The organism is Leptolyngbya sp. Heron Island J (assembly GCF_000482245.1).
In the GTDB taxonomy this organism is placed as follows: Bacteria; Cyanobacteriota; Cyanobacteriia; order Phormidesmidales; family Phormidesmidaceae; genus Leptothoe.
On sequence record NZ_AWNH01000112.1, the window covers coordinates 115,344 to 230,686 of the forward strand.

Annotated in this window: 98 protein-coding genes and 1 pseudogene (1 of these 99 only partly in view); 46 read left to right on the forward strand and 53 right to left on the reverse strand. The window is 48.0% G+C overall.

Translation table 11 applies throughout. The features are described from left to right. On the reverse strand, window positions 1-135 hold the 5' end (the start) of the coding sequence (gyrA, locus tag N836_RS69290) for a DNA gyrase subunit A (RefSeq protein ID WP_023076461.1). It extends 2,367 nt beyond the left edge of the window; only the first 135 of its 2,502 coding nucleotides appear in the window; the start codon lies at window positions 133-135; its stop codon lies beyond the left edge, outside the window. Between the two features lie 240 nt (window positions 136-375). Here gyrA and N836_RS69295 point away from each other — a divergent pair, with 240 nt between their 5' ends. Beyond that, window positions 376-771, forward strand: a complete 396-nt coding sequence (locus tag N836_RS69295) for a response regulator (protein ID WP_023076462.1) — start codon at window positions 376-378, stop codon at window positions 769-771. Window positions 772-900: 129 nt separating this feature from the next. On the opposite strand, the gene N836_RS69300 is transcribed toward N836_RS69295, so the two are convergent. The 5 genes from N836_RS69300 to malQ all read right to left on the reverse strand — a co-directional run bounded on the left by N836_RS69300 (window position 901) and on the right by malQ (window position 11,664). Then, the gene (locus N836_RS69300; RefSeq protein WP_023076463.1) at window positions 901-1,770 is read right to left on the reverse strand and encodes a tetratricopeptide repeat protein; all 870 of its coding nucleotides are present in this window, start codon (window positions 1,768-1,770) and stop codon (window positions 901-903) included. Between the two features lie 216 nt (window positions 1,771-1,986). Next, window positions 1,987-7,368: a translocation/assembly module TamB domain-containing protein gene (locus N836_RS69305; RefSeq protein ID WP_023076464.1), complete on the reverse strand. Its 5,382-nt coding sequence runs from the start codon at window positions 7,366-7,368 to the stop codon at window positions 1,987-1,989. Between the two features lie 66 nt (window positions 7,369-7,434). Further along, complete coding sequence (gene ggt, locus N836_RS69310) at window positions 7,435-9,024, reverse strand: gamma-glutamyltransferase (protein WP_023076465.1); 1,590 nt, start codon at window positions 9,022-9,024, stop codon at window positions 7,435-7,437. Between the two features lie 12 nt (window positions 9,025-9,036). Next, complete coding sequence (locus N836_RS69315; RefSeq protein WP_023076466.1) at window positions 9,037-9,801, reverse strand: response regulator transcription factor; 765 nt, start codon at window positions 9,799-9,801, stop codon at window positions 9,037-9,039. A gap of 318 nt (window positions 9,802-10,119) precedes the next feature. Beyond that, complete coding sequence (malQ, locus tag N836_RS69320) at window positions 10,120-11,664, reverse strand: 4-alpha-glucanotransferase (RefSeq protein WP_268744350.1); 1,545 nt, start codon at window positions 11,662-11,664, stop codon at window positions 10,120-10,122. Window positions 11,665-11,743: 79 nt separating this feature from the next. Here malQ and N836_RS69325 point away from each other — a divergent pair, with 79 nt between their 5' ends. From N836_RS69325 to N836_RS69335, 3 genes are all read left to right on the forward strand, one after another. Beyond that, window positions 11,744-12,172 carry an NUDIX domain-containing protein gene (locus N836_RS69325; protein WP_023076468.1) on the forward strand — a complete coding sequence of 143 codons (429 nt, stop codon included), beginning with the start codon at window positions 11,744-11,746 and terminating at the stop codon, window positions 12,170-12,172. Window positions 12,173-12,364: 192 nt separating this feature from the next. Further along, on the forward strand, window positions 12,365-13,570 hold the full coding sequence (locus N836_RS69330) for a sigma-70 family RNA polymerase sigma factor (protein WP_031294462.1): 1,206 nt from the start codon (window positions 12,365-12,367) through the stop codon (window positions 13,568-13,570). Then, on the forward strand, window positions 13,567-14,703 hold the full coding sequence (locus tag N836_RS69335; protein WP_023076470.1) for a DUF1822 family protein: 1,137 nt from the start codon (window positions 13,567-13,569) through the stop codon (window positions 14,701-14,703). Before N836_RS69330 ends, N836_RS69335 begins: the two co-directional genes overlap by 4 nt. A 168-nt stretch (window positions 14,704-14,871) precedes the next feature. On the opposite strand, the gene metX is transcribed toward N836_RS69335, so the two are convergent. Both metX and N836_RS69345 read right to left on the reverse strand, forming a co-directional pair. After that, the gene (gene metX, locus N836_RS69340; RefSeq protein ID WP_023076472.1) at window positions 14,872-15,993 is read right to left on the reverse strand and encodes a homoserine O-acetyltransferase MetX; all 1,122 of its coding nucleotides are present in this window, start codon (window positions 15,991-15,993) and stop codon (window positions 14,872-14,874) included. 367 nt (window positions 15,994-16,360) lie between these two features. Then, complete coding sequence (locus N836_RS69345; protein ID WP_023076473.1) at window positions 16,361-17,653, reverse strand: O-acetylhomoserine aminocarboxypropyltransferase/cysteine synthase family protein; 1,293 nt, start codon at window positions 17,651-17,653, stop codon at window positions 16,361-16,363. Window positions 17,654-17,868: 215 nt separating this feature from the next. On the opposite strand from N836_RS69345, the gene N836_RS73985 reads away from it, so the two are divergent. The 3 genes and pseudogenes from N836_RS73985 to N836_RS69360 all read left to right on the forward strand — a co-directional run. Continuing rightward, window positions 17,869-20,103, forward strand: coding sequence for an MASE1 domain-containing protein (locus N836_RS73985; protein WP_023076474.1), 2,235 nt, complete (start codon window positions 17,869-17,871; stop codon window positions 20,101-20,103). A gap of 179 nt (window positions 20,104-20,282) precedes the next feature. Further along, on the forward strand, window positions 20,283-20,522 hold the full coding sequence (locus tag N836_RS69355) for a hypothetical protein (RefSeq protein WP_023076475.1): 240 nt from the start codon (window positions 20,283-20,285) through the stop codon (window positions 20,520-20,522). A gap of 775 nt (window positions 20,523-21,297) precedes the next feature. Next, a pseudogene (locus tag N836_RS69360) lies at window positions 21,298-22,245 on the forward strand (cellulase N-terminal Ig-like domain-containing protein); the annotation flags it as partial. On the opposite strand, the gene N836_RS69365 reads toward N836_RS69360, so the two are convergent. Next, entirely contained in the window at window positions 22,237-23,166 is a 930-nt protein-coding gene (locus tag N836_RS69365) for an isoaspartyl peptidase/L-asparaginase family protein (RefSeq protein ID WP_023076477.1), read from the reverse strand. The pseudogene N836_RS69360 and the gene N836_RS69365 overlap by 9 nt on opposite strands. A gap of 138 nt (window positions 23,167-23,304) precedes the next feature. Between N836_RS69365 and N836_RS69370 the strand changes: the two genes are divergently transcribed. Together N836_RS69370 and N836_RS69375 are read left to right on the forward strand one after the other, a co-directional pair. Beyond that, entirely contained in the window at window positions 23,305-23,601 is a 297-nt protein-coding gene (locus N836_RS69370; RefSeq protein WP_023076478.1) for a helix-turn-helix domain-containing protein, read from the forward strand. Between the two features lie 669 nt (window positions 23,602-24,270). Beyond that, window positions 24,271-25,365, forward strand: coding sequence for a peptide ligase PGM1-related protein (locus N836_RS69375; RefSeq protein ID WP_235071183.1), 1,095 nt, complete (start codon window positions 24,271-24,273; stop codon window positions 25,363-25,365). A gap of 88 nt (window positions 25,366-25,453) precedes the next feature. Here the strand turns inward: N836_RS69375 and N836_RS69380 are convergent, their stop codons facing one another. From N836_RS69380 to N836_RS69395, 4 genes are all read right to left on the reverse strand, one after another. Continuing rightward, window positions 25,454-26,095 (reverse strand): TVP38/TMEM64 family protein, encoded by a 642-nt coding sequence (locus N836_RS69380; RefSeq protein WP_023076480.1) that lies wholly within the window; start codon window positions 26,093-26,095, stop codon window positions 25,454-25,456. A 64-nt stretch (window positions 26,096-26,159) separates the two neighbouring features. Then, window positions 26,160-26,750 (reverse strand): Crp/Fnr family transcriptional regulator, encoded by a 591-nt coding sequence (locus N836_RS69385; RefSeq protein ID WP_023076481.1) that lies wholly within the window; start codon window positions 26,748-26,750, stop codon window positions 26,160-26,162. 192 nt (window positions 26,751-26,942) lie between these two features. Beyond that, complete coding sequence (locus N836_RS69390) at window positions 26,943-29,900, reverse strand: MFS transporter (protein WP_023076482.1); 2,958 nt, start codon at window positions 29,898-29,900, stop codon at window positions 26,943-26,945. Between the two features lie 156 nt (window positions 29,901-30,056). Further along, window positions 30,057-31,277, reverse strand: coding sequence for a hypothetical protein (locus N836_RS69395; protein ID WP_023076483.1), 1,221 nt, complete (start codon window positions 31,275-31,277; stop codon window positions 30,057-30,059). Window positions 31,278-31,567: 290 nt separating this feature from the next. Between N836_RS69395 and ilvN the strand changes: the two genes are divergently transcribed. Further along, on the forward strand, window positions 31,568-32,104 hold the full coding sequence (gene ilvN, locus N836_RS69400) for an acetolactate synthase small subunit (protein ID WP_023076484.1): 537 nt from the start codon (window positions 31,568-31,570) through the stop codon (window positions 32,102-32,104). Between the two features lie 18 nt (window positions 32,105-32,122). On the opposite strand, the gene N836_RS69405 is transcribed toward ilvN, so the two are convergent. After that, window positions 32,123-33,337, reverse strand: a complete 1,215-nt coding sequence (locus N836_RS69405) for a lipid-A-disaccharide synthase-related protein (protein ID WP_023076485.1) — start codon at window positions 33,335-33,337, stop codon at window positions 32,123-32,125. A 122-nt stretch (window positions 33,338-33,459) separates the two neighbouring features. Between N836_RS69405 and N836_RS69410 the strand changes: the two genes are divergently transcribed. The 5 genes from N836_RS69410 to N836_RS69425 all read left to right on the forward strand — a co-directional run bounded on the left by N836_RS69410 (window position 33,460) and on the right by N836_RS69425 (window position 39,430). Next, entirely contained in the window at window positions 33,460-33,669 is a 210-nt protein-coding gene (locus N836_RS69410) for a hypothetical protein (RefSeq protein WP_023076486.1), read from the forward strand. 394 nt (window positions 33,670-34,063) lie between these two features. Then, a complete protein-coding gene (locus N836_RS69415; RefSeq protein ID WP_023076487.1) occupies window positions 34,064-35,158 on the forward strand; it encodes an amino acid ABC transporter substrate-binding protein in 1,095 nt (364 codons plus the stop codon). 328 nt (window positions 35,159-35,486) lie between these two features. Continuing rightward, window positions 35,487-36,935, forward strand: coding sequence for an amino acid ABC transporter permease (locus N836_RS69420; protein WP_023076488.1), 1,449 nt, complete (start codon window positions 35,487-35,489; stop codon window positions 36,933-36,935). Window positions 36,936-36,940: 5 nt separating this feature from the next. After that, on the forward strand, window positions 36,941-38,539 hold the full coding sequence (locus N836_RS77775) for an ABC transporter permease subunit (RefSeq protein WP_023076489.1): 1,599 nt from the start codon (window positions 36,941-36,943) through the stop codon (window positions 38,537-38,539). A 90-nt stretch (window positions 38,540-38,629) separates the two neighbouring features. Further along, the gene (locus N836_RS69425) at window positions 38,630-39,430 is read left to right on the forward strand and encodes an amino acid ABC transporter ATP-binding protein (RefSeq protein WP_023076490.1); all 801 of its coding nucleotides are present in this window, start codon (window positions 38,630-38,632) and stop codon (window positions 39,428-39,430) included. A 167-nt stretch (window positions 39,431-39,597) separates the two neighbouring features. Here the strand turns inward: N836_RS69425 and N836_RS69430 are convergent, their stop codons facing one another. From N836_RS69430 to N836_RS73990, 4 genes are all read right to left on the reverse strand, one after another. Continuing rightward, the gene (locus N836_RS69430; RefSeq protein WP_023076491.1) at window positions 39,598-40,101 is read right to left on the reverse strand and encodes a hypothetical protein; all 504 of its coding nucleotides are present in this window, start codon (window positions 40,099-40,101) and stop codon (window positions 39,598-39,600) included. Between the two features lie 459 nt (window positions 40,102-40,560). Beyond that, window positions 40,561-41,631 (reverse strand): hypothetical protein, encoded by a 1,071-nt coding sequence (locus N836_RS69435; protein ID WP_023076492.1) that lies wholly within the window; start codon window positions 41,629-41,631, stop codon window positions 40,561-40,563. 27 nt (window positions 41,632-41,658) lie between these two features. Beyond that, window positions 41,659-44,277 carry a hypothetical protein gene (locus N836_RS69440; protein ID WP_023076493.1) on the reverse strand — a complete coding sequence of 873 codons (2,619 nt, stop codon included), beginning with the start codon at window positions 44,275-44,277 and terminating at the stop codon, window positions 41,659-41,661. A 518-nt stretch (window positions 44,278-44,795) separates the two neighbouring features. After that, window positions 44,796-45,011, reverse strand: coding sequence for a hypothetical protein (locus N836_RS73990; RefSeq protein WP_023076495.1), 216 nt, complete (start codon window positions 45,009-45,011; stop codon window positions 44,796-44,798). Between the two features lie 409 nt (window positions 45,012-45,420). Here N836_RS73990 and N836_RS69450 point away from each other — a divergent pair, with 409 nt between their 5' ends. After that, window positions 45,421-45,651 (forward strand): hypothetical protein, encoded by a 231-nt coding sequence (locus N836_RS69450; RefSeq protein WP_023076496.1) that lies wholly within the window; start codon window positions 45,421-45,423, stop codon window positions 45,649-45,651. Between the two features lie 247 nt (window positions 45,652-45,898). On the opposite strand, the gene N836_RS69455 is transcribed toward N836_RS69450, so the two are convergent. The 5 genes from N836_RS69455 to N836_RS69470 all read right to left on the reverse strand — a co-directional run bounded on the left by N836_RS69455 (window position 45,899) and on the right by N836_RS69470 (window position 53,280). Further along, window positions 45,899-48,136, reverse strand: coding sequence for a molybdopterin oxidoreductase family protein (locus N836_RS69455; protein WP_023076497.1), 2,238 nt, complete (start codon window positions 48,134-48,136; stop codon window positions 45,899-45,901). 389 nt (window positions 48,137-48,525) lie between these two features. After that, window positions 48,526-50,076: an MFS transporter gene (locus N836_RS69460; RefSeq protein ID WP_031294470.1), complete on the reverse strand. Its 1,551-nt coding sequence runs from the start codon at window positions 50,074-50,076 to the stop codon at window positions 48,526-48,528. A 661-nt stretch (window positions 50,077-50,737) separates the two neighbouring features. Then, entirely contained in the window at window positions 50,738-50,935 is a 198-nt protein-coding gene (locus tag N836_RS69465) for a hypothetical protein (protein ID WP_023076499.1), read from the reverse strand. Between the two features lie 90 nt (window positions 50,936-51,025). Further along, window positions 51,026-51,190, reverse strand: coding sequence for a hypothetical protein (locus N836_RS77290; RefSeq protein WP_023076500.1), 165 nt, complete (start codon window positions 51,188-51,190; stop codon window positions 51,026-51,028). A 224-nt stretch (window positions 51,191-51,414) separates the two neighbouring features. Beyond that, the gene (locus N836_RS69470; RefSeq protein ID WP_023076501.1) at window positions 51,415-53,280 is read right to left on the reverse strand and encodes a ferredoxin--nitrite reductase; all 1,866 of its coding nucleotides are present in this window, start codon (window positions 53,278-53,280) and stop codon (window positions 51,415-51,417) included. 572 nt (window positions 53,281-53,852) lie between these two features. Here N836_RS69470 and N836_RS73995 point away from each other — a divergent pair. The 3 genes from N836_RS73995 (at window position 53,853) to N836_RS69480 (ending at window position 57,599) form a co-directional block, all read left to right on the forward strand. Further along, window positions 53,853-55,148, forward strand: coding sequence for a HEAT repeat domain-containing protein (locus tag N836_RS73995; protein WP_023076502.1), 1,296 nt, complete (start codon window positions 53,853-53,855; stop codon window positions 55,146-55,148). A gap of 387 nt (window positions 55,149-55,535) precedes the next feature. After that, window positions 55,536-56,468, forward strand: a complete 933-nt coding sequence (locus N836_RS69475; RefSeq protein ID WP_023076503.1) for a LysR family transcriptional regulator — start codon at window positions 55,536-55,538, stop codon at window positions 56,466-56,468. A gap of 57 nt (window positions 56,469-56,525) precedes the next feature. Next, a complete protein-coding gene (locus N836_RS69480; protein WP_023076504.1) occupies window positions 56,526-57,599 on the forward strand; it encodes an anthranilate phosphoribosyltransferase family protein in 1,074 nt (357 codons plus the stop codon). A 37-nt stretch (window positions 57,600-57,636) separates the two neighbouring features. On the opposite strand, the gene N836_RS69485 is transcribed toward N836_RS69480, so the two are convergent. From N836_RS69485 to N836_RS69500, 4 genes are all read right to left on the reverse strand, one after another. Then, a complete protein-coding gene (locus N836_RS69485; RefSeq protein WP_031294472.1) occupies window positions 57,637-58,371 on the reverse strand; it encodes a glycoside hydrolase family 24 protein in 735 nt (244 codons plus the stop codon). 455 nt (window positions 58,372-58,826) lie between these two features. Next, window positions 58,827-59,369, reverse strand: a complete 543-nt coding sequence (locus N836_RS69490; protein WP_023076506.1) for a hypothetical protein — start codon at window positions 59,367-59,369, stop codon at window positions 58,827-58,829. Window positions 59,370-59,712: 343 nt separating this feature from the next. After that, window positions 59,713-60,690, reverse strand: coding sequence for a CAF17-like 4Fe-4S cluster assembly/insertion protein YgfZ (ygfZ, locus tag N836_RS69495; RefSeq protein WP_023076507.1), 978 nt, complete (start codon window positions 60,688-60,690; stop codon window positions 59,713-59,715). A gap of 87 nt (window positions 60,691-60,777) precedes the next feature. Beyond that, window positions 60,778-61,764, reverse strand: coding sequence for an ABC transporter ATP-binding protein (locus N836_RS69500; protein ID WP_023076508.1), 987 nt, complete (start codon window positions 61,762-61,764; stop codon window positions 60,778-60,780). A 171-nt stretch (window positions 61,765-61,935) separates the two neighbouring features. Here N836_RS69500 and N836_RS69505 point away from each other — a divergent pair, with 171 nt between their 5' ends. Further along, window positions 61,936-62,097, forward strand: a complete 162-nt coding sequence (locus tag N836_RS69505; RefSeq protein ID WP_023076509.1) for a hypothetical protein — start codon at window positions 61,936-61,938, stop codon at window positions 62,095-62,097. 130 nt (window positions 62,098-62,227) lie between these two features. Here N836_RS69505 and N836_RS69510 read toward each other — a convergent pair whose 3' ends face one another. Further along, a complete protein-coding gene (locus N836_RS69510; RefSeq protein ID WP_023076510.1) occupies window positions 62,228-63,181 on the reverse strand; it encodes a sulfotransferase in 954 nt (317 codons plus the stop codon). 174 nt (window positions 63,182-63,355) lie between these two features. Then, window positions 63,356-64,792 carry a YcjF family protein gene (locus N836_RS69515; RefSeq protein WP_023076511.1) on the reverse strand — a complete coding sequence of 479 codons (1,437 nt, stop codon included), beginning with the start codon at window positions 64,790-64,792 and terminating at the stop codon, window positions 63,356-63,358. A gap of 176 nt (window positions 64,793-64,968) precedes the next feature. Between N836_RS69515 and N836_RS69520 the strand changes: the two genes are divergently transcribed. Both N836_RS69520 and N836_RS69525 read left to right on the forward strand, forming a co-directional pair. Next, window positions 64,969-65,481: a DUF937 domain-containing protein gene (locus N836_RS69520; protein ID WP_023076512.1), complete on the forward strand. Its 513-nt coding sequence runs from the start codon at window positions 64,969-64,971 to the stop codon at window positions 65,479-65,481. A 110-nt stretch (window positions 65,482-65,591) separates the two neighbouring features. Then, window positions 65,592-66,044 carry a phosphate-starvation-inducible PsiE family protein gene (locus N836_RS69525; protein ID WP_023076513.1) on the forward strand — a complete coding sequence of 151 codons (453 nt, stop codon included), beginning with the start codon at window positions 65,592-65,594 and terminating at the stop codon, window positions 66,042-66,044. An 18-nt stretch (window positions 66,045-66,062) separates the two neighbouring features. Here N836_RS69525 and N836_RS69530 read toward each other — a convergent pair whose 3' ends face one another. Further along, window positions 66,063-67,247: an iron-containing alcohol dehydrogenase gene (locus tag N836_RS69530; RefSeq protein WP_023076514.1), complete on the reverse strand. Its 1,185-nt coding sequence runs from the start codon at window positions 67,245-67,247 to the stop codon at window positions 66,063-66,065. Between the two features lie 19 nt (window positions 67,248-67,266). Then, complete coding sequence (locus N836_RS69535) at window positions 67,267-67,557, reverse strand: antibiotic biosynthesis monooxygenase (RefSeq protein ID WP_023076515.1); 291 nt, start codon at window positions 67,555-67,557, stop codon at window positions 67,267-67,269. A 193-nt stretch (window positions 67,558-67,750) separates the two neighbouring features. Between N836_RS69535 and N836_RS69540 the strand changes: the two genes are divergently transcribed. Then, the gene (locus tag N836_RS69540; RefSeq protein ID WP_023076516.1) at window positions 67,751-68,098 is read left to right on the forward strand and encodes a hypothetical protein; all 348 of its coding nucleotides are present in this window, start codon (window positions 67,751-67,753) and stop codon (window positions 68,096-68,098) included. A 57-nt stretch (window positions 68,099-68,155) separates the two neighbouring features. Here the strand turns inward: N836_RS69540 and secA are convergent, their stop codons facing one another. Next, the gene (gene secA / locus N836_RS69545) at window positions 68,156-70,963 is read right to left on the reverse strand and encodes a preprotein translocase subunit SecA (RefSeq protein WP_023076517.1); all 2,808 of its coding nucleotides are present in this window, start codon (window positions 70,961-70,963) and stop codon (window positions 68,156-68,158) included. A gap of 404 nt (window positions 70,964-71,367) precedes the next feature. On the opposite strand from secA, the gene N836_RS69550 reads away from it, so the two are divergent. Continuing rightward, window positions 71,368-71,835: a GNAT family N-acetyltransferase gene (locus tag N836_RS69550; protein WP_023076518.1), complete on the forward strand. Its 468-nt coding sequence runs from the start codon at window positions 71,368-71,370 to the stop codon at window positions 71,833-71,835. A 9-nt stretch (window positions 71,836-71,844) separates the two neighbouring features. Here N836_RS69550 and N836_RS77785 read toward each other — a convergent pair whose 3' ends face one another. The 3 genes from N836_RS77785 to psbX all read right to left on the reverse strand — a co-directional run bounded on the left by N836_RS77785 (window position 71,845) and on the right by psbX (window position 73,511). After that, window positions 71,845-71,997, reverse strand: coding sequence for a hypothetical protein (locus tag N836_RS77785; protein ID WP_235071184.1), 153 nt, complete (start codon window positions 71,995-71,997; stop codon window positions 71,845-71,847). Between the two features lie 156 nt (window positions 71,998-72,153). Next, window positions 72,154-73,053, reverse strand: coding sequence for a Ycf66 family protein (locus tag N836_RS74000; RefSeq protein ID WP_161635054.1), 900 nt, complete (start codon window positions 73,051-73,053; stop codon window positions 72,154-72,156). A gap of 341 nt (window positions 73,054-73,394) precedes the next feature. Then, a complete protein-coding gene (gene psbX / locus N836_RS75025) occupies window positions 73,395-73,511 on the reverse strand; it encodes a photosystem II reaction center X protein (RefSeq protein WP_071789101.1) in 117 nt (38 codons plus the stop codon). Window positions 73,512-73,760: 249 nt separating this feature from the next. On the opposite strand from psbX, the gene N836_RS69560 reads away from it, so the two are divergent. Both N836_RS69560 and uvrC read left to right on the forward strand, forming a co-directional pair. Next, complete coding sequence (locus tag N836_RS69560) at window positions 73,761-74,042, forward strand: YggT family protein (protein WP_023076521.1); 282 nt, start codon at window positions 73,761-73,763, stop codon at window positions 74,040-74,042. 140 nt (window positions 74,043-74,182) lie between these two features. Beyond that, window positions 74,183-76,069, forward strand: a complete 1,887-nt coding sequence (gene uvrC, locus N836_RS69565; RefSeq protein ID WP_031294479.1) for an excinuclease ABC subunit UvrC — start codon at window positions 74,183-74,185, stop codon at window positions 76,067-76,069. 46 nt (window positions 76,070-76,115) lie between these two features. Here the strand turns inward: uvrC and N836_RS69570 are convergent, their stop codons facing one another. Both N836_RS69570 and arfB read right to left on the reverse strand, forming a co-directional pair. Further along, entirely contained in the window at window positions 76,116-76,985 is an 870-nt protein-coding gene (locus tag N836_RS69570; protein WP_023076523.1) for a phosphotransferase family protein, read from the reverse strand. 51 nt (window positions 76,986-77,036) lie between these two features. Then, window positions 77,037-77,456: an alternative ribosome rescue aminoacyl-tRNA hydrolase ArfB gene (gene arfB / locus N836_RS69575; protein WP_023076524.1), complete on the reverse strand. Its 420-nt coding sequence runs from the start codon at window positions 77,454-77,456 to the stop codon at window positions 77,037-77,039. Window positions 77,457-77,617: 161 nt separating this feature from the next. Between arfB and N836_RS69580 the strand changes: the two genes are divergently transcribed. The 4 genes from N836_RS69580 (at window position 77,618) to N836_RS69595 (ending at window position 81,799) form a co-directional block, all read left to right on the forward strand. Beyond that, on the forward strand, window positions 77,618-78,418 hold the full coding sequence (locus N836_RS69580) for an ABC transporter permease (RefSeq protein ID WP_031294482.1): 801 nt from the start codon (window positions 77,618-77,620) through the stop codon (window positions 78,416-78,418). A 450-nt stretch (window positions 78,419-78,868) separates the two neighbouring features. Then, window positions 78,869-79,588, forward strand: coding sequence for a sigma-70 family RNA polymerase sigma factor (locus N836_RS69585; protein ID WP_023076526.1), 720 nt, complete (start codon window positions 78,869-78,871; stop codon window positions 79,586-79,588). Between the two features lie 123 nt (window positions 79,589-79,711). After that, window positions 79,712-80,494 (forward strand): ABC transporter permease, encoded by a 783-nt coding sequence (locus N836_RS69590; RefSeq protein ID WP_031294488.1) that lies wholly within the window; start codon window positions 79,712-79,714, stop codon window positions 80,492-80,494. A gap of 39 nt (window positions 80,495-80,533) precedes the next feature. Then, the gene (locus N836_RS69595) at window positions 80,534-81,799 is read left to right on the forward strand and encodes an ABC transporter substrate-binding protein (protein WP_023076528.1); all 1,266 of its coding nucleotides are present in this window, start codon (window positions 80,534-80,536) and stop codon (window positions 81,797-81,799) included. Here N836_RS69595 and N836_RS69600 read toward each other — a convergent pair. From N836_RS69600 to pdhA, 6 genes are all read right to left on the reverse strand, one after another. Further along, window positions 81,730-82,317 (reverse strand): GNAT family N-acetyltransferase, encoded by a 588-nt coding sequence (locus tag N836_RS69600; protein ID WP_023076529.1) that lies wholly within the window; start codon window positions 82,315-82,317, stop codon window positions 81,730-81,732. The two genes, N836_RS69595 and N836_RS69600, sit on opposite strands and share 70 nt — an antisense overlap. A 190-nt stretch (window positions 82,318-82,507) precedes the next feature. Beyond that, window positions 82,508-82,918, reverse strand: a complete 411-nt coding sequence (locus tag N836_RS69605) for a hypothetical protein (RefSeq protein ID WP_023076530.1) — start codon at window positions 82,916-82,918, stop codon at window positions 82,508-82,510. Window positions 82,919-82,960: 42 nt separating this feature from the next. Continuing rightward, window positions 82,961-83,911, reverse strand: coding sequence for a protein translocase subunit SecF (gene secF / locus N836_RS69610; RefSeq protein ID WP_023076531.1), 951 nt, complete (start codon window positions 83,909-83,911; stop codon window positions 82,961-82,963). Then, window positions 83,908-85,347 (reverse strand): protein translocase subunit SecD, encoded by a 1,440-nt coding sequence (gene secD, locus N836_RS69615; RefSeq protein WP_023076532.1) that lies wholly within the window; start codon window positions 85,345-85,347, stop codon window positions 83,908-83,910. Before secD ends, secF begins: the two co-directional genes overlap by 4 nt. Before the next feature lie 169 nt (window positions 85,348-85,516). Next, a complete protein-coding gene (locus N836_RS69620) occupies window positions 85,517-86,500 on the reverse strand; it encodes an alpha-ketoacid dehydrogenase subunit beta (protein WP_023076533.1) in 984 nt (327 codons plus the stop codon). A 43-nt stretch (window positions 86,501-86,543) separates the two neighbouring features. Then, window positions 86,544-87,572, reverse strand: coding sequence for a pyruvate dehydrogenase (acetyl-transferring) E1 component subunit alpha (pdhA, locus tag N836_RS69625; protein WP_031294493.1), 1,029 nt, complete (start codon window positions 87,570-87,572; stop codon window positions 86,544-86,546). A gap of 596 nt (window positions 87,573-88,168) precedes the next feature. On the opposite strand from pdhA, the gene N836_RS69630 reads away from it, so the two are divergent. The 6 genes from N836_RS69630 to N836_RS69655 all read left to right on the forward strand — a co-directional run bounded on the left by N836_RS69630 (window position 88,169) and on the right by N836_RS69655 (window position 95,594). Beyond that, complete coding sequence (locus N836_RS69630) at window positions 88,169-90,229, forward strand: IMS domain-containing protein (RefSeq protein WP_023076535.1); 2,061 nt, start codon at window positions 88,169-88,171, stop codon at window positions 90,227-90,229. 34 nt (window positions 90,230-90,263) lie between these two features. After that, window positions 90,264-90,944, forward strand: coding sequence for a PD-(D/E)XK nuclease family protein (locus tag N836_RS69635; protein ID WP_023076536.1), 681 nt, complete (start codon window positions 90,264-90,266; stop codon window positions 90,942-90,944). A 122-nt stretch (window positions 90,945-91,066) separates the two neighbouring features. Then, entirely contained in the window at window positions 91,067-91,411 is a 345-nt protein-coding gene (locus N836_RS69640) for a phage holin family protein (RefSeq protein ID WP_023076537.1), read from the forward strand. Between the two features lie 297 nt (window positions 91,412-91,708). Further along, window positions 91,709-93,412 carry an ABC1 kinase family protein gene (locus N836_RS69645; protein WP_023076538.1) on the forward strand — a complete coding sequence of 568 codons (1,704 nt, stop codon included), beginning with the start codon at window positions 91,709-91,711 and terminating at the stop codon, window positions 93,410-93,412. A 28-nt stretch (window positions 93,413-93,440) separates the two neighbouring features. Continuing rightward, window positions 93,441-94,139: an HD domain-containing protein gene (locus N836_RS69650; protein WP_023076539.1), complete on the forward strand. Its 699-nt coding sequence runs from the start codon at window positions 93,441-93,443 to the stop codon at window positions 94,137-94,139. A gap of 117 nt (window positions 94,140-94,256) precedes the next feature. Beyond that, complete coding sequence (locus N836_RS69655) at window positions 94,257-95,594, forward strand: efflux RND transporter periplasmic adaptor subunit (RefSeq protein WP_023076540.1); 1,338 nt, start codon at window positions 94,257-94,259, stop codon at window positions 95,592-95,594. A gap of 521 nt (window positions 95,595-96,115) precedes the next feature. On the opposite strand, the gene N836_RS76805 is transcribed toward N836_RS69655, so the two are convergent. The 4 genes from N836_RS76805 to N836_RS69670 all read right to left on the reverse strand — a co-directional run bounded on the left by N836_RS76805 (window position 96,116) and on the right by N836_RS69670 (window position 100,939). After that, a complete protein-coding gene (locus tag N836_RS76805) occupies window positions 96,116-96,262 on the reverse strand; it encodes a hypothetical protein (RefSeq protein WP_023076541.1) in 147 nt (48 codons plus the stop codon). Window positions 96,263-96,948: 686 nt separating this feature from the next. Further along, window positions 96,949-98,919 (reverse strand): sensor histidine kinase, encoded by a 1,971-nt coding sequence (locus tag N836_RS69660; protein WP_023076542.1) that lies wholly within the window; start codon window positions 98,917-98,919, stop codon window positions 96,949-96,951. Continuing rightward, a complete protein-coding gene (locus N836_RS69665; protein WP_023076543.1) occupies window positions 98,919-99,608 on the reverse strand; it encodes a response regulator in 690 nt (229 codons plus the stop codon). Before N836_RS69665 ends, N836_RS69660 begins: the two co-directional genes overlap by 1 nt. A gap of 338 nt (window positions 99,609-99,946) precedes the next feature. Beyond that, complete coding sequence (locus N836_RS69670) at window positions 99,947-100,939, reverse strand: ligase-associated DNA damage response exonuclease (RefSeq protein ID WP_023076544.1); 993 nt, start codon at window positions 100,937-100,939, stop codon at window positions 99,947-99,949. Between the two features lie 236 nt (window positions 100,940-101,175). Between N836_RS69670 and N836_RS69675 the strand changes: the two genes are divergently transcribed. Both N836_RS69675 and N836_RS69680 read left to right on the forward strand, forming a co-directional pair. Then, the gene (locus N836_RS69675; protein ID WP_023076545.1) at window positions 101,176-102,099 is read left to right on the forward strand and encodes a LysR family transcriptional regulator; all 924 of its coding nucleotides are present in this window, start codon (window positions 101,176-101,178) and stop codon (window positions 102,097-102,099) included. Between the two features lie 131 nt (window positions 102,100-102,230). After that, on the forward strand, window positions 102,231-102,956 hold the full coding sequence (locus N836_RS69680; protein WP_023076546.1) for a rhomboid family intramembrane serine protease: 726 nt from the start codon (window positions 102,231-102,233) through the stop codon (window positions 102,954-102,956). Between the two features lie 36 nt (window positions 102,957-102,992). On the opposite strand, the gene N836_RS69685 is transcribed toward N836_RS69680, so the two are convergent. Beyond that, a complete protein-coding gene (locus tag N836_RS69685) occupies window positions 102,993-103,682 on the reverse strand; it encodes a hypothetical protein (protein WP_152532294.1) in 690 nt (229 codons plus the stop codon). Window positions 103,683-103,861: 179 nt separating this feature from the next. On the opposite strand from N836_RS69685, the gene N836_RS69690 reads away from it, so the two are divergent. Beyond that, entirely contained in the window at window positions 103,862-104,677 is an 816-nt protein-coding gene (locus tag N836_RS69690) for an SPFH domain-containing protein (RefSeq protein ID WP_023076548.1), read from the forward strand. Window positions 104,678-104,834: 157 nt separating this feature from the next. Then, complete coding sequence (gene rlmN / locus N836_RS69695; RefSeq protein WP_023076549.1) at window positions 104,835-105,890, forward strand: 23S rRNA (adenine(2503)-C(2))-methyltransferase RlmN; 1,056 nt, start codon at window positions 104,835-104,837, stop codon at window positions 105,888-105,890. Window positions 105,891-106,567: 677 nt separating this feature from the next. Here rlmN and N836_RS69705 read toward each other — a convergent pair. The 3 genes from N836_RS69705 to pyrH all read right to left on the reverse strand — a co-directional run bounded on the left by N836_RS69705 (window position 106,568) and on the right by pyrH (window position 109,165). Beyond that, window positions 106,568-107,689: a geranylgeranyl reductase family protein gene (locus N836_RS69705; protein ID WP_023076551.1), complete on the reverse strand. Its 1,122-nt coding sequence runs from the start codon at window positions 107,687-107,689 to the stop codon at window positions 106,568-106,570. A gap of 203 nt (window positions 107,690-107,892) precedes the next feature. After that, entirely contained in the window at window positions 107,893-108,450 is a 558-nt protein-coding gene (gene frr / locus N836_RS69710; protein ID WP_023076552.1) for a ribosome recycling factor, read from the reverse strand. Further along, a complete protein-coding gene (gene pyrH / locus N836_RS69715; protein WP_023076553.1) occupies window positions 108,437-109,165 on the reverse strand; it encodes a UMP kinase in 729 nt (242 codons plus the stop codon). Before pyrH ends, frr begins: the two co-directional genes overlap by 14 nt. 121 nt (window positions 109,166-109,286) lie before the next feature. Between pyrH and N836_RS69720 the strand changes: the two genes are divergently transcribed. Together N836_RS69720 and N836_RS69725 are read left to right on the forward strand one after the other, a co-directional pair. After that, a complete protein-coding gene (locus tag N836_RS69720) occupies window positions 109,287-109,976 on the forward strand; it encodes a diacylglycerol/polyprenol kinase family protein (RefSeq protein ID WP_023076554.1) in 690 nt (229 codons plus the stop codon). Between the two features lie 465 nt (window positions 109,977-110,441). Next, window positions 110,442-110,858: a bactofilin family protein gene (locus N836_RS69725; protein WP_023076555.1), complete on the forward strand. Its 417-nt coding sequence runs from the start codon at window positions 110,442-110,444 to the stop codon at window positions 110,856-110,858. Window positions 110,859-110,928: 70 nt separating this feature from the next. Here the strand turns inward: N836_RS69725 and N836_RS69730 are convergent, their stop codons facing one another. Then, window positions 110,929-111,255: an Hpt domain-containing protein gene (locus N836_RS69730; protein WP_023076556.1), complete on the reverse strand. Its 327-nt coding sequence runs from the start codon at window positions 111,253-111,255 to the stop codon at window positions 110,929-110,931. 413 nt (window positions 111,256-111,668) lie between these two features. Here N836_RS69730 and N836_RS69740 point away from each other — a divergent pair, with 413 nt between their 5' ends. The 4 genes from N836_RS69740 to N836_RS77295 are packed head-to-tail and all read left to right on the forward strand — an operon-like array spanning window position 111,669 to window position 113,902. Then, a complete protein-coding gene (locus N836_RS69740; RefSeq protein WP_235071185.1) occupies window positions 111,669-112,172 on the forward strand; it encodes a gamma-glutamylcyclotransferase in 504 nt (167 codons plus the stop codon). Window positions 112,173-112,227: 55 nt separating this feature from the next. Further along, window positions 112,228-113,133, forward strand: a complete 906-nt coding sequence (locus N836_RS69745; protein ID WP_023076559.1) for a cation diffusion facilitator family transporter — start codon at window positions 112,228-112,230, stop codon at window positions 113,131-113,133. A 19-nt stretch (window positions 113,134-113,152) separates the two neighbouring features. After that, window positions 113,153-113,659, forward strand: coding sequence for a CDP-diacylglycerol--glycerol-3-phosphate 3-phosphatidyltransferase (gene pgsA / locus N836_RS69750; RefSeq protein ID WP_023076560.1), 507 nt, complete (start codon window positions 113,153-113,155; stop codon window positions 113,657-113,659). A 12-nt stretch (window positions 113,660-113,671) separates the two neighbouring features. Continuing rightward, window positions 113,672-113,902 carry a hypothetical protein gene (locus tag N836_RS77295; RefSeq protein WP_023076561.1) on the forward strand — a complete coding sequence of 77 codons (231 nt, stop codon included), beginning with the start codon at window positions 113,672-113,674 and terminating at the stop codon, window positions 113,900-113,902. 21 nt (window positions 113,903-113,923) lie between these two features. Here N836_RS77295 and ctpC read toward each other — a convergent pair whose 3' ends face one another. After that, window positions 113,924-115,222 (reverse strand): carboxyl-terminal processing protease CtpC, encoded by a 1,299-nt coding sequence (ctpC, locus tag N836_RS69760; protein ID WP_023076562.1) that lies wholly within the window; start codon window positions 115,220-115,222, stop codon window positions 113,924-113,926. Window positions 115,223-115,343: the final 121 nt, after the last annotated feature.

The window sequence follows — 115,343 nt, forward strand, 5'->3', positions numbered from 1 at the left end:
ACCATCACGCACGTCTGGCAAAGCCCGCCCGACAATTACGCTCATGGCATATTCCAGATATGATCGTTGCACCTCTGTATGAAGAGAAGTGACGACAATTTGCTCATCTGAGAACTCATTTAGCTGGTTTGCCATGATTTCGTATCCTTGAAAGCCGTCCTAGAGACAGTAAATAGCCTTATCAATGCTGTACCTTATACACAAGCGTTATGCATTCGCAATAGTTAAGATCCAAATCGATCAAGAATTCAATACACTTGCTAACGCTTGCGTCCCTGCGTCATTGTTTGGTTAAAAGCCTGGTATGGCCTTGACGAAACTGGCCCAACGCCTAACAACGGTTATAGTAACTTTGCTGTGTGATCGAAACCGCCTATGAAAACAGTTTTAATCGTGGAAGACGACATGATCAATGCCCGCGTTTTCTCCAAAATTTTGACTAAGCGAGGTGGCTTGGCAGTCAAACATACGGAGAACGTAGAGGAAGTCATGCAAATTGCTGAAAGTGGCGAAGTAGATGTGATTTTGATGGATGTCTCCCTGTCCCATAGCGTTTATCAAGGGAAACCAGTAGATGGCATTCGCATCACCCAGATGCTGAAAGCGAATAGCGCCACAGCTGCACTTCCAATTATTTTAGTGACTGCCCATGCTATGGATGGCGATCGGGAAAACTTTCTCCAACAGAGTGGTGCTGATGGCTATATTTCAAAACCCATCGTGGACCATCAAAAATTTGTCGACGATGTTAAAGCCATGATTGGTGAATAGCCATACAGAATCGGATTGGTATCAAAAGAATAAACCTGTGCAAAATGCGATTAGATCAAATATACTACCTAGGTATTTAGGTAGTATATTTCTTAAAGGTTCGCAATCTTTGATGGACTAAACATTATCCTACAGTCCGGCAAGAACCTCCTGTAGCCCGGGCGTGCCAAACATAGCTTCTGTCGCGTTTAGCAAACGATTGCCCCAAAGATTTTCTTCTAAAAACTCTAACTCGGCGTAGCGGCTATCTCGTTCTAGAGCAGCAGTGGCTAAAGCAATGGCGGCTGGGCGATTAATATTAGCGGCATACTGAGCTACGGCAATGGCCAAGGTGGGCTCTGGTTCCTCATCAGACAAATCTAGGGAACGTTCCCATTGCTCAATGGCCGGTTCTAACTCCCCCATTTCATAGAGTACTAAGCCAATATTGTTGACAGCAGGCCAAAATTCCTCATTGATACTAATTGAGGTTTCATACTGATCAATAGCCTTCTGATAGCGATTGAGTTTGTAATAAGCGTTGCCTAAATCAAAGTGAGCGCCAGCATTCCCCGGTTCTAGACCGATCCCCTTTTCGAGGGCGTTGGCTGCCTGTAGATACTTGGCTTCGCTAAAATAAGCGGAGCCCAGGGTAAACCAAATCACCGCATCATCACTATTGAGCGCTTTGGCATTTTCAAGGGCGGTCACCGCCGCAGCACTATCGCCCACTTGTAAATGCAAGCTGCCCAACAGTGCTAAAATCTGGGGATTTTGGGGGGCGAGCTGAGCCGCTAATTGAATCCGGGCTAAGGCTTCGTCATACTGTTGAAACTGCGCTAGCTGGGCAGCTTCTTGCGCCAATGTGAGGCCAGTCGCTGTGAGCCGCTCCTCGTCTAGGGGTAAGGTGTAGGGAAGCAGTGCTTGAGCATCCACAGCACGAGCTGTCCAGCCACAGCTAAAGAGGGCAAGAGCTGTAGCAAGCGCAGAACGAGTAAGCCGAGATATAAGCTGATTCATAGGGTGTGGACGGATGTAAGACTGGAAAAACAGGAAGGAAAACCCTCAGTCAGGGCCAGGTTCGCCATCGATCCAGGCGATCTTGAGAGCGTCCTTTGGTCTACTTCGTTGATTCTGACTAGTTATCAGTATAGATACACCAACTGGGGGGGGAGCTAGCAATTTGATAAATTTATGGATTTGCAAGTAGCCGGTTTTGAAGCCAGGGGCAGTGCTCTAGAACCGTGTTTCAAACTCTAACAAAACTCGATTACGATCGTCGAAGTTAGTCGTACCACGAATGGTAAATTCATCGGTGAGTCGGTATCGCAGGTTGAATTCAGTGGGTGTATTATCGGTCAAAATTTTCACTAGAGATAGGGTCACGTTATCGGTTAAATCAACTCCAACCTCGGTGGCGACATCCAAGGTAGAGCCACTGTTCTCCTCACTGGAGAAGCGCGAGGCGCTGGTCACTGGGAATAGTCGAAATTCACTGAGGTTAAGAGTCTGACTAATAAAGTCTTGCAAGCTATTGAGCAAGGCCCCACCAAAAAAGTTGATTACCCCCTGGCCTGATTGGAGAGCGGCAATGTAGCTGCCGCTGAGCAGGTTAACAATTTCTCGTCTGGAGCGGGGTGGAGAGCTAGAGAATTCAATCACCGCATCGCTAATATCTGAGAGAAATAAACTCTCAAGCAAGTTACTGGCGCTGCCTTGATAGGTGGCTCGGATACGAATGGTTTCTATGCCAGTGGTGCCTTGAAAGGTATCACTGGAGGTGTCAGCGACTTCAGACCTGGCAAAAGCAGTGGCCTCGACGACATTACTTTGTTGTGTTTCGGTAACAGATGTTCGCAACCGAATATCCAGTAGGGGATCGGCAATCCCCCGGTCGGGGAGAAACCGAGCTACATTATCACGACCGGCCAGACGAAAGGTGGTAGTTAAAAGATTAATTCGACCAGATCGTAGCCGAATTTCTCCTTCGGGCTCAATGGCGCGAAATGGGCGTAAGGGACCTGTGATGCGTAAATCTCCCTGGGCTACAACATTTAGTAAGTTGCTTTGTTGAATCTGGATATCATCTGCCAGGGTGATTTTGAGATTTTCAAACCGAGGTACAAACGGAGAGATCTCTGTTTGTTCAGGTGCGGCTGTGTTGTTGCCTTCGGGTAAGAATAGACGACCGTCGGCTAGTTCGACCACCCCGCCCAACTGGGGACCTCCTAATAGCAAACTGCCACCAACGACTACCTGGCCTTGGACACCCCCTCGATAAATACCTCGCAGGTCAAGGTCGATATCGTCTAAGGTGACTGTAAGCGCACCAGAGGGGTGCACAGGGGGCGTATTGTTTTCAGCATCTAACAGAATCGGGAATGCCTCGATCTCATCGTCCCTGGCATCGTCTTCATTTTGATTAGAGGCATCGCCGCCTAAAACTGCCAGCTCATTGCTTTCAATGATGAAGGGGAAAGATAGAGGAAAGCTGCCCGCTGCCTGTAGCTGGCCGTTCCTGTACTGTCCGCGCAGTTCTTGGACGATTATCTGATCATTTTCAAAGACGACACTGCCCGTAAAATCGGTAAGGGGATCGGGGAGCAGGGGCGATCGCAACACCGCCTCTCGCACATCCATCGCACCGCTGATATTCGGTCTCATTAAGGTGCCACTGATATCTAGAGACACGCGCCCTTTACCAGATTCCCAGCTCACTTGATCGTTTAAAACATTGAGCAGGGCCAGCCCTTCATCCGCGACATTCAGTGATAGGGCAATGCGGTCATCGGCAGGCTGCACCGTCATAAAGTCAAAGGCATAGGGAATATCTCCTACCAGCGTCAGAGGTTCGGGATTATCAACCTGGATCAGCTCACCCTGCAGCAGTAGTCGGGCGTTTTCATAAAGGAATAAGCCTTCAGCTTGTTCAATGGATTGCTGGTTGATGCTGCCATCGGCAAGGATAATATCTCCCCGCACCGTCGGGTTACCCAGACCACCGCTAAAGTTTGCGATTGCATTTAAACGACCTTCCAGATCCAAAGGCAAGTCAAAAATATCGCTTACCGCTGTTACCGGCAGCTCCTCAGCCACCAGCTGTAAGCTTGAGCTATCTTGCTCAACTAGTGATAAATTTCCGGCCAGATTGACAAACGCTTTCTGCGGGTTCCCCTCAGCATCCGGCGGCAGGGTTGTTTCCAACCGTACAGGCTGCAGTGTGAGATTTCCATTAGCAAGTTGGCCCTGGGCAATTACTCGATCTGCTTCAAAATCTTGCCCCCAAGTCCATGATTGCCCATCTACATCGAAGACGATTTCAGGCAATTCCTGCGGTCGACCACTCACCCTGACCGTTGCATCAAATTGACCTGTCAGTTCCGCAATCGGGGGAATGGGATTCTCTTGCTCAGCCAGAAACTCCTGGTCCTGAATCTTCTGAATCTCTGCTAGACGCCGTAGCTGATCGAGTAAGGTAGCCCCGGCATTCCCAGCGGACTGAGTATCTAGAATCTCCGGGACTTGCTCAAATGGCGGCTGCTCCGCTACCCAGATGGGGGCCTGAAACGTTTGAATCAAATCCTCAAGCTCGGTAATTGCCAGAGCAGTTAACACATCCCTGACATCCCCGTTTTCCACGGAAACATTCGCGTTATAGGCCAGGGTATCTAGCTGCACATTGCCACTAAACTGATAAATGCTGTTTATAACCTCAGCTGTAGCACAACGGGCGAGCACTGGCTGAATAGTCAGCTGTGATGAGCAATCATTAATTATCAGTTCACCTCGTTCCACAAAGACCCGCCGATCACGATAGGCAATTTGGCCCGTAATCTGTTGCGCATTGAGATAGCCTATCCCCGGCTGCGCAATAAACACATCTCCTACCAGGGTTTGACGATTGAGATCGATCACCCATTCATCTAGAGAAGACACGGTGCCCTTGAGCCCACCCCCTAGCCGGTCAACTTCCGGTAGGCCTAGTGCCTGCAGTGGTAGATCTTGCAGGGTTGCCCTTAAGATGTCGCCATCTGTACGTCCCGCTGCTTGGGCTCCTTGCCAGCTGATGTCAAAATCTAAGGTGCGCGGAGCTTGAAAATTCACGGCAATGCCATCAGCCAAACCATCGGCAGTGACAGGTCCACTTTGGCCATCCAAATCCACCATCAACCCGGCTTGAGCTTGATAACTGACTGGTCCCAACAGGACCGGATCAAAGGCAACTTGATTGACCGCAAAGTCTTCAAGTAAGAGAGTGCCACTAAACTGAGGGTTGCTCAAAGTCCCCACTAACCGCCCATTGGATAATGAGGCGAAGCCATCAAGCGGCACCGGGCTGGGGAGCTGCGCCAGTGGATAACGCTGGGCATCTAACTCAAGAGAGAACCCGCGAATCCCCTGGAATTGATTGCCCTCAAATTGAGGAGAGATCACACCGCGAGCTTGAAGCTGGGCACTGTTAGCCTGCTCAATTAACAATTCTTGGCCAGTCCAGGCAAACTGGCTGGTAAGGGGAGCATCAAACCCCGCTAGCTGAGGCGCAAACCCCGCTAGGCCCGCTGAAAACGTCAGGTCACCCTGCCCCTGCAAATCTGCCAGGGTACGGGTATCAATGGTGCCGCTTAAACTAACTGTGCCGCTGGTATTACCCTGGAGCTGGGAGGCCAACTGACTCAGATTCAAGGCATTGAGGGTGGCATCGGTTTGCCAGCGGCCATCCACCAATTCCGCATTTCCCTGGATGGTGCCGTCAGCCAGTTGCACAGTGTAATCGCCCATGGCGAGAAGATTTTCGAGGCTAGCCCCCTGTAGCGGCCCTGCTAAATCTACCTCGGCCTCTAAGCTGCCTGGAGGTATCTGGGCAATGCCTAAAGCTGCTAGATCGACATTGCTAGCCACAATATTGGCCTGCCAACTATCGGTTTCAACGGCACCTGTCCCAGTTAGCGTGCCCGTGCCAACCTGCACTAATGCTTGAGGAATGGTTAAACCACCAGCGGCAAATACCGCTGTGGCGTTAGCTGGGTAGATTTGCCCTGCGTAGGCCAGGTTGGGGGCTTGCAGGTTAATGCGGGTTTCCAGTGCCGCTGGCGGACCAACAATTGTGGCAGTTGCACCTACCACCCCCAAGGTGACAGGCAGCTGCTCAATGTCATAGAGGGCTACGAGCGCATCTCCCGATATATTCGCCGCCTCGGCGGTAAAGTCGAGTTCTGGCGGTCCATCGGGTAGGTTTGCCAGGTTCAACACTCCGCTACTGCTGACCTGCCCTCCCAGCTCTGGAGTCGCACTGACCTGGGTAACAGTGACTGCATCTAAGAGGTTTTCGATGCGATCGCTCTCCAGCAGGACATTGGCATTGAGATCGTTGAGCACAACTCGATCCACAGTGACCGGACCATCTGCGACAACATCGGCAAACAGCCTGGGCTGCAAAATCGGCCCGGTAATGTTGATATTGCTGTCCAATACACCATCGAGAACAATGGGCGATTCGACCTCAGAACTCTCCAGCAGCTGTGCGAGATCTACATCTAAGACCTGGGCGGTCAGGTCATAGTCCCCCTGCCAATCAATGGTGCCCGTTGCTGTCGCCTCTAGTTCCTCATAGCTACCCCTGGCGCGATCAAGGGTAATGGTGGTGCCCTGAAATCTGGCAGTGGCATCAATATTCTCAATGGTGTTGCCCCAGGGGCCGGTGTTTGGCAGTGAGGCCAGCTGCAGCTGACCATCGTCAAGGCTGCCTGCTCCATCCACTGTAATGGGCTGCTCCGGTAGAAATGAGACGGTCCATGAGCCGCTCACTCGTCCCCCCGTGGCGGCTATGGGCAAATTTTGCTGTCCCAAGGTAGGCAAGAGAAACGCCAGGGCTGTCTCCGCTGCGACTCCTTCGGCATCCACACCCAGTCGGATTTCCTGCTGAATCGGTTGTTCGCTATTGCCAGATGCCACCGGTTCAATGGCACCTGTGATATCCAGATTGCCACCGTTGGGCGGTGTTGCGATCGCATTAAACTCCACCCGTTGGCTGTCTTGACCATTCAGCTGCACCGGCTCAATCGCCACGCTGCCATTCACATCACTAATTAGTAACGGTGTGGGCTCTCCAGCGGGCAATGGTACCAGGGTGATCTGACTATCAACAACATCAATATCGTCCAGCCGTACCTTGACTAGGGGATCTTCAACGGGCTCAAATGTGGGCACATCCACACCTAGCCAGCCCTCATCCGGGTGCTGCTCCACATAGCCATCGGCACCAATTAACCGTAAATCGATATCCAGTTCACGCTGGAATAGGGCCTGCAGTGGATTAAACCTGACCTCTACGGCCTCTGCTGTGGCAAAGGTAGGGTCAGTTTCAGTCGCATTTAATTTAGAAGGCCCTACCCGTAGACCGTTCCAGGACAGTCCCTCTAGCTCTCCGAGTTCCAGTTCGCGTTCTAAAAGATCAGAGAGTCGTCGTTCTAAAAGCGGTGTTAACCCTCGATTGATAAACAGCCAGGCACCCAGGGCGACAGCCGTACTAGCTATGAGGGTACCTACCCCGAGGGTAATGGCGGTTATTTTCCAAAATCGCCGACCCTGACGGGGTCTATCTGTATTGGGCGAAGTCATGGAGGCATGGAACTACGTGCGCGACTACTCTAACAAACTTCCATCAAGGATTTTTGTAAGATTTGGCTACAATCCTACTGCTATCCCATCACTACGGGGATCACATGCCCCTAGAAGCCAATCATCGCGCACCTGAATCATGTGGGCATGCCCCATGGCTTCAGACCAATCGGCTTCAATTTGCAGCTGATGACCCCGCTGTCTGAGGCCATGGCGAATCTCAGGTGATATGCGCCCTTCAAGTGCCAGTCGGGCAGAGGACTGGCCCCAGGTCCGCCCCCAGCGCCAGCGGGGTAGGTTAATTGCGGTCTGGATGTCTAAACCTAAATCCAGTACACGGGTGAGCAGCGCTACCTGGGTTTGGGGTTGACCTTCGCCGCCCATGGTGCCAAACACAAGTTGGGGCTGTCCGTGTGCTAGGGCTATGGCTGGGATCAATGTTTGCAGGGGACGTTTGCCCGGAGCCACCCGGTTTACATGGCCAGCCACGGTGGAAAATATTGTCCCTCGATTGTTGAGAGCAAAGCCCAGATCAGGAGGCACTACCCCACAGCCATAGTCAAAGTACAAACTCTGGAGCAAGGAAACGGCATTGCCCTGATGGTCGACGACAGCGGCATAAATCGTGTCTCCTCCCATGGCTGGACCCTGCTGGAACCGGGCCTGTTGCCAATCTATCTGAGGTCGGAGCTGAGCTGCATAGGCTTTGGAAATCAGCAGCTCAATGGGGATATCGGTAAATGTTGGGTCACCTGCCCAGCGATCGCGATCGCAAAATGCCAGTTTGATCGCTTCCACGATCAGGTGGTAATAATCCACCTGAGTCAAACTGGCAATGTCATCGGGCTCGATCAAATTCAGAATTTGTAATACTGTCAGCCCCTGGGTATTGGGCGGTAGCTGATAAATGGTGTGACCTCGGTATTCGGTGGTCAGCGGTTCTACCCAGTTAGAGCGATGCTGGGCAAAATCTTCCAGGCGTAAGGGACTACCCAGGGGAGCGACGTAGTCAATAATGGTTTGTGCGATCGCACCGCGATAAAAAAACTCCGCCCCATCTACAGCTAGTGTCTTTAGCACCTGAGCCAGGGCAGGATTTTGGATACTGTCACCTACCTGGGCCGCTGACAGAAAGGTGGCGGCAGCGCCAATATCTTGGGCTAAAAGATCTCGGTCTTTACGGGTCCACCGAAACTGTGATGAGGACAGCGCATACCCGGTCTCTGCTAGAGCGATCGCAGGCTGTAGCAGTGAAGCCCACGGTATATGGCCAAACCGTTGATGGGCCTGCCACCAGGCATCGACGGCACCAGGCACCGTCATGGCGGCAACAGCCCCCCTTTGCGGTAGTTCTGCGCCATTTAGAAGAGTATTGGCGTCTAGATAGGTCGCGGAACGGCCGGAACCATTCAGTCCATGGACCTGTTGCGTGGACGCATCATAGATTAACCACAGTCCGTCTCCCCCCAGACCGTTCATATGGGGATAGGTGACCGATAGCGCCGCACATACGGCGATCGCAGCATCAACTGCATTACCGCCCTGTTGCAGGACCTGGTGGCCAGCCTTAGAGGCTGGGGTGTGCGGTGATACCACCATGCCGTGCAACGAACGAGCCCGGTCCACCGCAATCGGCTCTTGGGCGGGGTTAATCATGATGGCTGGGGTTTATCCCAATCGATAGCCGAAGCCGCGGACGGTCTTTAAATACTTAGGCTTGCTGGGGTCTTCTTCGAGTTTTTCACGCAGCCAGCGAATATGGACATCCACCGTTTTGTTATCCCCCATAAAGTCATAGCCCCAGACGCGATCAATTATTTGATCCCGGGACCAGACCCGACGTGGCCGCCCCATAAATAGCTCTAAAATCTTGAATTCTTTGGGAGACAGATTTAATTCCACATCGTTGAGAAAAGCGCGGCACTCATTTGGATGTAGAGTCAGCCCCTCAAACCTCAGGGCAGAACTGTCCTCTGACTTTGACCTGGACTGATAACGACGTAGCAGAGCACGGCAGCGGGCGATCAACTCGCGCATGCCAAAGGGTTTGGATAAATAGTCGTCGGCTCCAACTTCTAAGCCCACTACCCGATCCATTTCGGTGCCCTTAGCACTCAGGATCAAAATGGGAACATCTAATCCCCGATGTCGCACTAACCGGCATAGATCCAGACCGTTCATGCCAGGCAGCATCAGGTCCAGAATCACCAGGTTAATATCTGGAATGGCATCCTTACTACCATCTGCTGATCCGAGTAATTTCTCTAAGGCGGTTGGTCCATCGGCCGCCACCACAAGTTCAAAGCCTTCTTCAGCTAAGGCCAGGGCTACCGTCTCGCGAATGAGTTCTTCATCTTCAACGACTAATACCTTACCTAAACCTACCCGTAGCGAAGACTGAACAGAAGCTAGCCCGCTAGAAACCATGGCCATACAATGTCGCCTTAATTACCTCATGGTTGGATTCTATCAGGGATATTGCAACGGAGAACTTTGTTTAAACAGATCATTTTCCGTAAATTCAACTACATAATTTGCCTCGGTGGGCAAATTCCATGGGCCAATACCCGACATCTCACCCCTCAACAAATGGCTAAAAACAGACCTGAGGAGTTAACTAAATTTTTATCTTCTCAAAACTTTCGTAATATTTCTGTTGTCAGTATGGGGCAGTATCCTGACAAATTTTCATGACAAAGTTGGGTGAGCTGATGACTGGAGCCTGTCTTGAAGGGTCAGCGGCATCCCTGTCTAAGGCCATTGATGGGTAGCCCGACCGTATAGCTCTGTGAGCATCGTGAACTGTTGGCAAAGAGTGGGGTTGAGCATGTTCGCATCAAACCGCCACTCCCAGTTGCCCTCGGCTAATCCAGGGGTATTCATACGGGCTTCGGCCCCTAGCCCTAGCAGATCCTGTAGGGGAATAATGGCCAGGGTCGCCACTGAGGATAGTGCCAGTCGAATCATGGCCCAATGGACGGACTCTAGGTTAAAACCACCCACAAAGGTGACTAGCCGTTGTTTTTCGTAGTCATTGGCGGTGTTGCTATACCAGCCAACGGTGGTGTCGTTATCGTGGGTGCCGGTGTAAATGACAAAGTTGCGATCGCAATTAAACGGCAAATACGGATTGCGATGGTCTGAACCAAAGGCAAACTGCAGGATCTTCATGCCTGGAAACTCAAATCGGTCCCGCAGCGCCTCCACTTCGGGGGTAATGATACCCAGGTCTTCTGCTAAGAATGGCAGCTTACCCAGCACGGCTTCTACCCGTTCAAATAGCGCGACTCCCGGTGCCTCAATCCAGTGACCATTCATGGCCGTTTCCTCACCTTCAGACACGGCCCAGTAGGATTCAAATCCACGGAAATGATCAATCCGAATTTGATCCACATAGGCCAACGAGGTTTTAATCCGTTTGATCCACCAATCAAACTGGGTTTCTTCCAACACCTCCCAGTTATAGGTCGGATTACCCCAAAGCTGACCCGTTTCACTAAAGTAATCCGGTGGTACTCCCGCCATCTCAGACGGCATCAGCGTCTCTGGATCGATCATAAAATTCTCAGGAAAGGCCCAGACATCGGCACTATCGTGGGCAACATAGATGGGCATATCGCCAATAATCTGAATATGGCGCTCATTGGCATAGGCTTTCAGTGCAAACCACTGACGACAAAATTCAAACTGTAAAAACTTTTGCAAAAAGATAGCATCGGCCAGCTTATCCCGCCACATGGTTAGTGCTTCTGGCTGTCGTTTAGCAATGGCCGGGTCCCACTCACTCCAGCTTAGCCCGTCGTTAGCCTCTTTCAGGGCCATAAACAAACTGTAGTCTTCTAGCCAGAATGCCTGGGTCTGACAAAAATCTTGAAACTCTTCAGATTTATCGGCTTGAAACCTCTCAGCCGCCTGCTTTAAACGCCCTAACTTGTAAGGAATTACCTGGTCATACCGTACCCGTTCGGTGGAAAAATCAGGCACCTCCGCCAGATCGGCCTTATCCAATAGACCTTGCTCCGCCAACTCATCCAAACTAATCAGCAGCGGATTGCCCGCCATTGCCGAGTAGCACATATAAGGAGAGTTGCCATGGCCCGTTGGCCCTAGCGGTAGAATTTGCCAAAGCTGTTGTTTTGTTTTTGCTAAAAAATCGACAAATCCATAGGCTGCCTGACCCAAATCTCCAATGCCATAACGCCCCGGTAGCGATGTGGGGTGAAGCAAGATACCGCTAGCTCTAGTAAATGACATGGCAGGGGGTGAGAAATAGGGATGAACGTTAGCTTTGGCAATGTCTTAGCTTTGAGCCAAGCCAATAGACTCTAGCATGGTTACTCGATGCAATGCTGTCCTAAACATCCCTAGTTCCCTTATGACTTATCGCAATCCCGCTCCCACGGTTGACATCATTATTGAGCTGGTCGATCGACCCCATCGGCCCATTATTTTGATTGAGCGGTTAAATCCCCCACTGGGTTGGGCGATTCCTGGCGGTTTTGTTGACTACGGTGAGTCGGTAGAAGCTGCCGCTAGACGTGAGGCCAAAGAAGAGATTGGCCTCACGATCCATCTATTGGAACAGTTTTATGTGTATTCAGACCCTGGCCGGGATGAACGTAAGCACACTATTAGCATCGTCTTTTTAGCGACGGCTGTGGGGGAGCCCACGGCTGGGGATGATGCGAAAAATTACCAGGTCTTTAATCTATGGGAAGTTCCCGATAATCTTTGCTTTGACCATGACAAAATTTTGCAAGATTACTGGCACTATCGTCACTATGGGAAACGGCCACAAATCTAGTCAGAAGCTATGCAAAAAATGCAAGACTTGATAGCAATATCGCCAAGTCAATTCATCAGCTGAGCTGGAATCTTACATAGAGCCCAGCGCACTAACTATAGTATCTTAGCCGTTAAGCCCTAGTGGAGTCAGAGAAGGGATCGAAGTGGCTCTGTCAACTTGCTGCTGTTTAATTTTTATGATCATCAGACAATGCGCTCCCGGACAGATATTTTGGCTATCTTCTCGACATTTATTCAGTTTTCGGGCGATCGGTTTGATACCTGGGTATCTGATCCAAAATTGGCCAGGACCATGCAGCAACAGCTGCTCCAAAATCGTGAAGCTGACCGGTCAGAAAAATTTTGGGCACTCCACTGGTTTCGGTTACGGTGGCAACATCCTCAAGCATCTGGTCATCTGTGGGCCTATTTGCAGGAGCCTTGCTATTGGGCTGCAGACCGGGTAACTCGCCGTTTTCCCATGGTGCAATGTTCGCTGGCGGATGGATTCCAGATTGCGATCGCTAAAGTAGACCGTATTCTTAATGGTTATAACCCAGATTATGGTAGTGACCTCAAAGCCTATGCCAGCACTGCTTTTGGTAACTGTCTCCGAGATCAGCTACGGCAGCGTCAAGAAATCAACATCAGTAGTGATTGGGGGCTATTGCGCCGACTGAGTCAAACCCAGTTAAGCAGTGCCTTGCTGGCGGCCGGATTTATTAACCTGGAGCCACACATTCTCATGTGGCAATGTTTTAACGCTATTTGCATCCCTGAACCAGGACGACTAGCAAGGGGATTGCCGGCCCCCAGTGAAGCGCAACTGGAGGCCATTGCCAATCGCTATAATCAACTACGTCGCTACCGACAATCTGACCTTAAAACTTTAGGCATAGGTACAGATATTGATACCAATCAGCTCCAAGAGGCGTTAGCCCAGTTAGCTGCCACAGCGAGAGCCTACCTAAACCCGACGATTACCTCGCTCAACCAACCCCAATATGATGACTCGGGTGAAGAACAACTCGATACTTTACCTGCCGATGATACCCCGATGACACAGCTGCTCGCGACTGAGGCTTATCATGAACAACAGCAGCGGCTCCAGCAAATTGGCACTATATTGAAGCGTGAGCTGATAGCACTAGATACTCCTAGTCAAATACTATTAGAGTTCTACTATCAACAAAAACTCACCCAAAGTGATATTGCTAATCAGCTAAATATCAAACAATATCAGGTGTCACGCAAACTTAGCCGGATTCGGCGGCGGTTGCTGCTCAGTGTTATCCACTGGGCGCAACAAACTTTGCATATCTCTACCAAAGCTGCCGTACTTGCTAATGTTAGTGACTTAATTCACGAGTGGTTGCAGCATTACTATTCGCCAGACCCTTCGGAGGTATCGGAATGAGCGTTTTCTTTGATAACCCTGTACAGCCTGTTCTGGCTATGTCAGTTGACCTGGACCAGTGGCAACGCCTTACGCCGATATCAGATCCAGCTGCTCGCTGGCGGATTTATCTGCATCAATTAGCACTGCGTGCGGTGATGGCCTGGTTTCAAGAAGAATTTACTCAAGCCGTTCATCCGTGGCCCCATGCAGCTCCCTTTGAAATTTGGCACGTTGTTGATGGCTTAGCCCTATCGCTGGGAGAGAAACGCATTGTAGTCATGCTGTCAGAGGCCATGGATGCCGTAGAATTAAAAGTCCCTCAAGAATGGGTTGATCTCCCAGGACTATCCGCTGACTACTACATTGCTGCCTATGTCGATGTTGATCAACAGCGGCTGGCGCTGTGGGGCTACACCACTTATCATCAGCTCAAATCCCAGGGTAGCTATGATGTTAGTGAACAGGTTTACTATCTCAAAGACATTGATTTAGTGCAGGATTTTTCTGCCTTTTGGGTTGCCCAACAAATAGAACAGCCACCTGCTAGCCACCCACAGGAGCTGTCTGATTTACCCATGGTCCAGGCTGAAAATCTAATCCGAAGCCTGGCCTACTCTCATGAGCCAAGGCTAGCATTTCCGTTTAGCCAATGGGGAGCCCTTTTTAGTCAGGAACACTGGCGACAGCAGCTGTATCAACAGCGACAGGGGGGCAATACCCCTGTCAGCATAGAAGATTGGTTGGAACAGATCTTTGAACAAGGCTGGCAAACCCTGGAGTCATTGCTTCCCGAATCACCCACCGTAAGATTTCGGTCAGCTGCAGGTGGAACGGCTGTGCTGACCTGTGGCAAAAAGATCTTTCTAAATTCAGCTCCCGATGATCTGTTGCTAATGTTTAGTGTGGACATTGAAGCCAACAAACGCCGCAATATTCGGATTCAGCTTTATCCCTCTGGCGACACAATTCTGCCCAGCAATGTCATGCTGGCGTTGGAGATGTCGGAAACAGGACAGTTACTGAAATCTGTCAAAGCTGGGGAACATGATGACTATATCCAGATTCCTCCATTTCGCTGTTCAGCAGGTCAACGTCTGAGAGTCCATATTCAACTGGCTGAAAGCACCTGCCAGGAGGATTTTATTAGCTAACAAGTTGTAGCTTCTCTATGGAAAATGAACAAAGCCCACGGAGTGATTCATAAAGAGCTTTGGGTTTTACAGGTTGATGGAACAGCAAAACTGCGAGAAGACATCTTTGAAGCTCAGGGATAAGCGACATCGACCAGTCGTTAAGACAGTTTCATCTATTTCCCGCGGCTATCCAAGCACAAAGTGAATGTAGGGCGCATACAGATCGGGTTCTAATAGAAAAGAATCATGCCCTTTATCGGAATGGACTGTGATGTGCTTTACATTCATCTGGGCCGCTTCTAGCGCTTTGACAATTATTTTTTGTTCCTCTGGATAAAAACACACATCCGAATCTACGCTAAAAATGAGATATTGCTGGTGAGCACAGTCCTTAAATAGATCAGGTTGCTGGGCATTTAAGCTAAACCGTTGCCACATATCCATAATGCGTAAATAGCTGTTGGCATCAAATCGTTCTGCAAATTTTTTGCCTTGATAAAACATATAGGATTCAATTGGGTTGGAGAGTTCGTAAAATTTCCCAATGGGTTGATTGACCGTGATTTCTTGTCGGGCTCGTTTTTCCATCACGGTGAGTGAAACGAATGTTTTGTGGGAAATAATTCGAGCTAACAACAAACCTTCTTTAGGAGGATCGCTGTCATAATAATCGCCTCCCTGAAACTTGGGATCGTTACGAATTGCCAGAATCTGTTCAAAATTATGCACGCGATGCAGTACAGTTGTCGCCAAACCAGTGGCAATGGGCAAAACGTTTTTCACACGATGGGGACACCGGGTTGCTAGTAGTATTGATAGCATGCCGCCTAGAGAGCTACCAATGGCCGCATGTAAGCATTGAATGCCTAAAGCATCTAATAACAGTAGCTGGCTACGAATGACGTCCCAGGCGCTTACCTGGGGGAAATGGCTGCCATAGGGTTTGCCAGTTTGTGGATTGGTTGATCGAGGCCCTGTGGAACCGTAGCATCCCCCTAAATAATTGGCACAGATGACAAAATAACGTTGTGTGTCTAGCGCTTTACCTGGGCCAATAAAAGCATCCCACCAACCCAGAACACATTCATCTGTCCAGAGGTGGGTAATCCCTGGTATCGATTGGTTAATCCCTGCTGCGTGCTGACTACCGGTCAGAGCATGAAAAACCAGAATGGCATTGCTGGCATCAGCATTGAGGGTGCCATAGGTTTCATAGGCGAGGGTGATTTCGTCAAACGACTCGCCTGAATCGAGGGGGAAGGGTTCATTCAGGTGAAAAAACTGGGTCTTGACTGAGCCAATACTCATTAGCAAAGAATTGAGAAAGGGATATGGAAGAGGGTAAACAGACAGTTGAGGATGCTTAGGGATCAGGATTTTATCAGATCCAAAAATGTTGTCTGCAGAGGCGTTCTATGGAACACCTGTACGGCAAAAGATAGGACCTCATTAAATCCTCATTTTTTAGCTTAGAGACCCTAGGAATCAAACCTGAGAATGTGTTCATTAGATTGAAGAATCTCGCAGTCTCTCTGGGCTAGAGACAAAAAGAAAGGAAATTACCTCAAAGGCCCTCAGACTGGCGGGATGCTGAGGGACGCACCCGAGGCAGAGAGGAAACCGATAGAGCCAGTCCCCCTCCCTCCTTATGTCTGTCCAACAAGTTTGGCCATCGTCACTCTGCAATAGCAGTCAACGCTTGCTTGAGGTCATTGATAATATCATCGATGTCCTCAATGCCAATGGCGAGACGGATAAGCTCAGGTGCAATACCCGAACTTTGTAGATCAGCTTCTGAAAGCTGGGAGTGTGTAGTGGACGATGGGTGAATCGCTAAACTTTTGGCATCCCCAACATTGGCTAGATGAGAGAATAATGCAAGCTGTTCAATAAACTGTTTACCGGCTTCGGCACCGCCCTTGATGCCAAATACTACCATGGCTCCAAAACCATTTTTTAGATAGCGCTGAGCTGTAGAGTAGGCTTTATCGGTTTCTAGACCAGGATAGCGCACCCATTCTACTGCTGGATGCTGTTGTAGAAATTCAGCAACAGCTATGGCATTTTCACAGTGGCGCTGCATTCTCAGGTGCAGGGTTTCAATGCCCTGGAGAAACATCCAGGCATTGTCTGGTGAAATACAGGCTCCTAAATTCCGTAAGGGAACCAGCCGCATCCGTAGGGTGTAGGCGATGGGGGCTAAGGGACCCAGGTCATGGGCATAACGCAGGCCGTGGTAGCTGGCATCTGGCTCACTCATCAGGGGAAACTTACCGGAAGTCCAGTCAAATTTGCCGGAATCGACCATGATGCCACCAATGCCGGTGCCATGCCCTCCTAACCATTTGGTTAGAGAATGGATAACAATATCAGCGCCATGTTCTATGGGACGAATCAGATAGGGGGTGGTAAAGGTGCTGTCGACAATCAGGGGCAGTCCTTGGCCATGGGCGATGGCTGCGATCGCATCTAAATCCGACACTTCCAACCCTGGATTACTTACCGTTTCACAAAATACCAGCTTAGTGTTTTCAGTAATTGCCGGACGAAAGTTCTCTGGATTGCGCGGATCAACAAAGTTCACGGTAATGCCAAACTGCGGCAAAATATCCTTGAACATGGTGTAGGTGCCGCCATACAGCGTATTAGCAGAGACAATTTCATCCCCTGCCTGACAAATATTGATAATGCTATAGAAAATAGCGCTAGTTCCCGAAGCCACGGCCAGGGCGGCAGCCCCTCCTTCCATAGCCGCCACCCGCTTTTCTAAAACGTCTTGGGTAGGATTCATCAACCGCGTATAGATGTTACCCAGCTCTTTAAGGGCAAACAAATTAGCGGCATGTTCCGTATCCCGAAACGTATAGGCGCTGGTGCGATAGATGGGCACAGCGCGAGCCATTGTAGTGGGATCGGTTTCTTGCCCTGCATGCAAACATTTTGTCCCCAAGCCGTATTCTGCACTCATAAAAAACTCTCTTCACAGTAATAAATAGCCTTGAAATTCTAGCTTAGCCAGGTTTGATTAACCGATGTTGTATAGGTATTCTTTATCTCTCCAGTCCCTACTTCCCACTGTTCCATCAATTTTGGGTACCCTGGCCTTACCCATTTACAATTTTTCCAGGGGACTATTGGGGTAATTGCCCTGGTGCTGCATGAATCTATGACATCTACCGAGCTATGGCAAACGAGCATCAATGGCATACCAGTTATTGGGTGCGGGTTGGCAGTCTGGCAATATGTTTCTTTGTCACTGCCCAACTGTCTACCACCGTTCTCAATCTAGAAGCTGCGGCTTCCCCCTTATGGCCACCTGCTGGGATTGCCCTGGCTGCCCTTTTGATCAATGGTCAGAATCTTTGGGTTGGTGTAGCCCTCGGGGCGTTTTGGGCCTCATTAGCCGACCAGGTACCTTGGGAACTGTCCCTGGTATTATGCTTTGGCAGCGCCCTGCAGGCCCTGGTGGGCAGTTACTTTTTTCGTCGCCGCTGGCAGCATAGTTTGCAACTCTATAGCTGGCGGCTAGATGATCTGCTGGCATTTGTAGGGCTGGGGGTAATGGTGACACCCTTGATCAATGCCGTTTACAGCACGCTCATTGGCTATGGGTTTGGGGTTTTAACCCGAGCTCAGCTAGGACAAAATGCCCTCGTCATATGGCTTGGGGATGGCATGGGCATTTTGGTACTTACGCCCCTGTTATTAGCGATCGCAGCGGGACGGCAACGAAAAATACCATGGCGTATCAGTTCATACTGGGAGCTAGGGCTTTGCCTCGGCATGCTAGTGGCGATTAGTGCCATGGTGTTTGGGGCCCAAACGGATAGTGCGATCGCAAAATACCCCCTAGAATATCTACCCTTCCCCTTTGTTGTTTGGGCGGCTCTACGGTTAGGGCTGCACGGCACAACCCTGGCTAGTTTTCTAGTGTCTGTGATTGCTGTAACAGGTGCGGTCCACCGAGGTGGCCCATTTATCACTAAGGCCGAGGGCAATCTGAGCGAAGCTATGTTGTTGCTACAAGCCTATGCCGCAGTCATTAGCATAACTGCGTTAGTCTTATCGGTAGTCGTTACAGAACGCCAGCAAAGTAACGCTAAATTAGCCCGTAGTGAAGCAAGTTTAGTCAAGGCCCAACGTATTGCTCAGCTAGGTAACTGGGACTGGAGTCTCGGGGTGAATGAGAAAGCTATTAAACCGATCAAACCAGGCGAAAAAAATCTCTTGTCAGAAAATAAATCCCTGGTTTGGTCCGATGAGTTATACAGTCTCTTGGGGTATCCAATTGGTTCGGTGCCGCCTAGTCAGTCCCTATTTCTAGAGCGAGTGCATCCGGCGGATCAGCAGCGGGTGGGGTTGGCCTGGAACGTAGCTTTAAATCACCAAAAACCCTATCGTCTTGACTATCGTCTGCTCCTACCTGATGGCACAGAGCGCACCGTAAATGAACATGTCCACATTGAACCAAATCACATTACTGGCACGGTTCAGGATATTACTGAGCGCAAACAGACAGAGGCGGCTTTACGGGAGACAGAAGCACTGCGAGCCACCATGTATCGCTATCTGAGTCAAGACCTGGCTGAACAGCTGCTAGATAGCAAAAACACTCGCCTAGGTGGAGCGCGACAGTTTGTTTCGATTCTGTTTGCGGATATTCGTAGCTACACTACGTTGACAGAACAACTTCCTCCTGAAGAGGTCGTGGTGTTGTTAAATCGCTACTTTGAAACAATGGTAGATGTTATCTTTGCTCATCGGGGGACCTTAGATAAGTTTATTGGTGATGCCATTATGGCCGTGTTTGGCTCGCCCATTCCTCAAGCAGATCATGCTCAGAGGGCTGTGACAACGGCTCTCGGTATGCAACAACAACTCGCTCATTTTAATCAGCAACAAACAAATCAGGGGCTGCCCACTGTTCAAATTGGTATTGGCATTAATTCTGATGATGTGATTACAGGAAATATTGGCTCTAGTAAGCGGATGGAGTTTACCGCCATTGGCGATGGTGTAAATCTCACCTCTCGTATTGAAAGTGCTACTAAGTATTATGGCTGCCCAATTATTATCAGTGAGAATACCTATGCCCTATGCAAAGAGACTGTTTGGGTAAGGGAGCTGGATTATGTATGTGTGCGGGGCAAACGGCGGCCAGTACATTTATATGAGGTTTTGGGAATGCGATCGCATCCTCTCAGCGGTTCTCAGCAAGAGAAAATTGCCCTCTATAAAAAAGGTCGAACTCTTTATCAACAGCAAAACTTCAATCTAGCCATTGAAATCTTTATGGAGCTTTTGCGCCAAGATCCTACAGATCAAGCTACGCGGCTGTATTTAGAACGTTGTCAACAGCTTCAGAAAAAACCTCCCAAGCATGATTGGGATGGCTCCTGGCAGCTACAGGAAAAATAGGCTGGCTATTCAACCTTAGCTAGTGGAAGCTGCCATCATAAAAAGGCTAAAAATCCTCAATCCCTGAGTACATTAAATATTACTGCTACGATAATATAGACGTACTTTTGCCACAAGGCATCTACGATTATTCATTAGCTATAGCTATAATTTTTAAAGCAAATTCAGAGGTTAGATTAATGTTTACCTTATGGATTGTTTTAGCACTATTAACAGCATTAGGACTCATGATGCTTGTGAGTGCTAGCCTATTACAAAAATCCCTGGCCCACGAAGGGCTATGTCCGGTATGTGGCGGTTCAGGTGGTCCCTGTAAACACTGTAATGGTTTTGGCATCATTGTTGACGCTAGTAAAAGTCAGTCATCAATGGCTCAGAATGACGATGAATCTAAAAAGGCCCAAAAAAGCCTGAGGTAATTATTCTCAAACTAAAACCACCCTTGAGGTAGGACCAATTCTTGTCCTTCTTATGGTGAATGCCAACTGGTTATGTTTCGAATTTATAAGCGTCACATAGCTTTTATCTGGATTATTTAAAGTTTTCTGTAGTATTAAAGCAATTATTACAACTGAGTTGTTTTACCCTCTGATATTAGGTTCAAGTTTTGGAAAAATCTGCGTGCCAGCTGTAGCCAGAGCCTACAGTTATTAGCGTGCTATTAATCACTACGAACACTGTATAAAATATAGGCCATTGCTGATCCGAACTATGATTTTCGCTCAAAGATATTGTTGTATGGCGTTTCTAATCAATCGGTTCATCTTATAAATCAGCAACGGCAAATATAGTCAAGATAGTTGAATGCGTTTAGCAGAGGAAGCCATGTCTTAGTTTCGCAGTCTCCTTGAGTCTCTTTTTATACTGCCAGAGTCATTAAAGAGCGATATGTTGGCCCTGAATTGGATACAGCGTGGGCAGACAACATTAACAATTTGTTGCTGCTGACGGTACCACAATTACCCCCACCAATGTTTATCGCAAGAACAAAATTGACGATATGGCCCATACAAGATTGACGATATGGCCCATACAAGTGTGTGTGAGTTTGAGTGGCCAATGGATCACTTTGTTTACATTGAGCTACCAAAAGATTGAACTGATAGGTCTCTCCTACAGTTAAATTTTTCCGGTGATGTTTTAGAGGATACTGAGTTTGTCCATGAACCTGAAACAACTCGTAGCGAAGCGGTTCATGTCTCCCATCTTGGCTTTGACCCTGACGACTCTGCAAAAGTTACTTTTCTCTCCACATGGATGGGTAATGGTGGCGGCCTTGACTATACATCTGATAAAACTTTCTGGTTAATTGATGTCACCACCGGTGAGAAAGTCTCTGCAGGACAAACCACCTTGTCAAAATTGACAGATGAACCAGAAGATTTCTTGGGCAGAAATTATAGCCAGACTGATGTCTTAATGATGGATTTCAGTGACTTTAATGTTCCTGGTCAGTATGCGGTTTATGTTGACGGTGTAGGCACATCCGATGAGTTTGAAATCGGAGAGAATACCTGGCGGGATGCATTCTACATGTCTGCCCGAGGGATGTACCACCAACGGAGTGGTATTGAGCTAGATCAGCCCTATACTCACTACGAGCGTCCCCGGCCCTGCCATCCTGAAGATGGTGTTGGCATTTATCAATCCACCGTGGCCCTGATGGATACCAGTATGGGCCTCAATGGTGATTTGGGTGTCTTTGAGGCGTTACAAGCTACGCGTACCGATGAAATTGTACCCGATGGATGGGGCGGTTGGATGGATGCTGGGGATTGGGATCGTCGTATTCAGCACTTGGATGTCTCTCGTTCCTTTTTAGAACTAGTCGAACTTCATGGAGATTACTTTGAAGCGGTCAATCTAGATATTCCTGAATCCAACAATGGGTTACCCGATATTTTGGATGAGGCCCTGTGGGGACTGGATGTTTTCCGGAGACTGCAAACCGAGGATGGAGGCATTCCCGGTGGTATTGAATCTGCTGGGCATCCGATCTGGCTAGCAACTGCAGAACTGTATTGTCTCACTGGGGAACAACAGTGGCACGATCTGTTCTTAGCCACAACGGTCTACATAGACCCTATAGGGAATGGCGATGGTCATTTTGCTACATTCCCTAACATGGCTTATTTAAGCTAGCTTACATAGGGATTCACCACCATGCTCGATCCAGCCGTAGATCAGACCAGATGTAGAATGGCCGACAGCGCATTTGCCATTACGGTCAATAACAATAACTCCCCCCAGGCCTTGAACTTTCTTGACTAAATAATCAATTCCAGCCAGGGCAGCTGCCTGAGCGTCCATATTTTGAAAATAAACAAAATCTGCAATCATCTTGCACAACACTGTGCGTTGAAATTGTTCTCCATACCCCGTTGCAGAGACGGCGCAGGTTTCATTATCGGCAAAGACACCGGCTCCAACAATAGGACTGTCACCTACTCGGCCCCAGCGTTTATTGACAATCCCTCCGGTAGATGTGGCGGCGGCAAGATTGCCAGCACAATCGCGCGCAACAGCTCCAATCGTACCTAGCTTTTGACTCGGTTTTGCTGCCTCATGATCTAGCATCATCCTACCGACTTTTTGTGCCTCACGCCATTGACGAATGCGAGAATCGACAACAAAGTAGTCATTGGACATACGGGGTAGGCCGCAAAATTTAGCAAACTCGCGGGCACCTTTGCCAATCAACATGACATGCTCACTTTTCTCCAATACCTTACGAGCCAAAAGTGTTGGATTTTTAATTGCAGTGAGCCCAGCGACAGCGCCCGCTTGAAAAGTTTGTCCGTCCATAATGGCGGCGTCCATTTCTACTTCACCGTATTCATTCAGCACAGACCCGCGACCAGCGTTGTAAAGTGGGTCGTCCTCAAGTTGAATGGCACAGTGTTCTACTGCATCCAAGGCACTGCCACCGGCAGACAAGATATCGCGCCCACCTTCTAAAATGCCGTGGATACTCTTTACAAAATCAGTTTCATTCCCCTCACGCTTAATCTGCTCCAAAGCTCCAGCGCCGCCATGGATAATGAGAGAGAAATCTTCTGACATGACTTAATAAAATTTAAGATGACCTAGAACCCATTATTATCAAATGCACGCAGTCAGCTGCACCTATAATTTGGTCACTTTTGCTACAGAAGTATCGCATAATGTAGTGGCCAAAGTCAGCAAATCTGATAACTAATTATGAATTCGCTTCAAGACTTAGGAATAAGTGGTTTTCCTACCTGGGAATATTCCACTTTAGAGCAGGACATAGCTGAGTTAGAAAGCTTGCGAATTAGAACGGAGCTGATGCTTGCATTACAGCGGTACATTGAACAAAGGCAATGGACCTTGGATGAAGCGGCTCACGCCTTCCGTCAGTCTTCACCTCGCATGCAAAACTTGATCAATGGTGAAATTAGTCGATTTTCAGTAGAGGATCTCATTCAATTACTCAGTAGGGCAGGGTTGACTGTGCATATGTCAGTCCAATCGTAGTCTGTTGTCTGAAAGCAGCTTTTAATTTTTCTCAGTCTTGACTCACTCAAATTTGTGACAGGGGCAAGATATCGTATCAGGGATATGTCTTGCCTTTTTACATTTTTCTAGCTTTTGCCTTAAAAACTACAGCAGTTATCTCAGGTTGATCTGCTAGTAGAGCCCATGATTCTTACTCACAATGCTTTTATGAAAAAGTATCTATCAGAACGAACATAGATATTTTTTGTCAGCCAAGTGGAGTAATACCTTACATTTTTACGAATTTCTTGTCATGGAAGCATGATATTTCCGTTTTTTGTGTCAGGTGAGACTTGCAAAGGACTCAGTTCTTACCTGTAAGCGTCTAATTGGTTGAATAACCCCTGCTCTAGAACACTTTTTCGTTTGTGGATGTGGTGATTAATATCTAGTTAGTTGTTGATAGAAGCAGCTAATTAGTAAAAGAGGTATCAATATCTCCAATTAATTTAATATTTCGGTATTGCACCCATGTAGCTGCATATTTCATGCTGTTTCGTGGTTGGAGATCGGTGTCTCTTAATTAAGTTGTCTCTCTAGAATGCTTAGGAAAGTGCGTAAGCGGATAATCGCAATTGTTTTAGCTAATTGTTTAGGTTCACTATTACTCTAAAAAAATTGAAAATGAAGATCTTTAACCATGACATTATGATGAGTACCCTTGATACGAGTGGGGGGATTCATCTCTTTTCAGGTAGGGCTGTGGGACTCAGTTCTCCAGGGGATAAAGTTCAACTGCACCCAGACTTGGCTCTAGATTGGCCATGTTTGAGAGAACACTATGCTCGTATCGGTTTAGCTCATAGTCACGATATTATTTGGCAGATTGATTTTACGGAGTTAGCGCAACAATCTCCTGATGAGGTATCAGTTTATTTCTTTGGTCATGCGTTTGAGCATGACCAAAGCTGCGCAAGGGTTTTACAGCAGTTAGATAGCGCTTGGTACAAAGTTGTTCAGTATATGAATTCTAAAAACAACTTTGTGAAATTAGCTCATGAGCTGGGGGTCTCTGTTCCGTTAACTGAGTGCTTTAGTAATCGTGCTGAACTGGGAAATCTTGAGGCATTTCCCTATCCCTGTTATGTCAAACTCGCTGTTTCAGACCACGGTGTGGGTATTTTTCGATGTGAAAATTCTGCGGAACTCCTAGAGGCTATAGAGCAGTTTCCGAAGGATAAGCCCTTCCAAGTACAGGCAGAGATACAGGCATCGGCATTTCTTAATCTTCAGTATCGAGTTACGTCTCAAGGGTTAGAGCGGGCTTTAGTGTCTGAACAAATTTTGGATGGCTGTGTCCATGGTGGTAATCGCTATCCGACATCACATCAACCATGGCATGTGGTAGAACCGATGGCTCAGTGGATGTATGCGGCTGGGATGAAAGGAACCTTTGGGTTTGATGTTGCTGTGGTAGAGACTCCAGCGGGTGTCGTATATCTGGCGATTGAGTGTAATCCACGGTATAACGGTTCTTCATATCCGACGGGAATTGCGGAGCGACTAGGAGTGCCTGGGTGGTGTAGCGAAACGTTGCATACGGACTGCCGACAACTGGCGGATTTAAATCTGGAGGGACTTGAATTTGATCCAGTGACTAAAACAGGTGTTGTATTAGTCAACTGGGGAACTGTTCAAGCGGGTGCGGTAACTGTTTTGCTGGCGGGTTCTCCGGAGCAACAAGCTGATTTGAGCAGTCGTCTAAACCAACAGTGGAGTCGTCAAACGGTCACTGTCGGATAAGCTGCTAAACGCTAGTGCTCCAATTCCAAGGAATGGGTGTCTCATGGGGAAATATCTCCTTTAGACCCCATGTCTTTGGGGCTATTGGTTAAGCAATAGGTTGTTTGCGCTGGAGGAAACCTGTTAACAACGCCAGGGCAAAAGCTCCTAACATTGCAAATGCTAGGAGCAGTTTGCCACCAGCGAGTAGACCGGCTCCCAAGGCGACGATCGGTGGATTGGAGATGAGTATGCTGAGTGCAAGCGCTGGTATAAAACACAGCCAGGATGCCTGGGTGAGACCAATGGCGTAAGCAACAAAATCAAAAAAGCCTGTCATTAAAAAGGCAGTCATCAAGAAAAAGTTGCGTTCTAGATGTTTTTGACTGAGGGTGTCAACGCGGGTAATAAATTTCTCACCGACTAACCGTTTAACAAAGCTACGTCCAAACTGTCGTGACAGAAAAAAGCTGAGACTACAGGAGCACAGGTCGGCAATACAAATAACCAGCAGTCCCTGGGAGAATCCGAGTAGTCCCCCCGCAAGTATGGAGTAGGCGGTGCCGGGTAGGGCAGGGATAATGACGCTGGTGAAGCGTAGAAAAAATAAGACTAGTGGTGCCCAAACCCCCAGGTTTTCAACGTTGGCGTGAAGCTGGCTGATCCCGTAGCGCTGAATGACCCAGATAATTAGAATGGTTGCGATCGCAATCCCTACCAAGCGTAGCCACTTACCATATTTAGAATTCATGCTTCAACGCCTGACTCTCAAGTTTCTATCGTAATTTGGTACAGCAAATTAACCCATAACCCCATCAATAGGGCCACGGGCTTTCATAACGAGTGATTGTTTCCTGAGGCTTGGAAGAGCGCCGTCCTGCTACACGAGCGCTTGTAGCAGGACGACTCGTCTGAGTGCTGGGCAATTCTTGCAAAGCATCCTGCAAGATCGGTGAGACTTTTGTGGTCTGGTTGCTAGGCTGTCGATTACGCTCTTTATTAATTTCACGAATGCGGCGCGACAGCAATTTAATAATATTGACCGCGATGCCAGGGGTTTCATCAATGGCCTCATACAGCTGCTGCTGAGTCAGGACCAGACAATCACAGGCGCTGATGGTGGTGACCGAAGCTGACCGGGGTTCGGCATCAAACAAGGACATCTCACCAAAACAGGTTCCCTTATCCAGAGTCGTCAGGTCTTGCGATCGCAAATGTACCCTGACTTGTCCCGATACCACGATATAGAGTGAGTTTCCCTCTTCCCCCTCCCGAAAAATCCGATGGTTTGCCGGAAACGATAGCTCATCCATAATCGACGCTAGCCGCACCAAAAAGTCGTCCCGCAGCTCTGTAAAGATGGGAACAGCCCGTACGAACAATAAACGATCAACGCTGGTGAGCATAGTGAGCCTGGTTTAGAGCAATAGTAATCGTCATTCATTCACCACACAGTGCCAGAGGCCCCCTGGAAACAGCCCCTATCATCTGGTTATGGCAGTTTACCCCCCTGCTGAAGCCGATGCAATCTTCCTCAGTACATCCACAGAGGAAATTACTAAATCTATATCAAACATACCCACCCTGGGGCGATTGCTTTATTTCGCTATCACATGCTTAGCCATCATTCTGTCTACCTGAGCTGCCACCAGGGGATCGGGATCTTTTTCCATACCAGATAAGACCCGTCCTAAAATCCGTGGTGAGGCCATATCCAGGTAGCTTAAAACAGCCTCTCGTACAAATCCCACTGGGTGACGTAGGGATGCCATCACATGGTCACCTTTGATGCCCCAATGTTCAGTACGGGCGACATGAAAGCAGCAGGCTAATGCCCAATCTGATAGAAAATGTCTGAGCTCAATTAGACAACCTAAGCGTTGTTGCGGAGGCATGGGTTGATAAGCAATCAACGGCTTTAGCGCCGTGAGAATAGCCGCCTCGCTGGGCTGATCAAATAAGGTCAGAATCGCTCGTTTAGCTGGGATATCTAAAGTGTTGTCTAAAATCTCTAATCCCCTAGCTCGACTCGCAGCTGAGCCACCTAAACTCAGTTCCGCCGCTTGAATGGTAGACGACGGATAGAGAAATCGCATCAGCAACAGTATCCGGGCCATGGCGTCGGTTTTCATATCTTGTATAGCTCGACGCAGCCAATCAAAGACTTCCCCTGGAGCCTTATCGGGTGAGCAATCAATCAGACCGCTGTAGAGCTGACCAATGAACTTTAATTCCTGGTTGAGCAGGGTTTCCACGCCCTGGCGACCCAGGCTATCAAGGGCCAGGTCAATGTCGGATGAACGACGCAGATTTTGTTCATCTGAGAGTTTTAATAAGATGCGTAAGATCCAACGACGGGGAGTGCCCCAGGCTGTCATCAGGTTAGCCGCCATCAAATTCAAGGCATTGAGGGTGCCGATGCGGCCCATCACTGTCCAGCACTGGTGCCGTAGGGTATCAGGCTGATAGGGATCGTTCGCCAGTTTAGTCAGCCTGGGCAGGGCATCGTCCCCCAGATTTACCAGGGCCTGCATGGCTGCTTCGCGGGTGGACTTATAGGTGAGGGCCTTGAGTAAGGATGGATAGTGTTCTTCTAACTGGGTAGCTGCGATCGCGCCTAACATTGACCGCCGTACCCTTAGCGAATCGTCCTGCAACAGCTTTGGCACATGCAGCCGTAACCCCTGCATATACTCAGCTTCACCGAGCGCACGACAGCCCATCACCCGTTCTCTTTCTTCCCGATGGGTAAGCATCTGCCGCAAAATATACGTCGCCCGTGCCCGTTCTTCAAGGCTGCCATGTTTGAGCATGATCGAGGCTGCAGTGCCCCGCACCACTGGATCAACACTACGTTTGAGATAAGGTTTGAGCTTGCTCACATCTGCATTTTCCTGGGTACGCCAGACATAGCGCAGTGCCAAGGCCAAAATTGACGGCTCTTGGGCTGGAAAAATTAGGGCATCCACATAGTCGGTAAAGGTGGAGTCTGTATAGACCAGCATGGTTTCCAAACTTTGCTGCTGCAAACTGGGGGAGAGTTCACTCAACATTGGTGCGAGCACTTCACTAATGCTGCGGGGCTCAATTTGGGTCAATAGCTCGATTAGGGAGCGTTTGTCGGCTTCGGGACCGGGTTTATCTAAAGCCTCAATAATGGCCTGCTTTAACACCCGTAAACTGGCATCGGAAAAGCTTAACAGCCCCCGCTCAGCTGTTAGTACCAGCAGGTTGAGGTATTGCGATCGCAACAAAAAGATACTCCCCAACCACAGCAAAGACAGCCCCAGGGTGATTACCAAAAAGATGCTGTTCTTGGGTATCCAGCTAATGCGATCCGCCAAAGCCATAATCAGCAAAATGCCCACACCGACTACGCCAATTGCCAGGGATTCTGCTACGCCTACCAGGGACTGTACCCTGGCCCGGCGCTGGGCCGGCACCGGCTGAAATAAGACCGGGCGGGCACTAGCAACAACGGTATAGCGCAGCCATTCATCAATAAACTTAAGGACGACCAGCCCGATAAACAACCCATTTACATTCATCAAAGCAGGCACCAGACTGACCCCCAGACAGAGGCTGCTTAAGACCCCCAAAAGAGAGGGCAACAGACCGGCTGTAACAAATAATCCCAAGCGCTCAATCAGACGACTGGAGGTAAATAGCTGGGTGATGAGCTCTATCAATCCCAATACCCCGGTAAAGATGCCGAGGAACCTAGCCATGTCGTCAACGCTAAAATTCCGAATTGTCAGCTGATGGAGATATTGGTATTCCACCAGGTACAGCAACATCTGGGCAATGATAAAGAAGCTTAGTAACAGCAACACGTAGCGCCGAATCAGCTTACGCAGCCGTCTGGCGGAAAAGTTGGCATTGGAAACTTCAACCGTACGTCGCTTTGAATCGGGAAAAGCATGTTCGTAGGTGCTGCTGATATAAAACAACACTCCCGTGGCCACCAACATGATGCCCAGCACCAGGTAGATAACATTTTGAACATCTAAAAAACTAAGCAGGGCAAATAAGGTAAACCCGCTCAGGACATCAGCCACCAGGTTACCGCTGCTCACCAACGGGAAGGTGCGTTTAAGTTCACGGATGTTAAATAGCTGGTTGGCTAGTACCGACAAATTCAGTTCATTCAGGTTGGTAATCGCCTCCATCCACAGCCGCATGGCAAAAATCGTTAGCGGTGCCCATAGGGCCACACTCAGCCCAATCCGAAACAGAAAAATAGGCAGGGTCATCAGCAAAGCAATGAGCACAATCACCTGACGCAGCGGCATCAGCCGCTGAAGCCAGGAATAAATGCTGCCCAAACTCACACCCACTAGGGCAGTAAATAGATAAATTAGCGGTAGTCTGTCTGCGCCATACTGATTGAGAAACAACGCGGCTGAACTCACCTCAAGCCACATGATGCCCATGGACATGAGGGTATAAAAAACAAACAGTAACAGCGTTCGATGACCTTCACCTGTACGCAGGTTAAGTACCTTGAAGATATTTTGGACCCAGGGAGCCTGAGTGTAGGAAGGGGTTGACTGCATGGGCAAATAGGGCCGCTAACATTAAGCCGCTGACGATCATGCCAAAGACGCTACCGGATTATCTGCTAATCGGCAATAGTCAATCGGCGCAACTAACGTGCCTAGTTTGCCCATGGGGCGTGCTAGTTAAAAAACTGGTTTAGAGTAGCGCTTGGTTTAGCGATAGTGGGAGCCATCGATGCTGCCGTTGGGGTTTAAGGCGCTGGCCGGTAGCTGGGGCTGATCAACCGGGGGTAACCATTGGGGTAATGCTTGCAGATGGTCGTGGGTGGGGTTGATCAGTTGGGTCTCAATGGCAGACACGTCTTCGTAGCTAAGCGAGAGTTCACTCTGGAGGTGGCGCAACCACTTTTTTAATGACGTTCCCAGGGGAGTTTCTAGCTCCAGGGCTGCGGTGAGGGCATGGCGGTAGCGATCGCAATTCTGCTGATGGTCCGCATAGGGAGCCAGCACCTCGGCTTCAATTACCTGACTTTCGTGGGGAGTAATACCCAACTGAAACCGCAAAAAATCTAAGACATTACGCTCATGGGGCAGAATCTGGCCCCGATGGCGATGGGCATAGTTCTCAACGGTGCGACGATATTCGCGCGCGGGGGAGTAGGGCGGCACCCGTAGCAGGAGATCTGCCTCCGAATTGTCAGTGTGTTGCCCAAAGCGAGCAATCGGAAAAATGTCTCGATCCGTTGCAGCCAATGCTTGAGCCATGTAAGCCTGCAGGTCATTCACCGAAATTTCCCCATCGGCATCAATGTCGGCTAGCCCGGTCGTTAGTCCTTCAATCAAACATTGGGTATAAAGTGACAGCTCCACGTCGGTCATGGGCCAGGGCTGGGTGTGACTGCCCAGGGCGGTAAACAGGGCGCAGTTACAGTCCGCCAGCTGGGCCACCGCCAGGCGATTTTTGGGCTCCGCTTCCATAGTCATGTCTGCTGCTATGGGTGCCCTGTCCAACTGTGGCAATGCTCCCCACATGCAGTCTAGAACCATGACTCGACTCAGCCCCTGTTGGATGGAAGGCAGCGCCTGGCGAATATAGTCACTGGAAATAGCGGTAGTGGTAATGGCATCCAGACGTGTGTCGTTTGCAGGCAGATAAAATGTCCCAGTCCGAGCATCAATCACACCGCAGCCAGTGTAATAAATCAGACATAGCTCATGGTGACGACACCGATAGGTCGTCAGGGCAATGGCATGGCGCATTTGCCGCAGGTTGGGGTTGATTAGAGTGGTGACTTGATCCTCACGCAGGGCATCGACTTCAGTCAGTAGAGCATGTTTGAGGGCGGCAATGTTTGCGATCGCAGGTGATTGCTCAGCATAAGCCTCGGCCAGTTCCCCCACACTCACCCCAATTAACAATATGTGCTTGCCCATGGCTCTGTGCTGCTTCCCAAAGGAGTGGATGAACGCTTTAGTAATCTGTTATTAGTTGTTTAACTGCTTGTATAAAAAATTCTTCGCCCAGGCTAACTTTCGGGATGGTATTGGTGAGTCCTCCCGCTTCTGGTCGTAAATGGTTTAGATTGCCTCAGTAGGGTATGGATGTCGGCTCAAATAAAGCACCTGCCAACGACTTCGATTGGCAGTCAGGGTTCTATGCAAATAGTTATGGCAGAGGCCAGTTTTCTAGATAGAATAATGGGCCATCCATCACTGTTCCTCCCATGAAACATACCCTTTCTGTTTTGGTAGAAGACGAAGCAGGTGTCCTTTCTCGAATTGCTGGATTGTTTGCCCGTCGTGGCTTTAACATCGAGAGCTTGGCCGTTGGTCCGGCTGAGCAGACGGGGGTTTCTCGGATCACGATGGTGGTGCCTGGTGATGACAGCGTGATTGAACAGTTGACCAAACAGCTTTACAAGCTAATCAACGTACTAAAGGTCAATGACATCACTGAGAAACCCTGTGTTGAGCGTGAGCTGATGTTGCTTAAAGTTAATGCCAACAGCAACACCCGGTCAGAGATCATTAACTTTGCCCAAATTTTCCGAGCCCGAGTGGTAGATGTTTCCGATGATTCGCTCACCATCGAAGTGGTGGGCGATCCCGGAAAAATGGTGGCGATTGTTCAGGTCTTAGACCGCTTTGGAGTGCGTGAAATTGCTCGCACTGGCAAAATTGCCCTCACCCGTGAATCGGGGGTGAATACCGAGTATTTGAAGGCAAAAGCCCCAGCCAGTATCGTACTCGGTCAGGTTTAATTTTCTTCACAACTCAACTCAACCCTGGGCTAACAGCGTTTTGGCCAAAATTTTAGCAATGCGCTGTCCGGCCCCCGGCGGTCCCATGCGATACAGTCCATTTTTATAAATGGTTGCCTGACGTTCGGGGTCATTCATCAGGGTGGTCAGGGCCTGATAAATCTGATGGGGCTGATGTACCAGCGTTACCGATGGGCCAAGATGCCGGGCCTGGGCCTGGGCAAAACTGACGGTGAATTGGGGGCCGTTGCCCGGTAGACTCAACACGGGTTTACCCAAGCCCACAAACTGCTCAGTGGCAGTTCCGGCGGTTGCGATCGCAACACTAGCTCGATGCGCATACTCCGCAAACGAGCCCTGATCAATGAGCAACCGATGCCCCTGTTTTTGATACTGCTGCTGTCCCTCTGCCTTCACCTGCCAGCCGTAGCGGCTTAATTCCGTTGTGAGTTTTTCCAGCTCTAGCCCCGGAGCCGCCGCCGTCAGAAACGTGACCAGTGTATGGCTATGGTCAACAATGTCATCAGCCCCCTGCAACAGCCTGTGCCAGTTTTCATAGGCTTCTGGCGCGCGCGACCCTGGCAATAGAAGCACCGTCAACGCTTGTGGCTTTAACAGGTGGCTGGTGGGGATCGAAAACCCATCCATCATCGGGTTACCCGCATCATAGGCATCCACGGACCAGCGCCGCAGTCGGTGCGTTGTTATGCCATCACGGGGAAACACACAGACGCTGCGTTTCATTAACCAGCGTTCCCAAGGCATATAAACACAGGTCCGCTGAAAATCCACCACGTCCAACAGGGTGGATCGTTCAAAGCATTGACCCTGTTCGTCCCGCACATAGTATTCAGATTTAGCCGTCCCCACAAATCCATAGGCACGACGGCTTAACCAGCCAAACAATAAGGGCACAATATCCCCTACCGCCAGGACCACATCGTCTGCCCCTAACCATTGCTTCATCGCCTGTAGCTGAGCAATAGTCAGCTGTAGCAGTCCCCCCTGCAAATCACGCGCCAGCTGCTGACCATCCATGTAGATAAATCCACCGGACGGCATTTGCTTGGTCGGTCCAATAATCTCAATACCCAGTTTTTGGTACTGTCGCCCCTCACCCACAATCGGTAAAGCCGCCATTTGCAAAGTTGGCAATATGCCTTGGAGGGCCTGCAAAACTTTGATGGCAATCAAATCCTCACCATGGCCATTGCTGATACAAAGCAGTCTCATTACAGGAACCTACTCTGACTCAAGCAATTGCATCCTTGAGAAAACTTGTCAAAAATAAACATCTACTTCGGCACGTAGTAGGGATAATAGAAATGAGAATGTTAAAATAATATTAAAATTACATGTCTCCTTTTCTGCTTCGTCAACTGTGGTCCGTGATTGAGGCTGCCCATAGCAGCCACATCCTCAGCCTAGACGATCAGGGACTTGCTAGCTGGGTAGTCGAGCAACTGTGTTATCAGTCTCCGTTAGATACAGTTGAACTCACTCAGGTTAATCGCTACATTCGCACCAAACTCCCTTTAATTCGGGACATTGCCCAAAGCAAATAACGTCAGCTTGCGGGTTGATCGAGTCAATGTCCAGAAATCTACTGTTGACAATCTGTCTCAAGTACCGTCTTTAATGATTTCAATCGAGTCAGTAGTATTAGTCAAGCGCGTCTTAAAATTTACCTAAGCTGCAAGGTGGTATTCTCTGATACAAAGGGCAGCTATCTCAGCAAAATCAATTCCTAGGAGCCACATATTCTTGCCATAATTGCCGCGTATTATACGTATTAATTCCTGGCAGACGATAACATATCGTCTTAGAATGCATAAAAATTTCAGCCTAGGATATCCAGCTGTGGTTTGAACCGTCGTTTGACGGTCTAACCGTAGGGTGTGTTCTTGGTTTTACAGCTGAGCTGTCTTGATCTATCTCAATGGAGTGTGTGAGGTAACTATGGCAAAAAGGGGTCTTTCATTAGCAGCGTTTCTGGCTGTTGCTCTGCCACTGGCTGCGTGCGGTGGTGCTCAAGATGCGGTTGATACGGCTACTGATGCTGCTGGTGATGCGGTTGATACAGTTACCAGCGCTGTTAGCGGGGGTGGTCGTTTAGAAACCGTTCTTAGTCGCGGCACCCTAAACTGCGGTGTTGACGGTGGTATTCCTGGATTTAGCTTTGTTGACGAGAGTGGTACCTACTCTGGTCTTGATGTAGATGTCTGTAGAGCGGTAGCAGCAGCGTTATTTGACGATCCTGACGCAGTTGAGTATCGCCGGTTAGACTCCACTGAGCGATTTGAGGCCCTCAAGGGTGGCGAGGTGGATATGCTTTCCCGTAACACCACGTGGACCATTAGCCGTGACACCTCTGTTGGTATGGAGTTTGCTCCAACCACGTTCTACGATGGCCAGGGTATGCTGGTGCGGGCTGATAGCGGAGTTGAGACCTTAGAGGATATGGAAGGTCTATCCATCTGTGTTGAGACTGGTACAACAACTGAGTTGAACTTGACTGACCAGTTCCGTCAGCGCGGCGTTAGCTTTGAGCCCGTTGTCTTCCAGGATGCAGATGCTGGTTATGCAGCTTATGACGAAGGTCGTTGCGAAGGCTTTACCTCTGATAAATCTCAGCTAATTGCTCGCCGCAGCACCCTAAGCGAGCCCGAAGCCCATGTGCTTCTGGACGTCACCATGTCTAAGGAGCCCTTGGGACCGGTTACCATCAACAACGACTCTGCCTGGTTTGATACTGTTAAGTGGGTAACCTACGGTCTAATTCAGGCTGAAGAGTTTGGGCTCACTGCAGAGAACGTTGAAGAGGCTGTCAACAGTGAAGATCCCAATGTCCTACGCTTTGTTGGTGCTGAGGGCACGCTAGGCACGGATATGGGGCTGCCCAATGACTTTATGCTACGTGCCATTAAGCACGTGGGTAACTATGGCGAGGTGTTTGAGCGCAACCTGGGTAAAGAGTCTCAGTTTGAACTCGATCGCGGTCAGAATGCGCTTTGGACCGATGGTGGTTTGATGTACGCACCTCCTTTCCGCTAAAGCTAACTGTGCTTAAAAATATCCATTGTTGATGGTGTTGATTGACGTACACCATTGACTGATTTGAAGGGACCTATCAGGTCCCTTTTTTTCAATGAAATGGGTTTGACGTGGGTTCACGGTAGCCCATCGTACTGCGGCGCTGAGAGAATTACATTACGTTTACTAACAGTTTCTACAGCCTGGACTAAAAAGGCTAGAATCTCCGATCGTCATCCTTCTATGATAATTAGACTAATCTGTCTATGTTTTTTCTAGCAGGACTCTACGTTTACGCTTAAATGTGGTTCAAATCTGCTGGTGTTAAGCTTCTAAATCTTCCTGTGTTATGGCCAGTCGAAGTAACAGTCCGATTTCTGGTATTCAATCCCTGCTGCGGGACGAGCGCTTTTGGAAAATCGCTTTCCAGGGGCTGATTCTGTTGTTCGTAGTCAATTTGCTCTGGCATTTCTCAGCTACGCTCAATGACAATATGCTGAACAGAGGGACTCAGTTTGGCTTTGGTTTCCTCGGGAATCCAGCTGGTTTTGCCATTGGTGAAAGCCTGTTAGATTATCGGGCTCAAGATGCTTATAGCAAGGCGATTCAGGCAGGCATCGTCAATTCCCTGCGAGTGATGATCGTAGGGGTGATCCTGGCCACTAGCGTGGGGATTACAGCCGGGGTGGCCAGTTTCTCGGATAATTGGCTGCTGTATAAGCTGAGTCGCGCCTATGTGGGGCTGGTACGTAACGTCCCGCTTTTGCTACAGTTATTTTTCTGGTATTTGGCCGTTTTCTTTAGCTTTCCTGCACCCAGGAGCCCGTTTGTCTTTCCCAACAGCGACGCTAGCTGGTTGATTCTAAGTAAGAAGGGCATTTATCTCCCAGGGCCTTCCTTTACGCCGGCCACATGGAACGGGCTGATCTTGTTAGCAGTGTCGCTATTGTTGATTGGGTTGTTTATTCGCTCCATTAATGTCATTCGAAGTGGCCAATATCGGGGTGGTCTGGGGGCACTGCTGAATTATGGGGTGAGCATTGCCTTGATTCCTGTGCTATTGATTGCTGAGTTTTTCTTACTCTTTAATTGGAGTACAGAGGCAGGAATTTACTTTAAAGGGGCCTTGCCGGCTCTGATTTCCAACCCTCAGGGATTGTGGGTAATTGTGCTGTTGGTATTGCTGTTGCCACTCGTGTTGCTAAGCCGCTGGCGGACGCAGCTGATTGTGGAACAGGGGCAGTCTGGTAAGCCGCAGCTGCTTGCGATCGCAGCCCTCATCCTATTCGGCATCCTTATTGTTCTATTTGCTCTAGGTTGGGAAGCCCCCGTTGCCGGTATGAACGATGAAGGTGCTTTTACCGGTGGTGTTACTGGTGGCCTCAGACTCTCATTAGAATATGCTGCCATTGTGACCGGCCTGACCTTTTACACCGGAGCCTTTATTGCAGAAATTGTGCGAGCAGGGATTCAATCTGTTTCTCAGGGACAGTGGGAAGCCGCCCGCTCTTTAGGGCTATCTTCGGGATTGGCCATGCGCATGGTGGTATTCCCCCAGGCACTGCGAGTGATTATTCCACCACTCAACAGTGAATTTATGAACCTGGCTAAAAACTCCAGTTTAGCCTTGGCCATCGGCTATCCCGATCTGTACTCAATTGCCAACACCACCTTTAACCAGACCGGTCGACCTGTGGAAGTATTTCTACTGATGATGGCCACTTACTTAGTCATCAACCTCTTGATTTCAGTGAACATGAACCAACTCAACAGTGCTGTGCAGTTTAAGGAGCGGTAGAGGCGATGACAACAACATCTCCCCAGTCACCTTTAGTAGTCGAGGAGTCAAGCCCGCCACCTATCGCCCAGGCTGGGCCTGTTGCCTGGTTACGTAAACATCTATTTAACACTTGGTACAACGCCCTGCTAACAGTTGTCCTGGGCAGTATCTTATTAGCCGCCGTTTGGGGTATGCTCAACTGGGCATTTCGCCTGGCTGAGTGGGCCGTCGTGCCCAATAACTTAGCCCTATTTATGTCAGGGCTCTATCCATCGGAGCGATACTACCGCATTTGGACCATCTTAGGGGTCAATGTAGCCATGGGTGGAATCACCTGGGGGCTGCTGGTCCGCAATCAGGCAACGCTATTTGGTCGCAATGTCCTGATCACAGTAGCGGCCCTCTGTGCCGGAGCCATTATCTTTCCCCTAACCCGCGCGTCATCGCCGGTTTTGATTGGCCTCTTAGCGTTAGTTCTAGCCTGTGCCTGGGTGGGCAAACTCTTAGGAAAGCGCCAGCTTCAGCTTAGCCAATTTTTGTCGGCAGGTTGGTTTTTAGTCTATGCCATTTCGCTATTGATTCTGGCTGGCGGCGATCTGCGCAACAGTCTGATCTTCTTAGTAGCGGCCCTGGCGCTGAGCATCTGGCTGGCATCCGTCGTTCTAAAGTTGTTAGCCAACTTCTCAGTTGTCGATACCGTCAGTCATAACTTCTTCGGAATCTGGTTAATGCGGGTTCTATGGTTTGCTGGCAGTATTGCTCTGTTCTTACCGATTTTTGGCTTTCTAAATATTCCACTGTTTCTCAAAGTCTTCACCTACATCGTCTACATTGCCTTTGTATCTCTGTTGGTGCCGATTTTGGCAGAACGTCGGACGCTAACTACGTTTGTGCTGGTGGCAGTTGCGTTTGGCCTCACCTTTTTTGTCCTCACCGTTATCCCTGACACAGTCGGCGGCTTTTTTGGACTGCCGCCCATTGGCACTAACAACTGGGGAGGTCTAACTCTGACGCTGTTTCTGGCCATTACCGGTATCGCTCTATGCTTTCCGATTGGTGTATTGATGGCCCTGGGTCGCCGCAGCAATTTACCGATTATCAAGGGATTATCAGTAGCCTATATCGAACTGATTCGCGGGGTACCCCTGATTTCCATTTTGTTTATGGGTCAGGTAATGATTCCGTTGTTTTTACCTGAAGGTGTCCGCCCCGATAACATTGTTCGAGCTATTGTCGGTCTGACCCTATTTAGTTCAGCCTATTTGGCAGAGAATGTCCGCGCCGGGTTACAGGCCATTCCCCGTGGTCAGTTTGAAGCAGCGGCATCCTTGGGGCTTAATAATCCGCTGACCCTGGCTCTGATTGTGCTACCCCAGGCCCTAAAAACTGCAATTCCGGCAATTGTAGGCCAGTTTATCAGTCTCTTCCAGGACACGACATTATTAGGAATTGTCGGTCTAGTTGAGCTATTAGGAATCAGCAATAGTATTTTGGCCAACCCTAATTATTTAGGCGATTATGCTGAAGCGTATCTCTTTATTGCCCTACTCTATTGGTTCTTCTGCTACGCCATGTCCCTGGGCAGTCGCCGGATTGAGCAAGCCTTAAATACGGAACGGTAGTGATGTTAAATCCCGTGTCAAGCCTGATAACGACACGGGTTCTGAATGCCACAATTGTTTTGGGGTTTCCCCACTATTAGGAACTGTACAATGACCCAAACCGATGATTTGCCCATGACCAGCGATGCTAACGGTCACAGTAATGGAAACGTTGACAACGAAGCTGTAATTGTCGCCAGTGATGTCGAAAAGTGGTATGACAATGGCTTTAATGTGCTTAAGGGCGTCAGCCTCAATGTTTACAAAGGTGAAGTAGTGGTGGTAATGGGGCCGTCGGGCTCGGGGAAATCCACTTTTATCAGAACCTTTAATGCGTTAGAGCCATACCAAAAAGGCAGTATTGTCATTGACGGTATTGAGATTTCCCACGACCTTAAAAATATCGAAGAGATTCGCCGGGAAGTGGGCATGGTGTTTCAGCAGTTTAATCTGTTTCCTCACCTGACAGTTTTGCAAAATGTTACCCTGGCTCCGATTTGGGTGCGTAAGCAAAAGAAGCGGGAAGCAGAAGAAATTGCCATGCAGCTGCTGGAGCGGGTGGGAATTCTGGAGCAAGCAAATAAGTTTCCGGGGCAGCTATCTGGTGGTCAGCAACAGCGGGTTGCTATTGCCCGCTCCCTGGCCATGCAGCCCAAGATCATGCTATTCGACGAGCCTACATCTGCCCTTGACCCTGAAATGGTGCGGGAGGTGCTGGACGTTATGCGCGGTCTGGCCGACTCGGGTATGACTATGGTGTGTGTGACTCACGAGGTGGGGTTTGCCCGTGAGGTGGCTGACCGGGTGGTGCTAATGGATGGCGGTGTGCTGGTGGAAGAGAATACGCCAGATGAGTTCTTTAATAATCCTAAGGAAGAGCGCTCTCAAAAGTTCTTGTCTCAGATTTTGTAAGCAGACGAGTAAATTAGATGTTGTGAACAAAAGGATGCGTTGCGGCGCATCCTTTTGAGTATTTAGAGTTCTGCGGCTCATTAATATACCCGATTAATCCGGTCTCGACTTCTTCAACCTTCTAGCTTTGAGAGTTGAGCGAAGTCGAAACTCGCTCTACGGGTATTTCATTTTCGAGTCAGTTCCTTAAGTCCGTTTTCTATCAACCAATCATCAATCAGTTGATAAATAGCCGTAATTTCAATTTCTGGTCGCCCCTGTTCATGCATCCATTCTTCAAACGGATTTTCTCCCGTACGAACACGATCAACAAAATTCTCAAACTGCAGTTCTGAAAGCCCAAAAGTTGTTAACAAGCTATCCTGATTGACCCTGATTGTTCCAATGGCCATTAAACTAAGCAACTGATCACGATTTTTCTGGGTCAGTGTCTCAAGTTCTTGGTTAATTGCTACTGTACGTTCTGGTGAAAACCGACGCATTTTCATTTGCTCGTTTAGTCGCATCTTCACTCGACTAATGCCACCAATCGATAACCAGCTTCTCATGTCATCCATGGCACTACTGCCAATGCGATAATCTTTTTTCGCTAACGCATCTAATGCCAGCTCAAAATTACGCTTCAAAACGTCTTGCCAGTTATCATGCTCTAAATATTCAATCAGTGACACGTTATTTACCCTTTACCTAACATGGGTTGTTTCTATCGTAACTGCTGTGTAAAGGATAAGGTACTGGGTGCTGTAGTGCGAACTGACGACCATAAGGCCATATGCTTTATCAACTCTGACCATTTGCCCTTAACCTCGATAAGGTAAGGTCATGCGACACCAGAGGTTAGATCATGTCCCAAACTACTGATTAGCGAGGCGGTGGACGACTATCGATCTACAGTCACCATCTGAGAGCAGAGAGGGTCCTAGTATTCTCATCAATGCAAAAGGCATTAACATAGGATGTTCTGCTAGCGTAGCGTAACGCACCCAATCAAAGAATTTTGGCTGTATGCATCACTCTGATCGGGAGCTGTTGGAGATAATGATGCGTCACGACGAACCCTACAGGCTACTTGTCTGGGGATAAACCTGAATAGTCTCAGACCTGAGCATCTCCTTGATTCAGAAGCCAATCTAAAAGATACTCCGCCGTTTTACGGTAAACTCCGTGTTTGCTATGAGTTGTGTAATGTCTAGTTCAGGCATATCTTCATACCCTTTCAATGCACTAAGATCTTTGCGTGAACCTTGGTACTCGATAGCAGAAGTAAGCAACTTAAAGGCTTTCAATGATTTTTTATCTTCGAACCAAGCAAGTATAGTCGAAAGAATTTCGCTCCACGAGACATCAGTTTTTAAGATTCCATCAATCCAAGTATCAAGCCATATGAGACGATCCTCTGCAATCATTTCGTCTAATGAGAATCTTGCCTGATTTGGGTCCCATTTGAAATGTGTATGTGATGGTTTGAGGAAGCTATCAAACAGTTCTCGACGAACTTCAAACCATCCTCGTTCATTACATTCTTCCCAGAAGTCATGAATGGATACTGATGATAGAAGGTGAACGTAGGGAGCGAGGGAACGTAGTTGAGTTTCACTTTTCACACCTGGATGCCCAGATATTTTTACACCAAAGCAAAAACTTAAACGCTGAAGCATTTTGCCTGGCTCTGGACATTCTTTAATAGAAGCATCTGCCAATTCTAGAAGCTTTGGCGTCGAGAAATAAAGTGCTGTGCTGACGTACTTCTCGCTAAAGCGAAGATGATCCCAGTGTTTAAGGAGAATTTGCTCTGCATCATTCACTTCCATTCGTGAAATGAGATCATGAATAATCCAATCTGGTTCAATAGATTCAAACCATAACTGCTGCGCCAAATTACTTCGCTTTTCTAGCGTTTTATCTAAAGCTTCTGAAAGCTCTGATGTCCAGATATAACGTCCATATTGCCACCAAAGACTTTTCTCATCATTAGTTATCTTTTCGAGTAATGCGGGAATAGCCTGCAAATCACCGCGAATTAGTCGCTGCTGCAGAATACTATCTGTAAGTGCATCCGACGACTCTATACATCGCAAAACCTCCGAATCTTCTGGGGCTTGCGTCGCAGACCAAAATTTAAATGCTGTTTCCCGTAGATGTGAATTATTAGCTGCATTCTGCCAAATTGAAACTAGAAGCTCACGACATTCCTCAGACATTGGACGCCCCAATTCTTGAGCACGTTTCTAGTCGTTTCCTACCTGCATAAGAAAGAGTGAACCAGTTCCCTCTATTTGTCCATGTATTTCTGCGAACTCATTCACTACAAAATTAACTGCTTTTGGATGGTCCATGCCATGAAGCATATAGGTTATCGGCGATTTTAAGTCCTCTTCTGAGCCACGCTGAATAAAGTAGTCGAGAGCTGAATAAGGTGGCCATTTGCGAAAGGCCCACCGAACTTCGTAAGCAGCAAGACTATCACGAGACGATGGGATGCCTGTTTTTTCAGATTGATCAGATAACGATGCCCAAGCATCGCATATGGGCTTCAGGAATCTCACCGGATCATCTGCGCAACATTCCGCAAAAGCCCACAGGTATGCATCTAGATGATTGAGTCGATCATTATCAGTATTCCAACAGGCTTCAATAGCTATTGCCAAGCTTGGGTCAGCAAAATGACCAGATAGTCGTAAGGCACCTATCCTAGTCTGAGACGGTAGTGTTGTTCCTTGAAGGATTTTGGATAAAGCCTCGGTCAGTAAATGTCCATATTTACTTTTTGCATGTTCAATTTGGTTATCACGCCAAGGGTAATCACAGCCAGGATCAAAAACTGAACAAAAATATATTCCACCTGAAATATCACCGTTGCGCAACAGTGCAACAGCAGCATTTAGAGGATTATCTTGATAGAGCTTTCTAGCAAGCTGAGAGACTCCTGGCGCATCTGTTTCGGACAGCATCGCTAAAGCTTCTAGCCTCAGAGAAAGATTAGATGGCTTTTTCGTTGTTGGCTCCACAAGCCAATTATTGATTGCTTTGAGGATTGTATTTCGATTAGGATGTTTTGCCTCACCTATGATGCGAAACGCATGGAATAGTGCAAGTGGGTTGGAAGACTTAACGCGCTCAATGAAGGAAAAACTAATAGTCTCTCTAGTAATAGCTGCTCCTATGACTTCTGCAAAGTAAGGTTCAGATAATACCTCTTCTTGTAGTAGTCCTCGACTTTCAAGATCAGCAACCGCATCAGCAAGCAGCCAGTCGCGTACACGGTCATGTCGGAAGACGAGCCGCTGATTGTCAGAAGAACCTATTGATCGAATGAATTTACCACGATCTACAAGTTGGCTAAGCAATTGTAAGTTTTGACCTTGTAGTCCTTCCCAAGTAGTAACTTCGTTTGAAACAAGGTCTAGCTTACGTCTTGATAGCATTTCACTACCAAGCGCACGAATTGCTTGACGATAGCTAGCTGCAAAATAACCTGGACTTGTTTGTCGAATATCACTAAGGCAATCCTCAAAGAATTGTTCAATAATATGATTTGCATCAGGTGTCTTGTCCCGATTATGTAGCGCTATTAAAAGTGGATCATTGCCCAATGCATGTGCAATTGACCCAGCTTCCAAAAGGCTAATGTCTTGATTAGCTAAATGAGACCGCTTTAAAACAGCTTCTATTCCCTCACTTTCTGTAAAACCATCAGCAATCAAAGTTAGCGGCTGAATATTCTCCCGTATTTGCGTAGGTAAAGATGCAAATATCTCTCGCCATAGAGGACATAGGACACGCCAATAGGATGATTTTTTCTGGTTGTCCTCTGAAGATATCTGACTCCAGCTAGCTAGTTTCTCCAGCAAAATTTGAGCTTTACCTGATCGATTGATATCCTCAACAATCAGCCACAAGGGTTGCTCGGACGAGCAGAACGAGGAGGGGGTTGGACTTATTACAGCTAAAGATGGATGTAACTGGCGGAGTTCTTCCATAACCGCTTGTTCAAGTGTCGATGCTGAAGCAACAGTTTCATGAGATAGAACAAGTCCAAAATTACCGCTTTCGACATGAGCCATAAGTTGACGAAAGCAAGCAACTGATTTGCCTAAACCCGATCCTGCTACCAGAAAGGTCATGTCGCGATTCAACGCACTTGATAACAGACTGTCAAGCTGACGCGGAATCCATGCGTTTGGATTGTCAAGTAGCCTCTTTTGCTGAATGTCCAAACTCTCTTTCGAAAGCTTGTGAAGCAATTCGGAGGATAGTTGCTCCTGTTCAATATTCAGAAATGATCGGCGAATCCATTGGCCAGTAGGCTGATTATCAAGGAAATGAACCAGCCTTGACCTTGGCCAAGGATCAATCTCTATCCCGTAATTACGTCCTAATGCTTGTACATCGCGAATCAGTTCCTGACTGGGTTCTGAATTTGTTGTGAGAACTAATGTCACAACTAAATCAGGAGTCCGTATTCGTTCCTTAGCGACGATCTTTGCTGTCTTGATAAGATCTCCAGCAGTTACAGATGAGTTTTTCCCTTTGCGGGATTTGACTTTAGATGGGTCAAGTAGCCACTTCTTTCGTAAAGCTTGATCGATGCTTTTAAGGTCTTTAGCATCTTTAGAGTAATGTGTAGTATGGTGGACGGCGATCATGTGAGGCGGATTTGCACCTTGAACAAAACAAATCCCATCTACGGATGACTTAACCGTTTGACCTGCAACATTGACTCCTGGATGGGCTAAAGAGGCATATCGTTCTGGATTAGCCTCTCGTAAAATGGATGTTACTAGACGCTCAAACAGTCCAGCGTCAGTTATGTTTGCTAGTACTTGTGCAGTCGTTTCTGCGCTCATGCATGTAACTTAGCTTAAAGAAGAGTAAATGTGTCAAAACCGTAACCATCATGATATTTTCCCTATGATGGTCACGGTCAGCATTTTTCCTGTTTTAGGAAGGCAGTTAGCGCATGCGCCTCATCATAGTGACCTACTACCAAAGTGTTTGGCAATCATATTGACCAAAAGCCTGATCTTTTGACACCAGCGTTGCAAACTCAACCCGACTTTGAGCAATGAGAAGCCGATCAAACGGATCTTTATGATGCCAGGGCAACTGGTCAAGCTCAATAATATGGTCAAGAGTAATAGGAAGAATGCCACTCTATTCTGGCTTTCTTGCCGTTGAACAACATCCAGCAACGGCTGTCTCAGCTCAAGTTTGCCTAAATGCGCTTTAATCTGAATTTCCCAAATGCTAACCAGGCTTAGCAAAACCGAATGCTCTGGGGTTCTTAGCAACTCCAACGTACTCGTAGGAATTTGGCTCGATTGACTATCCCACCAAATAAACGTGTGGGTATCCAGCAAAAGCTTCATCCTTCGCCTAGCCAAAAGCTATCGGGCAAAGGCTCATCAAAATCATCTGAAACCAGAAATGCCCCTGGATGTAAATCTGGCTGGCGTTGTTTTGGAGCTTGGATTTCAGGCTGCATCTTAGCCTCGACCCACTGCAACAAACGAGTCGCTAGATGAAACTGCTCCTGCCAACTTAAGCGTTGAGCCTCTTGCATTAGTTCTTGCAGCGTCATCTTAAAGCTCCCTTCAACAGCTTACTTCCTAGGATACCTAAACTATTCTGGTGCGGACAGCTTCAAACATCCAAACAACTCACAAAATGAGTACTTAAGCCTCCCTTTTGTCTTTTCTAGAGATCGCACCCCCCCACCTTTCAGCCCAACCCCAATACCCGCTTGACGAAACCCCAAAACCCGTTCTACAGTTACCCAATGCTGTTTTTACAGCAGACCACTAGAACCTAATAACTTGGCACCATCGGCAGGTGTTACGACCACCTAACCGATGGCTACCCACAGATTCGCAAGCAATCTATGGGATTGGGTTATTATGCCCTACCCTCTGCGATTTGCCATGACTTTTTGTGGGGGGCTAGGGAATTAGGTTCTGGCTTTCCTTCCACTTCAATGGAGAACCAGACCTATGTTTCAAGACCCAACCTCCGGCGCAGCCGCGCCAATCAATCAGCCTGCACTGCCAGACTACGAATCCGGACGGCATATGCTGTTCGGCAGCCTTAGCTATATCCAGGCCGTGATCAAACTACTGCATAAACTCAACTATGCAGAACCCAACGACTGGAGCCGTCCATTACCCACCGGCCAGCCCAACGAGGTGATGGCGATTCTGACCAACCGAGTCCGAGTCGATTAGGCTATTTCAAGTCTGGGAGCGCTGATCGGTTGAGAGAATAATCAAAATTAAGTTACCGTCAGCCTATGCTATCAGTAGATAAATCCATGAGTTCGTTCTTAAAAATATGAGTCAGCTGGCAACTCTGTTTGAGTCACATAGCTTCAGTGAACTTGGTCGAGATGTAATTGTTATTCATCAATAGTCGTAGAGAACAACAACTTCGTAAAGCATTGCCCTCCAATTTCTTCAGGATTCTTTGTTTGGTTTAAACCGTCATCTCCAATGACTTGACCGCCAGTTTCTGAGCTGATTCAAACCGTGACTTAACCGTGGCCTCACTAGTCGCCTGAGGAGCCGCAATCGGGGTTAGCTGTACCGCACAGGCCTTGAGTTCAGGCTCCAAAGAAATCGGACACACTTCTGGATGGGTCAAGGCGTTGACTTCCATGTTGTCTCCCCACAAAAAGCCCCAGTGCATGGGCATAAAGACGGTGCCACGGGTAATGTTTTGGGTGACTAATACCTTCAGCTGAGCAAAGCCCCGTTGCGATCGCACCTCTACCCATTCCCCCGACTGAATTTCCAAGAGTTGCGCATCCCGAGGATTCACCTCCAGCAACGGCTCTGGATACCGCTTAGTAATCCGCGCAATCCGACCCGTGCGACTTTGAGTATGCCAGTGGCCATACAAACGACCCGTGGTCATGACAAAGGGATAGTCCTCATTGGGCGGTTCCGCCAGTCCTTTGACATGAAACGCACAGAACCGAGCTTTTTTATTGGGAGTGGCAAACTGATAGTCCGTATACAGGCGTTTGTCGTGTTTACCATGGGCGATCGCATCGGGTTCGCCCGTCGGACAAGGCCATTGAATCGGTCCTTGGGCCAATCGCTGATGACTTAAACCAGTGGAATCGCACAGCCGTCCTGCGGTCAGCGAAACAAATTCGTCATAAACCTCAGCTGAGGTGCGCTGGGTAAATTGTTTTTCAAACCCGAGCCGACGCCCCACTTCGGCAAAAATTTCCCAATCAGCTTTGGCTTCACCCACCGGATTGCGAAAGGCTGGGCAGTAGGTAACAACCCGCTCAGAATTGGTCATCACCCCAGCTTTTTCTCCCCACTGGGTAGCGGGTAAAACCACATGGGCAAAGGCCGCTGTCTCTGTTGGGTAATACGCATCCTGACAAATGGTAAAGGGAGAGTTTCTCAGGGCAGCCTGGGTGCGTTTAATATCCGGCATACTAACGGCTGGATTCGTAGCGGCTACCCAAAAGACGCCCAGATCTCCATGCTCAAGGGCCAACATCATATCCCAAGCAGCCAGGCCAGGTGTTGGAGAAATACTCCCCTCTGGCACCTGCCAAACTTTTTCCACGGCCTGTCGATGGTCTGGGTTTTTGACTAGTCGATAGCCCGGCAAAATATGGGCGAGTCCCCCCGCTTCACGACCACCCATGGCGTTTGGCTGTCCAGTTAAGGAAAACGGTCCTGCTCCCGGTTTGCCAATGTTGCCGGTCATCAAATGTAAGTTAATGATGGTGCGGCACTTGGCGGTGCCTTCGCTAGATTGGTTGATCCCCATGGACCATAGAGAGAGAACTCGTTGGGCTTTGCCCCACCATGCAGCGGCCTTGGTCAGCTCGCTGAGGGTGATCCCGCAAATCTCAGTCACGCGCTCTGGTGGATAGTTTTTTACTATCTGGGCATAGTCGCTAAAGCCATCGGTACAGGAGTCAATAAAGCCGGGATCAATCCAGCTATGTTTGAGTAATAGGTGAGCAATGCCGTTCAGTAGGGCGATATCGGTACCGGGTTTAATCGCCAGATGCAAATCCGCTGCCTTGGCTGTATCGGTGTGGCGCGGATCGACCACAATCATTTTTACCTTACGGTTCTTTTTGTGATACTTTTTAAGCCGATTAAATACAATGGGATGACAGTCTGCTGTATTGGTACCAATTAAAAAGGCGCAGTCGGTTTGTTCTAAGTCGTCATAACAACAAGGAGGGCCGTCTGAGCCAAAACTTTGGATATAGCCTGCCACCGCTGATGACATACAGAGTCGAGAGTTGGCATCAAAGTTGTTGGTGCCTAAACAGCCCTTCAACAGCTTTTGGGCAGTGTAGTAATCTTCGGTTTGAAACTGGCCAGACCCATACATGGCAATAGCTTCAGGGCCTCTCTCTGCCAAGGCTTTGCGAATTTCATAGGTGATGCGATTTAAGACCTGATCCCAAGAAACGCGCTGGAGTGGCTGATCGAGAGATTCTCGCATCATGGGGTAAAGTAACCGCCCTTTGTCTAAGGAGTCGCCGATAGTACCGCCCTTGATGCAGACCTGACCTTTGCTGGATGGATGGTTGCGATCGCCCCGCGCCTGCCACACTGGATTGCCCTGCTCATCACGGTTGACCGGACGATTAGGCTGGGCAGGAGGCAGCACTTCAAGGCCACATCCAACACCACAGTAAGGGCAAAGCGTTTTTGCTGCATCGGCCATAGATTACATCCTCCATCCACGAAAAATCTGTCTTATCAAGTTCAAAAAATCAGATTGCTTTGATGAAATACCTCAATTGACCTTGCCGTACGTCAATATTGATGCTCTAAAGCAATGGAGCGATCTTGGCTAAAGAGCATTTTCTGTACATAGCTAACAGTACAAAGGCATTCCATAAAATGACTCAATACCAACAGTAAACTTTATAAATTGTCTCTTTTAGACAGAAAAGGGGAGCGATAACCGCCCCCCAATCTGTTGAGTTGACATCGCTGTCGTTGCTAGTTGAAGTGTTATAAATACTCGTCAGCCTGTGGATCGACGATAGTTTATAGGACAACAACTAGCCATGAAACCATGTATCCGCCCAAGCGAATCGGTCAACAACTTTAGCTAACGTAGGACCCATCAGCCGGTACAGACATTTCCTCACCCTCATGGGCTTCAGCAAAGGAACCCTTGGGCTCTTCCAGGATGAAGAAGCATAGGAAGGCAACAATGATAGCGGCAACACCTAAGGTTTGGAAGAAGATGATGTTACCAATATCGCCTTCGGGTACCAGACTATACAGAGTCAAGTAAGCAACCGCACCGACGTTACCGTATGCGCCCACATTACCGGCAATTTGGCCTGTTACACGACGCTTTACCAGGGGCACAATGGCAAATGTGGACCCTTCACCAGCTTGTACAAAGAAGGAGCACATCATGGTCATGATCACGGCGAGACCAACCATGAATGCACCGCCACCGCCAAGAGCATCACGAATACTGGGGATGCTGCTCATGACAAGATAGCCAATACCCATGAAAAGGGTTAAAACCCCCATAGTTGTCTTACGACTACCCAGCCTATCGGAAATCAAACCACCGCTAGGACGAGCAAATAGGTTCATGAACGCGTAACTTGCTGCCAACATACCAGCCAGGGCTTTGCTCAAACCAAATGTGCCTTCAAAGAAGGTAGGTAACATGGATACTACTGCAAGCTCAGAACCAAAGTTCACAATGTAAGTCAGCTCAAGAATGGCAACTTGCTTGAACTTATAGCGGTCCTCAGCAGGATAACGCTTGGCACCAGAGAGTAGGTCCTTGTTCACTGCCCAGCAGTTGTAAGCCTGGAAAAGATACAGCGCAACCAGTCCAGCAATTACAAGACCAAAAGTAGTCTCGTTTAGAAAACCAACCTTCTTAAGACGCCAGGATAGAACAACAAGGATTCCTGTCAGAGGTAGATTCATCAGCAATAGACCCCAGAAGTCTCTGACGGTGGTAACTTCCATGCCGCGAGTACTGGGAGGACGCTGGTAAACTTTGCCTGGAGGAGTATCTTGAACGCTGAAGTAATACAGGCAACCGTAGAGGGCCGCAATAATACCCGTTGCTGCGATCACGATGCGCCAGTTGAGTAAGGGCCCATCAGAGACCTGGAAAGAACCTGGGAAGAAGTTCAGGGCAGTCGCTAAGCCTACTAGGGTGAATGCAGAGAATGCAGAACCAAAGTTCCCCCAACCGCCGTAGATACCTTCAGCCAGACCAATCTCTTTGGGAGGGAACCACTCTGCAGTCATGCGAATACCGATAACAAAACCAGCACCCACAATACCCATGAGCAGTCGGCCAATTACCAACTGGTTGAAGCTTTGGGCAGAGGCGAAAATAATACAGGGGATCGCTGCATACATGAGCAACAGCGAGTAGGTTAGCCGAGGACCGTATTTATCCAACAGCATTCCGATAATTACACGGGCTGGTACTGTAAGGGCCACATTACAGATAGCAATGGTACGAATTTGACCTACCTCTAGACCAAAGTCTTCTCTAATCGCTGTTGCTAAAGGTGCAAGGTTAAACCAAACAACAAACGATAAGAAGAAGGCGAACCAGGTCATATGGAGTATTTTGTAGCGTCCCCTAAAGGACCACATCTCTCCGAGCATCAGTGTTATTCTCCTGGACAGACAAACATTTCACTTACTTTCTAAAAACCTGCCTACAAGCAGATTTTGTACTGCTGCTTTTGTAGAACAAAATCGTCGATGCTATGGAATCCTGAAAGGACAACAGACAACGCGACGCAACAGATTAGTGGTAAAACTTCTGATTTCACCAATTAACTAAGCCTAAAAAACAAAAATCATCAACAAAAGAGATGTCTGTGAAATTTGTCTCACTGATGCTAGTTGACTGGATGAATTCGAGCCAAATCACCATAGCGTTACATTATCGGTGAGCAATAAGGAAAAATGTGCTTTGTGCTACCGTTAATGCTGCGTAATTCTTTTTTTGCATCTGATTGTTTATTTTTTGCATTAAAACGTCTGAAAGCTGCTTAAAAGCTATAGCGATGGTCGAAACGTGACGCCGGAATCATGGGGGCAATGTCTGCAGTAGCCAGGTTTCAAGGTTCTAACTTGTCCTGATTAATCCTTCTACCTGCGACATTGATACGCTGAATGACTGTGCGATCGCTGCTGAGGGTCTTCTCATTCACACTAAAAAGCTCAACCTCCACTGAGAGAAAGTCGAGCTTTGAAGAACTTTGGTTAAGGTGACAATTGCTAATACAACAGTCGATGTGTGTAGCTAACTACCATCGGGCTATTGGCCCAACTCAGACCATAGGGTGGCCTGATGGGGAGTAACAGTAGTCACAGCGGCATCGGTAGCAGGTTGAGCTAGATAAACTCGCACAGCCGTATAACCAACTACAAACATGGAAAACGCCGCTAGCGTAGCCGCTAAGGTTCTATCTAAGCTAGAAACCTGAGTAGACACTGCACGGGTCTGGGAAGCCATAAGAGTAACCCTGAATTATTACATCAGCTCAAGCATCCCATAGTTATTCTGTAGCAAATACTACTGTTTACGAAATTTAGCCTTTTGCATCTAATTTTTAAATGAATAGCTCACTTTTTCAGTGGCAACAAATGGCTTTACTAGCTGCTCAGCTAACGACATAGGTAAACCTACCTGGTGGGACATAATGCCGTGGGCCACACCTGCTGTCAAACCTAAAAAGGCGGGTAGAACTAGGGATCTCAGGTTGTTCATCTAATATAAAGTGCTGCTAGTCACAACAATAATGCCCATGGTATCTGGGGCAGTTCTGTAACATTTCTCACTGGATTAACGATTTCATCGTTTTTTTGCATGGCTTAAATGCATGACCTGCATTATTGACGAATCGCTGGTCGAGTTGTTTCCTAATAACAATCCTCGACAGTTAAGGCTGTCGAGGATTGTTAACTATGCATTGATTAAAAGACTAGGACAGTCTAAGCATCAAGAACAACTCGTCCTTCTGGGTGAGCAATGCAGGTTAACACCGTACCTTTCTCATCCGTTTCTAGAGCCGCTGGGTCGCCTTCATACCGTACTTTGCCTTCCAGTAGGGGTAGCTTGCATGACCCACAGGAGCCGGACTGACAGCTGCTTTCAACATCTATTCCTACGGTTTCAGCAATCGATAATAGGGGCTGACTGTCATCACAGTTAATCTCTTTGTCGGCCTTGGCAAAAACAACAACTGCAGGTTTCTTAGTTTTAGTGGGCTCAGCTGGAGCTGCTGTTGGCGTTGCTTCTTCAATGACCACACCAGGTTTGAGCGTGGCTCCAAAGTTCTCCATCAGCAGCGTTCGCACTACGCCTGGAAGTTCATCACAGGGGACCTTCTGCATAACGCGTTCGCCTAGGTGAGCATCTTTGCCCACGGTGCCTCCCATGTAGATATCCACAGCGGGCACCATTTTGCCATTTTTACGGGTCTTAGTGCCCATCATGCCAATCTGTGCGACCTGGGGTTGACCACAGGAATTGGGGCAGCCTGTCCAGTGCATGCGTACGGGCTCTGGTATGTCTAGTTCTGCATCTAGACGGCGAGCCAGGGCCAGGGATGGCATTTTAGTTTCCACCAGGGCAAAGTTACAAAATTTGGCACCTGTGCAAGAGACTAAAGAGCGCACTAGGGGAGACGGTTGAATCGGAAATGTTTGAACAATTGGTTCTGCTAAAAAGACAGCCAGACGATTATCAGGCACATTCGTGATAATGACGTTTTGTTCAACAGTTAAGCGTAGATCGCCGTTGCCGTAGACTTCAGCTACCCGTGCCAAATCAAACATGTGATCTGCCTGTAACCGACCAACGGGAATGTGTAAACCAATGTAGTTCAGTCCCTCTTGCTTTTGTTGAAATACGCCAACATGATCTTTCTTATTGGAATCTAAAGCGTCTTCAGGTGCAGCTAGAGTTAGAGACTTTCCAACACTTTTTTCTACTTCGGTACGAAATTTTTCTAGACCCCATGCATCAATTAGCCACATTAACCGTGTTTTTTGGCGATTGCCACGGGAACCATTATCCCGATAGACCGTTAAGATGGCGCGACACAGTTCTACAACGTCTTCTTTTTCGGCTGGAACCCAGACGTCAAGAGGAATGGCAGCTGCACAGCGAGTGGATGAAAAGAATCCCCCGACCAGCACATTAAAACCAAGGTTGCCATCTTTATAGGCTGGCACAAAGGCGATATCGTTAATTTCGGCGTGAACCGAATTGTCAGTGCTGCCTTCGAGCGCAATATTGAACTTCCGGGGCAGGTTTGTAAAGTCATAATTACCCTGACCGCTATTGGTAATCATGTCTTGGACTGCTTGCACCAGTTCGCGGGTGTCGATTAATTCGTTGGCATCAATGCCAGCAATCGGGGAGCCTGTGATGTTGCGGACATTGTCCATCCCCGACTGCATTGAAGTCAGACCGACGGCATGCATCTTAGAGAAAATATCCGGAATATCTTCTAAATGAACGCCGCGCAGTTGCAAGTTTTGGCGAGTAGTGATGTCAGCACTGCCATCGTCTCCATAACGTTGGACGATTTCGGCGAGCACTCGCATCTGCTTAGAAGAGATGAGACCGTGGGGCATGCGCAAACGCAGCATAAACTTCCCTGGTGTCACTGGTCGGAAGAAAATGCCTAACCACTTGAGTCGCTGGGTTAAATCAGTTTCATCGACAGCTTCCCAACCCATTTCGGCAAACTTTTTCAGTTCGTCCTTAACTGCCAGGCCATCCTTTTCAGCTTTATATTTTTCAAATTTATTGAGTTTTACTTTTTTCTCAGTAGCGGATGCGGTTACCACAGCAGCACTCCCAACCTAATTAACAGAAAACACCGCTGGCATAGTTGCCAAGGGTGCTACCTTCGGCAGTTCATAGGTCTAGCTGAAGCAAAAAAAACGGGAGCAAAAGACCAAGATCCCTAAGAACCTATGGCTCTGCCCCGCTAGACACACTTATAAGGAACCGCTTCAGGAGTTCATTTAGCTCGCTTGCTATCGAGTTGAATTAAGAATATTGAGAAATTCTCTATTTTTTTGTATATAAAATTACTTTTTGATAGAGGTGTTGCATTTTTTACATAGGTACAATGCATGATTTTTGGGATGCTGACTTAATCGTCAATCATTAGACTCGCAACGGGTTAGGGCTGTGGGACGTTGTTGAGTCATTTCATTTATTAGTCGTTGATTCGCTAGGTGAAGAGGTCTGTGAAGACTCCTGGTTGTATAGCTTGACACCATGATTGTGGGTTTCATGTGATTTTTTATTTTTCATGCAATAGTTGCATTTTAAGTATTGAACTACGCATGTACTTTGACCACAATCAACCATTTTCACGAAATAATGGACGAGATGTCTGTGGAGAGGGTATATGCCACCATCAAGGGGTCTGAGTGGAGTGGAGCCCTCAAAAGACTTAAGGCAAAATAGTTCGGATCACTGGCGGTGGTTCAAACAGGGGGATTTTGCTCAGAAGTGGAATAGTTCAAAATTTATTGTTAAAGAGGGCAACGGTGCGATCGCACCGTTGCTGGAAATGCTCAACGACCCCACTGCAGATGCCGAAACCCATTGGTTTACCATTCGAGCGTTGGGCCATTTCCCCGAAGACCCGAAAGTCGTGGCTGCCCTGGCTGCACAGATCAGCGATACCTCACGCTATCTCAATCGCACTCGCGAACAAGCTGCTGAGTTAAGTGCCTTTGCCATTGAAACGCTAGCCGCCATGGGGCCGTGGGCCATTGAAGTTTTAAGTCAGCTGCTCCAGAATCCGCAGCAACGCTTGCTAGCTGCAAAAGCGCTGAATCAGGTGCGCTCCAGTGGTGTGATTCCCGCGTTGATTAGTGTTGCCAAGGATGACGATGCCATGGTTCGCTACTATGCCATCGATGCCCTGGGCAGTTTTCATTGTGCGACGGTGACCTCGATTTTGTTGACCGCCCTTAGTGATTTGTCGGCGGCAGTGCGTAAAGCGGCAGTGATGGCTTTAGGGCGACGACCCGATCTACAGGCGTACCATCAGCTGGCTCAAAAAATTCGACCGCTACTTTGGGATGTTGATGTGGCGGTTAGCTGCCAGGCGGCGTTGGCCCTAGGACGCTTAGGGGCTGAGGAGATGATCGAGGATCTACAGCAGGTGCTGCTGTCTGACCATACGCCCATGGCTTTACGCATTGATACGGTGCGAGCCCTGGAATGGTGTTGCGATCGCTCAGACGCTAATCATCAGTCAGTCCATAGGGCCTTTGCGGTTTTAACCCAGGGTCTGAACTATTTTAGTGAGGCTTTCGATCGCTCCACCAGTGCCCATGCCCAGACATTGACCTCCCCAGAAAAAATCAAAATACAAATTGCGATTGTGCGAGTCTTAGGGGAGCTGCGGCACCCTTTAATCAGCCAAAAGACCACGACCAGTCTGACCGCCCACCTCCAACATCAGACTCCGGTGGCTGTACTCCAGGCAATTATTATGGCCCTAGCAGGTTTAGAACAACCACAGATATTTAACGATCTTTTGCCACTGCTCACTCATCCAGCCGATGTGATTCCGCTGCACACGATTGCTGCCCTTAAACAATTAGATCCTGACAATAGTTGGCAGCGAGCCAGTGATTACTTAAGTCATTTGCCCGATCAACCAACAACAGATGTGCTTAGTCTTTGGTAAAAGCAGTTGGCCTCAAACCAGAGGTCACTGTGCAAAAGTGTTTAAATTAAGAGAACATTAAGATGTAACATAAACCCCTATACGGCCCGTCTTACAAAAAAGATTTTCTAAAAGTCAAAGCCATATTTTTAATCATTTTTTAATTGTTATTTTGTTCAAAAAATAAAGTCAACCCGGTCAGCAACAAATGATTTCATTCCCTTTGCTGACGTCATTTTCTCGACTACTTTTTAAGATTTTTTAATAATAGTTTGCTTAGTTGGCCTACAGCCGGTAGCCAGACGTACCACATCGGATAGTGAGGCTCTCTAGAGTGTTAGATAAGCAGTTTCGCCAACAGGCGTTTCATGTTTTTACGTCCCAGCCTCCGTCAACCTCTATCAACCTATGCGCATAGAGCAGCTCCAAGCATTCTTAGCCATTGCCGAAACAGGTAGTTTTCAGGCAGCTGCCCGGCGGTGCGGCATTACTCAATCGACCGTCAGTCGACAAATTCGTGGTCTGGAAGACGATTTGGGTATGCCCCTATTTCATCGTACGGCCCAGGCTAAACTCACCATCGGCGGAGAGCGACTGCTACCGAGAGCACGTCGGATTTGTCAGGAGTGGAAACAGGCCACGAGCGAAATTACCGATTTATTAGAAGGTCGGCAGCCAGAACTCTGTGTCGCTGGTATTCAATCGGTGTGTTCTCACTTTTTGCCCCCCATCATTACCCAGTTTTGCCAGCGCTATCCAAATGTGCAACTGCGGGTCACTGCCCTGGGGAGCGATCGCTCCTTGAAGGTGTTGCGCGATGGTCTGGTTGATATTGCCATTGTCATGCATAACCCGATGCTGACCAATTCCCAAGAAATGGCCGTTACTCCTCTATATGAGGATCATGTGGAAGTGTTGATGGCGGCTGATCATCCATTGGCTAGTTACAGCCCTGCCCCTTGGTCAGAAATTGCTCGCTATCCCCACGTCGTCTTTAAAGATGGCTATGGCATGCAGCGATTAGTTCAATCTCAGGTTCCTGAAACAGAGTTAAAAATGGCGTTAGAGCTTAACACTCTCGACGCTTTTCGTGGTGTTGTTCGTCAGGGCAAAATGATCGCCCTATTGCCCCAATCTGCTCTAGCTGAGAGTCGTCGCGATCCGGGGTTGGCTGTCCGTAGTACAGCGGCACCTGTCCTCACTCGTAAGGTAGTGATGGTGACGACTCAAGATCGTTTACGTTTGCCCCCCGTACGACAATTTTGCGATATGGTGCAGCGTTTAGCCGATGAAAGTTTTAATCAGTTAAGTGATTTACCCAGTCTAATGGCCTTAAATTAGATATCCCATCAAGCTCAGGCTGTTCTGAAGCTCTAATTCCATCCTCTTAGTCTGATCATGAGCGACGTTTTTCGAGACCTGTTAAAAAAGGTGGGTAGTGGTACCCATACATCGAAGGATCTCAGCCGGGAAGAATCGGCTCTAGCAACCCGTATGATGCTTGAGCAAACGGCGACACCTGCCCAAATTGGGGCCTTTATGATTGCTCAACGGGTCAAGCGGCCAACTATTCCAGAGCTGGCTGGCATGTTAGATTGCTATGACCAAATGGGGGGAAAGTTAACGGCACCCCAGGCGGATTATGCCACTATGGTGCTGAATAATCCCTACGATGGTCGGAAGCGAAATGCCCCTGTTACCCCTATTACCGCACTGATTTTGGCGACGGCGGGGGTACCTGTTATTTTGCATGGCGGCGAACGCATGCCGACTAAAATGGGGCTGCCCCTGGTGGATATTTGGGAAAATTTGGGGGTCAAGTGGCGACCGCTTACTCTGGCACAAGCTCAGCAGGTGTTTGAATTGACCTATATGGGGTTTGTTTATTTACCCCAACACTTTCCTGCCGCCCATCGCTTGGTGCCATATCGAGAACAGATTGGTAAACGCCCGACGCTCGCTACCGTTGAGCTGATGTGGGCTCCCTGTGACGGTATCAAACACGTCGTGAGTAGTTTTGTTCACCCACCTACAGAAGATCGGACCAAAGAAACCTATCAGCTGCGCCACACTACAGAATTTACAACGGTTAAGGGGTTAGAAGGCAGCTGTGATTTGCCCCGTGGTCGCACGGCCATTATCGGTATGGGTAGCCTCAAGGTGGATGGACCTGTCTTTGAACGCTTGTTGCTACACCCTAGAGACTATGGGTTTGAAGGTGCAGATCCTGCCCTGGAAGAGGATTTTGGCCAGGTGCTTGAGCAGACAGTTCATGGAGAATCGGTGGAGCTAACTCGTTCTGTGATCTGGAATGGGGGGGTCTATCTTTGGCGTTCAGGGGTAGTACCTACCCTGTCTGATGGGTTTCAGCAGGCTCAAACTCTGTTGGAAACGGGGCAGGTGCATGCAAAGCGTGAACAGATTAAAGGTGCGATCGCAACTGTTCTGGGCCATCAGCTTTCCACGGTTTAAGCATTAGTCCCGTCACCGGTACAGATCTTTGCTTGCTTTAGCGAGCAGTCAGTTCTTCCGCTAGCATTTCGCTATAAATGCGAGGTAGGTGGCTGGACATTGTGTTTGTCTCAATGCCATACCCCAAACTAGTCCAGGTACCGGATAAAAGTTCTAACACCTGATTGATTTCCCCATTTTGTAACTGCTGGCTAATATCGGTTCCCCAGGCTTGCGGATCAGATAGCCAACGATAGACTACAGTATCCTGTGCTTCAGGCGAAAAATCATAGTTTTGCCAAAACTCAAACCAGCCGTTGGGAGAGGGATGATATTTTTGAGCCTTTGCCTGCCAGGTAGTCGTCAAAAACTGATAGCGACCAGCCGCTGTTGTACAGTCCCCAACATTGGGTCCGGTTTCTATCGGCACACAAATATCAGGATGTTGGTTCAGTTTGCCCAAGGTCTGCCCCCCATAGAGCAGATGATAAGGCCGGTCCATGTTGGATTCACTGGCTGAAATTGTGCGCATCAACGCACGAATGTATGGATCACCTCCTGCCATCGCCAGGGGTAAAGGGGAATCCACCCAGTTTGCTGACCCCGGACGTAATAATCTAGAGGGGTTTAACCATAGTTTGGGCAGATAGGACCGGGTAGGGGATGACCAGTGAAACAGCACTCCAATCACCCCTACAAACATCAAAATTGTAATTAGCAACGGACCATAGTCCGACCGTTGCTGAGGAGGCGGTTCTTGATTAAGAGAATTAGCGGGGGGGCGAGAAGACAACTTTTAGGGTCCTTCCTAGACAGGTAAACAATGAGCGGAGATGCATGACTACGAAATACACGCCCGTAGTCCCTAATTTCCCGTAATTGCGATCGCGATGCTTAAATCCTATGAATATCCAGACGGAGAGGATGAGCACAGCGGTAAGGTTGACCTTGGACATAGCCCAACATTGACCGAAAAATCAACCCTACCAAAATACACCCCATATTGCAGTCATAATATTGCACTTACATTTTCTCGTAAGTGTTCAGTATATCGAACGGCAGCTGAGTATGATTTGGGTCAATAGACCCATGTCTGCAAGCCAGTACAGGCATGGGTCTAATTGACCACATAGCAAAAGAGAGCTGCCATCAGACAGCTCTCTTTCATAAAAGAATCAGCATATATGGGTAAGGGCAACACCAAACAAATAGAGGCAATGCAGTGCCCAAAGAACTATTTGCAATAGATTAGGCGGCAGCTCGCTCTAGAGATTGCTGTGATGCTGTTACTGATGCCACGGCCTTTTCAACAGTAGGCCGATATCTGGCATACCAATCATCACTACCGGGTGCAGGCAACGTTTGTAGCTGTGTCAGTGCCTGATCAACCTGGTGAATGTAATGTTGTTGTTCTCTTAGAACACTGCTGCCATTAAGTTCATATGAACTATCGTTGACATCTGCCTGGGGTAAGGAAAGCAGCCAATTGTGAACTCGTCGAATGCTGGTTTTAGCATCAGTAATGCCGTGAACAAATGGTGTAAATGTAGGCGCACCATGGGATTGATCGTCACTCAACCACTGGGCTGTTTCCAGGCTAGGCAAACTGAGTAGTAGCTGATGTAAGGATCTCAGCTCGGCCAAATAATTACTCCAGGTTCCTACTTCTTGGGGGGAACGACGCTGAGCATACTCTAAATCGTATACATGAGATTTCACTGCTGCTAAGGCATCACTAACAGCGTAGCGAACTGCTCGATCAAGCGGTAATCTCCAAGGGGACGTTGCCATAACTTAAGCCTCTAAATAAGTTTGTTATTTGCCACATTGATATGAAACCGACCGCCCCTAACCCAAGCTAGGAGCAGTCGTAGGAATAAAGTTTTTTCAAACTCGAGCGTGCTGGTCTAGTTCTACAGAAGATGAGTACTTGTTAGGACCAAACCGAAATGAATACTCAACGTACTTTCAGAGTACCCATATCAGCACTAATCTCTCCACTCAACCAGGTTGTAGAAAGACCCATAGCAAAAAGCCCACGCTTGCTCTCATTGTAGCCACTAGTTGTTCTGCAAAAAAAAAGAAAATCCTGAGAAAATATTAAGAAATAACACTAATAACCATTGAGTTGAGTTTATGTTGCCGGAGACGGGCTATTTGCTAAATAGCCACGAGATAAAAATGGCAGCTCAACAGTGTTGGCCATCGTCCCGTTGGCATCAAGGGTTAGCCCTGCACCACCAGCTTTAGTACGCAAGTATCCTAAGGCCCAAATGCCGTCATCGGCAGTAGCTACGCTGGTGAGTTTACCCACTGGAGTCCCATCTAACGTGAGAGAAACTCCTGGTTCTACTAGCTTGTCTAGTTTGAAGCCCCAAAGTTGTTTTTTGACTCCCTGGTAGGTGTTAAGCCGAGCAATGGTTTCCTGGCCAATGTAGCAACCCTTTTCAAAGGAAACAGTGTGCCAGAGTCCGGCTTCTAGGGGGTTATCCTTGTCGGTCAGCTCTAGTCCGGGCATGGGACGACCCTGTCGAATTCGCAGCACTTCCCAGTCTTGGGGAGATAGGCAAGGAACTTGATGCTCGGTTAGCCAGTTTTGTAGGCTGGTGGCGCTTTCTTTGGGGCCGATCAGGGTGTAGCCGGGGATGGCCAACCCTGTTTCCCTAGCGATTTGAATGTCAGTATTTGTAACAGACCAGCTGGCACGGATATGACTGTAGGCATTACTCTCGGGTTGTGGCAAGCCAAGGTCAGTTAATAGCCGCTCGGTGTCTGGGCCAAGGAGAGTAATAGCACAGGTGGTATCAGTTTGATCGCTGAGGGTGACTTTATCGGCGAAAAAGATGTAGCGGTCCATCCAGGCAATCAGCTCGGGGGCCATTCCTGGCGAGACCATTAACAGCACGCTGTCATCATCCACATAGGCACTGGCTAAATCGAGAGTACGCGCTGTAGAGCTGACAAAAACGGTTTCACGGCCCTGGCCTGACTTCAATTGCTCAAACGCATTAGTGGTTTGGTTATGAAGAAAGCGGAGTCGATCGGCTCCAGTCAGCTGGATGCGCCCCCAGTGGGAGCGATCAATAAATGCATTGGTAGAGACTTCGACCATAGTAGATTCTGAGTCAGTACACAGAGGAATCTTTTACTTTAAATCTATTTGGCTCTAGTTGCTCTCTACCGATAGGAAAATTTGGTCTTAATTTGGGTTTGGATTAGTCCGTCGCTGATGGATCTGCTGAATAAAAAAATCTTCCAGGGACAGCCGGCGTAAATCCAGGGTGATGAGCCGACCATTCATTAGGTTGATGCTGGCCATAAAGTCACTGGGGCTACCGTGGAGATAGCCTTGCCAATAGCCACCTTCAAAGGTGAGATTTTGTAGCCATTTTTTCAGGACATCAAGACTCCCACCTTGACCTTTAACAAAATAGGCATCGGGAGAGCCCAGCAGCTCATGCAGGCTGCCCTGACAGATGAGTGCACCCTGGTCGAGAATGGCAATGCGATCGCAAATTACCTCCACATCCGCCAGAATATGGCTATTGAAAAAGATGGTTTTACCCTGGTCCTTGAGCGATAAAATCACCTCCCGCACCTGGTAGCGTCCAGTGGGGTCTAAGCCCGACATCGGCTCATCCAAAAAAATAATATCTGGATCGTTAATCAATGCCTGGGCCATGCCAATGCGCTGCAGCATGCCCTTAGAATACTGTCGCAACTGCTTTTTGATAGCGGTCTGACGAGACAGCCCCACTATATCCAAAAGCTCAGGAATACGCTCCTTATATATAGACGCTGGAATATTAAATAAACCGGCAGAATACGTCAGAAACTCCCAGCCTGTCAGGTAATCATAAAAGTAAGGATTTTCCGGCAAGTAGCCAATTTGCTGTTTGATAGTTTGATCACCAGCGGGCCGATTTAGCAATTGGGCGTTGCCTGAAGACGGTCGAATAATTCCCAATAGCAGCTTAAGTAAGGTCGTTTTACCAGCCCCGTTGGGGCCAAGTAACCCAAATGTCTCACCCTGGTACACTTCCAAAGAGCAGGGCTGTAAAGAGACTACCTGCTGATTTAGCCAGAAACCCGTACGGTAGGACTTACTAAGTTCTTGAATTTTAACGATAACCGGACGATGCACGATGGCAGCCGGGTTAGCATCAGTGGGAAAAACGGTATCCATTAACTCACAAAATACGACCCTGAATAGGGCACTGCACGCGTATGGTCTAGTCGGTATAGTGGAAAAGGCGCATTTAGTCAGTGATTTCTCAATACCCTAAGACCTTAGGGTATCAGAGCGTTGGAACTGCCCCGTCATACTATGTCAAAACGTTAGAGTAACGCGTTTAATATGGATCGTTCAAAAATTGTTGCGATTATCACTGGTGCAATTTCACTAGTTCTAGCCATTGCCTATTTGCTACTGGTGCAGCTTCTAGATTTTCGTGGCGAAATGGTGCCTGCCCCCATCGGTAGTTTGGGGCAGGTCCTAGCAACCCTAGGAATGAGTTAATGGGAATTGTGAGTGCTTACAGCAGGTAACGATTTGGTTAGGAGATTAGAACCATAAAATTTCGTGACTTCGAGCATTTGCCTTATTCTTCCCTCTTTGCTCATGGTTTTGCACCCCTTCCCAACCGTAGTTAAGGGGCATCCTTGATCCAGGCAGACAAATCACGTTGAAGCAAATCCTGTAGCTTGAGCACATCTTCGCGATAGTACTGCTGTAGTAACAAGATGTCTTCTTCTGTAAACTGTGCTTTGCTTTTGTTTTGGGAATTCAAAGCAATCAGGCGCTCCCGCAGTTGATGTCTCAGCTCCGAGGGCACAATTTTCATCATGCTGGTAGCCACAGTACGGATAGGATTTTTGGTTTTTAAGAGGCGATTAAGCGTTTGATTTTTGGGGACTTTGGCAGTTTGCGCTTGCTTCGATGTGTTGGCGACAAAGTCAGGGTCCACACCGATGGACTGATACATGGCTCGCATAAACCCTTGGGAGTCTTTGCGCAGATCGTCATGGAGAAAGACATCCACCTGGCTGCGGCCAAACACCTCAATAAAGTACCGCAGTTGTTCGTAATACTTGCCCTTTAACAATACGTAGGACGAATTACCACGACTCCGAACTTGCTCAGCCAGGGGCGTTTGCTTGCCGATCGCATCCCGCATGTTCATCAAATAGTCAGAACAAGCTCGCTGTACCGGATTACGGAGGACGGCAATCAGCTTAGCGTCCGGTAGACGACGTTGGACTTGCTCAGCGGCTGATCGATAGTGAAACATATAGTTGGGAGATGCCTCACCCAGGGCAATCTGACTGTCCGTCGCTTGGTCAAATAGTGCCTGATACTGCTCCCAAGTAACAATGCCATTTTTTTTACGACGCTGAATGTCAGCCGGTTCTTGCTCCCAATCACGTTCAAAAAAACCTGTTTCTTTAACAGGACTCATATAAACCTGGGGGTGCTGTTTCAGGTAGTTATAGATGGATGTAGTGCCTGCTTTTTGAACACCGATAATTAAAAATGTCGGTGTTCGCTTGGCGGTTATCGCCTGAACGGCATTGGAAGCACGCTGAGCATTATTAGCAGTCATCGTAGATTGAAGCTGATTGGAGGTTAGCGAACTGATGTCCTTACGATGCCATGGTATTTCTACAGAATCGAGGTCCAATCTGTGGGGACATTTTCTACATCATAATTTGATATAGAGTCAGGTTACGGAGAGGTTTATTTGTCATAAATTCATAAACCTCGTCTCAGGTTTAACCTAGGGATACCGTGCGATGACCTGGTGAACAAACTGCTGGACGATTTGGTCGCGACGATTGAGCTGGTAGTGTTTTTCTACGACTGCCTGCATGCCGCCATCTCCCCAGTCTTGTTGATTCTCAAAATAGTCCATAAAGCTTTTGCCAGCGATGCGGGTGAGATAGGCGGCGCTAACCCCCTGTAGCAGTTTGCCAGCGACGGCAGTGGCCAGGTTAGCTTGTAGGCCAACGGTTAAAAGTTTGAGAGCTCCTTTGACTAGCCCCAGGCTGCCCATGGTTTTGGCTAACGAAATTGCCAGGGTGCGGGCATCTTCAATGCTGACGGCAATGCCGTAAACCTGGCCTAACTCGACTACCATCTGGGTGTTGACAGCGGCGGTGGCTAACATATCCACTACTGGTAGGGGCGTCGCTGCCAGGACTCCGGCACCAATCCACTGATAGCGATCGATAATGACTTCGGCCTGCTGCTGACGTTGTTGGCCAATCAGCTGTCTGGCTTCGAGGCTAAGCCGCTGAGACTGTAACAAAATGTTGTTGGCAATCAGGTCGCGACCCTCGGCTCGCAGAATAGCCAGGATACGGTCAATTAGGGGTTGGATATCGGGGGTGGGATAGTCCCTGGGGTGAGCTGCGATCGCAACCACATCCTTCACTGACATCTGCCTTTCCACACGCTGCCGCAGGCGCTCCATAAGTAGTTGCACCTCATCATCGGCATACAGGTCACTTTTGTTCAAAACTAAGAGAGTCCGCTTGCCAATTGCCAGCAGCTGCATCAAAATCTCATATTGGGCTCGATGCAAATCGTTATCAACGACATACAAGATCAAATCTGCCTGGGTCGCCCGTTCTCGACTAGTCTGATCTGCAGTACTTGCATCCAGTAATCCCGGACTATCGCTGAGAATAATTTCCCCTTCAATGGCCGGAATTGCAACTCGGTAGTCTTGCTGTTGAGTTGTTGTCCCCTTCGTAACGGCTGTTTCCCCCGCCATTTCCCCCATTAAGGCATTGGCTAATGAGGTTTTACCAACAGAGCCACTGCCGACAATCACCATCTGTAGCCGCTGCTGTTCAAAGGCATGGGTTACGTTTTTTGCCCGTTCGAGCAGGGCTTGTCGCGCGACTTCATCTTGAATTTGACTCAGTTGCTGGTCGAGGCTTTGTAGCTGAGTGACAGCCGCTTCATCCGTGGTTTTTGGCGGTGGTGGTGGCGCAGCGCGGTGACGCGGTCGTAAAAACAGCCAGCCGTAATAAGCCACTACTCCCAGTGCTGCTAATAGAACTAGCACTGTCAATGTAGTGATTGCTTGAGCGACCCATGGATGCAGGGTAGACAGACCGACATAGAGTGTCCCTAACGTGCTGATCAGCCATAGCAGCAAACCAAGAAAAATCAAAACGCTAATAGCAATGATGAGGGGGCGCTTCATATACAGTGCTCACTATGGTGGGTGGTGGGTAATATCACTGACGCAATACCAGACATATCGCTGATATTCATAAAATGAAGCTGCCAATTTTACCCCTGAGCTAGCCTAGCGTCCTAATATACACAAGGTGGATAAGTGCTGCCAATTGTTGCTAGTCAAGGACAACTTCAATTCCCATGGGCATATTTGATCAAGTAATGGGGGCCATTCAGGACCCTAATCGTGAAGCCAGCATCGGTCAGCTTGGCCAAATTGTATCGATGGCGCAGCAGGTTGCTCAGGCGAGTAATGCTAACAGTTCGACCACTCAGCAAGCCGCCTCAGTGGTCGGTGGCTTTGTCCAATCTGCTCTGCGAGAAAAACAACAAACCCAGGGGATGGATGCTGTGCTGGATCTGGTTCAGCAGGGGACTAACGATGGTGCGGGTGTCTTACCCAAATTGTTTAGTCCCGAACAGCAAAGTGCGATCGCAACTACAGTTGCTGAAAAAACGGGTCTCAATGCCGATCAAGTGATAGCAATGCTACCCATGGTTATTCCTATCGTCATGAAGTTTCTCAATCAGGGTGCTGCCAAAACCGGGACCCAGGCCCAGGGCAACCCATTAGTCAGTGCTTTTCTCGATAGCGATGGCGACGGTGACGTCGACATGGGCGATATGTTAAAGATGGCTGGGCGGTTTATGTAAGCCAATACAAAAATGGCGGTTAAGATCGAAAAACCCGTTTCACTGCAACCGCCGTCTCCATCTCACCTGTATAGTTCTCCTAAAAGAAATCCATTTTCTGGAGCATGTACATGGGTGGCAATAAAAAAGGCAAGCGTTGGGACTGGCTCAGTGCTGAAAATTTTCTGCATGGTATAGACAGTATAGAAACCATTGTCTCAAAGCTACTGTCCATTGCCATGCTGGTGGTGATCTTTGTGATCATGGTGGACTTGATGCGGTTCCTGGCAGTAGCGCTATTGGATCCCAGCCCCGCAGGTTTTTTCAAAAGTACCCTGAGCGAAATTTTTGGGTTATTTTTAAGTGTCCTGATCGCATTAGAGATTTTAGAAAACATCACCGCCTATCTAAAAAAGCATGTAGTGCAGGTGGAATTAGTCATCGTCACCTCCCTGACTGCGGTGGCTCGTAAGATTATTATTCTGGATCTCGAAAAAGTAACCGGCGTCAGCCTAATTGGATTGGCAGTGGCAATTTTGGCTTTATCTATCAGCTATTGGATTGTTCGTAACATCCATAGCTAGGCAGCAGGTCGCCAAAATCTAGAGACGCGATTGCAGCAGCTGTGTAATCTCAATTTCGGTGAGTTGAACTGGATTATTCCGATTACGAGTCTTGGTAACTATCCGCTCCAAATCCGATGTCTGGACACCATAGTCTCCTAGCCTTGGTAACTCCAGTGACTGTGTCCATTTCCATAAAATTTGACAAAGTACTTCGCCATAGTAGGCTGGGTCTTTGCCTGGTTCACCCTCCAGAAATTCACCTAACTTGGCCATTTTTATCACGGCTGGGTTTTGGGGGTCTCTTGCGATTAGAGCTTGCCAATTTGCCTCGGCTGCTGCTGCTAGAAGCGTACCGCAAACAACACCATGGGGAATTAAGAAAAAGCCACCCAGTGGTGAGGCTAGTCCATGGACAATTCCCAACCCTGCATTGGCTAAACAGATGCCTGAAAGCAATGAGCCATAGGCCATCGCTTCACGTACTGTCAGATTGCCTGCCCCTTCACCACAAGCTGCTAGCAGATTTGGGCCAATTGCCGTCAGCCCACTCCAAGCCAGGGCATCCGTCATGGGGCTAGCCGTCGGAGAGAGATACGGTTCGAGCAGTTGCGTAAAGGCATCTAGACCGCAAGCTGCCGTAATGGATGGCGGACAAGTCGTCAGCAGCTCGCTATCAACAATCACCCCATCAGGGATGAGATTTTCATGGCGGATGGATTTTTTGAAACCCTGGGGGCCAACCTCACTAATAACAGCATTTTTAGTAACTTCACTGCCGGTACCAGATGTGGTGGGAACTGCCAGATAAGGAACTTTGGTCCCACTATGGGAAATACCTTTGCCCACACCTTCAAGGTGATCCATGATGGAATTGCGATGGGGCAGCATCGCAGAAATCGCCTTACCCGCATCAACCACGCTGCCGCCACCGATGCCCACTACACCCTGAATTCCTTCATCTTTATAGGTTTTACAGGTGTTATCAATAAAGGTAGGCGTAGGTTCACCCGTGCAATTGATAATCTCATAGGTCAGCCCGTACTGCTGGAGACTCGCTTCAATGTGTGCCAGCTTGCCAGTTTTTTGTAAAGACTGGCCACCGATGACGAGCAACAGACGGCAGAGGGCTCGGTCTTGGAGCCATGAGGGAATCATCTGGCGTTTTCCAGCCCCGAAGTAAATTGGTGGTACTTTGGCAAAGCTAAAGTCTGCAAACACCATAGCCCTTCCCTCCACTTGCCTAAGGAGCAATCACGTTATAAGGCTTACCCTGCCGAGGCTGAGCCATCCAAGGCGCAACGACTTCACGCCAGGTTAGATAGTGCTCGGTCTGCTTATGGGCAGCTGCATCGTCATTAGTTTCGTAGGCCTCGTACAGCATAAACTGGGTCGGATCATCTGGGTCCTGTAGAAAATCAAATCTGATGTTGGCTGGCTCTTGCACAGAACCCAGATGGTTGGCCTTTGTTGCCGCAATAAAGTCATCCACATGTTCTGCTTTTACCAACACATGAACGCAGGTTACAACCATGGCATCTCCTTGCAGGTCATCGTAATGTATACCGCTATTTAGCGTATCGATTTCCTTTGATAGCAGTAACCTGATGCAACAAAAGTTGCAAAAACTTACCTGGGTCAGATGCGGAGCCTAAACCTTTATAACGGTTATGTGGCTGTTCCAAGACCGACGATAGGATCAGCAAACACCTTCATCGCTAGTTTCTATGGCTTCCCAACTCACCCTTAATCTGGTTCAAGGTTCGGTTCAGTTAAATTTTTCCGTTACAGCGGCTCAGCAGCTAAAGACCACCCTGGCTGAGCTAGTCCAAACCCTTAAGACCACAGCTGCTGCTACGGTTGGAGCCGGTAGACCTAAACCTATTAAGCCAGTGGAGTATCGCCACACAGGGGATGTATTCCTAGAGATTTTTTGCAATCCTAATATCTGGCCTAGCCCATTTGCAGCCAAGCTGCTAATTACGGTACGCGATGACCGCATGCGACTGACTACCGAGGCAGAATTAACGCGGATTATTGAGGATGTAAATCTGTATTTAGAGCAGTATCAATAGTCCCAACAAGGCGGAGGGTAGGCAGCATCTGTTAGGCAGCACCTACCCTCACCGTTGCTAAACGACTTCTACATCAATTGGCCCATCGGCTGCAGCTGCCTGCGGTGCTGGCTGTGGCTGGAATTGGAACATGGTGTACACCACATTACGACGAATGCCGGTCATCATATCCAAAAAGACTTCGTAGCCTTCACTCTTATACTCAATCAGCGGATCTTTCTGCCCATAGCCCCGTAAACCAACCGTTTCACGTAGGGCATCCATCTGTTGCAGGTGCTCGCGCCAGAGGGTATCTATCTGCTGCAGAATAAAGAACCGTTCTGCCTCACGCATGAGCCCTGGCTTGATCTTATCTACCTGAGATTCCTTGATGTCGTAAGCAATATGGACCTGCTCTCGGAGGAAGGTTTTGATTTCTCCCATGGATAGGTTCTCTAATTGGTCGGCGGTCAGATCCTCAAGCAGATAGATGAACTCTTTAACCTTGCCAACAATATTCTCCAGATCCCATTCTTCTGAAGGCAGCTCAGGATTAATATACGCTTCGACGATATCGTCCATGGTCTGCTCGCCGTAGCCAATTACCAGCTCCTTAAGTTTGTCCCCTTCCAGTACACGACGACGTTCAGCATAGATGGCACGACGCTGGTTGTTCATCACCTCGTCGTATTCAAATACCTGTTTACGAATGTCGTAGTAATAGGTTTCTACCTTCTTCTGTGCGCCCTCTAAAGAGCGAGTGAGCATTCCCGACTCGATGGGCATGTCTTCTTCAACTCGGAAGGCATTCATTAAGGACGCAACTCGGTCGCCACCAAAGATCCGGAGTAGGTTATCTTCTAAACTCAGGAAAAACTTGGTTGACCCTGGGTCACCCTGACGACCGGCACGACCACGCAGCTGATTATCTACTCGGCGCGACTCATGACGCTCGGTGCCGATTACGTGTAATCCCCCTAGCTCAATTACCTTGTCGTGTTCAGCATCGGTAAAGGCTTCGTACTCAGCCAAAATTTGCTTGTAGATATCCCGCAATTTTTGAATAGCGGGGTCGTCGGTGGGAGCTTTTTCTGCCGCAGTGGCAATTTTGTCCTCAGCCGCCAGCTCTGACAGACTTTGAGGTCCATAAGTCTTAACCGCAAAAGCCACAGCTTCTTTCAATGCTTTTTCGGTCTCTGTAGATAGTTCTGTGGGGAAAATTTCAGGGGATGCCTTCCACGTTTTTTGCTTTTTGCCATTGCTTTGGAAGCCCTTTGCTGAGCTTTTACCACCCGTAGCGGCCACTCTAGCCACCCCGAATCCCTGTTCATCATCGGGGCGTACGATTTTCGGCATCAAGTACTCTCGTATCTTTAAGCGAGACATGTAGTCGGCGTTACCACCAAGAATGATGTCTGTGCCTCGCCCTGCCATGTTGGTGGCAATGGTAACCGCGCCGCTACGACCTGCTTGGGCAACAATCTCTGACTCCCGTTCGACGTTTTCGGGTTTAGCGTTGAGCAGGTTATGTTCTACATTTAGCTGTTGTAATAATCCTGACAACAGCTCTGACTTCTCTACACTCGTAGTTCCTACTAAAACTGGACGTCCAGTTTCATGCATCTCAGCACATTCCTGGGCGATGGCCTGCCACTTCGCCGGTTCAGTCTTATAAACTACGTCTGACTTGTCTCCGCGGGCAATGGGACGATTGGTAGGAATAATCGTGACTTCGATGTCGTAAATTTTTTCGAATTCAGCTTCTTCAGTTTTAGCCGTACCGGTCATCCCCGAGAGCTTGTCATAGAGCAAAAAGAAGTTTTGATAGGTAATCGACGCCAGAGTCTGGGTTTCTGGCTGGATTGCTACCCGTTCCTTAGCTTCAATGGCCTGGTGTAAACCATCGCTCCAACGACGACCGGGCATGACTCGACCCGTGAATTCATCGACAATTACAACTTCATCATTACGAACAATGTAGTTGACGTCTTTTACAAACAGTTCTTTGGCTTTGACTGCATTAAAGACAAAGTGAGCCCAGGGATCTTTGGGATCAAACAGATCGTTGACCTGTAAAAGGTTCTCGGCCTTTTCAAAGCCTTCGTCAGTCAAAAGAACATTACGGGCTTTTTCGTCGACCTCGTAGTCAACCTCTGTTTGCAGCTGACGAGCTAAATCTGCGGCGCGCTCATATTTTTCCTGAGGGCGATCTACCTGACCCGAGATAATCAGCGGTGTACGCGCTTCATCGACAAGAATGGAATCGACTTCGTCAATGATGCAATAGTTAAACGGACGCTGCACTACTTCCTCAATAGATGAGGCCATGTTGTCTCTGAGGTAGTCAAAGCCAAACTCGCTGTTGGTGCCGTAGGTAATATCGCAGGCATAGTTTTTCCGCCGTTCAGCTGGACTCATGCCTTGCTGAATTAAGCCCACCGATAGCCCTAAGAAGCGATGCACCTGCCCCATCCATTCGGCGTCACGACGAGCCAGATAGTCGTTCACTGTAACGACGTGTACCCCTTGGCCTGATAGAGCATTAAGGTAAGCAGGCAGGGTGGAAACCAGGGTTTTGCCCTCACCAGTTTTCATTTCGGCAATCTGGCCGTCGTGGAGAACCATGCCGCCGATTAGCTGGACGTCATAATGACGCATGCCAAGTACCCGAGTACCCGCTTCACGCACGACAGCAAATGCTTCGGTGAGTAAATCGTCCAGGTCTTCGTCCTCTTCAAGGCGCTGCTTAAATTCAGCAGTTTTACCCCGCAGTTCGTCGTCAGAGAGAGCCTTGATTTCCTCTTCAAGGAGAGCAATCTCTTTAACATCAGGTTGATAGCGCTTGAGCTTGCGAGCGTTGGGATCGCCTAAAAGTCGTTTCAGCATGTCTGGGCAGTAAACGGCGGGTGTGGGTACTATACCCCGATACTTATCTTATCTAGATATCCTAAGCCTAGAAACCCCATTCTTATGGACGGTTTACCTCACTCGAAACGAATGTCGGATGTGTGGTTGAGTTGGGGGATGGTGAGCTTAATTGCGATCGCTATTTCAGCAGAGAGTTTGATCCTACACACTGGGTCGGGGAATTCAAGGCTCTAACCCTAAACGAAGTGATCAATCCAGAAAAATATTGTAATTTAAATTGTATTTTCTGATACCAACTATCAAGGACTTTGATGGACGTTCTGTAGCAGCCCAGGTATTGTAGGCTCAGCCCAGCGTTTGCATTCAGATTTGTCCCAACCGGCTCACTGAATAGGTGGCGTCATCTTTTTGCTTTAACCCTAATGAATCTTCAGTCTGTTCAGTTTCGCTACACTAAGACGTTAGCGCCAAAGGATTTAGAACAGCTCGGAAACCTGTTTGATCAGTCTGCTTTTTGGGCAGCTGGACGACAGCTTAACGATTTAGCTAAAGCCATTAGCGGTAGCTGCCCAGTAGTGACTGCGTGGCATGGGGATACCCTGATCGGCTTTGCTCGAGCCACATCAGATGGTGTTTATCGAGCCACTATCTGGGATGTCGTTATCCATGATGACTATCAAGGGGCGGGCTTAGGGCGCAAGTTGGTGGAAACAGTTTTAGGCCATCCCCATATGAGTAGCGTGGAACGCACATATCTTATGACCACCAACCAGAAGCAGTTTTATGAGCGGGTTGGCTTCGTGGAAAATACCACAACTACTATGATGCTGATTAATCAACCGCTTGATAGCAGCTGTCTGTTGCGACAGGTTGAAGAAGTGATTCAGTAGCTGTTGTTGCTAAACAGTGCCTTCCTCAGCCTCTATCTTTTCTCGGCTTTCATCCCAGTAAGCACTGTAGGTCCATTCTTCCTTTGGCCCTTTATCCACCAGCTTCCATCGATAAATAGCCTTATCTGGGTTCACACCTACTTCGAGTAACTTAGCGCCCATATAATACTCTGTCTGCTTCTTTGTCCGTGCTTTAAGAAATGCGGACTGACTTTTGGAAATTAGCTTAGTGATATGAGCTTGAGTGGGTCTTTTTCTGGCCATTGGTGAAATACAATCTGCGTTTTGAAAAAGGGACATCAGCCAAGTAGCTAACGATTAGTAATTGGCTGGTGGCTGAGGGGGGGTGCCGGGATAAGGCTCAGCATCACCGTCCGCCGGAGGAGTAGGACGAAAATCTGTGTAGCTGCCTTCATTTTTGGGCTCTGATGGCCGGGGGCGAACATTAAGGGGGGGCCTTTCATTGCGAGTTGCGCTATCTCTAGGCGGCTGTGGCAGGCCTCCCAAACTATGACCTGCACCATTACCAGTGGGTGCTGGTGTATCTAAAGGTGGTCTTGGCGGCGGGGATTGAGGCGGGCGCTGTGGACGATTAGGTGATGCAGAGGAGTTGCTGCCGTATTGAGAACCAGCCGGATAAGGGCTATCGGGGCGATTGCCTGGACGTGGTTCTGAACGCCCTCGCTCATTGGGATAACGGTCAAACTGTTCATCGCGCCCAGACTGACCTGGCTGCAAACGTGCAGGTGGGCGACGATCCTCATAGGGAGCAGGGGGACGGGGTTCTAGAGGGCGCGGTTCATAGCGCTCTCCGTAACTATCACCCCGGTAGCGATCGCTAGGAATACGAGGCTGTCTTGGTCCTGCGTCCTCCCAATCGTCTAGCTCAGCTCGATAAACCCGGCGGGGACGTTCTTCATAGCGTCGAGGTGGGCCTTCCCGCTCGGCGGGACGATTGCGATTAGAGTCTCGCTTACTAATGTCGTTAATAATTAGAGTGGTCAGCATGCCCACTAACATGACTTGCTGAAACGAAGCCAGCAGCTCCATATTTAAGTGAGCCAGCAGGAAAATGCCAGACAGCAGCAGTAGAATCGAGTAAACCTTATCAGAGCTGCGTTCATAGCCCGGCTTCAGCTTATCTAAAAAGAAAAGCCCAACCGCCCCAAGAATAAGTATTAATCCAACCAGCAGCGGGACAGGAGTACCAAAATTCACAATTGCTTCCTCGTATGATGGTGGCCCTCTGACAGGCATTTTGCCTGATTCGACAATCCATAGCCACCAATTCTATCCTAGCGGGCAGCATTGGATTTGTCTTTTGATCACGTTTGATCAACCAAGCATCAGTCAGAATTTTAAGCGCCTGCAATCCTGCATCCTCTAATCCTGCAGTTCTGCTTTTGCATAGGCTCTGTTGAGTAGCGCGACGTAGTCAAGCATAAAAAAGAGCGCAGCATTGGCTGCACTCTCAATTCATTCACACAAGACATTGACCAGGAAAAATCTATGGTCTTATCTATACTCAAAACAATGATTTCACTGCAGGCTAGATATACTCAGCGTCTAATCTTGTCGCGCTGACTGATAAAGACGAGAGCGACAGTGACTGGAACAACTACAATTACAGCGCCAGCAACCAGGCTCAATAAGAAATTAGTCAATGATGGTGTCATGGCCTCTACTCTTTAGATTCGCAAACGTTCGTAATGCTTGCTTAATATAGTATCGAGCAACGTTAACCTTGAGAAGCCTTTTCATTTGGGCAAAAAGCAAGGCAAACGTTGACCAAAACGCTAAATGCTTTTTACATCAAGGCTTTTTAGTTTTTTTATTAAAAAGGTCACCGATTCACAGCTCCCAGCAAACGGTCTAAGCTTTACAATCCTTAAAGTGGATTACTCATTTAACGAGGAACTTTGACAATGTCAGGTATCGCAATTGGCAATTGGATTGTTGGACCGCTGCTGGCAGTGATGACCTTGCTGTTTATCTTCCGCATCGTTCTAACCTGGTATCCCGAGGCCGAATCAAACAAGTTTCCCTTCAATTTGGTTTACTGGCCAACTGAGCCGTTTTTGATTCCTGTTCGCAAAGTAGTTCAACCCTTTGGTGGGGTGGACATTTCGCCAATTATCTGGGTGGCCTTTATTAGTCTGCTACGGGAAATTTTAGTGGGTCAGCAAGGCTTATTAAAGATGTTCTAACGGCCTTGGTTAGGGCAAATGTATCCAGAATAGAAAGGCGATATCCTTAATTGCATTCAGCATTGCTGTTTTCATTGAGAAAATTTTAATGCTTTAGCTTGAATGTGATTCAGATTAGAAAGGATTTGGAGAGACCCTTAGTGCCTTCTGCCGCTGCTGCAACAACACTACTCAAAGACCCTGAACGCTTAGAGACTCGCCTCAAAGAGATTCCCCAGGAGCCGGGCGTTTATTTTATGCGGGACGGGGACGATCAGATTCTCTACATCGGGAAGTCTAAAAGCTTACGCAATCGAGTCCGGTCCTATTTTAGGGATGGGCATCATCATGCGCCTCGCATCAGCGTCATGGTGACTCAGGTTGTGGATATAGAGTTTATTGTCACTGACACTGAGGCTGAAGCCCTGGCCCTGGAGGCGAATTTAATTAAGCAGCATCAGCCGTATTTTAATGTGTTGCTTAAGGATGATAAGAAGTATCCTTATCTCTGTATTACCTGGTCAGAAAACTATCCACGCATTTTCATTACCCGTAAACGACGCAAAACCACTAAGAAAGATCGCTACTACGGTCCTTATGTGGACACAGGGTTACTGCGCCGGACGTTGCACATTGCTAAAAAAATATTCCCACTGCGGCAGCGACGCCAGCCTTTATTCAAAGATAGACCTTGTCTAAACTACGACATTGGTCAATGTCCTGGTGTGTGTCAGGAGTTGATCACGCCAGAGGATTATCACAAGATTGTCCAAAAGGTGGCCATGGTTTTCCAGGGACGGGTGCAGGAACTGGAGTCGATCTTGATGGCCCAGATGGAAAAAGCAGCTGAAAAGCTTAATTTTGAACAGGCAGCTAAGCTTAGGGATCAGATTCGCGGGTTACAAACCTTAAGTGCTCATCAAAAGGTAGCGCTGCCAGACGATACGATTTCGCGGGATGCGATCGCACTTTCCGGTGACGATCAGCACACCTGTATTCAGTTATTTCAAATTCGGGCTGGTCGTCTGGTCGGTCGCTTAGGTTTTGTTGCCGAGACCGAATCGGGTACGCCTGGGCAAATTCTCCAGCGGGTTCTAGAGGAGCACTACCCAACGGTCGATGCTGTCGAAATTCCCAGCGAAATTTTGGTGCAACACGCGCTGCTCGAGTCGGATATTCTGGCGGAGTTTCTGACTCAGCAAAAAGGGCGCAAAGTAACGATTGAAGTCCCCCAGCGACAGTCTAAGGCAGAACTGTTGGAAATGGTGGAGCGTAATGCTCAGTATGAACTAGCTCGCACCCAACGATTTGCCGACCGCAACAACCAGGCTATGCAGGATCTCGCTGAGATTGTGGATTTACCAGGTCTACCAAAACGCATAGAGGGCTATGACATTTCCCACACTCAGGGATCAGATGCCGTCGCTTCCCAGGTGGTTTTTGTAGATGGATTGCCAGCAAAGCAACATTACCGTCATTACAAAATCAAAAACCCCAAGGTCACCAGTGGTCATTCCGATGACTTCGCCAGCATGGCCGAGGTGATTCGCCGTCGCTTTCGAAAGTATGCGGAAGATCCCTCAAAGGAACGCATTGGTAACCCAGACTGGCCTGACCTGGTGATGATTGACGGAGGTAAGGGACAGCTTTCAGCAGTAGTAGAGGTGCTTAAAGAACTCAATCTACTCAGTGAGTTAAACGTAGTCAGCTTGGCGAAAAAGCGAGAAGAAATCTTTTTGCCGGGTGAATCAGTACCGTTGCCGACCGAAGCAGAGCAGCCAGGTGTTCAGCTTTTACGACGTTTGCGAGATGAGGCCCACCGATTTGCAGTTAGTTTTCATCGCAAAAAACGTACAGACCGCATGCGCCGCTCTAGATTGAGTGAGATTCCAGGGCTAGGGCACCATCGACAAAAAATGCTGCTGGCCGAGTTTCGCTCTATTGACTACATCCGCGAAGCTAGCATCGAGCGATTAACGGCAGTATCAGGAGTGGGTCCTAAATTAGCCCAGCAGATCTATGAATACTTTCATCCAGAATCATCTTAAGATTCTGACATCTGAGACAGGATCTAGGTGAGTATGTGTCAGTGTTTTACATATAGTTTGCCATTCCACTCTCATAGGCAAGCATGTCTGAATTTTCAATACCAAAAAGTGCTTCGAGCAGAGCAAAGGTACTTTTATAGAATCTGATGCGTGGCCACAGATCTTCAAAATTAGGATAGCCACAGCTAGCCTGGTAAACAAAATTTTCTCCATAGCTGCTGAGCAGCCCAGCAAAATCATAGGCGGGGTCTCCTAGACTGGCATTACTAAAGTCAATGATGCCGCTGATGGAGTTGGTTGTCTGATCAAACAGTATATTGCTTGTCCCAAAGTCACCATGTTTTAGCACAGGTTTATAGGCAAAATGCTTGGGCTCGTTGAGAAACCTTTCAAAATGGCTAATGATCCAAGTCTGAGCATCAGGCCGCATATGGGGAATTAACTTTGTACGAATCCTTCGAAATATCTCGGTCCATTGAGAGGCTGTATCGTTCCGGGGTAAACAAGTTGCAAGTTCAGTAATGCTTGATAGTCGATGGAGGGTACTAAGAAATTCTCCCAGCTGTTTAGCTAAATTGCCTTGAGTTGTGGAGGATGCATTGCTCAATAGGTTATTCCACAAGGGTTCACCTGGAATCTTGGGATATCCCATAAATGCTCCAGATAGATCTGCTAGGCAGATAAACTCTGGTTCAGGGGTAGCTAAGGAAATCCGTCCCTGAATGTATTTAAGCAGAGTGATTTCTTGTTTTAAGGCATGGAGACCTTCGATATATTTTGGAAAGCGAAAGATAAATTGGTCGTTAACATCTAACACTGTGTTGTTTCGACCATGGCTAATGGCGTCTACTGCGTTAATGGCCAGATCGGGATAGACCTGCTGAATCACCTGGGTGTAGGGTGATAGATTTTCCACGAGACTGCTTGGCTATAAAACTACTTGGATAGTTCTGCAGGTGTACGGTTCCTAGTCATCGTAAGTCACGCGACTGCGAGAGGCTTTTTGCTGGCTTCGTTTAGCTTTACTTTCAAGACGTCTTTGTTTGGCTGCTTTACTAGGCTTAGTGGGTTTACGCTTTTTCTTAACCACTATGGCTGAGCGAATCAGCTGCTGGAGTCGTTCTAATGCATCAGTTTTGTTGCGTAGCTGGGTGCGATGCGCTTGGGATTTGATATTGATCACACCGCTTTTAGTAATCCGACCATCCTTTAACGCCAACAGTCTGGTTTTGTAATGCTCTGGTAACGATGAGCCCGGAATATCAAACCGGAGGTGAATCGCCGTGGCAACTTTATTAACGTTTTGACCACCTGCACCTTGCGATCGCACAGCCTGCAGTTCAATCTCATGATCGGGAATTGACACCTGGTTAGAAATTCTCAGCATAGCCTGTCCGCTCCTATTGCCCTACTTTCAGCATAACCAACTAAACTCTAAAGAAGTTTTGAGGCCTCACTTTTGAGTTTTAAGGTTAGCGAGACGCTTAGAATTCACAAGGAAAGACCCATCACAACTTGTGCCTCAAAGTTCATCAGGACTCAGCAGCGATGCCACTACTTAAATACCTTCAGCGGTTTTCACGCATAATCTCGACGCTGCTGTCAGTGTATTACGCCTATATGCTTGAATATCGAGCCGAGCTGATGTTTTGGGTGCTTTCAGGCTCATTCCCTCTAATATTGATGGGATTATGGCAAGAAGCTGCCCGTAGTGGTCAGTTTGACCTCAATCCCGACGATGTTGTGCGTTACTTCTTAGCTGTTTTTGTAGTACGACAGTTAACCGTTGTCTGGGTGATTTGGGACTTTGAGCGAGAAGTATTAGAGGGCAAGCTATCGCCACTATTATTACAGCCTCTCGATCCAGGTTGGCGTCATTTTTCATCCCATTTAGCTGAGCGTCTGGCTCGGCTGCCATTTATTGCTGCTTTAATCGGGCTGTTTCTGTGGCTATATCCCGTAGCCCGCCAACAACCGGCCCATGTTGGCTGGGGGCTATTGGCCATTAGTCTAGCCTTTTGCCTGCGGTTTTTAATGCAATATACCTATGCCATGCTGGCTTTTTGGGTGGAACGGGCAACGGCCATCGAACAATTTTCATTTTTGCTTTACACCTTCTTCTCGGGCATGGTGGCTCCCTTGACCTTGTTTCCTGAAGCTATTCGTCTGATTGTTCTATGGACGCCGTTTCCATATCTAATCTATGTACCTGCCAGCTTGATTGTGGGCTTACCTGTGAATATTGGCAAAAGTCTGACCATAACCCTGGCCTGGTGCTTAATTTTCTGGGGACTCAATCGTTGGCTGTGGCGACAGGGGCTCAAACGATATTCAGGTATGGGTGCCTAGGTAAGTATTTCGTATAGCTCACATAGCGTACTTAAGTATATGTAGAAAACATAAACTTAAGCATGCCTACACAAAGTTAATATGTGGTTCTATTTGCAAGAGATTTAAGTTAGCCTCACGTGGCTTCATACAACCCATACTTTTACTTGCTAAGTTGAACTGTTTGCTAGATAAAAACGTTTATTCGGTATCTCTTAACTAACACTTCACGGACCACTTAGAAAGCACGGATTAAAGTATTAGTGAGAGTTTTCTTAAGGAAAAACACTCGGTTAAATGGCTGATGCTTGATAGAGGTAGCTTGACTAAACTGGTTGAAAAGCTTGGGGATTTTTATAAAGACCTTTGTTCTTCTAGTTCTGATTACTACCATTATTTCTAATAGAAATTAGGTGCATACCTAGTCAATTCAGCCCCCGGTATTAAATAGTTTCCTGAATTGTTTTTATTATGACTACTATCCAACTTGACGCACGCTCTCTGTCTTCTGGAACTCTTGATTCTGTCACTAAGCTTTCTCCATTTCAAACTATTCAATCTACTTGTCAAAAGCCTACTGTTGAGCAGCTTAACCAACTAGATCTAGCCGAGTTGATCAGTGTGTGTCAGCGGCATCGTTATCCAGAGCAAGCTCCGTTTTCGGAGCTTATGCGTCGGTATAAGTCCCATGTGGATCGCCAGCTTTATCATCTAGCTCCCGATTGGTCTGATCGCGCCGACTTAGCTCAAGAAGTCTGGATTCGGGTTTATCGCAATTTGAACCGCTTGCAGTCACCTGTGAAGTTCAAAGGTTGGATGAGTCGTATTACCACTAACTTGTTTTATGACGAGCTACGCAAGCGCAAGCGCCATGCAGGCACGTTGTCTTTAGATGCGCCTCGTCATTTAGATGATGGTCAGGTTGATTGGGAAATTGCGTCAGAAGACCCTAGCCCTGTAGATACAATGATGACCCACGAGTTCTATGAGCGTTTGCAAGCGGCCATCGCTGAACTGCCTGAAGTATTTCGGACTACGATTGTCCTCAGGGAGATTCAAGGGCTGCCCTATGAAGAAATTGCGGAAATTACTGGGGTTTCCCTGGGGACTGTCAAGTCTCGCATCGCCCGAGCACGCTATCGTTTGCAAGGTGATCTGAAGCGCTATATTGATGGCCAACAGTCAGCTTAGTTAACACGCTCAAAGAGGCGCTCCATGGAATGTCTGTGCATTAGACCTGTGCATTAGAAAAGTCGAGAATGTCTCCCAAGATATGTTGATACGATAGAGCTGACGATTTGGGATTCATCAACAGTGCATCGGTATTTGAGGGTATTGCGACTGTTTTGGGAAGTTGCGATCGCAGCTGAGCTTGAATATCGACTCAATTTTATAATTGCCGCCCTGAGTAGCTTAACGGCCCTGGGTGGTAATTTATTTGGATTGTTTTTGTTCTACCGTACAGGTTACGAATTTCAAGGGTGGCAATGGCAAGAAGCACTGGTCGTCTTAGGTGTTTTCACCATGTTGCAGGGCTTTGCAGCTACCTTTTTGAGTCCTAATCTCAATCGCATCGTCAAACATGTCCAAGAAGGCACCTTAGATTTTGTTCTGCTAAAACCCATTAGTTCTCAATTTTGGCTATCAACTCGAACAATCTCACCATGGGGATTTCCAGACCTAGTCTTAGGAATGGTCATGGTGGTTTATGCCGGTATGCAACTCGGCTTAGGTTTAACCAACTATCTAGCTGCTTTAGTACCGCTTAGTCTGGGCTTCATGAGTTTATATAGCCTTTGGTTTATGCTAGGAGCCACCAGTATCTGGTTTGTCAAAATCTACAACGTGACCGAAGTACTGCGAAGTTTTCTTGAAGCTGGTCGGTTTCCGATTGTGGCTTATCCGGCTGCTTTCCGCATCTTTTTTACCTTTGTCATTCCCGTGGCCTTTCTAACGACTGTGCCTGCTCAAGTTTTTCTGAACCGCCTTGAAGTTGGCTGGCTGGCAGGAGCCGCTTTTCTGGCAGTGGGGCTGTTTTACGCATCCCGTTTATTTTGGCGATTTGCTCTACGGTTTTACACCAGTGCTTCAAGTTAAGAAGCGGTAGAATGTCGCCTGTAGCCTCGCGGCATTGCCATGAAACCCAACGTTCTTTCCATCAGTTGTTTAAGCCTGTTGTGCTTGTTGTCTGCTTGTCGGCAGGGGGCGCAAAACGTTGACAGACAGGAACCTTTGGTGATTTTAGGATCGTTAACTGGTGTAGGACAGGAGATTGTTGAAGAGGCCTTTGCTTCATTTACAGCCGAGACTGGAATTGAGGTTGTTTATGAGGGCACCGACGCATTTGCTACTGTGTTACCCATTCGTATCGCTGGCGGCGATGTACCTGACCTGGCCATCTTTCCCCAACCAGGTCTGATGGCAGATTTAGCTAGAGAAGGAGCCCTGACGCCATTAGATGATGTGGTTGATTTGAACACCCTGACAACTGCCTTTGGTTCTGATTGGGTCAATCTGGGTACGGTCGATGATCAAGTCTATGGGGTTTGGATGCGGTCTGATCCTAAGAGTTTAGTCTGGTATAACCCCAATAATTTTGAGGCCGCAGGCTATACCATTCCTACGAGCTGGGATGAGCTGATGGCACTGACTGAGCAAATTGCGGCTGAGGGTAAAACACCCTGGTGTTTAGGCATAGAAAGTGGTGAAGCCAGCGGCTGGGTCGGCACCGATTGGGTAGAAGACATTTTGCTACGTACGGCTGGACCGGAGGTGTATGACCAATGGGTAACCCATGAAATCCCGTTTAATTCTCCCCCAGTGAGAACTGCTCTACAAATGTTTGGCGATATTGTCCGCAGCGATCGCTATGTGCGGGGTGGCGCTGTTGGAGCGATTAGTACTCCCTTTGGAGATGCGCCGACCCCGCTGTTTGACCAACCTCCTGGCTGTTATTTACATCGCCAAGCCAGTTTTATTACCGATTTTTTGCCGGATACGGTTGAACCAGGTCGTGATACCCAGGTATTTTTGTTGCCTGGTAATGGACCAACCGCACCTCTGCTCACGGGTGGATTGGTTTTTGCCATGACGAATAATACCCCAGCAGCCCAGGCTGCGATGCAGTATTTAACAACAGTCACCCCCCATGCTAGCTGGGCTGCCCGTGGTTACATCAGTCCTCACCAGGACGTAGATTTGGCGCTCTATCCCAACGATGGCATCCGCCAAATAGCGGCAGTGCTGGACCAGGCCGATACTATTCGATTTGATGGCTCTGACCTGATGCCCGCCGCTGTCGGTGCTGGCACCTTTTGGACTGAGATGGTGAACTATGTCAGTGGGGCCGATGTGGATGCAGTGCTGTCAGCCATTGATTCTAGCTGGCCTGAAGACGAATAATGCTCAGCCATCAGGCTGTAAAGCTGTAATGTGCGATTGTAATGCTCATCCGTAAAACCCAGGGTCTGCATTCCTAGTCGAGCCATAACTCGCTGAGAACGGATATTGTCTGAGGCGGTGATGGCATAAATAGTGGGTAGCTGTAGCTTTTGAAATCCGTAGCTGAGGATAGCATTAGCTGCTTCAGTGGCATAACCATAGCCCCAGCTAGCGGGACGAAAATGCCAGCCAATCTCGATTTTGCCACTGTCTGTCTTGTCGTTGTTGGGTAACGGTACGAGCAAAATGCTACCAATAGCTCGATCAATGGCTTTTTCAATAACAGCCCAAACGCCCAGACCATTAGTACAGCGCTCACAGTAGCGCTGGAGCCGTTTTTGAGTGATGCGAAGTGAACTGTCTGCGTCGCTCTCCAGCCAGTGGGTTACCCGCACATCACCATAGATATCAAACGCCTGCTGCGCATCGTAAAGCGGATGCCAATCACGGATAAGTAATCGATCGGTCGTCAGTCGCATAACAATAGAGTCCAGGGTTATAGACTCGATATTTTAGCGACGAGATTTCCAACGCATCGACCAAGTTTGCATTTATTGAAGATTTTGTCGTTGCTGATTTAGAGGATGCACCGATCTGGAGCAATGCCATTCATCTGTATCTTGTCGATGAAATTATCCCGAGGAGCAGCAACGCCACGATTTTATACGCCTAGGATCGGTTGACCAGAGACCATAATGGATGAGATGGCCCCTGGCGACGAATTTGAGCCAACTGGCTTTCTAGGCGTTGGCGCTCTATGGCGGAAATACCCAGGGTTAGGTGTCGTAGCTCGCGGACCAGCAGGGTAGTTGCTAGCCCTACACATGTAAAAAATCCTAAAGCGCCTAAAAAGTTGTACTTTAGGCCATAGTAAACCGAGGTCCAGGTGAAATAGTCCAATAGTAGGCCGATTTCTGCACGGAGCTGCCACACGGTCAACGGGCCGATCGTTAACCAAACACCCACTGTAAATCGCCACCAGATCGTCAGGGTGTGTTGTCGCAATGCTTCAATAGCCTGCTCTGTGGCGATATTGGAATGACTACTATCGATGTTGTTGGAGCCTTTTGAAGAAGTCACATTCCGTATTCTATAAATTTTTTACAGACGTATGGCTGTGACCTAATCTGCGGTGGATGCAGCAATATCGGTATTGGCATTGGAGCTGGAGCGCCACCAGGCCAACAGGGTGCTGGCAATAAAGATACTTGAATAGGCCCCTGCTAAAAAGCCAACAATGAGGGCCAGGGCAAAGAATTTTAGGGTGTCTCCGCCAAAAATTACAATGGCGACTAAGGGCAGTACCGTCGTCATGGTGGTGTTGATAGAGCGTCCCAAGGTTTTGTTGACGGCATCGTTAACAATATGCTCAATACTCTGATCGGGCATCAGTTTGAAATTTTCACGGATGCGATCGTAAATGACCACGGTATCGTTAACAGAAAAGCCCACAATTGTGAGTAGTGCCACAATAAATAAACTATCGGTCTCATACCCAAGGGTTAGACCTAAAATGGAGAACACACCTAGAGTCAAGATGGCGTCGTGCATCAGGGCAAGTAAGGCCAAAAGTGCATAGTCAAACTTAAACCGGAGACTCAGGTAAACGGTAATACCGACAAAGGCAACTAGTAGTGACAACAAGCCAGCAACTAACAGTTGCCTACCAATGGTGGGGCCGACGACGTCGATTTTAGATGCAGTGGGGTCAATTTGACCGAGACTTGTTTCTAATGATGAGCGCAGGTTGGCTTGCTCATCTACGTCCAAATCACGGGTACGAATAGAAAGAGCTTGTCCAGAGTCACCCACCAACTGCAGGCTACTGCCCTCCAGTCCCTGTTCGTCCAAAATCGCTCGTACTTCAACCAGGTCAATGGGCTCAGTACAGGCTGCCGGATCGCTGCAGCTCCGTTCTAACTGGAGTCGGGTGCCACCAATAAAGTCCAAACCGGGCCGAATGGGACCATTAAACTGCGACCATGAGATGGCCATGGCGGCAATACTAACGGCCAGTAGGACCCCAGAAATGATCCACCAGATACTGCGTTGTTTAACGACGTTCAGTTTCATGATTGGGAGGGTTGTGAAGTTGAGGGCAGCTCGGTGGACAAGCTAGGAGCAAAATAGCCTATCTTGCGAAATTGTGGAAAGCTAATGACAAAAAAGAGAAGATTTCGGGTGCAGGTGAAGGCTGTAAATAAGCTAACTGCAACACCTACGGCTAAGGTGAGGGCAAATCCTTTCACTAAGCCAGCCCCAAACCAAAACAGTGCAGCGCAGGCAATCAGGGTGGTGACGTTGCTGTCGAGGATGCTGGAAAAGGCTCTGTAAAATCCTGATTCCACGGAACGATACAGAGTTTTACCAGCTCGTAGTTCTTCGCGGGTGCGCTCAAAGATAAGCACGTTGGCATCTACAGCCATACCGATACTGAGAATGAAACCCGCAATGCCGGGCAACGTCATGGTTACACCCAAGATGTTGTAGGCCGCCCAGGTGAACAGAGCATAAACCACCAGGGCGACATCAGCCAGGATGCCGGGCAGACGATAGTAAACGGCCATAAACACCAAGACCATTGCTAAGCCTGCAATTCCTGCATAAAGACTACGCTGAATACTATCTCGACCGAGAGTAGCCCCTACGGTCCGATTTTCGACCACTTCTACAGGAACGGGTAATGCTCCTCCTCGAAGTTGAATTTCTAAATCTCTGGCCGCTTCGGCGTTAAAGTTACCTGAGATGGTGGCGCTATTGCCGGGAATGCCAGTGGCTGCATATTGGACATCAACGGTGGGCGCGCTAATCAAACGATTATCGAGAAAAATGCCCAATACTCGGCCAGTACCGGCGATATTGCGGGTCATTTCGGTAAAGAGCGAGCCGCCTTCATTGTTGAAGTAGATCGATACCTGCCAGGATTGACCGGTGCCTAGGGGACTGGCCAGGGCATCTGTGAGCTTATCGCCTGTCAAATCGCTGTCTTCAAAAAGCTCTAGTAGGGTTTCACGGCTGGTCTGGAGATTGGCTGTGATGCCATCGAGTTCGACAAGTTGCTCATCGGTTATGTTGTCGCTACCGAGGGCTAGTATGCTTGCCTGTTGCAGCTCTTGCTGGTTGATGATATCGGCTATGGCTCTTAACTCGCCTTCGGTGCCTGGTTTCTGAGACCGGAATTCTAATTGGGCGGTGCCACCTAGGACTCGCTGGGCCTGGGCGGGATCGCTAACACCGGGCAGCTGGATCAGCAGCTGGTCTTGACCGGAACTTTGGACAATGGCTTCGGAAACACCAAGACCATTGACCCGATTTTCGATTACCCGCTGGACTGCCTCTAGCTCCCGTTCGGAGATTTGGGTAATTTGTTCGGTGGTGAGTACTTGGAGTGTGAGCTGGGAGCCACCGCGTAGGTCTAAACCTAGTTGGGTGGGCAGTTGCACAATGGTAAACACTGCTGCGATCGCAAGTCCAACAATGACCAATAATATCGAGCGTTGTTTACCCATGGATCTTCTCCGTCCTATCCATACACCGGTCCTTGCATGTGTGCCTTAGCTATCCAACAGAACATCCTATTATAGGTTGCCGTTCTTGGCTCCATGAATACTTCTATAAAAATAAAAAGCCCAGAGGATGAGTGTACCCTCTGAGCTTTTACCCATGGGTGGCGATACGCTACACCCGAGCTGTCATCATTTTTTCAACGGCTTCTACAATTTGCTTGGGCTGCACAATGGTCAAACTTTCCAACCGACCGTTATAGGGTGTGGGAATATCCTGGGAAGACAGACGCATGACTGGAGCATCAAGCTCATCAAAGAAGCGGTCATTGATCGAGGCAATAATCTCAGCAGCAATGCCTCCAGTTCGCATACACTCTTCGACGATAATCACCTTGTGGGTTTTACGCAGTGAAGCGCCAATGGTGTCATAGTCGATGGGCTTCAGGGAGATCAAATCAATCACCTCTGGATCAAAGCCTTGAGCTTCAATGCCTTTAACCGCTTGCAGGACATGGTGACGCATGCGGGAATAGGTGAGGATAGTAATATCCTTACCGGGGCGCACCACCTCAGCTTGATCTAAAGGTACCAAATACTCATCGTTGGGAAGGTCGTCCTTCAGGTTATAGAGCAATACATGCTCAAAGAAGAGGACGGGGTTTTTATCGCGAATCGCAGACTTCAGTAGTCCCTTCGCGTTATACGGAGTGGAGCAGGCCACAATTTTCAAACCGGGCACCGCCTGGAAATAAGCCTCTAGACGCTGGGAATGCTCGGCACCCAGCTGACGGCCCACCCCACCGGGACCACGAATCACCATGGGGATGTGATAGTTGCCACCAGATGTGTAGGGCAGCATACCGGCATTGTTGGCAATCTGGTTAAATGCCAGTAGCAAAAAGCCCATGTTCATGCCTTCAACAATGGGTTTTAGACCGGTCATAGCGGCCCCTACTGCCATGCCTGTAAAGCTGTTCTCAGCAATGGGCGTATCTAACACCCGGAGCGGACCATACTTTTCATATAATCCTTTGGTCACTTTGTAGGAACCGCCATAGTGACCCACGTCTTCCCCTAAAACAAAGACGGTTTCATCTCGACCCATTTCTTCGTCTACGGCTTCCCGCAGAGCGTTAAATAAAAGTGTTTCTGCCATTTAGATACCTATTGATTAGTTAACTGCGATCGAGATTGGCTGTTTACTCTTCTGCAAAGATGTAGCGACGAAGCTCACTAGGAGAGGGCTCGGGGCTTTCTTCGGCAAACTTGACAGCGTCTTCGATATGGGCCTCGAGTCGCTTTTTGATGGCTTTTAGCTCTGCTTCATCAGCCAGGTTTTGTTCAATCAGGTAGGCTTCCATACGCACCAGTGGGTCGCGAGCCTGCCATTCATCTTTTTCGGTTTGCGATCGCAGCTCGTCTGGATCAGCTAACGAGTGTCCCCGGAAACGATAGGTCAAACACTCAATCAATGTCGGGCCTTCCCCAGCGCGGGCACGGGCAATGGCAGCCTGTGCCACATCGCGAACGGCTAACACATCCATGCCGTCAACCTCATAGCCAGGCATACCAAACACACTAGCCTTACGGTAAATCTCAGTTTGAGAGGATGCCCGCTCATGGGCCATACCAATCGCCCACTTATTGTTTTCAACCACGAACAAAATAGGCAGTTTCCAAAGGGCTGCCATATTCAAGCACTCAAAAAACTGACCATTATTGGTCGTGCCATCGCCAAAAAAGGCAGCCGTCACCTGGTCAGCCGAGGTATCACCCAGCGCATCACGGCGATATTTTGACTGAAATGCAGCACCTAAGGCAACGGGAATACCTTCACCGATAAATGCAAAGCCCCCCAGCAAATTGTGCTCTTTGGAGAACATATGCATCGAGCCACCGCGCCCTTTGCTGCAGCCAGTTTCCTTACCAAATAGCTCAGCCATGACGGCATTGGCAGATACGCCAGCACTCAAAGCATGGACATGATCGCGATAGGTGCTACACACATAATCATCAGGGCGCATGGATTTAATCACCCCGGTAGATACAGCCTCTTGACCGTTATAGAGATGCACAAACCCGAACATTTTGCCCCGGTAGTACATTTCGGCACACTTATCCTCAAAGTAGCGGCCCAGGACCATATCTTCGTATAGCCTCAGTCCCTCCTGCTTATCGAGCTTTGCCGAAGTTGCTTGAAATGTTGGTAATGTCCTTTCCTGAACCATTGGCTTGCCAATCGCCTCGCCACAATACAAATAATGATTATTCCAAAAAAGTGATCAATTCATGATCACTGCGCGATAACACAGATATCGGTCGGCCCGATTAAGTTAAAATCGACCGAACATAATTTTAGACGAGAATCTTGCTTCCCCAGCGTCTGATGTTTCTGAATCTATTCGAATATTCATCTAATCTGTTTGAATATTCACTGATATGTAAACGGATTTAAATGATGGTAAATACCCATAGCTATAAGCTACAGGTAACATGCTTAAAAATTGCATCTACGAATTCGTTAACACTATAGATATATCTACGGAGACTGTCTTGCATAAGAACACCACTCAGCAATAGTGACCCCATAACCGTAATTTCCTCAGCCAATTGTCTAAAAAGTTTGATTCATTGCTGTAGGCTGTCAAATATAAGCATTTCATCGCTATTATGTATGCGGTTTTAAGTAGACGATTGTTTTAACCAACTCAGGTAATTTCTATACATCCATCTTCTTAGTTAGGGTGTTTACCGATGCCTGTACTCATGTTTCGCCAGGTCTCACATACACGCTGAAGTCAATTCGAATGCTAAGGAAGTCACTGTGCAAATTCCGCTAGATTACTACCGAATCCTGGGGTTACCCATGCAAGCGACAGCGGAACAACTGGAGCAAGCTCACCGTGACCGTACTCTACAGCTGCCTCGCCGAGAATATTCAGAATTTGCCATCCAATCACGTAAGCAGCTGATTGATGCCGCCTACGTAGCGTTGAAGGACTCAGGGACGCGTCAGGCCTATGACGCCCAACTTTTAGCGACTAGAAGTGAACCTGTTGCGATTGAAATCTATGAACAGCAGCTTATTGGTGCACTACTCATCCTGTTAGAACTGGGTGAATATGAGCTAGTAATTCGTTTAGGACGACCTTATCTAAGCAGTGGTTCTGGCGAATTAGAAGGAAATGCGAAGGATGCTCTGGCCGATGTAGTCCTAACGATTGGCCTGGCCTGTTTGGAACTGGGGCGAGAGCAGTGGCAGCAGCATCAGTATGAAAATGCAGCGGAATCGTTAGAAACAGGTCAGGAACTGATGGTTCGGGAAAACGTGTTTCCTGAAATGCAAGCCGAAATTCAGGCCGATCTCGATAAACTCAAGCCCTATCGCATTCTAGAGTTACTCGCTCGTCCCCTAGCGGATAAAGCAGCAAGACAGCAAGGTATTGCCCTATTGAAATCCATGCTCGCTGCGCGGGGTGGTATTGATGGTGCCAATGATGATTCCTCAGGCCTCAGTGTTGAAGATTTTCTGCGGTTTGTGCAGCAGCTACGCAGCTATCTAACGTCAGCGGAACAGCAGGACATTTTTGAGGCTGAGGCTCAGCGTCCTTCATCAGTGGGTGTCTATCTATCGGTATATGCGCTGTTAGCCAGGGGGTTTGCGAAGCATCAGCCCAACCTGGTGCGTCAGGCGAAGCAACGGCTGGCTCTGCTGACTGAGCGCCAGGATGTCTATCTGGAGCAAGCCGTATGTGCCGTACTCTTGGGACAAACTGAAGAAGCGACCTATGCCCTAGAGCGCAGTCATGAAAATGAGCCTATTTCCTTTATTCGAGAGCATTCTGCCGGGGCTCCCGATTTGCTGCCGGGGTTATGCCTTTACACCGAGCGCTGGTTACAGCAAGACGTTTTCCCGTTTTTTAGGGATCTTGACCAAAGTAATGTCACCCTCAAAGATTACTTTGCCAATGAACAGGTACAGGCTTACCTAGAGGCGATGCCCCCTGAGGACACGGTGGCTGCAGGTAGATTGGGGATGGCAGGTTATAGCTCCTCGACGAGCTATGGTAGTTCAGACTATGGCAGCTCAGACTACAGCAGTTCAGACTACGGTCGTTCTACGTTTGGTGCAGGTCAGGCTGTCGGTTTAGGTGCTGCCGCTACCGTGGGAGTCGGCTCTGCTCGCCCTAGTGCTTATACAGCTGAAGAGGTTTCTAACCTGTCACCAGAGGGGCAGCTGGATAACGAATTGAGCGCTAGCGTTGGTGCAGATGAGCCAATGGTCAAATCGCGCCGTCGGTCGTCGTCTCCCAAATGGGGGCGTTTAGCGCTGGTTTTGCTGTTAGGCTTGCTGGGTTTAGGCTTGCTAGGATTTATTCTAACCCAGCTATTCAGCTTGTTTGGTGGCCTGTTTGGTGGTCCTCAACTACAGGGTGATCCGCCAGATATTGATGTCGCCCGTCCGGCAATTGAGCTGCCAACTGAGGATGTGCAACCCACTGCCAGTGACGATGTGCAGGTAATTGCTGAAGAGGCAATTCAAACCTGGTACCAGGCTAAAGCTGAAGCCATGGGTCCCCAATGGAACGTAGATGCTTTATCAGATATTTTGCTAGAACCAACGCTTTCTGAATGGGTTGCTAAGGTTGAGAGTAATCAGCGGGAAGGGGTGCATTTGGAGTATGAGCAGACTATTCAAAATTTGACGGCTGAGGCCATTGGTGACGATCAACTTCAGGTTGTTGCTGATGTGAGTGAGATTGGCAATGCTTATCAATTTGGTGATTACAATGGCGCGTTTTCCTATGAAGATGAGCTGACGGTTGAATACAATCTCAGAAAGCAAGATGATCAGTGGATGATTGAGTCATTTGCGGTGCAATAGGGATTGCCTATTTCTGGCCTTGAAGAGACGTTCCATGGAACGTCTGTACACAACCATGCTGCCCCATTACAAAGCTAAGCAAGTTTCGGTTGATCGTCGTCGTCATTACGAAGTAGACGGTCAGCAGTTGCCGGGGGTAACGACTATTTTGTCTGCGACTAAACCTTGGCAAGCAAAGGAACGCCTGTGGCGCTGGCGGCAGCGGGTAGGAACCGAGGAGGCTAACCGAATCACCACTAAGGCGTCGCGGTCTGGTACCAAAATTCACAAAGTAATCAAAGCCTATCTGCGTCAGGAAGACTGGGCGCTGCCGGAGGGCACTGAAGGCTTTTGGGCGTCCATTGAACCTGTACTCAAAAATATTGATGAAGTACTGCTGGTGGAAGGGGCGGTGTGGCATCCGCTAAAGTTCGCCGGATATCCGGATGCCCTTTTGGTTTATGAGGGCCAGCTGCTAGTGTGCGATTGGAAAACAGCACGACGTCCTAAGCAAGCAGAATGGATTGAGGATTATTTTTTGCAGGTTGCGGCTTACTGCTGGGCGGTGAACTGGGTATATCGAGAGTTTGATATTAGGGTGGAGCAGGCTATGGTTGCGATCGCACTTGAAGATACCCCGGCGCAACTTTTTACACTCAGTCCAGATAAATTAGATCAGTACTGGGGCCAATTTCAACAGCGACTGCGCCAGTATTATCGACTGAAACTACCGTAATTACAGGTATTTCTCTTAACACTCCTTTAATTACGCATATAGAGAAATTTGATATACTTCAGTCAAAATTGCTACGAATAAACACGGATCTTTCGTAATTACTGCTTCTAAGGAGCCCTGTCATGGCCCATTTCATCATTACGTGGTTAGTTACCACAGTTGCCCTTGTCATCATTACATTTCTGCCAACAGGTGTTGAATCTGATGATTTCAGCAAGACTGCTATTACTGCTTTGGTGATTGGCGTTCTCAATGCTCTTGTCTCGCCATTGCGAGGGGTTTTGAATGTCCTAACTCTAGGTCTTTTCTTTTTGTTCGGTAATATAATTCTGTTTGGTATTGCAGCTAAGCTTGTCGAGGGTTTTCGCTTACGGTGGGGCGTCTGGAGCGCTTTTCTAGGTGCGATTGCCCTGAGTCTACTAAATTCATTTTTGTTTAAGGTTCTAAGTGCAGCTGGCGTTATATAAGCGAAATGGAATTTTAGTAGGCTGCTTAACTGGATATTCAGCTTGTAGAAGGGCATGGTCTGATGACGATCATGCCCTTGCTTTTTCTATGTTTAGACTCAGTTTAGCTAAGCAATAATCTAAATATTTTTGTAGTTACCTATACTATGATTAAGGTATTCACTGATGAATAGTGGGCTATAAATAATAACTTTGCTTACTGTTCGCATTGCTTAGGACGAAGGCTGATGATACTCGTCCCACCCAAGTGTCACTGTGCCTTCTTGACTGGGCGTTTTGCTTAGGAGATAAGAATGTATGGCTGAGCTTGAAAAGATGCGGCGGTATGACCCGATTGCGATCGCAGATCATTATCGCTTTCGTCTTTGGACAGTGATATGGCGAGCGCTTTCAGTAGCGATTATGCTCGGTGGCTTTGTTCTAGGGCTTTTGCTCGATCGGATTCTAGGTCGTCAAACAATCAATGAATCCAAACGCGCTGCTCAGCTTCGCCAGATACTCACGGCGCTTGGCCCCACTTTCATCAAAGTTGGTCAGGCCCTCTCAACCCGCCCTGATCTGGTTAATCCCAAATATTTAGACGAACTGATCAAACTGCAGGATCAGCTGCCACCCTTTGATAATTATGTGGCCAGTCGAATCATTGAAAAAGAATTAGGGCGTACCACTGATGAAGTTTACAGCCACATATCACCAGAGCCTGTAGCCGCTGCCAGTCTTGGTCAAGTCTACAAGGCTCGACTTTATACCGGTGAGGCGGTGGCAGTAAAGGTACAGCGACCGGGTTTGGTGCCGATTATTTGTCGAGATCTCTATCTCATGCGCTGGGCAGCTGGATGGATTGCCCCCTGGCTTCCCCTAAACCTGGGCCATGACCTGACGCTGATTGTCGATGAATTTGGCTCAAAGCTATTTGAGGAAATTGATTACCTCAATGAAGGGCGTAATGCTGAAGCTTTTGCCGCCAACTTTGCCGATGATCCTAAGGTTAAGGTGCCGTCGATTTATTGGCGCTATACCAGCACACGGGTACTGACTCTGGAGTGGATTGAAGGCATCAAGTTGACCGATATTGAGCGAGTCAAGGCCGCTGGTCTCAACTCCGACAACCTGGTCAGTACTGGTGTGTCCTCCGGTCTCCGACAGCTGTTGGAATTTGGCTTTTTCCATGCTGACCCCCATCCTGGCAATCTGTTTGCCATGGCCGATGGCTCGATGGCCTACATTGACTTTGGCATGATGGATCAGCTTAGTCAGGAGATGAAGGAGACCCTGGTGGACTCAGTCGTGCACCTGATTAACCAGGAATATGATAAGCTCGCTGCCGACTTTGTCAGGCTGGGCTTTTTGACCCCCGATATCGATGTGAGGCCAATTGTGCCTGCCCTCCAAGCGGTCTTTGACGGTGCCATTGGCGAAAGCGTCGGCGACTTCAACTTTAAGAGCATCACCGACAAATTCTCAGAGGTGATGTACGAATACCCCTTCCGAGTGCCCGCTAAATTTGCCCTGATTATTCGCTCCCTTGTGACCCAAGAGGGGTTGGCGCTGACTCTAAATCCAGACTTCAAGATTGTAGAAATTGCTTATCCCTATGTGGCGCGGCGACTGCTGATGGGTGAAACTGAATCCCTGCGGCGACGGCTAATTGAAGTGTTGTTTAAAGATGGTCACTTCCAATGGCAGCGGCTGGAAAATATGATCCGTATTGCCCAAAGCGATCAAGGCTTTAACTTAATTCCGACTGCCGGATTAGGCGTGCAGTTTTTGATGTCGGATGAAGGACAGTATCTGCGCCAGCAAATTTTGGCTGCCCTCACTGAAGACAATCGTTTGCATACTGAGGAAGTATCTCGCTTGTGGGATCTCGTCAAAGATGAGCTACAGCCTGATCAGATTTTAGGGGCAGCCTGGAGCGCATTTGCAGATTTCTCTCGTAATCAGGCGGCAGCATTAGTGCCCACTGAGATAACAGCTGTATTATCAGGAAATGGAGGCTAGAGAGACGCGGACGTTCCATAGAAGGTCTGTGCAGTCCGATGAGGGTATTAAAAACGTTTGTCAGGCTGAGCAAATCCTCAGTCTGCTGCGGTGGCAACAGCTATGTCAGCGATTTGGTATTAATGATAGGGCCGCTATAGAGCGAGAATTTAGGTGTATTGTTGCTGCCTATGCTGAGTCCCATAGGGCCTATCATACTGCTCAACATATCGGTGAGTGTTTCACTCTGTTGGATTGGGCTGCGGGGCAGTCCTCACTGACCACACAACAACATTTGGCCCTAGAGATGGCCCTGTGGTATCACGATGTTGTCTATCGACCCCAAGCCTACGACAACGAATGGCGAAGTGCTCAGCAAGCAACTGCTTTTCTCCGGACCTATGCTGCGGTGTCTGGCCAGAAGCTTCAGGTTAAAGCACTGATTATGGCCACCTGTCATGGGGATAGGTGGGATCGGCAAATCGGTCTCGCTGACTGGATGATGGATATCGATTTAGCCATTTTAGGTGCATCGCCCCAGCGTTTTTGGCAATATCACCACCAGATTCGTCAGGAATATGGCTGGCTCCCGACCAGAGTATATAGAACCAAACGAGAAGAGGTTTTAACGGGGTTTTTGGCACGCTCTAGTATTTATCGAACAGATCTCTTCCGAGCGCGATTTGAAGCCCAGGCCCGAGATAATTTGTTGGCTGTGATTTCTGCCTCAAAATTTTCTTCTCCGTAGTTGTTTTTGGAGAACAGATTGCTCCTGATCGCTGTATAAATTCGTTAAGCTACATAGGGGTCTCAATTCTGGCTTGTGTTCTGAGTGTCTCAGGCATTATCACGGAGTCGTTAACGAGTGAAATATTTTTTTAAGCAGCGTTCCTGGCTATTGATTTTTGGTGGCGTTGCGATCGCAATCATTGGCATTAGTGCAGTGGTTGTGCGACGGAATCAGGGTAACGCCTACGATGTAAACGCATTGACTGTGCCTGTAGAAGCAACAGAAGTCACGATACGCGTTAATGCTAGCGGTGAGGTAGAGGCCTATCAAACCGTTAATTTGAGTCCTAAAAACTCAGGCATTGTTGATGAACTTTTGGTAGAACAGGGCGATTCGGTAGACCAGGGACAGGTTGTGGCTCGCATGGACATTGATGATTTAAACGCGCAGCTGCGTCAAAACCAGGCCAGTTTGGCAGAGGCAGAGGCTCAACTGCAGGATTTGTTGCAGGGGACCGATCAGCCCCAGATAGCCCAGGCGGAAGCCAATCTCGAAGCGGTCCGAGCTCAACTTGTAGATGCTGAGGCGCGATTGAGTCTGGTGCAAGGAGATTTGGGTCGCGATCGCGACCTCTACAACCAGGGCGCAATCTCAGCCCGTGAACTTGACAATAGCGAAAATGCCGTTGACAGTGCTCAAGCTAATGTCCGCCAGCTAGAAGCTCGCGTGATAGAAGCCCAACAGCGACTTGCCGATCTCAAAGACGACCCCGATCCAGAAGATGTTGCCCAGGCCCGTGCCCGGATAGAGCGAGCCCGTGCGCAAGTCTCCGCCATTCAAACCCGAATTGACAACACTATCATTCGAGCCCCGTTTGCGGGTGTTGTCACTCAAAAATTTGCCACTGAAGGTGCCTTTGTCACCCCCACCACCTCAGCCTCTGAGGCCGCTTCCGCCACATCCAGTGCCATCGTTGCTATTGCCGACGGTTTAGAGATTGTTGCCGAAGTCCCCGAGGCCGATTTAGGCCAAATTCAAGTAGGGCAGCCAGCAGAAATCACATCTACTGCCTATCCTGAGGCCATCTTTAACGGGGCTGTACGACTAATAGCCCCCGAAGCCATTGAGCGGCAAAATGTCACCATCTTTCAAGTAAGGATACGTCTGGAAAATGGCTTGGAACAACTACGCTCAAATATGAACGTAGACGTAGCGTTTCTGGGCAATCGTCTGAGCGATGCGCTGGTGGTGCCCGCTGTTGCTGTGGTTACCCAGGGAGGAGAGACTGGGGTACTTGTTCCCGGCGAAAACAATAGAAATATTCGCTTTCGTCCCGTTACTCTAGGGTCCCAAGTCGGCCAGCAAATTCAAATCTTAGATGGTGTAGCTTCAGGCGATCGGGTGTTTATCGATCTCCCCCCCGGTCAAACCCTCGATAACCTCCGCTTTAACCGTGATGAGCAAAACTTGTAGCCATTAGGACTCAACTGTTGAAACGCTACTTAACCACATATCGTAGATGACGGGTTGGTAGGACAATCTAAAATTCTGAAACGTTGTGACTTCAAGCATGTTTCTTGCTCCTCCGTCCTCATTCCTCCGTCCTTTGCCATATCCATATTCTCTGGCTGCAAGCGTATCTATAAGAAAAAGGAGCAAAGATGCCTATAAAGCGATCTTCACTCCTACTGTCACAGCAAAACTTAGTGGCTAATTTAGGAACACGTCAGTCTATTGCTTGTCACTAACAAGCACTCCAAGCCCTACTTGCATCCTAAAAATTAGCAACGTTAAAAACTTATAGAATTCGGATAATTAACAACAATCAGCTTTGCAGCCTGGCTGATGCTTGACCTTGCTCCACAAAGACAACACCAAGCTGGTAAATAGCTCGATACGCTGCGTTCTCATGGCTGTCATCGAAGATAGAACGATCATGGTGAAGTCTCCTCTCAAAATGGGGTGGTCAGTACTTAGTTCAAAGGATTGTTGAGTTAATCAGTACTGCTGTTAGCGCCTTTTAACTCAATCAACAGTTTGGTTGCGTTATCCTTGTTTTCCTTCTTCTTTGGCTTAGGAGTCACCACCTCTGCAAAGAGAAAAAATGCTAAACAAACTGTAAAAAATGGTAAAAATGGCATTGCACAAGCTCCAGAACCCAGGATAAGGAAGCGGCTCGCAGCAGGCAGTGATACAAATCATCTGGCGGTGTAATTATGACACAGATGTAAATCAACTAACCAAGCAAAAAAGTAAGCCGAATCACTGAGGTTTATCGAACAATTACACAATAGCCAAGAGTTTTCATCAAAACAATTTGCTTTTATGCAGACCTCTGTCAGCTTTTCTCCAGCTTTCTCACATCTTCTCTCTAAAGGCCTTTAAACTTTTCTACAAAGCTGAGCAAACTTTACTAAAAAAACGTGGTGATTTCATATGAAATCACCACGTTATGTGATTTAAATCATTTCGATTTGGGCCATGCTAGTGCGTAGAACCAGTTCTCCTATTATCATCAGGCTGTCCTGAATCCGGTGGCACTGGAACAAAATCCGCTTTAGCTGATTGGCCAATCACAGAAACAATTGGCAACGCAACCAATGTAGCCACAAAAATATGTAGCCATAGTCGCTGAGTCACTCTTAAAGTAGTCGTTTTAATCACCTCCTTTTTCTAACTTGTAAGTGACACTTATTCATACTTATTTTTAACTATAAATCAGACAGTTCTATATAAATATGCACATATTTCTTCTAGTCCTTATATGATTTTTTGAGTAAAAGAACTCTTTGACCAATTGATATTTATTGTTTTATTGAACGGAGATTTAAGAAAAAATTGGAAAAGTGAGCTGGCAGAAAAACCCTTTAGGTTTATTGGGCCTATGAATAAATTTTCCCTTAGTTATTTTTTCAACTTCTTTACCTATTCGTGTGCCTTCTCCGGTGCTTGCTTCACTAATATTTGCGCCAGGACCATTATCTGCAACAGTTAGCTCATAGCAGTTATCTTTTCTTTTTCCAGTAACAACTAGGCGTGTAGCTCCAACAGCATGCTTGCCTACGTTACCCAAAGCTTCTTCTAAAAACCTACATAGCTTTCGTTTGGTCTCAATACTAATCATTTCCGATTCAATAGGGTCAAAAGATATGATTGTAAACTTAAGATCAGAAAACCCAAGAAATGGCCTTGAAAGCATGGCATCATAAACTTCTTGAAATAACTCTTGCAGAGGAATGTCAAGGTCAAACTTAGTGCCAGCATAGCTAACATCAAGGCTATGCTTTTGGTCATTGGCATCTTGCTTAATGGATTCACCAATATAACGAATTTCTCGATTGAGATCTTCTAAGCTAAGACAGATATCCGATAGATTGATGGTCTCATCTCGACTTCTACGCAGTAGATTAGCTAGCGTTTGTAAAGGCCCATTGTGAATAGAGTCGAACACATTTTCAATAGTTTTTTTACGCTCAAGGGCTAGTTTTTCAGATAGCTGACGTTCATTGTCAAGCGCTGAGTCCAGCTGATCAATTAGTTTTATCCAACGACGTTTATTCTGAGCGTAGTTGATATAAACCAGGCCATTGGCTGTTGTGGCAACGAGAGTCGCTGACAGGGGTAGCCATAGACCGATACGGAGCAAGAAAAGATAGCTCAGTAAAATACCTGCCAAAATAGTCAATAACAAGCTGATAAAACCGCTAATGGTGTCTTTTGAGAATCGGCCACAGCTAAGACCGAGAATGGCAAAAAATATCAAAAATACAGCTTGTATGGTTTGCTCTGTCCAGATAAGCGGTCTTTGAGACTCGATAGCTTGAACGATTTGGCTGATGATGTGGGTTTGAATTGCGACGCCACTGACTAGTGGGGAAGCATCTAAAATACGATTAAATGCGCTAGATGGAATTACTAGATCTTGAGATAGGCCTGCCAGACTGAGAATAATGATCCTATTTTTTATAAGTTCATTTTTTTTCTCGTCAGACTCTAACAGATCACTTGCTTTAATTACGTCAAAGGGCTGTGGACTGCTTCTATAGTTAATTAAGGTTTGAATACCATAAGCTTGTTGGCCAGTGTATCCATAAATATCTGTGATTCTAGGAATTTCGCGAGACCCAAAACGCATCGTCTCCGGGTCTTTAATTCCATTTTCTAGCTTAATGATTGCATTATTTGCAATTTGAGCTTTGCTAATAAAGTGTGCTCGGGCGACTTGAATTGCAAAAGATGTTTGAAAACTCTCAACCTCATCGTTGAGGAAAAACCCTAGTAACGCTCGACGAACGGTGCCATCCCTGTCGATTAGTAGGTCATTAAAACCAACCTGACTAGTCAATTGCTCATCAGTGAGCCCAGCTAACGGCTCTGCTGGATTGGAGGAATAATTGTTAACCGTTATCAGACTTGGATATTGCTTCACCACCGATAGGAGTCTATCGCGGTTATCCCCTGAAATTCGATAGGAAACGATATCTGCACCTACTACTGTTGGTTCATTGGCAAAAATAACATCTAAGATGTTGGCTAAAGAATCTACAGAAATCGTGTATCCCTTTTCAGCAGAGCCATCAACATGAGGCGGGTCAATTTGAACAATCGTAATATCTTCATCAGGTGCTTCAACTGAGAGTTGAGTATTTAGCGTTAGGAATCTATCCAACACCATTAATTCCAGAGCATGAAAAGCTCCCAAGGTTCGAGCACTCAAAACTGTCAAAATAATCCCCAAACCCCAAAGGCTCGTTCTCAGAGCATCTAAGGTTTTTCCCCAGCGAGTTGGTTCTTCCATTAATCCAGCAGCCCCCGCTCGCGAGCCCGAATCTCAGTCAGACTGCGCAGGTTTTTGCCATCTTTTTTGTCAATTTCGGGGTCAATTTCTAGAACATCGTAGAGTTTGTTCCAGTAGTGACGAATAGTGCTGGGCTGTACGTTGAGCTCTTGGGCAATCGCTTTGTCTTGAAGCCCTTCGTGAAAAGCCAAGGTAAGCACATCTAGCCATTCAGGTTTGAGTTCCACACCCGCCTGCAGCGCTTTGATACCTCGGGTGTGGCTAAAGCCCTTGAGAGCACCATCGACTCGTTGAAAAATGTCCTGACTGGACATACTTTTATCAACAATGGTAAACCCACCCTGGTGGCTGTCAATTTCTGATCTGACTCTCACGAGAGCTTTAATATACGTGCTTTGTACAGCAATATTCTGCTCAGGGTAATGTTTCATCACCTGCCTGAGTAGCTCGATGCCAGTTTCTACCTTGGCATCCTGATGATAAGCCTCAGGAATAGATAAATCCAAAATAACCAGACTGAGGCGATGATTGGCTAGTTGCTCTAGGGTTTCTTGAGCTGTTTTAGCTGTCAAAAGCTCATAGGTTGGATAATGCTGACGCAGAATATCGATAGTGCCACTCAGCACCACTTGATGATCATCAACGATCAGAATCTTACCGGTAGGTGCTTCGTTGCTTGTGGGGCCCATGGTTCATGTTCACTGTTGATATCTGCTGTAGATGCTAAAGCATTAACGGTCAGTTGCCCCCGATATTTGACGCGTTGTTGTGGATTAGATGGCACAGCGTGTTTTGGCATTTCGTTGGACTGAAGGCAGAACGCTTCAAAAAATCGAAGACTCTGCGCTGGCAGTACTCCTACCGTAGTTTTTGAGCCGTATTTTCGACAATAATCAAATTCTTCAAGTTATTGAATAAAAATTACGATATACCTTTGTAGTTTTCTACAAAGTTGCAAAAATATCGTTTTGAAATAGCCGGTTTTCTCCCCAAGAGACTGGACTGCAATAGAGCTAAGCAGGGCTATTTAGCTGTCTATCTCACCTGTGAATAGGGTATCTAATGACATGGCGTTAATTCCTAGCTGTTCTGTGAGATAACGCGACAGCACATCGTTTTGTCCATGGGTGACATAAACTGTTTTGGCTTTAGTTTCTCTAACAGTTTGAATTAGGCTAGGCCAGTCTGCATGATCTGACAAAACAAATCCTCGTTCATATCCTCGCCGTCGCCGGACTCCACGTACGGCCATCCATCCAGAGGCGAAGGCTGTTTGGGGTCGCTTAAAGCGTTTCATCCAGGAGGAATTATGACCTGATGGTGGTGCAATCACCAGATCTCCATGAAACTTGTAGGATTTCTCCATTTGACTGGTGGGCACTGTGGGCAGCATTTGGACGCCTATCTCTCGATAAATTTCTGTCAGCGTCTGCACGGCTCCATGGACATAAACTTTTTTGTCAGTAAACTGGATCAGCTCTGCTAACACCCGTTGGGCTTTGCCAAAGGAATAGCAAAATAGTAACGATGGGCGTTCTAAATCACTTTGCCACCAATGATAAATTTGCTCGGCTGTTTCTTGACCTGACCGCCAGCGATAGATGGGCAAGCCAAAGGTGGCTTCTGTGATGTAAGTGTCACATTCCACCACTTCAAACGGTTCACAGGTGGGGTCTGCGCAGCGTTTATAGTCGCCTGAAATGACCCATACTTCATCTTTGTATTCGACTCGAATCTGGGCTGAACCGAGTACATGACCTGCTGAGTGAAATGAAACCCAGGTATTGCCGAATTTGATTTTTTCGCCATACTGAGTTGGCGTCAGGTTAATATCTTTGCCCAGACGTTTGCGTAAGATGCCTTCTGAGCTGTGAATAGCATAGTAATGGTCTGAACCGGAACGAGCATGGTCTGAATGGCCATGGGTAATCAGTGCTGTTTCTACTGAACGCCAGGGATCTACATAAAAGCGACCTGGTTCACAATACAATCCCTCTGGGCGAATGGTGATTAAACCCATAGTTACCGATATTTGTAGCTGCCCAGTTTCTCACTTTATGGGTACAAACTGGACAAATCAAGTGGTCTGTTGCCCGGGTTGTATGAAAGATATAGATAGATTTAATCGATTTTATTTAGCAACCTAAGGCAATATCTAGATAGATTGTGTCCATAGGCGAAACTATAGGTTTAAAGACTTTCCTTAGAGTTTTCGCTGGGATACGGTTTTTGCATCATCCAATTCTTAGGGGCTCTATGGCTGAGAGCAATCCCAATCGACTTAAACTTTCCCAACTACGGGCACTGGTGGCTATTGCTAAGACCGGTACCTTTAGTGATGCAGCATTGCAGTTAGAACTGTCGCAATCGGCGGTGAGCCATGCGATCGCAACCCTAGAAACTGAACTCGGCGTCATTCTCTTAAATCGAGGTCGCCAAGGGGCTGTACTCACCCCTGTGGGGGAAGCTATCACCATGGAAGCTCAGCACGTACTTGAACGATTATCCAAGATTTGTCAGCAGGCTCAGCTGGCTAAAGGTCTACAATCTGGCCAGGTGCGCCTGGGTGGTTTTCGCAGTGTGGCCACCCACATTTTGCCAGCGGTCATTGAACGTTTTCGACAGCAGTATCCTGGCATTAGCGTCACCATTGATGAATTCAGCCACTATCACCATGTGGAGGATTATCTGCGCCAGGGCCGCATCGATATTGGTTTTACCTACCTGCCCACCAGTGCAGACTTTGAAGCTTGGGAGCTGCTGCGGGATGAATACGTCGTATTATTACCGCCTGCTGCAAAACCCAGAGATGCCCAGCTGACTTGGGAGCAATTATTCAGCTATTCCTTGATTCAGACACCGCCCGGCGATGGCTGCCGCTATAACATCGAGCAATATTTGAAACGGCACAATCAATCCGTTGAGTTTGCTTATGATTTGCGAGAAGATTCCACCATTGTGAGTATGGTGCGTCGGGGGTTGGGGGCAACCATTATGGCTAAATTAGCAGCTGAGCCGATTCCGGATGACATTACAGTTGCCCAGCTACCAGAACCGTTTGAGCGGGTGATTGGGGTAGTGACTTTGGTTGACGCGCTGCAGCCACCTTCCGTATTTGCCTTTTTGGATATGATCAAGGCGGTCTGGGGGGGTAAACCAAGTGCGCCTAAAGCCGCTTAGCATCAGAACAGCTTCTAGTTGGCGACCATTGTTGCTGCCCGGCAGGTAAAACTTAAAATTCGACACTTAAAACTCAAAATTTAAAACTCATCACCGACAATAGATGGGTAGCCAGCCTATCTAAATGTTCAGTGGTTCCTTTAAGTGACAATAATCCAACCCGTTCAACTCCCTATGTGGTATATGGGTTGATCGTTCTCAATGTCTTGATTTTTGTATATGAGCTATCTCTCCAGGGGATGGGAGACGATGCACTGAATCGGTTTTTTAATGTGTGGGCAATTGTCCCGGCTGAACTTACGGATAGTTTTAGGGGAGAGGCAATCAATCCAATTGGTGAATGGGTGACCTTGATTAGCTCTCAGTTTCTCCATGGTGGCTTTGCCCACCTAGGGGGTAACATGCTTTATCTTTGGATTTTTGGCAATAACATTGAAGACCAGCTGGGCCATGGTCGGTTTATTGTCTTTTATTTAGCCTGTGGGGCGCTGGCTGGATTGGCTCAGTGGATCTTTGCCCTAGAGTCTGTTGTGCCAACGTTGGGGGCAAGTGGTGCGATCGCAGGTGTAATGGGAGCCTATATCATCCGCTTTCCCAAAGCCCAAATTCTGACACTATTGCCTTTGTTTTTTATATTTACAACCGTTCGGCTTCCTGCTGTCTTTTTTCTGGGTTGGTGGTTTATACAGCAAGCATTTTATGGAGTTGCCAGTTTGGGAGCCAACGCCGATATGGGAGCAGGCGGTATTGCCTATTGGGCCCATGCAGGTGGATTTGTCTTTGGCGTAGTTCTCGGTCCGCTCCTCGGTCTGTTTCCCAAAGGACGCGGTCCCTTCAACCAAGAACGTCGTCGTTAAAGCGCGAACTTCAGATGATAGATGATACGCCCCCGGCTACAGTGCCGGTAGCCCAAAGTTAGGTAGTTCCAAACTATCCTGAGGTTGCTCTAAAATCGGTTCATCCGACGTCGCTGGCCCTACCTGAAAGGAATAATCCGCCCCAAATGTTTCCGGTCTGCTAAACCCTTCGTAGGTTGTCGTCTCCCCCTGATTCAAAATCGTCAGCGTGTAGGGCACTGTCAAGCTTGCATACGCATTATTAGCAGCCGTAACATCAGTGCTAGCTAAGCTTTCTAAGCTACAGGGAATTGCCAGAGTAACGTAAGCCACATACTGGCCATCGGGGGCTGCTCCCATTGGCCAAAAAATATTCTCGACAGGGGAAAAATTCTGAGTCTGACAAAACCCATTGGCATCCACATCCAGTTGTCCACCCGAAGGTGATGTAGGTGAACCAAAATCAACAATGTCACCGGCTGGATCGATCACGATTAGATCCAAATCGTCGCTAGTGTTCCAACGCAGCGTTACCTGAACATCACCAGTTTGCAATGTCGGCTCCACAGTGCTTTCATCAGGCACGACACAGAGAAGACCTAGATCATAAACTGCACCATCCTCAGCTTCGATATAGCAACCACTATGAGGGGTTTGAGCCACAACCCTGAGGGGCTGTCCCAACCACAGACTAATGCCTAAAATGAGGGGCGTTACTCCTACTCTCATACAGTCGATATATTGCATAACATGTTGCACTATTAATTTTTCCGACATGGAGATTGTCACGATTTTAGTGCTTGTCTAAAAACTCATCCAACGTAGCGAGCAGAGTATAGCAATTTCCATATGTACGCTAGACAGAAACTAAGAGGATGTGTTATCCATGAGCACATTCATCCATCGCGCCAGCGTTTCGGTTCCCCATGAACTCTATTCTTGCTATCCTCTCATTGATCATTATTGGCTATTCGGTTGGCTCTGTCAGGGTTGTCAAAGAAGGCAATGCAGCTTTGATAGAGCGATTGGGACGGTATCGTTCCACTTTAGAACCAGGTGTAAATTTCATTGTGCCGCTGTTAGATTCTTTGGTGATTGAGGATACGCTGCGGGAGCAAATTTTAGATATTGAGCCGAGGAGTGCGACCACTCGCGACAACGTCAACGTTGAAATCGATGCAGTTATTTACTGGCGTATTCTAGACCTTGAAAAAACTTACTATGCGATTGAAGACGTCGAAACTGCAATTCAAGAATTAGTTGTCACAACACTGCGCTCTGAAATCGGTAAGATGGACCTCCAGGAGACTTTCTCTTCAAGGGAAGCCATTAACAAAGCTCTGCTCGATGTGCTGGATGAGGCGACCGAACCTTGGGGTGTAAAGGTAAATCGTGTCGAAGTTCAAGAGATTAAAATTCCATCTGAAGTAGAAGAATCAATGCGGCTAGAGCAGGCAGCCGAGATTGCCAAACGCGCAGCTATCACTAAAGCTGAGGGACAGAAAGAAGCAGCCATTCTTGAAGCAGAAGGTAATGTCCAGTCGATGCGTCTGATTGCCCAAGCATTTGATGGTCAGTTAAGCCAGGGCGATATTTTGAAATTTTTGATTGCTCAGCGTTATGTCGATGCTAACCAAAAGCTGGGCGAGAGCGATAACTCCAAGGTTGTCTTTATGGATCCTCGGGCATTGACTGAAGGCTTAGTCGATCTGATTAACGAAAATCCCGAAGCTCACAACTAAAAAGCCAGAATTAGGATGGCAGACTAACCAGTCATTTTAAGGCCAACTGTGTTGACCCAAAAAGTGACTGATGGCATTGTGCTGTTAGTCAGCCTAAATCTTCTAATATGGAGGTTCCGAGTTATTGCTCCGGAGCTGTTTTCCACTGTCTTTACCCATGGTTTCTACCCTCGATGATGCCATCGTCACCCAATCTCAGCGGCCTCTGTTGGGCATGAATCAATCCGAATTGACTGCTTGGGTGCAGGCTCAGGGGCAGCCAGCTTACCGGGGTAAGCAACTGCATCAGTGGGTATACGACAAAGGTGTACGTTCTCTAGCTGATATTACGGTTTTTCCAAAAAACTGGCGTCAAGCCATGGAGAAGGTCTCCATTGGGCGTTCTGTAATTCATTACCGATCCGTTGCTGCTGACGAGACGGTTAAGTTTTTGTTGCGCTTAGACGATGGACAGATTATTGAAACCGTGGGTATGCCTACCGAGAAACGTCTGACGGTATGTGTGTCATCCCAGGTGGGGTGTCCCATGGCTTGTGATTTTTGCGCCACCGGTAAAGGGGGACTCGTTCGCAATTTGGCTACCCATGAAATTGTTGATCAGGTGTTGACGGTACAAGCAGCCTTTGAACAACGGGTCAGCAATATTGTCTTTATGGGCATGGGAGAACCCCTAATCAATGCTCAAAATGTGGTGGCAGCTGTAAAATGTCTCAACCATGATATTGGTATTGGTCAGCGCAGTATCACCATCTCTACCGTAGGCATTCCAGGTCAAATTCGTCGATTAGCCAAGCATCAGTTACAAGTAACGTTGGCTGTTAGTCTCCATGGGTCGAATCAATCCCTACGAACCCAGCTAATTCCCAGCGCGCAACAGTATCAACTCACTGATTTACTCGATGAGTGTCGTGAATATGTGGCTGTGACTGGTCGTCGCGTCACATTTGAATACATTTTGCTAGCAGGGTTAAATGATTCTGAGGTACATGCAGCTGAGCTAGCTCAGCTACTGCGCGGTTTTCAGAGCCATGTGAACTTGATTCCCTACAATCCCATTAGTGAGGTAGATTACCAGCGACCTTCACGTAAACGGGTTAACCAATTCACTAATAGTTTGAAGGCATCGGGAATTGCTGTGAGTGTACGCTATTCGAGAGGTTTGGAAAAGGATGCCGCCTGTGGGCAATTGCGAGCATCCAAGATCGAACCTTAGCTAATGGTCAAGAAAACATACATTTCAGTGTCTCAAGTTAGGGTTTCAAAACCTTTATAGTCCAGGTCAATTAACCATCGCTGCTGCAATACCCGGGGCATAAGCCTCAATGACTTTGCCAGATCTCTGGCAAACAATCATCAAATAATCGCAGCCTGAACATTGTGTACGAGTCAATTGCTGCTCGTTCAAATAATGTCGTTCGGCGGGCTTACCACAGTTGGGGCAGTGAATAGTTTGAATCACAGTATTCATAAAAGTTTATTAGGAGGACAAGCAGGTCTTAATTATGACAAGTCCTCATGGGCGCGACAATGTGTCAAAAGTTACAGTAACAGCGGGGATCGCCCTTTTATAAGGCGATCCCCGCTGTCGCCAGAGCCTTATCCCAACCCATTTATAGGCACTTTTAGTGATAGATAACGTAGCAAAAGTGTTGAGAATTTAAAAAATAAAAGTTATTAATCTTGTAAAGAATCTGTTTAGACGTGACAGTATCCAGAGAATCAATCTAAAGATTTACTTTAGATTGATTGGCAATAATTGATAATCTTCAGCGTATTTACCTATATCAAGACTTTTCATTTTTAAAAGATTATTCTCTATAAAAAATTATTGTTATTTGTTCAGATCAGTAGAATCCACTAATGGTGTTGATAAAAATCGAACTAAGCTTCTCAACCTGGCAAAAAGCTGCCGCTGATACGTTTTATGACTCGATTAGCTAGATCGGCATAGCGAATTTCACCGGCGAGCAGTTGACCTAAGCGTTTAGTCGCCGTTGGTCGTTTGATGCCAACCCGATACCCGATTTTTTGCATGCGGAAAAAAACGCTGGCAATGCGTTGGCTCCACTGAATATCATTACCCCAGATACTATGAATGGTCTGACTGTAGTTTGCGAGGGCTTGGTCATCTCCATTCAGGGCATTGTCAATCGCAGTAGCTGCTTGAATGCCGCTAAAAATAGCAGGTCGAATGCCTTCAGCAGTCATTGGATCGACCAGGGCCGCAGCTTCACCTACCAGCAGTGCTTGTTGAGTATGGAGCGGACGATTACCACTCCAAAGCTTAAGACCGTGCGAGTAGAGGGTGCCTGCTTCAGCATCGCCACCCAATGCTTGGGCGTAGGTTGCTAAAGACTGTTCTGGGTGTTTGAGGTTTCCTCCCAAAAAGCGAACCGCTCCTAAAGACTGTCTTTGGGATTTTGGAAAATTCCAAAGACAGCCCTGTTTAACTAAGCCAAACTCAAATGACATGGTGGGGCTAGCTACTGGTTCAGATAAATCAATCTCCAAGACGTATCCCTGGCGCACTTTTTCGGATTTAAATCCTAGCCATTTAGCCATTGGACCATCAGCACCGTCTGCAGCTATTAGATAGTGGGCCACAAACGAACCATGTTCTGTGTTAACCGTCCAAGTTTGATCTTGAAACTTTATGCTTAAAGCCGATGTACCGTCTTTAACGGTGACACCTAGCCTGGTTGCCTGCTCAACCAGATACTGATCAAAAATATCTCGACGGACGATCCACATGGGTTCGTCAGTTTCAAGTTCTGCCTCAATGGGATCGTCCAGTTGCCAGGTGTAGCTAATACGACGCAACTTTTGATCAATAGCAGGGGTAATATCAAAGTCTAGCCAACTAGCGATGCTAGGGGCTACGGCCCCTGTACAAGGCTTGTAGCGAGGTAGTGTATGCTTCTCAAGCAGTAATACAGACCGCCCCCGTTTAGCCAGTTGATATGCAGTAGTACTCCCTGCAGGGCCGGCACCTACAACGATACAGTCAAACATTATGCACTCCTGATATGATGACCCGCTTTCTATGGCGTTGCTAGTGGGCTCAGCTAGTCTGGCGCAAATGCATCCACTGCCTGGAGTTGCTCAGAGCCAACTTTACCAAATGACAACAACGCCCCTTATTTTAAGGGGCTGCGGTCATCAAAGATTGGTGGAGTGAAATAGGATTTTTTAGATAACAAACTTACTGAGGGCGATTAGACCTTCATGATTTCCTTTTCTTTGTCTTCTAATGCCTGATCGATATTCTTGATGTACTGATCGGTCAGCTGTTGTACTTGATCTTGTAAGTCGCGAGCTTCGTCTTCAGACAGGTCACCGCTCTTTTCCTGCTTTTTGGCAAAGTCCATCCCATCCCGTCGGATGTTACGAATGGCTACCCGTCCTTCTTCAGCATACTTACCAGCTTGTTTAACAAATTCCTTACGACGCTCGGTTGTCAACGGTGGAATATTTAACCGGATGACTGAACCATCGTTATTTGGAACTAAACCAACATCAGATAGGGAAATAGCCTTCTCAATTTGGCTAAGAATACTGGCATCATAGGGTTGAATCATCAGCGTACTAGGGTCGGGGGTGCTGATGTTAGCCATTGACTTTAGCGGTGTAGGACTACCGTAATATTCAACAGAAATACGGTCTAGCAAAGACGCATTGGCGCGTCCAGTACGAATCGTGTTGAAAGAACGTTTAGTTGCTTCGACCGCTTTCTGCATCGCGGATTCTACGTCATTAATATCAGCTAACTTCACAAGAGCCTCCCACAATCGTGCCAATCGGTTCCCCAGTCATGGCGCGTTGAATGTTGCCTGTAACAGCCAGGTTAAACACCATGATGGGGATGTTGTTATCTTTACACAGTGCAATGGCAGTACCATCCATCACTTTGAGATCTTTTGCCAGAACGTGGCTGTAGGTCAAGCTAGTGTAGCGTTTCGCATTGGGATTAGTTGTGGGGTCAGAATCATAAACGCCATCTACTTTGGTCGCTTTGAGGAGGACCTCAGCACTGATTTCAGCGGCGCGGAGAGCAGCGGTAGTATCAGTTGTGAAGAAAGGATTACCAGAACCAGCACCAAAAATGACCACTCGATTTTTCTCAAGGTGACGAATGGCCCGTCGTCGGATGTAGGGCTCGGCCATTTCCTGCATGGAAATTGCAGTTTGAACCCGCGTGGGTACATCAATTCGCTCCAGGGCATCCTGCAGGGTCATGGCGTTCATAACAGTTGCTAGCATGCCGATGTAGTCAGCGGTGGCTCGATCCATGCCAGAGGCAGCTCCTTTGACCCCTCGAAATATATTGCCGCCGCCAACGACAATAGCAATTTGAACTCCTTGTTCGACGGTGGCCGCAATTTCCTGGGCAATGGCATCTACTATCGTTGGATCAATGCCGTAGGCCAGGTTGCCCATCAAGGCTTCGCCGCTAAGTTTTAGTAGTACTCGCTTGTAGGTATTGCCCATGCGGTGGCTTGTGACTGAATTTCCCCATCAAGATAGCAGTCTGAGGTTGATTGGGAAACCGCAATTAGTAAGGATCTAGTGTAGGCTTTACAATCGCGTTGAGGAATTACGCAAATCACGCATGGGGCAATTGGAGACTGGGTTCGCAGTTTATGGCTGGCAAGTGGGTATCGTGTTGGCCTGGTTGTTGGTGATCGGGGGGGCTTCGGAAGGAGCGCGACGGCTAGGATGTGGTTCAGAAATCACTCGCAAGATAGTTCATATTGGTGCAGGGCATGTGATTTTGTTGGCTTGGTGGTTCATGTTGCCTGCTTGGATGGGGGTGGTCGCTGCGATGATCTTTGCTGGGGTGGCGTTAGTGTCTTATCGGTGGCCAATTTTGCCTGGAATTAATAGTGTGGGTCGTCGCAGCTGGGGCACTTTTTTTTATGCGGTCAGTATTGGTGTACTGATGGGTTGGTGTTGGCCTCGGGGATATCCGTATGTGGGGGTAATTGGGATTTTGATTATGTGCTGGGGGGATGGTTTGGCGGCTTTGGTGGGGCAGCGTTGGGGTCGCCATGGTTATGAGGTTTTAGGTGAAAAGAAAAGCTTGGAAGGTAGCCTGACTATGGCGATCGCAAGTGCTCTGGTTGTATTTGCAGTGTTGGGTGGGCTGCAGGGGATAACCTGGTCACTGGTAGTAACGGCCTTGGGGGTTGCGATCGCATCTACCTGTCTAGAAGCCGTTTCTAAATATGGTGTCGATAACTTAACAGTGCCAATTGGAGCTGCCGTCGTAGCCTTAGGGCTCACTCAGCTACTGGGCTAGCCGCTGAGTTGCAGAGTCAACCCACTACCTCAACAAAAAGTCATAGAAAAAAGTCATAGAACGCGCTCCCCTCAAAGCAAACAACAACATAGGATAGGCTCCCGTTTAGCTGGGAGTGGGCAAGGCAGCATGTTCAGTGCGGTATGTCGTCATCTTTAAACCACCCTCTAGTAGTTTTTCTGCAATCACAAATAACCTTTAAATTGCCCACAGAAAGAAAAGAATAAACAAATGACCTGAGCCGCAGTCCTAAACAAAAACTGATGCTAGAGTTTAGGCAAGAAAAGCCTTAAAGTTTGAGAGGCAGTTTTGCCTACTGTTGTTTGCCCTGTAGTTGGTTAGAATTTTTACCTATGGTGCGATACCGGAAGATTTGAGATTAAGTGTGCATCCGGGGTCAGACCCCGCAGTTGACCTTTTAATTTTTACTGCTGTCCAACCAAACGGGTACTAATTATTGTGTTTATGTTTAAGCGAAAGCCAGCAACTAGTTTTACTTATCTCAGTCGAACCTGTGAGCTAGAAGGAAATGTTCATGCTGAAGGTAAATTAGTCATTGACGGTATTATTCACGGCATTGTTGATATACAGGGAGACCTGGAAATTTCTAAGACTGGACTGGTGGAAGGCCAGGAAGTTCGCGCTCAAAATATTTCGATTGAAGGGGTGCTCAAAGCCCGCGTATATGCAGAAGGGAAGCTGACATTAAGCAGCACAGCCCGCTTAGAAGGAGATGTTGTTGCAGGCTCTCTAGAGATTGAACCGGGTGCTTATTACACCGGCTATATAGAGACGCGTGAATCTAAAACATTGCCACCATCACGAGATTTGCCAGAGCTATATGGTGCTGCTGAAACGACTGAGAGCCGCACATCTGCCTAGGGTTGCATTGCACCGGTCCCTGTTGGCAGGATAAACATAGAGGCCTCAGTCAATCTAGAGACTGCAGCATCTAGTGTGCCAAACGCCTAACATCCTGGTGAAGCACCTGTAGCTGTCTTAGATATTGGGCTGCTGCTCCCAAATTTCCGGTCTTTGCCATGGTTTCAAGCTGGGCAGCTACGCTGGACATAGCTACTGCGCCTACATTGGCACTGGCTCCTTTGATATAGTGAGCCACTTCTTGTACAGCGCTCTGATTGTCTGTGTTGATTGCCGTTGCTAGCTGTTGAAGGCTGTTTTCAGTGTCTCCAACAAACATCTGCAATAGCTCTTTTTCAAACACTTTATCACCACCGGCAAGTTGTTCTAGTTGTTCTTGATCAAAGTTTTGAGCCATAGCTTGTTATCACGTTGTGTAAAAGACAAATATTAAAGGAGGTGCCCAACCCAGTAGCTTGTTAACGGCCAATTTGGGGTCTAGTGAACTGATGGCTAGCTGTCTTTCATAAACCAGCTCAACATGATCATGCCAAAACCGAGCCAAAGCCATAGGGGCGTTCCCGAAAGTCCAGGCAGCAGGTGGGGCAGACTGTCGATTATCCCACATAGCCATAAGCTAATTGACAATATTACTAGAGCAGCTATGAACGACATTGGTACACCTTAGATCATGATCTAAGTCTATAAAATCGTGTGGAATTGTTGTGATTTTCTGTCTCTCAGACAACTTCTGTTAAATTTTTGTCATATTCGTACACCTCGGTTCATAGCTCTTCGCTATACATACTGAATGCATAAGGAGGTCTTAGTGTGACAAAAACGATGCCTGGAGATTCAGCTCGGTTCTACTATTTTGCCTACGGATCGTGTATGTGCCCAGTCGACCTGAAACGGTCTTTGCATGAAAATACCCATCCCTATGTCATTGGACCAGCGCAGCTAAAAGGCTACCGTCTAGGCTTTTTTCGATATTCTCACCGTCGTCAGTGCGGCGTGCTTGATATTGTCCGTTCCTCTACGGCAACGGTTTATGGTGTCCTTTACGAATTACCCTGGCATCTGAGTGTCCTGCTCGATCGCCGTGAAGAGGGCTATGTGCACCATGCAGTCACTATCCAATGTCAGGGCCAGCGATTTCCCAACACCCGCACCTATACCGTCTTAGATAAGCTCAGCCGCGAACATGCTCCCAGTGACTGGTATTTTGATGTGGTCATGCGAGGGGCGCTCACCTGTAATCTGCCAGAAGCTTACTGCTGGCAGTTGTTTAATCATATGCATAGCCTCCAGCGCCAACAGCAATTAGCCGCCTAGTGAGCGTTGGGGAACGTCCTTCGCTACTATTAAACATGCTGCGGAGAAGTCGTGCATGTCTACTGAAGTTTCTGGTGCTAGCTATCGATCTGAAGTGCGGCAGGTGCTGCTCATCACCTTATTTCTTAACCTGCTGGTGATGGTGCTCAAAGTCTGTGTTGGCTTTTGGACAGGCTCATTAAGTCTACTGGCCGATGCGCTCCACAGTGTGACTGATAGTGCCAACAACATTTTGGGATTAGTCACTAATCATCTGGCCTCTCCAGAACCCGATCGAGAGCATCCCTATGGTCACCAGAAGTATGAAGCGATCGGGGCTTTGGGTGTTGCTGCTTTTTTAGGTATTGCCTGTTTTGAAATTTTAACGGGAGCCTTTGAGCGATTGTTGGCGGGGGCAACTCCCATCACCCTGACGCCGCCAGCTCTATGGATCATGCTAGTGGTGTTAGGGATTAATATTCTGGTGGCTTTTTATGAGCGGCGGGTGGGGATACGTCTGGGGAGTAAGCTGCTGATTGCAGATGCCCATCATACGATGAGTGATATTTGGATCACGATTGTGGTCATTGCTGGTTTGATTGGCGTTTGGCGCGGTCTGGACTGGCTAGATATTGTTATGGCTCTACCTGTGGCAATTCTTGTATTGCACAGTGGCTGGGTTGTTCTATCGGCCAATTTACCCTGGTTGGTGGATGAAATGGCGATTGCTCCAGAAGCCATCCATCGAGAGGTGATGCAAGTGTCAGGTGTGCTCAACTGCCATAGCATCGCATCGCGGGGCTTATTGGGTCGCCAGGTGTTTATTGATATGCATCTGATTGTGGAACCTGAGGATGTGGTCAGTGCCCATGATATTACTGAAGTTGTAGAACAGCGGTTGGAACAAGCCTTTGGTCCAATTCGGGTGACAATTCATGTAGAACCGCCTAACTACCGAGAGGAGCATATTAGCTACCGGTGATGTTTATCCTTTTATGCCAATGAACCTACCAACATGGATTACGGTGTCACGACTGGTGGCAATTCCAGTGGTATTTGGTTTACTGGCTAATCCTTCAGTTAATCATCGCTGGTGGGCTATGGCTGTATTTCTGTTGGCAGCCTGTACTGATTGGCTGGATGGGTATTTGGCTCGACGGCTCAATCAGGTGACTGATTTGGGAAAATTTTTAGATCCGCTGGTGGATAAATTGCTTGTATTAGCACCGTTGCTGATGTTGGTGCAGCTCGGGTCAGTACCTGCCTGGGGGGTATTTTTGATTTTGGCAAGGGAGCTAACGATTGCTGGTTGGCGGGTGAGTCAGTCTACGATTGTGGGGGCAAATCTTTGGGGGAAAGTCAAAACTGTGGTGCAGATTGGCGCGATCTCATTGCTCATTTCTCCCTTAGCCCAAACCTATCCTTTCGTTGCCCAAGGATTATTCTGGCTGGCCGTATTACTGACCTGGTGGTCGGGGCTGATCTATCTAACTGCAAATCTAGCGTAAACACCTTAATCAATGACTACTGCCAATAGCGAAAACAATAACGAAACCCAGGTTGAAGAGACTCAGGCAGTCACTGCCTGGCATGTTGTCCAGCAGCCCGAGGGGCATTGTGAAATCTACAGTCAGGCTGAACTTACCCAAACAACGGCCCATCCAAAAACATGGGGACCTTTTGATAGCCGAGCAGAGGCTATTGCTAAACGGGTAGGGCTGATTCGAGCAGGTAAATGCCTACCTAAATAATTGACTTATCCCAAAACTGGCTTAGTCAGCCACAACACCCCTGACACTGGCGGCTTCACGCTGACCGCGAATCATATCATTCAGTACTTCAATTGCCTTAGCGTATTGGGGGTCTTCTTCAGTCCCAATGCGCTCGCGATCCTCACCTAAGTACTCTCGCTCTTCATCGGTGAGTTCCACAATAAAGTCGGGTTCAATGCCAAGGGTATTAATATCTCGACCGCTAGGCGTTAGGTATTTAGCAATTGTGACCGCAATACCTGAACCATCACCTAGTCCTCTAACTGACTGCACCAATCCTTTTCCAAAGGTCTTAGTTCCTACTAAGACAGCCCGATTATTATCCTGTAGTGCACCAGACAGGATTTCACTGGCACTAGCAGAACCACCGTCGACTAGCACAACCAGGGGCTTGTCGGTTAAGGCGCGATCGCTAGCGACATTTTCATCGACAGTGCCCTCGCGATTGACCGTTGACACAATTGTGCCGTCGCTAAGCCACATCCGGGAAATATCGATACTGGAATAAAGCAGTCCGCCAGGGTTGGAGCGTAAATCCAGAACGTAGCCAGTGACATCCCGTAGCTCTAGCTCTTGAATAGCCTCACGCATCTCCGTTGCCGCGTTGGCACTAAACTGGGTCAAACGAATGTAACCCACACCCCCCTCCTTTTCAGGATGGTAGGCATAGCGTACGGGATGAATCTCAATACGAGCCCGAGTTAGATCAAAGTTGATTTCTTCATCGTTACGACGTATGGTCAGCGTCACCTCCGAGTTCACCGGACCTCGAATCAAATTGACCGCATCGCTGAGGTCCATTCCCTCAGTAGACTCACCGTTAATACCTATAATCACATCCCCGGAGCGAATTCCCGCCTCAAATGCCGGCGTATCCTCAATTGGGGACACGACAACGATATCTTCCGTTTCCTCATCCTGGGAGATTTGAATACCGACACCTGTCAGCTCCCCTGACGTGTCGATCTGCATATTACGAAACTCCTGGGGGTCCATAAAGCGAGTGTAAGGATCATCCAAAGAATCCAACATCTCGCGGATCGCGTCGTAAGCTGCCGTGCTATCGGTATAGTCACGATTTAGATAGCTAGTGCGGATAGCCTGCCAATCTTGATCGTTGAACGTATCGTCAACATATTCATGATCGATCAGCTGCCAAACCTCATCAATTACCTCTTTAGGGCTTTCTCTGAAGAAGGCTTGGCTCTGTGACCAGTGAATACTTGTCCCTGCAACGACAACGGCCATACTCGATAGGGCTGCTGCACCCAAAAATAGGCCTTGCTTCTTGCTTGCCATAAAAAGAGATCCAGAACAATGAGACGATACGAACTTAACCAGATGTATAAATTTTCAGCTCACACCCTTACAAATATATAAGCTTTGTTCAATTGGTGCAGAAGCCTCACAAATCCTCACA

Excerpts from the sequence above, each read along its gene's own strand:
- pdhA (WP_031294493.1), bottom strand. The coding sequence starts at position 87,572 with ATGGTTCAGGAAAGGACATTACCAACATTTCAAGCAACTTCGGCAAAG.
- N836_RS69560 (WP_023076521.1), top strand. The coding sequence starts at position 73,761 with ATGTCAGGTATCGCAATTGGCAATTGGATTGTTGGACCGCTGCTGGCA.
- arfB (WP_023076524.1), bottom strand. The coding sequence starts at position 77,456 with ATGCTGAGAATTTCTAACCAGGTGTCAATTCCCGATCATGAGATTGAA.
- N836_RS69535 (WP_023076515.1), bottom strand. The coding sequence starts at position 67,557 with ATGGTTGTAACCTGCGTTCATGTGTTGGTAAAAGCAGAACATGTGGAT.
- N836_RS69435 (WP_023076492.1), bottom strand. The coding sequence starts at position 41,631 with ATGTCTGAGGAATGTCGTGAGCTTCTAGTTTCAATTTGGCAGAATGCA.
- N836_RS69520 (WP_023076512.1), top strand. The coding sequence starts at position 64,969 with ATGGGCATATTTGATCAAGTAATGGGGGCCATTCAGGACCCTAATCGT.
- N836_RS69540 (WP_023076516.1), top strand. The coding sequence starts at position 67,751 with ATGGCTTCCCAACTCACCCTTAATCTGGTTCAAGGTTCGGTTCAGTTA.
- N836_RS69690 (WP_023076548.1), top strand. The coding sequence starts at position 103,862 with ATGAACTCTATTCTTGCTATCCTCTCATTGATCATTATTGGCTATTCG.
- N836_RS69365 (WP_023076477.1), bottom strand. The coding sequence starts at position 23,166 with ATGTCAGAAGATTTCTCTCTCATTATCCATGGCGGCGCTGGAGCTTTG.
- N836_RS69490 (WP_023076506.1), bottom strand. The coding sequence starts at position 59,369 with ATGGCAACGTCCCCTTGGAGATTACCGCTTGATCGAGCAGTTCGCTAC.
- N836_RS69745 (WP_023076559.1), top strand. The coding sequence starts at position 112,228 with ATGTCTACTGAAGTTTCTGGTGCTAGCTATCGATCTGAAGTGCGGCAG.
- N836_RS69420 (WP_023076488.1), top strand. The coding sequence starts at position 35,487 with ATGGCCAGTCGAAGTAACAGTCCGATTTCTGGTATTCAATCCCTGCTG.
- N836_RS69415 (WP_023076487.1), top strand. The coding sequence starts at position 34,064 with ATGGCAAAAAGGGGTCTTTCATTAGCAGCGTTTCTGGCTGTTGCTCTG.
- N836_RS69405 (WP_023076485.1), bottom strand. The coding sequence starts at position 33,337 with ATGAGACTGCTTTGTATCAGCAATGGCCATGGTGAGGATTTGATTGCC.
- N836_RS69670 (WP_023076544.1), bottom strand. The coding sequence starts at position 100,939 with ATGGGTTTAATCACCATTCGCCCAGAGGGATTGTATTGTGAACCAGGT.
- N836_RS77290 (WP_023076500.1), bottom strand. The coding sequence starts at position 51,190 with ATGAACAACCTGAGATCCCTAGTTCTACCCGCCTTTTTAGGTTTGACA.
- N836_RS69455 (WP_023076497.1), bottom strand. The coding sequence starts at position 48,136 with ATGGCCGATGCAGCAAAAACGCTTTGCCCTTACTGTGGTGTTGGATGT.
- N836_RS69475 (WP_023076503.1), top strand. The coding sequence starts at position 55,536 with ATGCGCATAGAGCAGCTCCAAGCATTCTTAGCCATTGCCGAAACAGGT.
- N836_RS69530 (WP_023076514.1), bottom strand. The coding sequence starts at position 67,247 with ATGGTGTTTGCAGACTTTAGCTTTGCCAAAGTACCACCAATTTACTTC.
- N836_RS69395 (WP_023076483.1), bottom strand. The coding sequence starts at position 31,277 with ATGGGCAAGCACATATTGTTAATTGGGGTGAGTGTGGGGGAACTGGCC.
- N836_RS77295 (WP_023076561.1), top strand. The coding sequence starts at position 113,672 with ATGACTACTGCCAATAGCGAAAACAATAACGAAACCCAGGTTGAAGAG.
- N836_RS73990 (WP_023076495.1), bottom strand. The coding sequence starts at position 45,011 with ATGACGCTGCAAGAACTAATGCAAGAGGCTCAACGCTTAAGTTGGCAG.
- ggt (WP_023076465.1), bottom strand. The coding sequence starts at position 9,024 with ATGATTAACCCCGCCCAAGAGCCGATTGCGGTGGACCGGGCTCGTTCG.
- N836_RS69375 (WP_235071183.1), top strand. The coding sequence starts at position 24,271 with ATGATGAGTACCCTTGATACGAGTGGGGGGATTCATCTCTTTTCAGGT.
- pyrH (WP_023076553.1), bottom strand. The coding sequence starts at position 109,165 with ATGGGCAATACCTACAAGCGAGTACTACTAAAACTTAGCGGCGAAGCC.
- N836_RS69300 (WP_023076463.1), bottom strand. The coding sequence starts at position 1,770 with ATGAATCAGCTTATATCTCGGCTTACTCGTTCTGCGCTTGCTACAGCT.
- secA (WP_023076517.1), bottom strand. The coding sequence starts at position 70,963 with ATGCTGAAACGACTTTTAGGCGATCCCAACGCTCGCAAGCTCAAGCGC.
- N836_RS69580 (WP_031294482.1), top strand. The coding sequence starts at position 77,618 with ATGCCACTACTTAAATACCTTCAGCGGTTTTCACGCATAATCTCGACG.
- N836_RS73995 (WP_023076502.1), top strand. The coding sequence starts at position 53,853 with ATGCCACCATCAAGGGGTCTGAGTGGAGTGGAGCCCTCAAAAGACTTA.
- N836_RS69460 (WP_031294470.1), bottom strand. The coding sequence starts at position 50,076 with ATGCTCGGAGAGATGTGGTCCTTTAGGGGACGCTACAAAATACTCCAT.
- N836_RS69355 (WP_023076475.1), top strand. The coding sequence starts at position 20,283 with ATGTTTACCTTATGGATTGTTTTAGCACTATTAACAGCATTAGGACTC.
- N836_RS69640 (WP_023076537.1), top strand. The coding sequence starts at position 91,067 with ATGGCCCATTTCATCATTACGTGGTTAGTTACCACAGTTGCCCTTGTC.
- N836_RS69720 (WP_023076554.1), top strand. The coding sequence starts at position 109,287 with ATGGGGCAATTGGAGACTGGGTTCGCAGTTTATGGCTGGCAAGTGGGT.
- N836_RS69305 (WP_023076464.1), bottom strand. The coding sequence starts at position 7,368 with ATGACTTCGCCCAATACAGATAGACCCCGTCAGGGTCGGCGATTTTGG.
- N836_RS69410 (WP_023076486.1), top strand. The coding sequence starts at position 33,460 with ATGTCTCCTTTTCTGCTTCGTCAACTGTGGTCCGTGATTGAGGCTGCC.
- N836_RS69595 (WP_023076528.1), top strand. The coding sequence starts at position 80,534 with ATGAAACCCAACGTTCTTTCCATCAGTTGTTTAAGCCTGTTGTGCTTG.
- N836_RS69660 (WP_023076542.1), bottom strand. The coding sequence starts at position 98,919 with ATGGAAGAACCAACTCGCTGGGGAAAAACCTTAGATGCTCTGAGAACG.
- ygfZ (WP_023076507.1), bottom strand. The coding sequence starts at position 60,690 with ATGGTCGAAGTCTCTACCAATGCATTTATTGATCGCTCCCACTGGGGG.
- psbX (WP_071789101.1), bottom strand. The coding sequence starts at position 73,511 with ATGACACCATCATTGACTAATTTCTTATTGAGCCTGGTTGCTGGCGCT.
- N836_RS69505 (WP_023076509.1), top strand. The coding sequence starts at position 61,936 with ATGGATCGTTCAAAAATTGTTGCGATTATCACTGGTGCAATTTCACTA.
- N836_RS69315 (WP_023076466.1), bottom strand. The coding sequence starts at position 9,801 with ATGGCCATGGTTTCTAGCGGGCTAGCTTCTGTTCAGTCTTCGCTACGG.
- ilvN (WP_023076484.1), top strand. The coding sequence starts at position 31,568 with ATGAAACATACCCTTTCTGTTTTGGTAGAAGACGAAGCAGGTGTCCTT.
- N836_RS69645 (WP_023076538.1), top strand. The coding sequence starts at position 91,709 with ATGGCTGAGCTTGAAAAGATGCGGCGGTATGACCCGATTGCGATCGCA.
- secF (WP_023076531.1), bottom strand. The coding sequence starts at position 83,911 with ATGAAACTGAACGTCGTTAAACAACGCAGTATCTGGTGGATCATTTCT.
- rlmN (WP_023076549.1), top strand. The coding sequence starts at position 104,835 with ATGGTTTCTACCCTCGATGATGCCATCGTCACCCAATCTCAGCGGCCT.
- N836_RS69725 (WP_023076555.1), top strand. The coding sequence starts at position 110,442 with ATGTTTAAGCGAAAGCCAGCAACTAGTTTTACTTATCTCAGTCGAACC.
- N836_RS69335 (WP_023076470.1), top strand. The coding sequence starts at position 13,567 with ATGAGCGTTTTCTTTGATAACCCTGTACAGCCTGTTCTGGCTATGTCA.
- N836_RS69345 (WP_023076473.1), bottom strand. The coding sequence starts at position 17,653 with ATGAGTGCAGAATACGGCTTGGGGACAAAATGTTTGCATGCAGGGCAA.
- N836_RS73985 (WP_023076474.1), top strand. The coding sequence starts at position 17,869 with ATGGCAAACGAGCATCAATGGCATACCAGTTATTGGGTGCGGGTTGGC.
- N836_RS69585 (WP_023076526.1), top strand. The coding sequence starts at position 78,869 with ATGACTACTATCCAACTTGACGCACGCTCTCTGTCTTCTGGAACTCTT.
- N836_RS69385 (WP_023076481.1), bottom strand. The coding sequence starts at position 26,750 with ATGCTCACCAGCGTTGATCGTTTATTGTTCGTACGGGCTGTTCCCATC.
- N836_RS69525 (WP_023076513.1), top strand. The coding sequence starts at position 65,592 with ATGGGTGGCAATAAAAAAGGCAAGCGTTGGGACTGGCTCAGTGCTGAA.
- N836_RS69600 (WP_023076529.1), bottom strand. The coding sequence starts at position 82,317 with ATGCGACTGACGACCGATCGATTACTTATCCGTGATTGGCATCCGCTT.
- N836_RS69330 (WP_031294462.1), top strand. The coding sequence starts at position 12,365 with ATGCGCTCCCGGACAGATATTTTGGCTATCTTCTCGACATTTATTCAG.
- N836_RS77785 (WP_235071184.1), bottom strand. The coding sequence starts at position 71,997 with ATGGGCGCTAAGTTACTCGAAGTAGGTGTGAACCCAGATAAGGCTATT.
- N836_RS69665 (WP_023076543.1), bottom strand. The coding sequence starts at position 99,608 with ATGGGCCCCACAAGCAACGAAGCACCTACCGGTAAGATTCTGATCGTT.
- N836_RS69635 (WP_023076536.1), top strand. The coding sequence starts at position 90,264 with ATGGAACGTCTGTACACAACCATGCTGCCCCATTACAAAGCTAAGCAA.
- N836_RS69705 (WP_023076551.1), bottom strand. The coding sequence starts at position 107,689 with ATGTTTGACTGTATCGTTGTAGGTGCCGGCCCTGCAGGGAGTACTACT.
- N836_RS69685 (WP_152532294.1), bottom strand. The coding sequence starts at position 103,682 with ATGCAATATATCGACTGTATGAGAGTAGGAGTAACGCCCCTCATTTTA.
- N836_RS69510 (WP_023076510.1), bottom strand. The coding sequence starts at position 63,181 with ATGACTGCTAATAATGCTCAGCGTGCTTCCAATGCCGTTCAGGCGATA.
- N836_RS69450 (WP_023076496.1), top strand. The coding sequence starts at position 45,421 with ATGTTTCAAGACCCAACCTCCGGCGCAGCCGCGCCAATCAATCAGCCT.
- N836_RS69515 (WP_023076511.1), bottom strand. The coding sequence starts at position 64,792 with ATGAAGCGCCCCCTCATCATTGCTATTAGCGTTTTGATTTTTCTTGGT.
- N836_RS69500 (WP_023076508.1), bottom strand. The coding sequence starts at position 61,764 with ATGGATACCGTTTTTCCCACTGATGCTAACCCGGCTGCCATCGTGCAT.
- N836_RS69480 (WP_023076504.1), top strand. The coding sequence starts at position 56,526 with ATGAGCGACGTTTTTCGAGACCTGTTAAAAAAGGTGGGTAGTGGTACC.
- N836_RS69325 (WP_023076468.1), top strand. The coding sequence starts at position 11,744 with ATGACTTATCGCAATCCCGCTCCCACGGTTGACATCATTATTGAGCTG.
- N836_RS69425 (WP_023076490.1), top strand. The coding sequence starts at position 38,630 with ATGACCCAAACCGATGATTTGCCCATGACCAGCGATGCTAACGGTCAC.
- N836_RS69440 (WP_023076493.1), bottom strand. The coding sequence starts at position 44,277 with ATGAGCGCAGAAACGACTGCACAAGTACTAGCAAACATAACTGACGCT.
- N836_RS69465 (WP_023076499.1), bottom strand. The coding sequence starts at position 50,935 with ATGGCTTCCCAGACCCGTGCAGTGTCTACTCAGGTTTCTAGCTTAGAT.
- metX (WP_023076472.1), bottom strand. The coding sequence starts at position 15,993 with ATGAGTATTGGCTCAGTCAAGACCCAGTTTTTTCACCTGAATGAACCC.
- N836_RS69675 (WP_023076545.1), top strand. The coding sequence starts at position 101,176 with ATGGCTGAGAGCAATCCCAATCGACTTAAACTTTCCCAACTACGGGCA.
- N836_RS69620 (WP_023076533.1), bottom strand. The coding sequence starts at position 86,500 with ATGGCAGAAACACTTTTATTTAACGCTCTGCGGGAAGCCGTAGACGAA.
- ctpC (WP_023076562.1), bottom strand. The coding sequence starts at position 115,222 with ATGGCAAGCAAGAAGCAAGGCCTATTTTTGGGTGCAGCAGCCCTATCG.
- N836_RS69730 (WP_023076556.1), bottom strand. The coding sequence starts at position 111,255 with ATGGCTCAAAACTTTGATCAAGAACAACTAGAACAACTTGCCGGTGGT.
- pgsA (WP_023076560.1), top strand. The coding sequence starts at position 113,153 with ATGAACCTACCAACATGGATTACGGTGTCACGACTGGTGGCAATTCCA.
- secD (WP_023076532.1), bottom strand. The coding sequence starts at position 85,347 with ATGGGTAAACAACGCTCGATATTATTGGTCATTGTTGGACTTGCGATC.
- N836_RS77775 (WP_023076489.1), top strand. The coding sequence starts at position 36,941 with ATGACAACAACATCTCCCCAGTCACCTTTAGTAGTCGAGGAGTCAAGC.
- N836_RS69370 (WP_023076478.1), top strand. The coding sequence starts at position 23,305 with ATGAATTCGCTTCAAGACTTAGGAATAAGTGGTTTTCCTACCTGGGAA.
- N836_RS69380 (WP_023076480.1), bottom strand. The coding sequence starts at position 26,095 with ATGAATTCTAAATATGGTAAGTGGCTACGCTTGGTAGGGATTGCGATC.
- N836_RS69295 (WP_023076462.1), top strand. The coding sequence starts at position 376 with ATGAAAACAGTTTTAATCGTGGAAGACGACATGATCAATGCCCGCGTT.
- N836_RS69390 (WP_023076482.1), bottom strand. The coding sequence starts at position 29,900 with ATGCAGTCAACCCCTTCCTACACTCAGGCTCCCTGGGTCCAAAATATC.
- N836_RS76805 (WP_023076541.1), bottom strand. The coding sequence starts at position 96,262 with ATGCCATTTTTACCATTTTTTACAGTTTGTTTAGCATTTTTTCTCTTT.
- N836_RS69550 (WP_023076518.1), top strand. The coding sequence starts at position 71,368 with ATGAATCTTCAGTCTGTTCAGTTTCGCTACACTAAGACGTTAGCGCCA.